Source organism: Pseudomonas sp. F007 (assembly GCF_057814275.1).
The window spans coordinates 167,876-281,284 of record NZ_JBVATA010000007.1; the positions used below are offsets into that span (position 1 = coordinate 167,876).

At 61.1% G+C, this 113,409-nt stretch carries 110 protein-coding genes and 1 pseudogene (2 of these 111 only partly in view); 86 read left to right on the forward strand and 25 right to left on the reverse strand.

The genetic code is table 11. From position 1 onward, the window contains the following. The 32 genes from flgH to flhB form a co-directional block, all read left to right on the forward strand. Positions 1-338, forward strand: partial view of a flagellar basal body L-ring protein FlgH gene (flgH, locus tag ACZYR5_RS18610; protein WP_027620993.1) — the final stretch only. It extends 358 nt beyond the left edge of the window; the window shows 338 of its 696 coding nt (coding positions 359-696); its start codon lies beyond the left edge, outside the window; its stop codon occupies positions 336-338. 15 nt (positions 339-353) lie between these two features. Then, positions 354-1,463 (forward strand): flagellar basal body P-ring protein FlgI, encoded by a 1,110-nt coding sequence (locus tag ACZYR5_RS18615; protein WP_489090958.1) that lies wholly within the window; start codon positions 354-356, stop codon positions 1,461-1,463. Between the two features lie 10 nt (positions 1,464-1,473). Beyond that, the gene (gene flgJ, locus ACZYR5_RS18620) at positions 1,474-2,760 is read left to right on the forward strand and encodes a flagellar assembly peptidoglycan hydrolase FlgJ (protein WP_489090959.1); all 1,287 of its coding nucleotides are present in this window, start codon (positions 1,474-1,476) and stop codon (positions 2,758-2,760) included. A 10-nt stretch (positions 2,761-2,770) separates the two neighbouring features. Then, positions 2,771-4,813: a flagellar hook-associated protein FlgK gene (gene flgK / locus ACZYR5_RS18625; RefSeq protein ID WP_489090960.1), complete on the forward strand. Its 2,043-nt coding sequence runs from the start codon at positions 2,771-2,773 to the stop codon at positions 4,811-4,813. Between the two features lie 14 nt (positions 4,814-4,827). After that, the gene (locus tag ACZYR5_RS18630; protein ID WP_489090961.1) at positions 4,828-6,405 is read left to right on the forward strand and encodes a flagellar hook-associated protein 3; all 1,578 of its coding nucleotides are present in this window, start codon (positions 4,828-4,830) and stop codon (positions 6,403-6,405) included. 365 nt (positions 6,406-6,770) lie between these two features. Next, positions 6,771-7,697 (forward strand): ketoacyl-ACP synthase III, encoded by a 927-nt coding sequence (locus ACZYR5_RS18635; protein WP_489090962.1) that lies wholly within the window; start codon positions 6,771-6,773, stop codon positions 7,695-7,697. Positions 7,698-7,949: 252 nt separating this feature from the next. After that, positions 7,950-9,662: a flagellin N-terminal helical domain-containing protein gene (locus ACZYR5_RS18640; RefSeq protein WP_489090963.1), complete on the forward strand. Its 1,713-nt coding sequence runs from the start codon at positions 7,950-7,952 to the stop codon at positions 9,660-9,662. A gap of 72 nt (positions 9,663-9,734) precedes the next feature. Beyond that, positions 9,735-10,079 carry a flagellar protein FlaG gene (locus ACZYR5_RS18645; protein WP_489090964.1) on the forward strand — a complete coding sequence of 115 codons (345 nt, stop codon included), beginning with the start codon at positions 9,735-9,737 and terminating at the stop codon, positions 10,077-10,079. Between the two features lie 82 nt (positions 10,080-10,161). After that, positions 10,162-11,526: a flagellar filament capping protein FliD gene (gene fliD, locus ACZYR5_RS18650; protein ID WP_489090965.1), complete on the forward strand. Its 1,365-nt coding sequence runs from the start codon at positions 10,162-10,164 to the stop codon at positions 11,524-11,526. 121 nt (positions 11,527-11,647) lie between these two features. Beyond that, positions 11,648-12,049, forward strand: coding sequence for a flagellar export chaperone FliS (gene fliS, locus ACZYR5_RS18655; RefSeq protein WP_489090966.1), 402 nt, complete (start codon positions 11,648-11,650; stop codon positions 12,047-12,049). A gap of 24 nt (positions 12,050-12,073) precedes the next feature. After that, positions 12,074-12,370, forward strand: coding sequence for a flagellar protein FliT (gene fliT / locus ACZYR5_RS18660; protein WP_489090967.1), 297 nt, complete (start codon positions 12,074-12,076; stop codon positions 12,368-12,370). Between the two features lie 175 nt (positions 12,371-12,545). Then, entirely contained in the window at positions 12,546-14,021 is a 1,476-nt protein-coding gene (locus ACZYR5_RS18665; RefSeq protein WP_489090968.1) for a sigma-54 dependent transcriptional regulator, read from the forward strand. Between the two features lie 110 nt (positions 14,022-14,131). After that, a complete protein-coding gene (locus ACZYR5_RS18670; RefSeq protein WP_489090969.1) occupies positions 14,132-15,331 on the forward strand; it encodes a sensor histidine kinase in 1,200 nt (399 codons plus the stop codon). Between the two features lie 3 nt (positions 15,332-15,334). Further along, on the forward strand, positions 15,335-16,720 hold the full coding sequence (locus ACZYR5_RS18675; RefSeq protein ID WP_489090970.1) for a sigma-54-dependent transcriptional regulator: 1,386 nt from the start codon (positions 15,335-15,337) through the stop codon (positions 16,718-16,720). A gap of 290 nt (positions 16,721-17,010) precedes the next feature. Next, a complete protein-coding gene (gene fliE, locus ACZYR5_RS18680; RefSeq protein WP_027621007.1) occupies positions 17,011-17,337 on the forward strand; it encodes a flagellar hook-basal body complex protein FliE in 327 nt (108 codons plus the stop codon). Positions 17,338-17,352: 15 nt separating this feature from the next. Further along, the gene (fliF, locus tag ACZYR5_RS18685; protein ID WP_489090971.1) at positions 17,353-19,140 is read left to right on the forward strand and encodes a flagellar basal-body MS-ring/collar protein FliF; all 1,788 of its coding nucleotides are present in this window, start codon (positions 17,353-17,355) and stop codon (positions 19,138-19,140) included. Next, positions 19,133-20,152 carry a flagellar motor switch protein FliG gene (fliG, locus tag ACZYR5_RS18690; RefSeq protein ID WP_027621009.1) on the forward strand — a complete coding sequence of 340 codons (1,020 nt, stop codon included), beginning with the start codon at positions 19,133-19,135 and terminating at the stop codon, positions 20,150-20,152. The genes fliF and fliG overlap by 8 nt, the downstream gene beginning before the upstream one ends. 4 nt (positions 20,153-20,156) lie before the next feature. After that, positions 20,157-20,933, forward strand: coding sequence for a flagellar assembly protein FliH (gene fliH / locus ACZYR5_RS18695; protein WP_489090972.1), 777 nt, complete (start codon positions 20,157-20,159; stop codon positions 20,931-20,933). Continuing rightward, positions 20,923-22,281 (forward strand): flagellar protein export ATPase FliI, encoded by a 1,359-nt coding sequence (gene fliI, locus ACZYR5_RS18700; RefSeq protein ID WP_489090973.1) that lies wholly within the window; start codon positions 20,923-20,925, stop codon positions 22,279-22,281. The genes fliH and fliI overlap by 11 nt, the downstream gene beginning before the upstream one ends. A gap of 6 nt (positions 22,282-22,287) precedes the next feature. After that, positions 22,288-22,737, forward strand: a complete 450-nt coding sequence (gene fliJ / locus ACZYR5_RS18705) for a flagellar export protein FliJ (RefSeq protein WP_489090974.1) — start codon at positions 22,288-22,290, stop codon at positions 22,735-22,737. A gap of 91 nt (positions 22,738-22,828) precedes the next feature. Further along, the gene (locus tag ACZYR5_RS18710; protein ID WP_489090975.1) at positions 22,829-23,137 is read left to right on the forward strand and encodes an STAS domain-containing protein; all 309 of its coding nucleotides are present in this window, start codon (positions 22,829-22,831) and stop codon (positions 23,135-23,137) included. An 8-nt stretch (positions 23,138-23,145) separates the two neighbouring features. Beyond that, positions 23,146-24,849, forward strand: coding sequence for an ATP-binding SpoIIE family protein phosphatase (locus ACZYR5_RS18715; protein ID WP_489090976.1), 1,704 nt, complete (start codon positions 23,146-23,148; stop codon positions 24,847-24,849). A gap of 31 nt (positions 24,850-24,880) precedes the next feature. After that, positions 24,881-25,249, forward strand: a complete 369-nt coding sequence (locus tag ACZYR5_RS18720; RefSeq protein WP_489090977.1) for an Hpt domain-containing protein — start codon at positions 24,881-24,883, stop codon at positions 25,247-25,249. A gap of 81 nt (positions 25,250-25,330) precedes the next feature. After that, on the forward strand, positions 25,331-26,602 hold the full coding sequence (locus tag ACZYR5_RS18725) for a flagellar hook-length control protein FliK (RefSeq protein ID WP_489090978.1): 1,272 nt from the start codon (positions 25,331-25,333) through the stop codon (positions 26,600-26,602). A 344-nt stretch (positions 26,603-26,946) separates the two neighbouring features. Continuing rightward, the gene (fliL, locus tag ACZYR5_RS18730) at positions 26,947-27,447 is read left to right on the forward strand and encodes a flagellar basal body-associated protein FliL (RefSeq protein WP_489090979.1); all 501 of its coding nucleotides are present in this window, start codon (positions 26,947-26,949) and stop codon (positions 27,445-27,447) included. 9 nt (positions 27,448-27,456) lie between these two features. Beyond that, positions 27,457-28,425 carry a flagellar motor switch protein FliM gene (gene fliM, locus ACZYR5_RS18735; RefSeq protein WP_489090980.1) on the forward strand — a complete coding sequence of 323 codons (969 nt, stop codon included), beginning with the start codon at positions 27,457-27,459 and terminating at the stop codon, positions 28,423-28,425. Positions 28,426-28,480: 55 nt separating this feature from the next. Next, a complete protein-coding gene (gene fliN, locus ACZYR5_RS18740; protein WP_489091223.1) occupies positions 28,481-28,939 on the forward strand; it encodes a flagellar motor switch protein FliN in 459 nt (152 codons plus the stop codon). 45 nt (positions 28,940-28,984) lie between these two features. After that, complete coding sequence (gene fliO / locus ACZYR5_RS18745; RefSeq protein ID WP_489091224.1) at positions 28,985-29,371, forward strand: flagellar biosynthetic protein FliO; 387 nt, start codon at positions 28,985-28,987, stop codon at positions 29,369-29,371. After that, positions 29,371-30,120, forward strand: coding sequence for a flagellar type III secretion system pore protein FliP (fliP, locus tag ACZYR5_RS18750; RefSeq protein WP_489090981.1), 750 nt, complete (start codon positions 29,371-29,373; stop codon positions 30,118-30,120). Before fliO ends, fliP begins: the two co-directional genes overlap by 1 nt. Before the next feature lie 15 nt (positions 30,121-30,135). Beyond that, positions 30,136-30,405 (forward strand): flagellar biosynthesis protein FliQ, encoded by a 270-nt coding sequence (fliQ, locus tag ACZYR5_RS18755; protein WP_489090982.1) that lies wholly within the window; start codon positions 30,136-30,138, stop codon positions 30,403-30,405. Between the two features lie 3 nt (positions 30,406-30,408). Next, positions 30,409-31,191 carry a flagellar biosynthetic protein FliR gene (gene fliR, locus ACZYR5_RS18760; RefSeq protein WP_489090983.1) on the forward strand — a complete coding sequence of 261 codons (783 nt, stop codon included), beginning with the start codon at positions 30,409-30,411 and terminating at the stop codon, positions 31,189-31,191. Positions 31,192-31,194: 3 nt separating this feature from the next. After that, on the forward strand, positions 31,195-32,334 hold the full coding sequence (gene flhB, locus ACZYR5_RS18765; RefSeq protein ID WP_489090984.1) for a flagellar biosynthesis protein FlhB: 1,140 nt from the start codon (positions 31,195-31,197) through the stop codon (positions 32,332-32,334). Between the two features lie 297 nt (positions 32,335-32,631). Here flhB and ACZYR5_RS18770 read toward each other — a convergent pair whose 3' ends face one another. Then, positions 32,632-33,444: an RHS repeat-associated core domain-containing protein gene (locus ACZYR5_RS18770; RefSeq protein ID WP_489090985.1), complete on the reverse strand. Its 813-nt coding sequence runs from the start codon at positions 33,442-33,444 to the stop codon at positions 32,632-32,634. A 195-nt stretch (positions 33,445-33,639) separates the two neighbouring features. On the opposite strand from ACZYR5_RS18770, the pseudogene ACZYR5_RS18775 reads away from it, so the two are divergent. After that, positions 33,640-33,929, forward strand: a pseudogene (locus ACZYR5_RS18775) (EscU/YscU/HrcU family type III secretion system export apparatus switch protein); the annotation flags it as partial. A gap of 8 nt (positions 33,930-33,937) precedes the next feature. On the opposite strand, the gene ACZYR5_RS18780 reads toward ACZYR5_RS18775, so the two are convergent. After that, positions 33,938-35,065, reverse strand: coding sequence for an RHS repeat-associated core domain-containing protein (locus ACZYR5_RS18780; protein WP_489090986.1), 1,128 nt, complete (start codon positions 35,063-35,065; stop codon positions 33,938-33,940). A gap of 478 nt (positions 35,066-35,543) precedes the next feature. On the opposite strand from ACZYR5_RS18780, the gene flhA reads away from it, so the two are divergent. The 14 genes from flhA to ACZYR5_RS18850 all read left to right on the forward strand — a co-directional run bounded on the left by flhA (position 35,544) and on the right by ACZYR5_RS18850 (position 49,747). Then, on the forward strand, positions 35,544-37,673 hold the full coding sequence (gene flhA, locus ACZYR5_RS18785) for a flagellar biosynthesis protein FlhA (protein WP_489090987.1): 2,130 nt from the start codon (positions 35,544-35,546) through the stop codon (positions 37,671-37,673). 11 nt (positions 37,674-37,684) lie between these two features. Continuing rightward, a complete protein-coding gene (gene flhF, locus ACZYR5_RS18790) occupies positions 37,685-39,010 on the forward strand; it encodes a flagellar biosynthesis GTPase FlhF (RefSeq protein WP_489090988.1) in 1,326 nt (441 codons plus the stop codon). Between the two features lie 114 nt (positions 39,011-39,124). After that, positions 39,125-39,955 (forward strand): flagellar synthesis regulator FleN, encoded by an 831-nt coding sequence (gene fleN, locus ACZYR5_RS18795; RefSeq protein ID WP_027621027.1) that lies wholly within the window; start codon positions 39,125-39,127, stop codon positions 39,953-39,955. Beyond that, a complete protein-coding gene (fliA, locus tag ACZYR5_RS18800) occupies positions 39,952-40,692 on the forward strand; it encodes an RNA polymerase sigma factor FliA (RefSeq protein ID WP_027621028.1) in 741 nt (246 codons plus the stop codon). Before fleN ends, fliA begins: the two co-directional genes overlap by 4 nt. A 166-nt stretch (positions 40,693-40,858) precedes the next feature. After that, positions 40,859-41,230: a chemotaxis response regulator CheY gene (locus tag ACZYR5_RS18805; protein WP_489090989.1), complete on the forward strand. Its 372-nt coding sequence runs from the start codon at positions 40,859-40,861 to the stop codon at positions 41,228-41,230. Positions 41,231-41,252: 22 nt separating this feature from the next. Next, complete coding sequence (locus ACZYR5_RS18810; protein ID WP_489090990.1) at positions 41,253-42,041, forward strand: protein phosphatase CheZ; 789 nt, start codon at positions 41,253-41,255, stop codon at positions 42,039-42,041. A gap of 29 nt (positions 42,042-42,070) precedes the next feature. Beyond that, on the forward strand, positions 42,071-44,287 hold the full coding sequence (locus tag ACZYR5_RS18815; protein WP_489090991.1) for a chemotaxis protein CheA: 2,217 nt from the start codon (positions 42,071-42,073) through the stop codon (positions 44,285-44,287). Between the two features lie 50 nt (positions 44,288-44,337). Further along, positions 44,338-45,480, forward strand: coding sequence for a protein-glutamate methylesterase/protein-glutamine glutaminase (locus ACZYR5_RS18820; RefSeq protein WP_489090992.1), 1,143 nt, complete (start codon positions 44,338-44,340; stop codon positions 45,478-45,480). Continuing rightward, the gene (locus ACZYR5_RS18825; protein ID WP_489090993.1) at positions 45,480-46,220 is read left to right on the forward strand and encodes a flagellar motor protein; all 741 of its coding nucleotides are present in this window, start codon (positions 45,480-45,482) and stop codon (positions 46,218-46,220) included. The genes ACZYR5_RS18820 and ACZYR5_RS18825 overlap by 1 nt, the downstream gene beginning before the upstream one ends. A gap of 15 nt (positions 46,221-46,235) precedes the next feature. After that, on the forward strand, positions 46,236-47,129 hold the full coding sequence (motD, locus tag ACZYR5_RS18830; protein ID WP_489090994.1) for a flagellar motor protein MotD: 894 nt from the start codon (positions 46,236-46,238) through the stop codon (positions 47,127-47,129). Between the two features lie 43 nt (positions 47,130-47,172). Continuing rightward, positions 47,173-47,961 (forward strand): ParA family protein, encoded by a 789-nt coding sequence (locus tag ACZYR5_RS18835; protein WP_489090995.1) that lies wholly within the window; start codon positions 47,173-47,175, stop codon positions 47,959-47,961. 2 nt (positions 47,962-47,963) lie between these two features. Beyond that, positions 47,964-48,791, forward strand: coding sequence for a CheW domain-containing protein (locus ACZYR5_RS18840; RefSeq protein WP_489090996.1), 828 nt, complete (start codon positions 47,964-47,966; stop codon positions 48,789-48,791). A 77-nt stretch (positions 48,792-48,868) separates the two neighbouring features. Next, the gene (locus ACZYR5_RS18845) at positions 48,869-49,354 is read left to right on the forward strand and encodes a chemotaxis protein CheW (protein ID WP_027621037.1); all 486 of its coding nucleotides are present in this window, start codon (positions 48,869-48,871) and stop codon (positions 49,352-49,354) included. Further along, complete coding sequence (locus ACZYR5_RS18850) at positions 49,355-49,747, forward strand: DUF2802 domain-containing protein (RefSeq protein ID WP_489090997.1); 393 nt, start codon at positions 49,355-49,357, stop codon at positions 49,745-49,747. 287 nt (positions 49,748-50,034) lie between these two features. Here ACZYR5_RS18850 and ACZYR5_RS18855 read toward each other — a convergent pair whose 3' ends face one another. Together ACZYR5_RS18855 and fliK are read right to left on the reverse strand one after the other, a co-directional pair. Then, positions 50,035-50,364 (reverse strand): EscU/YscU/HrcU family type III secretion system export apparatus switch protein, encoded by a 330-nt coding sequence (locus ACZYR5_RS18855; protein ID WP_489090998.1) that lies wholly within the window; start codon positions 50,362-50,364, stop codon positions 50,035-50,037. Next, complete coding sequence (gene fliK / locus ACZYR5_RS18860) at positions 50,361-51,926, reverse strand: flagellar hook-length control protein FliK (protein ID WP_489090999.1); 1,566 nt, start codon at positions 51,924-51,926, stop codon at positions 50,361-50,363. Before fliK ends, ACZYR5_RS18855 begins: the two co-directional genes overlap by 4 nt. 261 nt (positions 51,927-52,187) lie before the next feature. Here fliK and ccmA point away from each other — a divergent pair, with 261 nt between their 5' ends. The 10 genes from ccmA to ACZYR5_RS18910 all read left to right on the forward strand — a co-directional run bounded on the left by ccmA (position 52,188) and on the right by ACZYR5_RS18910 (position 59,529). Further along, complete coding sequence (ccmA, locus tag ACZYR5_RS18865; protein WP_489091000.1) at positions 52,188-52,769, forward strand: cytochrome c biogenesis heme-transporting ATPase CcmA; 582 nt, start codon at positions 52,188-52,190, stop codon at positions 52,767-52,769. After that, a complete protein-coding gene (gene ccmB / locus ACZYR5_RS18870) occupies positions 52,766-53,434 on the forward strand; it encodes a heme exporter protein CcmB (RefSeq protein ID WP_027621045.1) in 669 nt (222 codons plus the stop codon). The genes ccmA and ccmB overlap by 4 nt, the downstream gene beginning before the upstream one ends. A 92-nt stretch (positions 53,435-53,526) precedes the next feature. Continuing rightward, positions 53,527-54,282 (forward strand): heme ABC transporter permease, encoded by a 756-nt coding sequence (locus tag ACZYR5_RS18875; protein WP_489091001.1) that lies wholly within the window; start codon positions 53,527-53,529, stop codon positions 54,280-54,282. Next, positions 54,279-54,455 carry a heme exporter protein CcmD gene (gene ccmD, locus ACZYR5_RS18880; RefSeq protein ID WP_027621047.1) on the forward strand — a complete coding sequence of 59 codons (177 nt, stop codon included), beginning with the start codon at positions 54,279-54,281 and terminating at the stop codon, positions 54,453-54,455. The genes ACZYR5_RS18875 and ccmD overlap by 4 nt, the downstream gene beginning before the upstream one ends. Continuing rightward, complete coding sequence (gene ccmE / locus ACZYR5_RS18885; protein ID WP_027621048.1) at positions 54,452-54,907, forward strand: cytochrome c maturation protein CcmE; 456 nt, start codon at positions 54,452-54,454, stop codon at positions 54,905-54,907. The genes ccmD and ccmE overlap by 4 nt, the downstream gene beginning before the upstream one ends. Positions 54,908-54,910: 3 nt before the next feature. Next, positions 54,911-56,899, forward strand: a complete 1,989-nt coding sequence (locus ACZYR5_RS18890) for a heme lyase CcmF/NrfE family subunit (protein WP_489091002.1) — start codon at positions 54,911-54,913, stop codon at positions 56,897-56,899. Beyond that, complete coding sequence (locus ACZYR5_RS18895) at positions 56,896-57,432, forward strand: DsbE family thiol:disulfide interchange protein (protein WP_027621050.1); 537 nt, start codon at positions 56,896-56,898, stop codon at positions 57,430-57,432. Before ACZYR5_RS18890 ends, ACZYR5_RS18895 begins: the two co-directional genes overlap by 4 nt. Then, positions 57,429-57,899, forward strand: a complete 471-nt coding sequence (locus tag ACZYR5_RS18900) for a cytochrome c-type biogenesis protein (RefSeq protein WP_489091003.1) — start codon at positions 57,429-57,431, stop codon at positions 57,897-57,899. Before ACZYR5_RS18895 ends, ACZYR5_RS18900 begins: the two co-directional genes overlap by 4 nt. Next, on the forward strand, positions 57,896-59,104 hold the full coding sequence (gene ccmI, locus ACZYR5_RS18905) for a c-type cytochrome biogenesis protein CcmI (RefSeq protein WP_489091004.1): 1,209 nt from the start codon (positions 57,896-57,898) through the stop codon (positions 59,102-59,104). Before ACZYR5_RS18900 ends, ccmI begins: the two co-directional genes overlap by 4 nt. 14 nt (positions 59,105-59,118) lie before the next feature. Next, positions 59,119-59,529, forward strand: coding sequence for a hypothetical protein (locus tag ACZYR5_RS18910; RefSeq protein ID WP_489091005.1), 411 nt, complete (start codon positions 59,119-59,121; stop codon positions 59,527-59,529). A gap of 47 nt (positions 59,530-59,576) precedes the next feature. Here the strand turns inward: ACZYR5_RS18910 and ACZYR5_RS18915 are convergent, their stop codons facing one another. From ACZYR5_RS18915 to gcl, 8 genes are all read right to left on the reverse strand, one after another. Next, positions 59,577-60,575 (reverse strand): sulfate ABC transporter substrate-binding protein, encoded by a 999-nt coding sequence (locus ACZYR5_RS18915; protein WP_489091006.1) that lies wholly within the window; start codon positions 60,573-60,575, stop codon positions 59,577-59,579. A gap of 92 nt (positions 60,576-60,667) precedes the next feature. Then, positions 60,668-61,492, reverse strand: coding sequence for an ion transporter (locus tag ACZYR5_RS18920; RefSeq protein WP_489091007.1), 825 nt, complete (start codon positions 61,490-61,492; stop codon positions 60,668-60,670). Between the two features lie 21 nt (positions 61,493-61,513). After that, the gene (locus tag ACZYR5_RS18925; RefSeq protein WP_489091008.1) at positions 61,514-62,434 is read right to left on the reverse strand and encodes an urea transporter; all 921 of its coding nucleotides are present in this window, start codon (positions 62,432-62,434) and stop codon (positions 61,514-61,516) included. 116 nt (positions 62,435-62,550) lie between these two features. Next, on the reverse strand, positions 62,551-63,966 hold the full coding sequence (gene pyk / locus ACZYR5_RS18930) for a pyruvate kinase (protein ID WP_489091009.1): 1,416 nt from the start codon (positions 63,964-63,966) through the stop codon (positions 62,551-62,553). Then, positions 63,956-65,236, reverse strand: a complete 1,281-nt coding sequence (locus tag ACZYR5_RS18935; RefSeq protein WP_489091010.1) for a glycerate kinase type-2 family protein — start codon at positions 65,234-65,236, stop codon at positions 63,956-63,958. The genes pyk and ACZYR5_RS18935 overlap by 11 nt, the downstream gene beginning before the upstream one ends. A 177-nt stretch (positions 65,237-65,413) precedes the next feature. Further along, complete coding sequence (locus ACZYR5_RS18940; RefSeq protein WP_489091011.1) at positions 65,414-66,301, reverse strand: 2-hydroxy-3-oxopropionate reductase; 888 nt, start codon at positions 66,299-66,301, stop codon at positions 65,414-65,416. 159 nt (positions 66,302-66,460) lie between these two features. Then, the gene (gene hyi / locus ACZYR5_RS18945) at positions 66,461-67,243 is read right to left on the reverse strand and encodes a hydroxypyruvate isomerase (protein WP_489091012.1); all 783 of its coding nucleotides are present in this window, start codon (positions 67,241-67,243) and stop codon (positions 66,461-66,463) included. A gap of 136 nt (positions 67,244-67,379) precedes the next feature. Continuing rightward, complete coding sequence (gene gcl, locus ACZYR5_RS18950) at positions 67,380-69,155, reverse strand: glyoxylate carboligase (RefSeq protein ID WP_489091013.1); 1,776 nt, start codon at positions 69,153-69,155, stop codon at positions 67,380-67,382. Positions 69,156-69,424: 269 nt separating this feature from the next. On the opposite strand from gcl, the gene ACZYR5_RS18955 reads away from it, so the two are divergent. Together ACZYR5_RS18955 and ACZYR5_RS18960 are read left to right on the forward strand one after the other, a co-directional pair. Beyond that, positions 69,425-69,871, forward strand: a complete 447-nt coding sequence (locus ACZYR5_RS18955; protein WP_489091014.1) for a GlcG/HbpS family heme-binding protein — start codon at positions 69,425-69,427, stop codon at positions 69,869-69,871. A 207-nt stretch (positions 69,872-70,078) separates the two neighbouring features. Next, complete coding sequence (locus ACZYR5_RS18960; protein WP_489091225.1) at positions 70,079-70,537, forward strand: REP-associated tyrosine transposase; 459 nt, start codon at positions 70,079-70,081, stop codon at positions 70,535-70,537. A 124-nt stretch (positions 70,538-70,661) separates the two neighbouring features. Here ACZYR5_RS18960 and ACZYR5_RS18965 read toward each other — a convergent pair whose 3' ends face one another. Continuing rightward, complete coding sequence (locus tag ACZYR5_RS18965) at positions 70,662-71,267, reverse strand: TetR/AcrR family transcriptional regulator (protein WP_489091015.1); 606 nt, start codon at positions 71,265-71,267, stop codon at positions 70,662-70,664. Positions 71,268-71,400: 133 nt separating this feature from the next. Here ACZYR5_RS18965 and ACZYR5_RS18970 point away from each other — a divergent pair, with 133 nt between their 5' ends. Continuing rightward, positions 71,401-72,315: a DUF808 domain-containing protein gene (locus ACZYR5_RS18970; RefSeq protein WP_489091016.1), complete on the forward strand. Its 915-nt coding sequence runs from the start codon at positions 71,401-71,403 to the stop codon at positions 72,313-72,315. Between the two features lie 150 nt (positions 72,316-72,465). Here the strand turns inward: ACZYR5_RS18970 and ACZYR5_RS18975 are convergent, their stop codons facing one another. Next, positions 72,466-73,224 (reverse strand): MlaA family lipoprotein, encoded by a 759-nt coding sequence (locus ACZYR5_RS18975; RefSeq protein WP_489091226.1) that lies wholly within the window; start codon positions 73,222-73,224, stop codon positions 72,466-72,468. 22 nt (positions 73,225-73,246) lie between these two features. Beyond that, on the reverse strand, positions 73,247-74,545 hold the full coding sequence (locus ACZYR5_RS18980; RefSeq protein ID WP_489091017.1) for a serine/threonine protein kinase: 1,299 nt from the start codon (positions 74,543-74,545) through the stop codon (positions 73,247-73,249). A 223-nt stretch (positions 74,546-74,768) separates the two neighbouring features. Here ACZYR5_RS18980 and ACZYR5_RS18985 point away from each other — a divergent pair, with 223 nt between their 5' ends. Then, positions 74,769-75,125 carry a hypothetical protein gene (locus tag ACZYR5_RS18985; RefSeq protein ID WP_489091018.1) on the forward strand — a complete coding sequence of 119 codons (357 nt, stop codon included), beginning with the start codon at positions 74,769-74,771 and terminating at the stop codon, positions 75,123-75,125. A gap of 10 nt (positions 75,126-75,135) precedes the next feature. Here the strand turns inward: ACZYR5_RS18985 and ACZYR5_RS18990 are convergent, their stop codons facing one another. Continuing rightward, positions 75,136-76,734, reverse strand: coding sequence for a glycoside hydrolase family 17 protein (locus tag ACZYR5_RS18990; protein ID WP_489091019.1), 1,599 nt, complete (start codon positions 76,732-76,734; stop codon positions 75,136-75,138). A 291-nt stretch (positions 76,735-77,025) separates the two neighbouring features. Between ACZYR5_RS18990 and ACZYR5_RS18995 the strand changes: the two genes are divergently transcribed. From ACZYR5_RS18995 to ACZYR5_RS19005, 3 genes are all read left to right on the forward strand, one after another. Further along, on the forward strand, positions 77,026-77,874 hold the full coding sequence (locus tag ACZYR5_RS18995; protein ID WP_027621074.1) for a glycine betaine ABC transporter substrate-binding protein: 849 nt from the start codon (positions 77,026-77,028) through the stop codon (positions 77,872-77,874). A 226-nt stretch (positions 77,875-78,100) separates the two neighbouring features. Further along, complete coding sequence (locus ACZYR5_RS19000) at positions 78,101-78,412, forward strand: DUF485 domain-containing protein (RefSeq protein ID WP_027621075.1); 312 nt, start codon at positions 78,101-78,103, stop codon at positions 78,410-78,412. Further along, entirely contained in the window at positions 78,409-80,067 is a 1,659-nt protein-coding gene (locus ACZYR5_RS19005) for a cation acetate symporter (protein WP_489091020.1), read from the forward strand. The genes ACZYR5_RS19000 and ACZYR5_RS19005 overlap by 4 nt, the downstream gene beginning before the upstream one ends. 450 nt (positions 80,068-80,517) lie before the next feature. Here the strand turns inward: ACZYR5_RS19005 and gltA are convergent, their stop codons facing one another. Further along, the gene (gene gltA, locus ACZYR5_RS19010; protein ID WP_489091021.1) at positions 80,518-81,807 is read right to left on the reverse strand and encodes a citrate synthase; all 1,290 of its coding nucleotides are present in this window, start codon (positions 81,805-81,807) and stop codon (positions 80,518-80,520) included. 364 nt (positions 81,808-82,171) lie between these two features. On the opposite strand from gltA, the gene sdhC reads away from it, so the two are divergent. The 12 genes from sdhC to ACZYR5_RS19070 all read left to right on the forward strand — a co-directional run bounded on the left by sdhC (position 82,172) and on the right by ACZYR5_RS19070 (position 96,563). After that, positions 82,172-82,546, forward strand: a complete 375-nt coding sequence (gene sdhC, locus ACZYR5_RS19015) for a succinate dehydrogenase, cytochrome b556 subunit (RefSeq protein ID WP_489091022.1) — start codon at positions 82,172-82,174, stop codon at positions 82,544-82,546. Then, positions 82,540-82,908: a succinate dehydrogenase, hydrophobic membrane anchor protein gene (sdhD, locus tag ACZYR5_RS19020; RefSeq protein ID WP_489091023.1), complete on the forward strand. Its 369-nt coding sequence runs from the start codon at positions 82,540-82,542 to the stop codon at positions 82,906-82,908. Before sdhC ends, sdhD begins: the two co-directional genes overlap by 7 nt. 3 nt (positions 82,909-82,911) lie before the next feature. Next, positions 82,912-84,684 carry a succinate dehydrogenase flavoprotein subunit gene (gene sdhA / locus ACZYR5_RS19025; RefSeq protein WP_489091024.1) on the forward strand — a complete coding sequence of 591 codons (1,773 nt, stop codon included), beginning with the start codon at positions 82,912-82,914 and terminating at the stop codon, positions 84,682-84,684. 11 nt (positions 84,685-84,695) lie between these two features. After that, complete coding sequence (locus ACZYR5_RS19030) at positions 84,696-85,400, forward strand: succinate dehydrogenase iron-sulfur subunit (protein WP_410018517.1); 705 nt, start codon at positions 84,696-84,698, stop codon at positions 85,398-85,400. A 261-nt stretch (positions 85,401-85,661) separates the two neighbouring features. After that, positions 85,662-88,493 (forward strand): 2-oxoglutarate dehydrogenase E1 component, encoded by a 2,832-nt coding sequence (locus tag ACZYR5_RS19035; RefSeq protein ID WP_489091025.1) that lies wholly within the window; start codon positions 85,662-85,664, stop codon positions 88,491-88,493. Positions 88,494-88,535: 42 nt separating this feature from the next. Further along, a complete protein-coding gene (gene odhB / locus ACZYR5_RS19040; RefSeq protein ID WP_489091026.1) occupies positions 88,536-89,756 on the forward strand; it encodes a 2-oxoglutarate dehydrogenase complex dihydrolipoyllysine-residue succinyltransferase in 1,221 nt (406 codons plus the stop codon). A gap of 98 nt (positions 89,757-89,854) precedes the next feature. Further along, positions 89,855-91,291 (forward strand): dihydrolipoyl dehydrogenase, encoded by a 1,437-nt coding sequence (lpdA, locus tag ACZYR5_RS19045; RefSeq protein ID WP_489091027.1) that lies wholly within the window; start codon positions 89,855-89,857, stop codon positions 91,289-91,291. 196 nt (positions 91,292-91,487) lie between these two features. Continuing rightward, on the forward strand, positions 91,488-92,654 hold the full coding sequence (sucC, locus tag ACZYR5_RS19050; RefSeq protein WP_003223015.1) for an ADP-forming succinate--CoA ligase subunit beta: 1,167 nt from the start codon (positions 91,488-91,490) through the stop codon (positions 92,652-92,654). Next, positions 92,654-93,535: a succinate--CoA ligase subunit alpha gene (gene sucD, locus ACZYR5_RS19055; RefSeq protein WP_003223019.1), complete on the forward strand. Its 882-nt coding sequence runs from the start codon at positions 92,654-92,656 to the stop codon at positions 93,533-93,535. Before sucC ends, sucD begins: the two co-directional genes overlap by 1 nt. 415 nt (positions 93,536-93,950) lie before the next feature. Further along, positions 93,951-95,264 (forward strand): branched-chain amino acid transport system II carrier protein, encoded by a 1,314-nt coding sequence (brnQ, locus tag ACZYR5_RS19060; RefSeq protein ID WP_489091028.1) that lies wholly within the window; start codon positions 93,951-93,953, stop codon positions 95,262-95,264. A 160-nt stretch (positions 95,265-95,424) separates the two neighbouring features. Continuing rightward, positions 95,425-96,162 carry a DUF599 domain-containing protein gene (locus tag ACZYR5_RS19065; RefSeq protein WP_442101956.1) on the forward strand — a complete coding sequence of 246 codons (738 nt, stop codon included), beginning with the start codon at positions 95,425-95,427 and terminating at the stop codon, positions 96,160-96,162. After that, a complete protein-coding gene (locus ACZYR5_RS19070; RefSeq protein ID WP_489091029.1) occupies positions 96,162-96,563 on the forward strand; it encodes an MAPEG family protein in 402 nt (133 codons plus the stop codon). Before ACZYR5_RS19065 ends, ACZYR5_RS19070 begins: the two co-directional genes overlap by 1 nt. A gap of 69 nt (positions 96,564-96,632) precedes the next feature. Here the strand turns inward: ACZYR5_RS19070 and ACZYR5_RS19075 are convergent, their stop codons facing one another. Beyond that, positions 96,633-96,872: a hypothetical protein gene (locus ACZYR5_RS19075; protein ID WP_027621088.1), complete on the reverse strand. Its 240-nt coding sequence runs from the start codon at positions 96,870-96,872 to the stop codon at positions 96,633-96,635. A gap of 159 nt (positions 96,873-97,031) precedes the next feature. On the opposite strand from ACZYR5_RS19075, the gene ACZYR5_RS19080 reads away from it, so the two are divergent. From ACZYR5_RS19080 to ACZYR5_RS19095, 4 genes are all read left to right on the forward strand, one after another. Next, positions 97,032-97,508 (forward strand): PaaI family thioesterase, encoded by a 477-nt coding sequence (locus ACZYR5_RS19080; RefSeq protein ID WP_489091030.1) that lies wholly within the window; start codon positions 97,032-97,034, stop codon positions 97,506-97,508. After that, complete coding sequence (locus ACZYR5_RS19085; RefSeq protein WP_489091031.1) at positions 97,505-97,957, forward strand: PaaI family thioesterase; 453 nt, start codon at positions 97,505-97,507, stop codon at positions 97,955-97,957. The genes ACZYR5_RS19080 and ACZYR5_RS19085 overlap by 4 nt, the downstream gene beginning before the upstream one ends. An 89-nt stretch (positions 97,958-98,046) precedes the next feature. Then, positions 98,047-99,951, forward strand: coding sequence for a molecular chaperone HtpG (htpG, locus tag ACZYR5_RS19090; RefSeq protein WP_489091032.1), 1,905 nt, complete (start codon positions 98,047-98,049; stop codon positions 99,949-99,951). Between the two features lie 68 nt (positions 99,952-100,019). After that, the gene (locus ACZYR5_RS19095; protein WP_489091033.1) at positions 100,020-100,745 is read left to right on the forward strand and encodes a dienelactone hydrolase family protein; all 726 of its coding nucleotides are present in this window, start codon (positions 100,020-100,022) and stop codon (positions 100,743-100,745) included. Here ACZYR5_RS19095 and ACZYR5_RS19100 read toward each other — a convergent pair. Both ACZYR5_RS19100 and ACZYR5_RS19105 read right to left on the reverse strand, forming a co-directional pair. Next, positions 100,742-101,608, reverse strand: a complete 867-nt coding sequence (locus ACZYR5_RS19100; protein ID WP_489091034.1) for a pirin family protein — start codon at positions 101,606-101,608, stop codon at positions 100,742-100,744. The genes ACZYR5_RS19095 and ACZYR5_RS19100 overlap by 4 nt on opposite strands. 62 nt (positions 101,609-101,670) lie before the next feature. Beyond that, positions 101,671-102,087 (reverse strand): OsmC family protein, encoded by a 417-nt coding sequence (locus ACZYR5_RS19105; protein ID WP_489091035.1) that lies wholly within the window; start codon positions 102,085-102,087, stop codon positions 101,671-101,673. Positions 102,088-102,233: 146 nt separating this feature from the next. Between ACZYR5_RS19105 and ACZYR5_RS19110 the strand changes: the two genes are divergently transcribed. After that, entirely contained in the window at positions 102,234-103,241 is a 1,008-nt protein-coding gene (locus ACZYR5_RS19110) for an amidohydrolase family protein (protein WP_489091036.1), read from the forward strand. 174 nt (positions 103,242-103,415) lie between these two features. Further along, positions 103,416-103,880 carry a DUF3859 domain-containing protein gene (locus ACZYR5_RS19115; protein ID WP_489091037.1) on the forward strand — a complete coding sequence of 155 codons (465 nt, stop codon included), beginning with the start codon at positions 103,416-103,418 and terminating at the stop codon, positions 103,878-103,880. A gap of 82 nt (positions 103,881-103,962) precedes the next feature. Here ACZYR5_RS19115 and fabB read toward each other — a convergent pair whose 3' ends face one another. From fabB to ACZYR5_RS19140, 5 genes are all read right to left on the reverse strand, one after another. Next, a complete protein-coding gene (gene fabB, locus ACZYR5_RS19120) occupies positions 103,963-105,183 on the reverse strand; it encodes a beta-ketoacyl-ACP synthase I (protein WP_007974551.1) in 1,221 nt (406 codons plus the stop codon). Between the two features lie 11 nt (positions 105,184-105,194). Then, the gene (gene fabA, locus ACZYR5_RS19125) at positions 105,195-105,710 is read right to left on the reverse strand and encodes a 3-hydroxyacyl-[acyl-carrier-protein] dehydratase FabA (RefSeq protein ID WP_489091038.1); all 516 of its coding nucleotides are present in this window, start codon (positions 105,708-105,710) and stop codon (positions 105,195-105,197) included. 247 nt (positions 105,711-105,957) lie between these two features. Further along, entirely contained in the window at positions 105,958-107,856 is a 1,899-nt protein-coding gene (locus ACZYR5_RS19130) for a response regulator (RefSeq protein WP_489091039.1), read from the reverse strand. Next, the gene (locus tag ACZYR5_RS19135; protein ID WP_489091227.1) at positions 107,853-108,701 is read right to left on the reverse strand and encodes an ABC transporter substrate-binding protein; all 849 of its coding nucleotides are present in this window, start codon (positions 108,699-108,701) and stop codon (positions 107,853-107,855) included. Before ACZYR5_RS19135 ends, ACZYR5_RS19130 begins: the two co-directional genes overlap by 4 nt. Positions 108,702-108,783: 82 nt before the next feature. Beyond that, positions 108,784-110,907, reverse strand: coding sequence for a TonB-dependent receptor plug domain-containing protein (locus ACZYR5_RS19140; protein WP_489091040.1), 2,124 nt, complete (start codon positions 110,905-110,907; stop codon positions 108,784-108,786). Between the two features lie 196 nt (positions 110,908-111,103). Here ACZYR5_RS19140 and ACZYR5_RS19145 point away from each other — a divergent pair, with 196 nt between their 5' ends. The 4 genes from ACZYR5_RS19145 to ACZYR5_RS19160 all read left to right on the forward strand — a co-directional run. Further along, positions 111,104-112,129: an NAD(P)H-dependent glycerol-3-phosphate dehydrogenase gene (locus ACZYR5_RS19145; protein ID WP_489091041.1), complete on the forward strand. Its 1,026-nt coding sequence runs from the start codon at positions 111,104-111,106 to the stop codon at positions 112,127-112,129. A 23-nt stretch (positions 112,130-112,152) separates the two neighbouring features. Further along, on the forward strand, positions 112,153-112,500 hold the full coding sequence (locus tag ACZYR5_RS19150) for a DUF4389 domain-containing protein (RefSeq protein WP_489091042.1): 348 nt from the start codon (positions 112,153-112,155) through the stop codon (positions 112,498-112,500). Then, a complete protein-coding gene (sixA, locus tag ACZYR5_RS19155) occupies positions 112,497-112,955 on the forward strand; it encodes a phosphohistidine phosphatase SixA (protein WP_489091043.1) in 459 nt (152 codons plus the stop codon). Before ACZYR5_RS19150 ends, sixA begins: the two co-directional genes overlap by 4 nt. A 142-nt stretch (positions 112,956-113,097) precedes the next feature. Continuing rightward, on the forward strand, positions 113,098-113,409 hold the beginning of the coding sequence (locus tag ACZYR5_RS19160) for an AMP-binding protein (protein ID WP_489091044.1). 1,356 nt of this gene lie beyond the right edge of the window; the window shows 312 of its 1,668 coding nt (coding positions 1-312); the start codon lies at positions 113,098-113,100; the stop codon falls past the right edge of the window.

Here is a 113,409-nt window from a genome sequence, read left to right on the forward strand (position 1 = left end):
TGGAAGCCGGCTACAGCGGCGACCGCGCGACCAAGGGCGACGCCAAGGCCGGGCAGGGCAACAGCCTGACCGGTTCGATCACCGTGACCGTGGCCGACGTGTTGCCCAACGGCATCATTGCCGTGCGTGGCGAGAAGTGGATGACCCTCAACACCGGCGACGAACTGGTACGGATTGCCGGGCTGGTGCGCGCCGACGATATTTCCACCGACAACACCGTGTCCTCGACCCGGGTTGCCGATGCCCGCATCACCTACTCGGGGACCGGCTCGTTTGCCGATGCCAGCCAGCCGGGCTGGTTCGATCGTTTCTTCTTAAGTCCGCTGTTCCCTTTCTAGGTGATGACTATCCCCATGCTGAATTTCAAGCACCTGATGGCGGCTGTGTTGTTGCTGTCCACCTCCCTCGGCGCGCAGGCCGAGCGACTGAAGGACATCGCCAGTATTTCAGGCGTGCGTTCCAACCAATTGATCGGCTACGGCCTGGTGGTCGGCCTCAACGGCACGGGTGACCAGACCACCCAGACCCCGTTCACCCTGCAGACCTTCAACAACATGCTCTCGCAGTTCGGCATCAAGGTGCCGCCGGGTTCGGGCAACGTGCAGTTGAAAAACGTCGCCGCCGTATCGATCAGTGCCGACCTGCCGCCGTTCGCCAAGCCGGGTCAGCAGGTCGACATCACCGTGTCCTCCATCGGTAACTCCAAGAGCCTGCGTGGCGGCACCCTGTTGCTGACCCCGCTCAAGGGTATCGACGGCAACGTCTACGCGGTCGCCCAGGGCAACCTGGTGGTCGGCGGTTTCGACGCCGAAGGTCGCGACGGTTCGAAGATCACCGTCAACGTGCCCTCGGCCGGACGTATTCCCGGCGGCGCCTCGGTGGAGCGTGCGGTGCCGAGCGGTTTCAACCAGGGCAACAGCCTGACCCTGAACCTCAACCGTTCCGACTTCACCACCGCCAAGCGCATCGTCGACAAGATCAACAACATGCTTGGCCCTGGCGTGGCCCAGGCGATCGATGGCGGCTCGATCCGGGTCACCGCGCCGCTGGATCCGAGCCAGCGTGTCGATTACCTGTCGATCCTAGAAAACCTCGAAATCGATCCGGGCCAGGCGGTGGCCAAGGTCATCATCAACTCGCGCACTGGCACGATCGTCATCGGCCAGAACGTCAAGGTCTCGCCGGCGGCAGTGACCCACGGCAGCCTGACCGTGACCATCACCGAAGACCCGATCGTCAGCCAGCCGGGGGCTTTCTCCAACGGCCAGACGGCGGTGGTCCCGCGCTCCAACGTCAACGCGCAGCAGGAAGCCAAGCCGATGTTCAAGTTCGGCCCGGGCACCACGCTGGACGAGATCGTGCGTGCGGTGAACCAGGTCGGCGCGGCACCGGGTGACCTGATGGCGATCCTCGAAGCTTTGAAACAGGCCGGCGCCCTGCAAGCCGACCTGATCGTGATTTGAGGTAGCGGCCATGGACATGCGCAAGAGCGGGCTGGTCAGCAGCAGCGATTCGGGTTCCTACTCGGACCTCAACCGGCTTAACCAGCTCAAGGTCGGCGACAAGAACAGCGACGGCAACATGCGCAAGGTGGCGCAGGAATTCGAATCGCTGTTCCTCAACGAGATGCTCAAGTCGATGCGCTCGGCCACCGAAGCCCTGGGCCAGGACAACCCGCTGAATACCGCCGCGGCCAAGCAGTACCAGGAAATGTACGACCAGCAACTGGCGGTCTCGATGTCCCGCGAGGGTGGCGGCATTGGCCTGGCCGATGTGCTGATGCGGCAGATGTCGAAAAACAAACCGCTGGCTCCGGGCGAGGCAGCCGAGTTGTCGGCGGCCAAGCAGGAAGCGGCCAAGGCGGCGGTGCAGACGCCAATTGCCGCCGGCACCACCGCCACCGATGGGCCGCTGTCGCGCCTCAACGGCCAGCGTCCGTTGTGGGCCTCGCGTTCGGTCCACGCGCCGCAAGGGGCAGGCGAGGGTGGCGGGCACAGCAACGACATGGCGCTGATCAACCAGCGCCGCCTGGCCTTGCCGCCGAAGCTGGCGGATCGTCTGTTGGCCGGGCTGGTGCCGTCGGCCTCGGGGGCTGCCGCAAGCAACGCCACCACCACGCTGCCAACCCGCGCCACCAGCGAAGGCAATGCGCTGGTGAAAGGCGACTGGCTGCCGGCACAAAGTTATTCCGCCGAGCGCGGTCGCCTGCAGGTCTATGGCCGAGCCATGGCCCAGCCGCCGCTGGCACCGGCGAAAAAATCCTTCAGCTCGCCAAGCGAATTCATCGACACCATGCTGCCCATGGCCAAGCAGGCCGCCGACCGCATCGGCGTCGACCCGCGCTACCTGGTGGCCCAGGCTGCGCTGGAAACCGGCTACGGCAAATCGGTCATGCGCCAGGCCGACGGCAACAGCAGCCACAACCTGTTCGGGATCAAGACCGGCAGCACCTGGAAGGGCGCGCAGGCGCGGGCGATCACCAGCGAATTTCGCAACGGCGAGATGGTCAAGGAAACGGCCGAGTTCCGTTCCTATGCCTCTTACCAGGACAGCTTCCATGACCTGGTGACCTTGTTGCAGAGCAACAATCGCTATCAAGAAGTGCTGAAGTCGGCCGATAACCCCGAACAGTTTGTACGCGAGTTGCAAAAGGCCGGGTACGCCACCGACCCGAACTACGCCAGCAAGATTTCGCAGATTGCCAAACAAATGAAGAGTTACGAGAACTACGCCGCGGCGGGTTCTCCCATGCATTTATAAGGTCTGAATCATGAGCTTGATCAATATCGGGATGTCGGGTCTGAATGCGAGTCAGGCTGCGTTGGCCACCGTCGGCAATAACATTGCCAACGCCAACGCCGCGGGTTACTCGCGTCAACAAATCGTCCAGGGTACTGCAGGCTCGCAGCAGGTCGGCGGCGTGTTCATCGGTAGCGGCACCACCCTGGCCGATGTGCGCCGGGTGTACAACGCCTACGTCGACGCGCAGTTGCAGACCACCACCTCGCTCAATGGTGATGCCCAGGCCTATCTCGATCAGGTCAGCTCCGTCGACAAGCTGCTCTCGGACAAAAACACCGGTGTCTCGGCCGCGCTCGGCAGCTTCTTCGCCTCGCTGCAAACCGCTGCCGGCAACCCGGGCGATACCTCGGCGCGGCAGCTGCTGCTGACCAATGCGCAGACCTTGAGCAATCGCTTCAACTCGATCGCCAGCCAGCTCACGCAACAGAACGAAGGCATCAACAGTCAGCTGAGCACCTTGACCTCAATGGTCAACCAGCACACCGCGACCATTGCCTCGCTGAACCAGCAGATCACCCAGTACGGCAAATCCGGCAGCACCCCGAACAACCTGCTGGACGCCCGTAACGAAGCAGTGCGCTCGCTGAATGAGCTGGTCGGGGTCAAGGTCCAGGAACACGACGGCGTCTACGACATCTCCCTCGGTACCGGCCAGTCGCTGGTGCTGGGCAACACCGCTAGCACCCTCACGGCGGTGCCGGGCAAGACTGACAAGAGTCAATTCAGCCTGCAGATCGACTACCCGCAGTCGAGCATCGAAGTGACCTCGGTGATCACCGGCGGCAAGATGGGCGGTCTGCTGCGCTATCGCGAGGACGTGCTGGCGCCGGCCATCAACGACCTGGGGCGCACCGCGCTGGTGGTCTCCGATGCGATCAACAAGCAGTTGGGGCAGGGCCTGGATGCCAATGGCGAGTTCGGTTCTTCGCTGTTCAACAACATCAACAGTGCCCAGGCCATCAGCCAACGCAGCCTGGCGACTTCAGGCAACAGCGCCGGTTCCGGCAATCTTGACGTGACCATCGGCGACAGCAGCAAGCTGACCACCTATGACTATCAGGTGACGTTCAGCAGCGACAAGAATTACACGGTCAAGCGTTCCGACGGCACCACCTTGGGCCCGTTCGACGTGACCAAGAATCCGCCGGACATGATTGACGGCTTCAGCCTCAAGCTCAATGGCGGTGGCCTGAGTGCCGGCGACAGCTTCAAGGTCAGCCCGACTCGCACCGGTGCCAGCGACATGACGGTGCAATTGAGCGACCCGAGCAAATTGGCGTTCGCCGCGCCGCTGGTGGCGGACAAGGGCAGTTCCAACAGTGGTTCGGGTGTGTTGAGCGCACCGAGCCTGTCGTCGATGCTGGACATCTACGGCGGTGCCGACCTGAGCCAGTTGCAGGGCCAGATCGAAGGCGCGATGCCAGTGCGCATCGCTTTTGACGCAGCCAAGGACGGTACCCAGACCTACCGCGTGCTTAACGAGGCGGGCGACGAAATCGGCACGGGCAGCATCGTTCCCGGCCAGGCCAACAAGGTCACGATCAACGTGCCGGTGCTGGATGCCGCGGGCAATCCGGTGAAGAACCCTGATGGCAGCAACAAGACCATTGGCTTCGACACCACCATCAGCGGCTCGCCGGGCAAGGGCGACAGCTTCGACATCAAGTTCAACCGGGACGGCAAGGCCGACAACCGCAACGCCAACGAACTGCTGGCCCTGCAGAACAAGGCCACTGTCGGTGTCAGCGGCGGCAGTGCCGGCATGAGCATGGGCGGGGCCTACGGCCACCTGGTGTCCACGGTCGGTGGCAAGGCCAGCCAGGCCAGCGTCGACGGCACCGCCAACAGCGCCGCGCTGGAGTATGCCAAGACCAGTCGCAGCTCGGTGTCCCAGGTCAACCTCGATGAAGAGGCCAGCGACCTGGTCAAGTTCCAGCAGTACTACACCGCGTCGTCGCAGATCATCAAGGTCGCGCAAGACACATTCACGACACTGATCAACAGTCTTTAAGGGAGTCATCGACGATGCGTATCTCCACGGCTCAGTTCTTTGAGACCAGTACCGCCAAGTACCAGAACAACTTCTCGTCGGTGGTCAAGACCCAGGATCAGATCGACTCGGGCGTACGTGTCCAGACAGCGGCGGATGATCCTGTCGGTGCGGCCCGTCTGCTGCAGTTGCAGCAGCAGAAAGACACCCTGCTGCAGTACGCCGGCAACATGAATGGCATCAAGTCGGCCCTGACCAACCAGGAAAGCGTGCTCGACAGCATCAACACCGCTCTGCAGAAAGTCAGCGAATTGGCCATTCAGTCCGGTGGCGGTGTCATCAGCGACGCCGATCGCAAATCCATCGCCGACGAACTGGGCAATATCGAAGAGCAGGTGTTCAGCCTGCTGAACAGCAAGGACGAGTCCGGTAATTACTTGTTCTCAGGGTCCAAGACCGATGTGCCGCCTTATGTGCGCAACAACGACGGCACCTACACCTATCAGGGCGATGACACGCAGCTCAACCTGCAGATCTCCGACACCCTGAGCATGGCCTCCAGTGACACGGCCAAGAGCATCATGGAAGGCGCGCTGAATACCGGGCGTACCCAGGCCACGCTGCAGCCGCCGTCGGTGAATGACGGCAAGGTCGCGGTCTCGGACGGTCTGATCACCTCCAATCAGACGTACAACAAAAGCTTTGCCGACGGCCAACCGTACAGCCTGGAATTCACCAGCAGCACTCAGTACATTCTCAAGGATGCCACCGGCAAGGACGTGACCTCGGAAGTGCCGGGCAATGGCACCTTCGACGCCAGCAAGGAGGGCGCCCACAGCGTCAGCCTGCGCGGGGTCAAGTTCGATATCAGCCTGAACCTCGATGACGTCCCTGCGGCGGACCGGGATGCAGCCGTGGCAGGCAAGGTCTTCACCCTCGAAGCCAAGCCGGACAGCTTCAACGCGTCGCGCACCCCGAGCAACCCTTCGACGGCGCAAATCACCGGCTCCAGCGTGGTCGATGCCAAGGCCTACGGCGACAGCTTCCCGAGCAACGGTGCGGTGATCAAGTTCACCAGCGACACCGACTATGAAATCTATTCCCAGCCGTTGACCGCCAACAGCAAGGCGATCAGCAAGGGCAGCCTGAATGCCACCGGCGATTCGTTGACCGCTGCCGGGGTCAAGTTCGATTTCAATGGTGCGGTCAAGTCCGGTGACCAGTTCGTCATCGGCGCCAACAACCACCAGACCCAGAGCGCGCTGGATACTATCAGTCAGTTGCGCCAGGCCCTGGCCATGCCGAGTGATGGCGACCTGGTTGCCCAGCAAAAGCAGAAGAATGCCATCAACTCGGCCATTGGCAATCTACAGAACGCCAGTGCCGGCATTGATAACGCACGGGGCTCGATCGGCGCCCGGTTGAAGACCATCGATATCCAGGCCAACGAAAACATCAGCCTGGGCCTGGCCAACGACTCGACCACCTCGGCCATTGGCAACACCGACATGGCCAGCGCCTCGATCCAGCTGGCGTTTCAGAAGGCCATGCTCGAAGCCTCGCAACTGGCATTTGTGAAGATTTCTCAGTTGACCCTGTTCAACAAGCTCTGATCCCGCCTCAATACCGGTTGGCACTGTGCGCAGTGACGACCGGTCATCTTTGCTCCATCTGCCTTTCCAGTCTGCAAGTCCTTCAGCTGACACAGGTTTTTCGGCGGCTTTCGGTCGTCCGCAGGTTTCCCGTCGGGCAACTGTTTTGCCTATTGCACACAAAATAGAGTGACCTGTGAGTCATAAAGCGCATCTTCACTGTATCGTGTGAAACGAGCGGGACGGGTGCCCGGTAGTTGCTGGGTTGATTTTCATGGATTTGGCACCCGTGTCTGGCGTCTGTTTCGGCGTCGGACCCCTTTGTTATCAGTGCCTCTCGATCGTGCGAGCGGTGATCTCCAGTTATTCTGTTTTGGGAAGCCACAATGATTGGCATAAAAAGCATCGCCAGTTTCGTGCCAGTGAACGGGCTTGATAACTACGCGCAGGGCGCAAAATTCGCCAAGGATGAAGAATTCATTCTGGGCAAGATTGGCTCGGCGTTTCTGCCGCGCATGGATGCTGGCCAGGAAACTTCCGATCTGTGCGTCGAGGCGGCCAACGCCTTGTTCGCCAACAACCCGCAACTCGACCGCCAGGCCATCGATGTACTGATCGTGGTCACGCAGAACGGCGACGAGGAGGGCTTGCCCCACACTTCCGCCATCGTTCAGGACAAGCTCGGCCTGTCGACTCGCGTCGCCGCGTTCGACGTCTCCTTGGGCTGTTCCGGCTACGTCTACGGCCTGTATGCGATCAAGGGCTTCATGGAAGCCGCCGGCTTGAAGAACGGCCTGCTGATCACCGCCGATCCGTACTCGAAGATCGTCGACCCGGAAGACCGTAACACCACCATGCTCTTCGGCGACGCCGCCACCGCCACCTGGATGGGCGAAGACGCCACCTGGCAGCTGGGCAAGGCCAAGTTCGGCACCGACGGTTCCGGCGCACCGCATCTGAAAGTCAGCGATGGCGTGTTCTTCATGAACGGCCGTCAGGTGTTCAACTTTGCCCTGCTCAAAGTGCCGGCGCATTTGCATGAATTGCTGGATGACTCGGACCTCAAGTCCGAAGACATCGACGCCTTCTGCATCCACCAGGGCAGCGCGGCGATTGTCGACGCCGTGGCCCGTCGCTTCGAAGGGGAGCCGGAGAAATTCATCAAGGACATGGTCGAGACCGGCAACACCGTGTCGTCGAGCATTCCGCTGTTGCTGGAAAAGCACATGTTCGATTCCAGCTGGAAGCGCGTGGCGATCAGCGGCTTTGGTGTGGGCCTGTCCTGGGGTTCGGCGATTCTTCATCGTCCTTGAACCACCGCAACACCGGCCTCAAGGCAAAACGCCCGGGAGTGAAAACTCTCGGGCGTTTTGCGTTTTATTGACGTCAGTTTTCTGCCTGTAAACCCTTGAAATCAAAGGGCTGGCACCCTGCCACCAAAAAATTGCAAAAAACCGCTCAAGCAAAGTGCTTTCACGACGATAACTATTACGAAGGTTCTCTAGGCCACACCCGGCGGTTGCCAGGGCCGGAAGCCGCAGCACCCAACCAACGAGGAATTCGTCATGGCTTTATCTGTAAACACCAACATCACCTCCCTGGGCGTTCAGAAAAACCTGAACCGGGCTTCCGACGCTTTGAGCACCTCGATGAGCCGCCTGTCTTCCGGCCTGAAGATCAACAGCGCCAAAGACGACGCCGCTGGCATGCAGATCGCCAACCGTCTGGGCAACCAGGTCAAAGGCCTGAACGTTGCCATCGCCAACGCCAACAACGGCGTGTCGATCGCACAGACCGCTGAAGGCGCAATGCAAGAGTCCACCAACCTGCTGCAACGTCTGCGTGAGCTGGCCCTGCAGTCTGCGAACGGTGATAAAAGCGACGCTGACCGTGTTTCCCTGCAGCAGGAATTCACCGCCAAGGTGGGTGAGCTGACCCGTATTTCCAACACCACCACCTTCGGTGGTCGTAATCTGCTGGACGGCTCGTTCAACAACATCGGCTTCCAGATCGGCGCCAACGCCAACGAAACCATCTCGTTCGGTATGACCGACATCAGCGCCACAGGTCTGAAAGGTTCTTACAGCGAAGCAAGCGTTAACAGCACTGCGCTGACAGGGTTGGCTGCGACCGCGACTGGTTCGGTGTTGGGCGACAAAGCTTCAGCGGTGGGTACTGCAGCTGCAGGTGCGATTACTGCGGGCGATGCACTCACTATTAACGGCGTGACAATCAATCTGACGGCTGCTGCCGCAGGTGCTGCAGCCGGTACCGCTGCAGCAGCAGACATCAACGCTCAAACAGCTCAAACCGGCGTTACTGCTAGCACTGATGCTGCGGGCCTTTTGACCCTGACGTCGAAAAGCGATATCACGCTTGGCCTGGCAGGTGGTGCTGCTACGGACGGTTTGGCCTCGCTTAACTTGACTGCAGGTCCTTATGCAGCTGCTGCTCCTACAACAGCTAGTACAATGGATGTGGCCGGTGCAATCACAGTCAATGGCACTGCTGTTACATGGGCTGATACCGATACTCTTTCAACAGTGTTGGGTAGCATTGCAGCAGCTGCAGGTACTGGCGCTACAGCTACCTTCACTGATGGTCGTGTAAAAGTAACCTCCGGTGATGGCGAAGACATCAAACTGGCTAACACTTCGAGCGGTTCGCTGTCGCAACTGGGTCTGTCGGCTGGTACTTCTCAGGCCAAGCTGACTGCCGATACTTCCGTCGACATTAACGGCGTTGAAGTGAAGTTCAAGAAGGGCGATACCACTGATGCAATCGTTGCTTCGATCAACAGCGCCAGCACTGGTGTCAACGCCAGCAAAAACGCTGACGGTACTCTGAACCTGTTCGCTGACAAAGACATCACTGTCAAGGACGGCGCTGCCGGTACTGGCCTGGCTGCACTGGGTCTGACTGCTGTCTCCGCTGCCGGTACCAAGAAAGCAGTGACCATGGACACCACCGTTTCCGACCTGAACATCCTGTCGGCTGCTACTTCGCAGCAAGCAGTTCAGGCACTGGACGGCGCCCTGCAGCAGATCGACAGCCAGCGTTCGCAGCTGGGTGCGGTGCAAAACCGTTTCGCCAGCACCGTGGCCAACCTGCAGAGCATTTCGCAGAACTCCTCGGCTGCCAAAGGCCGCGTAGAAGACGCTGACTTCGCTTCCGAAGCCGCTGAACTGACCAAGCAACAAACCCTGCAACAGGCTTCCACTGCGATCCTGTCCCAGGCCAACCAACTGCCATCCGCTGTACTGAAGCTGCTTCAGTAATATCGGCCGCGGTTAACTAACGGAAGGGCGCGTCTACGTGCCCTTCCGTTTTTTCGGTTATGAGGTGATGACATGGACATGAGCATCAAGCTGAACCCGTCTTATCACGCTGGCACCCCTCAGCCTGGCGCTGTCCCGGCTCAGAAGGCCAAGCCTGCGAAAGAAGCGGATGGGCAGCCCAGCGAAGAGCCGCAGCGTGTGGCGCTGGAAAAGGCCGTGACCGACATTCGCGAGTTTGTCCAGGCGAGTCAACGCAACCTGGATTTTTCCATCGACGACACCACCGGCCAGGTGGTGGTCAAAGTGATCGCCACCGACAGCGGTGAAGTGATTCGACAGATTCCATCGGAGACCGCGCTGAAGTTGGCGCAGAATCTGAGCGATGCCAGCAGCCTGCTGTTTCAGAGCAAGGTGTGAGCTGGCACGAAATATGATTCTGACTGCCGCAAACGTGCGCACGCGCCAATAAAGCGGCAGCCACAGGACAAGGAGACTACTCATGGCGAGTTCAACGATTTCCGGCCCCGGTTCGGGCTACGACACCCAGGCCATCGTCAAGGCGTTGGTGGGGGCTGAAAAGGCGCCGAAGCAAACCCAGATCACCGATCAGCAGAAAGACACGACGATCAAGCTGTCGGCCGTCGGCTCGGTGAAAAGTGCGCTGGAGACCTACCGGACGGCAATCGCCAAGTTGAACAACGTGGCCGCCTTCAACGGCCTCGCTGCGACCTCGTCCGAAGACAAGAACGTCAAGGTCACCCTTGGTGACGGCTCCTCCAGTGGCAAGTACGTGGTGGTGGTCAGCGAGCTGGCGACCTCCTCGAAAGTCACCAGCAAGGTGTTCGAGGGTGGGGCTTCGGGTAAGGCAAACTCCACTGACGAAGCCCAGACCCTGACGATCAATCAAGGCGACAAGAGTTACGACGTGCTGGTGCCCGGTGGCGCCACCCTGCAGGAAGTCCGTGAGTCGATCAATACCCAGCTTTCGGCTCAGGGCATCAGTGCCAACGTCTTGACCGATGCCAATGGTGGGCGGCTGGTGATTGGCTCCAACACCACAGGTGTTGATACCGACATTACCCTCAACGGTGACTCGGATCTGGTCCAGGGTTACGACAAGGGGGCTGCGGCACAGAATGCCAAGTACACCATCGACGGTATCGCGATGGAGTCCACCAGCAACAAGGTGACGGCTGCCATCAGTGGCGTGACTCTGGACTTGGTCGCCAGCGACAAGGACAAGCCGATCACCATCAATGTGGCGAGTAACACCGACACGCTGAAAACTTCGGTCCAGTCTTTTGTTACCGCCTACAACGCTCTGCTGACCAGTATCAACACCCAGACCAAGGTCACCGCTACTGGCGACGCTTCGACCACCACTGCGGGCGCCCTGACCGGCGACGCGTCGATGCGCCAGCTGGTCAATAGCCTACGTAGCGAACTGGTCAACAGTTCGGGCTCCAGCGCCATGAGCAGTCTGGCGCAGATGGGTATCACCACCGACCAGAAAACCGGTCTGCTGAGCCTGGACGACAAGACCTGGGACAAGGCTGTGGTCAAGGGCGCGTCTGATATTGCCAAGATGTTTACCGGCGATACTGGTCTGGTGGCGCGCATGACCAAGGCGACTGACTCCTACGTGGGGACCACCGGATCCCTGGCGAGTCGCGTGACCGACCTCAACACCAAGTTGACTGATCTCACTGCCCAGCAGGCCGAACTGGATCGGCGCATGGATGCCTTGCAGAAAACCTTGAGCGCCAAGTACACCGCGATGGACACCATGATCGCCCAGCTCAACGCCAGCAGTTCCAGCATCATGACCACGCTCAACTCGCTGAACAATCCGAAGTCGGACTGATAAGTGCGGGGTGCTCAATCACCCCGTCAAGCCCGTGCCCGCATCTAAAGTTTTAGTAGCGACAGTCGAAAAACTGGTAAGCACCCAATCATTCGCCTGTGGCCTGTACCGAGGTAGCAACATGAACCCAATGAAAGCCCTTCGTGCGTACCAGAAGGTCAATTCCCATGCACAGATCTCCGAGGCCACGCCGCATCGGCTGATCCAGATGCTGTACGAGGGTGGGCTTGATCGCCTGGCTCAGGCCAAGGGCGCATTGGAGCGCGGGGATGTGGCGCAGAAATGCCTGATGATCAGCAAGTCCATCGACATCATCACCGGCCTGCGCCAGGGCCTGGATGAAGAGAAGGCCGAGGATCCGGCGAGCATCCAGCAACTGGCCAGTCTCTATGACTACATGAGCGCCCAGCTGCTGAAGGCCAACATCAGCAATGATCCGCAAATCATCGACGAAGTTGCCCGCCTGCTGGCCACCCTGAAAAGTGGTTGGGACGCGATCGCGACGCAAGCCGTCGCGCAATAGGCCTTCGGGCCTGAGGATGAAGGCATGAGCCAAGCCCTGCAACGCATTGAACAAACCCGCGAGGCTCTGGTCGACGCCTTGGCCGAGCGCAACTGGACGGCGATTGGCGAACTGGATGTCGCCTGCCGCAGTTGTGTCGACGAAGTGCTGAGTGAGGCGCCGGTCGATGAGCAGGCGCTGCGGGAAAATCTCGAGAGCCTGCTACTGGTCTACAAGCAGTTGCTCGATGTGGCGAAGGATGAGCGTCAGGCAGTAGTCGACGAGATGGCCCAGATGAGGCAAGCGAAGGGTGCCACAAAGGTTTACCATCTGTTCGGTTGACGCTTTGGTTAATCAGCCTGTCCGGGCATCTGCGCCATAAATTTGACTCTGCGCGGTTTTTTGACTTAACTAGTGGCTGTTTGCGGAATTCAGACGTCTATAAGGCTTAATGTGCCCGCAGGCGTCTCGCTTGCCTCTCATTGGGCATTGAGTTGACTAGGGAAGTTGCTATTGCATGTGGCGTGAAACCAAAATTCTGCTGATTGATGACGATAGCGTTCGCCGCCGCGACCTGGCGGTGATTTTAAATTTTCTCGGTGAAGAAAATTTACCCTGCGCAAGTTATGACTGGCAGCAGGCTGTCGGCTCTTTGTCGTCTAGTCGTGAAGTCATCTGCGTCCTGATCGGGACGGTCAATGCACCTGGTTCGTTGTCGGCTCTGTTAAAGACACTGGCGAGCTGGGATGAGTTCCTTCCGATTTTGCTGATGGGCGATAATTCTTCCGTCGAGCTGCCGGAAGACCAGCGGCGCCGGGTGCTGTCGACCCTGGAAATGCCGCCCAGCTACAGCAAACTGCTCGACTCCCTGCACCGTGCCCAGGTCTATCGCGAGATGTACGACCAGGCCCGCGAGCGCGGTCGCCATCGCGAACCCAACCTGTTCCGCAGCCTGGTCGGCACCAGCCGGGCGATCCAGCACGTGCGCCAGATGATGCAGCAAGTGGCCGATACCGATGCCAGCGTGCTGATCCTCGGTGAGTCCGGCACGGGCAAGGAAGTGGTGGCGCGCAACCTGCACTATCACTCCAAGCGTCGCGACGCGCCGTTCGTGCCGGTCAACTGTGGCGCGATCCCGGCCGAGTTGCTCGAAAGCGAATTGTTCGGCCACGAGAAGGGCGCCTTTACCGGGGCGATCACCAGCCGAGCCGGGCGTTTCGAACTGGCTAACGGCGGCACCCTGTTCCTCGACGAAATCGGCGACATGCCGCTGCCGATGCAGGTCAAGCTGCTGCGCGTGTTGCAGGAACGCACCTTCGAACGCGTGGGCAGCAACAAGACCCAGAGCGTCGACGTGCGGATCATCGCCGCGACCCACAAGAACCTCGAGAGCATGATCGAGGTCGGCAGCTTCCGCGAAGACCTCTATTACCGCCTCAACGTGTTCCCGATTGAAATGGCGCCGCTGCGTGAGCGTGTCGAAGACATCCCGTTGCTGATGAACGAGCTGATTTCGCGCATGGAACACGAGAAGCGCGGTTCGATTCGCTTCAACTCCGCCGCGATCATGTCGCTGTGCCGGCACGGCTGGCCGGGCAACGTCCGCGAACTGGCCAACCTGGTGGAGCGCATGGCGATCATGCATCCATACGGGGTGATTGGCGTGGTCGAGTTGCCGAAGAAATTCCGCTACGTCGACGACGAAGACGAGCAGATGGTCGACAGCCTGCGCAGCGATCTCGAAGAGCGGGTGGCAATCAACGGCCATACCCCGGACTTCACCACCAACGCCTTGCTGCCGCCGGAAGGCCTGGACCTCAAGGACTACCTCGGAGGCCTGGAGCAGGGTCTGATCCAGCAGGCGCTGGACGATGCCAATGGCATTGTCGCCCGCGCTGCCGAGCGCCTGCGTATTCGTCGCACCACCCTGGTGGAGAAGATGCGCAAGTACGGCATGAGCCGGCGCGAAGGAGACGAACAGGCGGACGATTGACGCCTGTTTTACAAACCGCTGATTTATCAGCGGTTTTTTTTCGGCACGGGTATTGCTACAAGCCTCGCAACGGTCCGTTTCACTGACGGTCAGCCAAGCGAGAGAGCACGATGCCCCATGCCGCCCCCATCTCTTCAGTTCCCGACGCGTCCAGCGTAGAGCAGGCCAGTCGTCAGGGTCTCGAGCAGGCATTCGCGCTGTTCAATCAGATGTCGAGCCAGCTCACCGACTCCTACAGCCTGCTGGAGGCCCGCGTCACCGAGCTCAAGGGCGAGTTGGCGGTGGTCAGCGCCCAGCGCATGCAAGAGCTGGCGGAAAAAGAGCGCCTGGCCAACCGTCTGCAAAACCTCCTCGACCTGTTGCCCGGTGGCGTGATCGTCATCGACGCCCAGGGCATTGTCGGCGAAGCCAATCCGGCCGCGTGCGAACTGCTGGGCTTGCCGTTGCAGGGCGAATTGTGGCGCCACGTCATCGCCCGCTGTTTTGCTCCCCGTGAAGACGATGGCCATGAAATTTCCTTGAAGGACGGTCGGCGCCTGTCGATTGCCACGCGCTCGCTGGATGCCGAGCCGGGGCAGTTGGTGCTGCTTAATGACCTGACCGAAACCCGTCACCTGCAGGATCAACTGGCGCGTCACGAGCGTTTGTCGTCACTGGGGAAAATGGTTGCCTCGCTGGCGCACCAGATCCGCACGCCGCTGTCTGCCGCCTTGCTTTATGCCAGTCATCTGACCGAGCAGGCGCTGCCGCTGGAGACCCAGCAGCGGTTTGCCGGGCGGCTCAAGGAGCGCCTGCACGAGCTGGAACATCAGGTGCGCGACATGCTGGTGTTCGCCCGCGGCGAGTTGCCATTGACCGACCGCGTGACGCCGAAGGCGCTGATGCAGTCGCTGCAGGCGGCGGCGCAGACTCATGTCCAGGAGGTGCCGCTGCGCTGGCAGTGCGATGCCCACGTCGGCGAGCTGCTGTGCAATCGCGACACCTTGGTAGGCGCGCTGCTCAATCTGCTGGAAAACGCCATCCAGGCCGGTGACGCGTCGCTGCGCTTGAAGGTGCACCTGTACGCCCGCGACAACAGCCTGCGCCTGTGTGTCAGTGACAATGGCGGCGGTATCGACGCGGCGGTGCTCGAGCGTCTGGGCGAACCCTTTTTCACCACCAGGACCAATGGCACCGGCCTCGGGCTGACCGTGGTCAAGGCCGTGGCGCGGGCGCATCAGGGGTACTTGCAACTGCGCTCACGGCCGGGTCGCGGTACGTGCGCGTTGTTGGTGTTGCCGCTGTTCAGCAGCACGCAAGGCATGGAGTAGGGCATGGCAATCAAGGTTCTGCTGGTCGAGGACGACCGAGCGTTGCGTGAGGCATTGGCTGACACGCTGCTGTTGGGCGGTCACGATTTCAGCGCCGTCGGTTCGGCGGAAGAAGCGTTGGCAAAGGCGGCGCAGGAGTCCTTCAATCTGGTGGTGAGTGACGTCAACATGCCGGGCATGGATGGCCATCAGTTGCTCAGTGCACTGCGGGTCCGGCATCCACAGTTGCCGGTGTTGTTGATGACCGCCCACGGCGCGGTCGAGCGGGCGGTGGATGCGATGCGCCAGGGCGCGGCGGATTACCTGGTCAAGCCGTTCGAGCCCAAGGCCTTGCTCGATCTGGTGGCGCGGCATGCCCTGGGCGGCCTGGATAGCGGCGAGGGTCCGGTGGCCTTCGAGCCGGCCAGTGCGCAGCTGCTGGAGTTGGCGGCGCGGGTGGCGCGCAGCGATTCGACGGTGCTGATTTCTGGCGAGTCGGGCACCGGCAAGGAGGTGCTGGCGCGCTACATACACCAGCATTCGCGGCGTGCCAGCCAGCCGTTCATTGCGATCAACTGCGCGGCGATTCCGGACAACATGCTCGAGGCGACGCTCTTCGGTCATGAAAAGGGTGCGTTCACCGGGGCCATCGCTGCCCAGGCCGGCAAGTTCGAGCAGGCCGATGGCGGCACCATCCTCCTCGATGAGATCTCGGAAATGCCCCTGGGCCTGCAGGCCAAGCTGCTGCGGGTGTTGCAGGAGCGGGAAGTCGAGCGGGTCGGGGCGCGCAAGCCGATCACCCTGGATATTCGGGTGGTGGCGACCACCAACCGTGACCTTGCTGGCGAAGTGGCGGCGGGGCGCTTTCGTGAAGATCTCTACTATCGGCTCTCGGTGTTCCCGCTGGCCTGGCGCCCGTTGCGCGAGCGCACCGCCGATATTCTGCCGCTGGCCGAGCGGCTGCTGGCCAAGCACGTCAATAAAATGCACCACGCCCATGCCCGGCTGTCGCAGCAGGCCCAGGCGTGCCTGCTGGGCTATCCGTGGCCGGGCAATGTGCGCGAGCTGGACAACGCCATCCAGCGCGCGCTGATTCTGCAGCAGGGCGGGGTGATCGAGCCGCAGGACTTTTGCTTGTCCGGACCGGTGGCCTGTGCGCCGTTGCCGGTGATTGCACCGGCTGCGATGGCGGCGCGGCCAGTGGCGGTCGAGGCCGAATCGGCTGGCGCGCTGGGCGACGACCTGCGCCGCCGGGAGTTCCAGATGATCATCGACACCCTGCGCGCCGAGCGCGGGCGCCGTAAGGAAGCCGCCGAACGCCTGGGCATCAGCCCGCGCACCCTGCGCTACAAGCTGGCGCAGATGCGCGATGCGGGGATGGATGTGGAGGGGTATTTGTTTGCGACGTGAACAGCATGGCTTCTGTGAGGGGGGGGCGGACTTACTGTAGGAGCGAGCCTGCTCGCGAAAAACGGCAACGATGACGCGGGTATCCTGAATGTACACGGCGCCCTCAGGTTTTCGCGAGCAGGCTCGCTCCTACAGTAGATCATCGTCCCCCACGCGCAACCGGTCAGGCTTTTGACGGCAAACCCGCAGCGTTTTTCCAACCCCGCCATCGAGCTGGCACCCTTGTTGCTAACACCTCCCCATCCGCTGCGTGAGTGTCAAAAAATTGCGGGTCGTCAGAGAGAGCAGTCATGAGCCAAGGAATTGAATTTAATCGGTTGATGCTGGACATGCGCGCCATGCAAATGGACGCCATGGCCGCACCGAAAGCCGTTGCCGCGCCGCAAGAGGCGGGGAGCAGCTTTGCCGACATGCTGGGTCAGGCGGTGAACAAGGTCAACGCCACGCAACAGGCATCGACCCAGCTGTCCACGGCGTTCGAGATCGGCAAGAGCGGCGTCGACCTGACGGACGTGATGATCGCCAAGGAAAAGGCCGGCGTGTCGTTCCAGGCACTGACCCAGGTCCGCAACAAGTTGGTCCAGGCTTACCAAGACATCATGCAGATGCCGGTTTAAGGACGAGATTGACTCATGGCAGAAGCAGTCGCCGATAACGTTCCGGCCAAGGCCACTTCAGCGGACGGCAAGCCACCGCTGTTCGGCTTGTCGTTCCTGGAAAACCTCTCCGAGATGACCATGTTGCGCCAGGTCGGCCTGTTGGTCGGCCTGGCCGCCAGCGTGGCGATTGGTTTTGCCGTGGTCCTGTGGTCGCAGCAACCCGATTATCGGCCGCTGTACGGCAGCCTCGCGGGGATGGACGCCAAGCAGGTCATGGACACCCTGGCCACTGCCGACATTCCCTACACCGTCGAGCCCAATTCCGGGGCCTTGCTGGTCAAGGCCGACGACCTGCCGCGCGCACGTTTGAAACTGGCCGCGGCCGGCGTCACGCCCACCGACGGCAATATCGGTTTTGAAATTCTCGACAAGGACCAGGGCCTGGGCACCAGTCAATTCATGGAAGCGACCCGTTACCGTCGCGGCCTCGAAGGCGAACTGGCGCGCACCATCTCCAGCCTGAACAACGTCAAGGCCGCCCGTGTGCACCTGGCGATTCCGAAAAGCTCGGTGTTCGTGCGTGACGAACGCAAGCCCAGCGCCTCGGTGCTGGTGGAGTTGTATTCCGGGCGCTCGCTGGAGCCAAGCCAGGTGGTGGCGATCGTCAACCTGGTGGCGACCAGTGTTCCTGAGCTGAGCAAGTCGCAGATCACCGTGGTCGACCAGAAGGGCACCTTGCTCTCCGACCAGGCGGAAACCTCCGCACTGACCATGGCCGGCAAGCAGTTCGACTACAGCCGGCGCATGGAAGGCATGCTCACCCAGCGTGTGCACAACATCCTGCAACCGGTGCTGGGCAATGATCGCTATAAGGCGGAAGTCTCCGCCGATATCGATTTCAGTGCCGTTGAGTCGACCTCCGAGCAGTTCAACCCGGATCAGCCGGCGCTGCGCAGCGAGCAATCGACCAGCGAACAACGCACCGCCAGCAATGGCCCGCAAGGTGTGCCCGGTGCCCTGAGCAATCAGCCACCAGCACCGGCCTCGGCGCCGCAGACCACCGGTGGCACCGCCGCAGCCGGCGGCATGGTGCAACCGGGCCAGCCACTGCTCGATGCCAACGGCCAACAGATCATGGACCCGGCCACCGGCCAGCCGATGCTCGCCCCGTACCCGGCGGACAAGCGTCAGCAGTCGACCAAGAACTTCGAACTCGACCGTTCCATCAGCCACACCAAGCAGCAGCAAGGCCGTCTCAATCGACTGTCGGTGGCGGTGGTGGTGGACGATCAGGTCAAGGTCAACCCGGCCAACGGCGAAACCAGCCGCGCGCCGTGGAGCGCCGACGAATTGGCGCGCTTCACGCGCCTGGTGCAGGACGCCGTCGGTTTCGACGCCAGCCGTGGCGACAGCGTCAGCGTGATCAACGTCCCATTCTCCGCCGAGCGCGGGGAAGTCATCGCCGAAATCCCGTTCTACTCTCAGCCGTGGTTCTGGGACGTGGTGAAACAGGTGGTTGGCGTGCTGTTTATCCTGGTGCTGGTGTTCGGCGTGCTGCGTCCGGTTTTGAACAACATCACCGGTGGCGGCAAGGGTCGTCAGTTGGCCGGCATCGGCAGCGACGCCGAGCTGGGTGGCATGGGTGGCCTGGATGGCGAGCTGGGCAACGACCGGGTCAGCCTCGGCGGTCCGCAAAGCATCCTGCTGCCAAGCCCGAGCGAAGGCTATGACGCTCAGTTGAATGCAATCAAGAGCCTGGTGGCCGAAGACCCGGGTCGTGTGGCCCAGGTCGTGAAAGAGTGGATTAACGCAGATGAGTGATAACCGAGCCGCGATCGCCAAACTCAGCCGGGTCGACAAAGCCGCGATCCTGCTGCTGTCCCTGGGTGAAACCGATGCCGCGCAAGTGCTGCGGCACATGGGCCCGAAAGAGGTGCAGCGGGTTGGCGTGGCCATGGCGCAGATGGGCAACGTCCATCGCGAGCAGGTCGAGCAGGTGATGAGCGAGTTCGTCGACATCGTCGGCGACCAGACCAGCCTCGGTGTCGGCTCCGACGGTTATATCCGCAAGATGCTCACCCAGGCCCTGGGCGAAGACAAGGCCAACGGCCTGATCGACCGGATCCTGCTGGGTGGCAACACCAGCGGCCTGGACAGCCTGAAGTGGATGGAGCCGCGCGCAGTGGCGGACGTGATCCGCTACGAACACCCGCAGATCCAGGCCATCGTCGTCGCGTATCTCGACCCCGACCAGGCCGGCGAAGTGCTCGGCAATTTCGACCACAAGGTGCGCCTGGACATCATCCTGCGCGTGTCGTCGCTGAACACCGTGCAGCCGGCGGCGCTCAAGGAACTCAACCAGATTCTCGAGAAGCAGTTCTCCGGCAATTCCAACGCCTCGCGCACCACCCTGGGCGGGATCAAGCGCGCTGCCGACATCATGAACTTCCTCGACAGCTCGATCGAAGGCCAGTTGATGGACTCGATCCGCGAAGTCGACGAAGACCTGTCCGGCCAGATCGAAGACCTGATGTTCGTGTTCAACAACCTCGCCGATGTCGACGACCGTGGCATCCAGGCGCTGTTGCGCGAAGTCTCCTCCGACGTGCTGGTGCTGGCCCTCAAGGGTTCGGACGAAGGGGTTAAGGAGAAGATTTTCAAGAACATGTCCAAGCGGGCTTCCGAACTGCTGCGCGACGACCTCGAGGCCAAGGGCCCGGTGCGCGTCAGCGATGTCGAAACCGCGCAGAAGGAAATCCTCACCATCGCCCGCCGTATGGCCGAAGCCGGAGAAATCGTGCTCGGCGGCAAGGGCGGCGAGGAAATGATCTGATCCTATGGCAGCCAAGAATGATGAGGCGCCCAGCGACCTGATTCGGGCGCGTGATGTCGAGGGCTTCGACCGCTGGTCGCTGCCCAGCTTCGACCCGTTCGTCCCCGAGCCGGAGCCCGAACCCGAGCCCGAGCCGCCGGAAATCGAGGAAGTGCCGCTGGAAGAAGTCCAGCCACTGACCCTTGAAGAACTCGAAAGCATTCGCCAGGAAGCCTGGAACGAAGGCTTTGCGACGGGTGAAAAAGAAGGTTTCCACAGCACCACCCTCAAGGTCCGTCAGGAAGCGGAAGTGGCGTTGAATGCCAAGCTGGCCAGCCTTGAGTCGCTGATGAAAAACCTCTTCGAGCCGATCGCCGAGCAGGACACGCAAATCGAAAAAGGCCTGGTGACACTGGTCCGGCACATCACCCGGCAAGTGATCCAGCGCGAGCTGGCCATGGACTCGTCGCAGATCGAACACGTCATGCGCGAAGCCCTCAAGCTGCTGCCGCTGGGAGTGGATAACGTGCGCCTGTACGTCAATCCGCAGGACTTCGCCCAGGTCAAGGCACTGCGCGAGCGCCACGAAGAAACCTGGCGCATCGTCGAGGACGAGGCGCTGTTGCCCGGTGGTTGCCGCGTCGAGACCGAACACAGTCGCATCGATGCCACGGTGGAGACACGCCTGGCCCAGGCCGGCGCGCAATTGCTCGATCAGTTGCACGAACAATCCCTGCACCCGGCGCCCGCAGACCTGCACCTGGATCTGACGAAAGCCGCGGACCCGTCCGATGCGCCTTGACCGCACCAGCTTCGCCAAGCGCCTGGGCAGCTACGCCGAGGCGATCGATCTGCCCGGTCAGCCGATCCTCGAAGGGCGCCTGTTGCGCATGGTCGGCCTGACCCTCGAAGCCGAGGGCCTGCGCGCCGCCATGGGCAGCCGCTGTCGGGTGATCAACGACGACAGCTACCACCCGGTCGAGGTCGAGGCCGAGGTCATGGGCTTCTCCGGCAACAAGGTGTTCCTGATGCCGGTGGGCAGCGTCGCCGGCATCGCCCCCGGCGCCCGGGTGGTGCCGCTGGCCGATAACGGTCGCCTGCCGATGGGCATGAGCATGCTCGGTCGGGTGCTCGACGGCGCCGGTCGCGCGCTGGATGGCAAGGGCGGGATGAAGGCCGAGGACTGGGTGCCGCTGGACGGCCCGACCATCAACCCGCTGAACCGCGACCCCATCAGCCAGCCGCTGGACGTCGGCATTCGCTCGATCAACGGATTATTGACAGTCGGTCGCGGCCAGCGCCTGGGCCTGTTCGCCGGTACCGGCGTGGGCAAGAGTGTGCTGCTGGGCATGATGACCCGCTTTACCGAAGCCGACATCATCGTGGTCGGGCTGATTGGTGAGCGGGGGCGTGAGGTCAAGGAATTCATCGAGCACATCCTTGGTGAAGAAGGCCTCAAGCGTTCGGTGGTGGTCGCCTCGCCCGCGGACGACGCGCCGCTGATGCGTATGCGCGCCGCCATGTACTGCACGCGCATCGCCGAATATTTTCGCGACAAGGGCAAGAACGTCCTGTTGCTGATGGACTCGCTGACCCGTTTCGCCCAGGCCCAGCGGGAGATCGCCCTGGCCATTGGCGAGCCGCCGGCGACCAAGGGTTATCCGCCGTCGGTGTTCGCCAAACTGCCGAAATTGGTGGAGCGCGCCGGTAATGCCGAGGCCGGCGGTGGTTCGATCACCGCGTTCTACACCGTGCTTTCCGAAGGCGACGACCAGCAGGACCCGATTGCCGACTCGGCGCGGGGCGTGCTCGATGGGCACATTGTGTTGTCCCGGCGCCTGGCCGAAGAAGGGCACTATCCGGCGATCGACATCGAAGCCTCGATCAGCCGGGTCATGCCGTCGGTGGTCTCGCCCGAGCACATGCGCCGGGCACAGTACTTCAAGCAATTGTGGTCGCGCTTCCAGCAGAGCCGCGACCTGATCAGCGTCGGTGCCTATGTTGCCGGTGGCGATCGCGAGACCGATACCGCAATTGCCCTGCAGCCGACCATGGTCAGCTACCTGCGCCAGGGCCTGAACGACAATATCAGCCTCGGCGAAAGCCATGGTCACCTGGAGACCATCTTCGCGCCGGCGCCCGGAGGCTAATCGGCCATGGCCCAGAGTCGCGCTTCACGCCTGGCCCCGGTGGTCGACATGGCCGAAAAGGCCGAGAAGACTGCGGCCCAGCGCCTGGGCTATTTTCAGGGCCAGGTACGGCTGGCCGAAAGCAAGCTGGCCGACCTCGATGGCTTTCGCCTGGAATACCTCGAGCGCTGGGTCGAGCGCGGCAAGGAAGGGGTTTCCGGCCAGTGGCTGCTGGGCTACCAGGGCTTTCTCGGGCAACTGGGCACGGCCATCGATCAGCAGCGGCAAAGCCTGGCCTGGCACCAGAACAATCTGGACAAGGCCCGTGACGGCTGGCAACAGGCCTATGCCCGGGGCGAGGGCCTGCGCAAGCTGGTGCAACGCTACATCGACGAAGCCCGGCAACTGGAAGACAAGCGCGAGCAAAAGCTGCTCGACGAACTGTCGCAGCGCCTGCCTCGGGAAAATCCCTACTGATCAGCGCCAGCGGGGCGATGGGCTGCCTTGCTGATGCCTTGTACAGGTGCTAAACCTTGTACACGATTGCCTAAGACAAGGAAGCTCTAGCATGTCAGTCATTACCGAAATTTCACCGGACGGACTCAAGCTGACGATTGCCATCAAGGGGCGTTTCGACTTCGCCAAGCATCAGGAATTTCGCGCGTCCTACGAAACCATCGACAGCCGCCCTGACAGCTCAGTGGTGGTCGACCTCAAGGAAGCCACCTACCTCGACAGCTCGGCCCTGGGCATGCTTTTGCTGTTGCGCGACCATGCCGGCGGCGACGAGTCGGACGTGCGCCTGGTCAACAGCAGCCCCGACGTGCGAAAGATCCTCGCCATCTCCAATTTCGACAAACTGTTCGACATCAGTTGAGCCCGCTGATGCTGGCGCTTGCCCCCTTGACGGTGCTGATCGCCGAAGACGGCGCAGCCGATCGCCTGCTGTTGGCGAGCATCGTCCGGCGCCTGGGGCATGAGGTGCTGGCGGCGGCCGATGGCGCCGAAGCGGTCGAGCTGTATCGGCAGCTACGCCCACACCTGGTGTTGATGGACGCGCTGATGCCGGTCATGGACGGCTTCGAAGCCGCGCGCCAGATCAAGCAACTGGCCGGCGAAACCCTGGTGCCGATCATCTTTCTCACTTCCCTGAGTCAGAGCGAGGGCCTGGCGCTGTGCCTCGAGGCGGGCGGCGACGATTTTCTGGCAAAGCCTTACAACCCGGTGATGCTGGCCGCCAAGATCAAGGCCATGGATCGCCTGCGCCGGTTGCAGGCCACTGTGCTGGAGCAGCGCGACGAGATTGCCCGGCACCATCACCATCTGCTCAACGAGCAGCGGGTGGCCAAGGCGGTGTTCGATAAGATCGCCCATTCCGGCTGCCTGAGTGCGCCGAACATTCGCTATACCCAATCGCCCTATGCGCTGTTCAACGGTGATTTGCTGCTCGCCGCCCTGACCCCAGCGGGCGATATGCATCTGCTGCTCGGTGACTTTACCGGCCATGGCTTGCCGGCGGCGGTGGGCGCCATGCCTTTGGCCGAAGTGTTCTACGGCATGACCGCCAAGGGTTTCGCGCTGGCGGAAATCCTTCGTGAGATGAATGCCAAGCTCAAGCGCATCCTGCCGGTGGACATGTTTTGCTGCGCCACTCTGCTGTCCCTGAGTTTTCAACGGCGCTCGGTGGAGGTGTGGAATGGCGGCATGCCCGACGGTTATCTGCATGACCTGGCCAGCGGCGAGCGCCGAGCCCTGAAATCCCGCCATTTGCCCCTGGGGGTGTTGAGCGCGCAGGCGTTTGACGACCGCACGGAAGTGTTGCCGATGGCGGCGGGGGATCGGGTGTTCCTGTTGTCCGACGGGGTGATCGATACCTGCGACAACGACGAGCAACTGTTTGGCGTCGAGCGCTTGCAGCAGGTGTTCGCCAATAACCGTGAGCCGGACCTTTTGTTCGAGGAGATAGAGGCAGCGCTACGGGATTTTGGCGGCCAGGCGCGGGATGACGTGAGCATGGTCGAGGTCAGCCTGCTGCCACCGGATAAACTGGCGTTACCGGCGCTGGTGTATTCCGACAGTGGCCAGTCGAGCCCGCTGGACTGGTCGGTGAGTTTCGAGTTTCGCGCCGCCACGCTCAAGCGCTTCAATCCGCTGCCCTATCTGCTGCAGCTACTGATGGAGGTGCATGGCCTGCGGGCGCAGAGCGGGGCACTGTACAGCGTGCTCGCCGAGTTGTACTCCAATGCGCTGGAGCACGGGGTGCTGGGCCTGGATTCCAGCATCAAGCGCGACGCTTCGGGATTTGCCCGCTACTATCAGTTGCGCAATGCGCGTCTGGAGCAGTTGGAGGAAGGCTTTCTGCGCGTGCATCTGCACCTTGTGCCGCAAGGCTCGGGCGGCAGCCTGGTGATTGAAGTGCAGGACAGTGGCAATGGTTTTGATGTACAGCGTGTAATGGAAAGACCGTTGGATGTTGGCCGTTTGTCGGGTCGTGGTGTCAGCCTGATCCGGCAATTGAGCCGTAATGCCAGTTGGTCCGACGACGGACGGCTGGCCCGCGTGGAGTTTTCCTGGGAGGCTCTGGCATAATCCCGCGGATTCTTGATCAAGGAGCGAACAAGTGATGGAAAAACATCTGGACCAGGACGTGCTCAGCGCGTTGCAGGAAGTCATGGAAGAGCACTATTCGGAACTGCTGGATACTTTTCTCACGGATTCCGAAGAGCGCCTGCAAATGCTCCGCGAAGCGGACGATCTTTCGCAGCTCATCAGTGCGGCCCACAGTTTCAAGGGCAGCAGCAGCAACATGGGCGCGGTACGCCTGGCCAGGCTGTGCGGCAAGCTCGAGCAACTGGCCAAGGAGAAAGCGCCGCAGGGCCTGGCCAAGCTGGTCGGAGAAATCGACGGCGAGTTCGCCTTTGTTCGACCCCTCTACGAAGCCGAGCGTGAGCGCTCATTGATCAGTCATTCTCCCAATCGCTGCTTTTAGTCGGCGCCCCCGCAATCTGGCTCGACTCTTGCTGTCTTCTCGCGCACCTGTACCCATTCATCCCGTGCAGCGGAGACCGCGATGCCCCTTTCCCCCAATCTACTGCTTCAGGCTGGCGCGCAGGCCAAGACGCCGTCTGGCCCTGCCAATATCCCGGCGACGCCCGCAGTACAGGGGGACAAGCCTGCCAGTTTTGCCCGGATGTTCGCCGACCAGGCGCCGGGCAAGGCTGCGCCTGGCGGCGACACCGGGGTAAAACCGCAGCGGGACAAGGCGCCAGATCCTTCCTCCAGGAAGGATGTGGGTGACGAGAAACCTGCCGCGACTGCCACACCGGTTGCCGATAGCGGCAAATCCTTGCCCGACGAAACCCAGGCTGCCGACAGCGATACCCCAGTTGATGACACGGCGCCTGCCGTTGCTCAGACACCTGCGCCCGTGGTGCCGGCTGCGCCTGTCGAGCCTGCGGTCGCGGCCGATCCGGCGATCCAGGCCGCGCTGGTAGCGGCGACGACCACCGTCAGCGATCCGGCGTTCGACCCCGAGGCCGATCCGCTGGACGCACTGCCTGCCGTGCGCCTGGCCATGGAGCAAAGCGGCCACCTGTCTGCCGCCAGCCAGGCACAACCGAAGGCCGCGCCGCCGGCTGCGCTGCCTGCCGAAGGTGAGCTGACGTCGGCGCAGACCTTCGCTGCCGGCATGGCCAGTATGCTCGACGTGCAGGCTGATCAGGACAGCACCGACCAGGGCGGCGACAAGGCCTTCAGTGGTTTGCTCGATGACGGGCTCAAGGACCTGAAATCCGCCAGCAGCGACACCCGGGTCGACGATTTCGCCAACCGCCTGGCCGCGCTGACCCAGGCCGCCACGCCGAAAACTGCCAATGCGCTGCCGGTCAACCAGCCGCTGGCCATGCACCAGAGCGGCTGGAGCGAAGAACTGGTGAACCGGGTCATGTACCTGTCCAGCGCCAACCTCAAGGCCGCCGATATCCAGCTGCAGCCGGCCGAGTTGGGGCGCCTGGATATTCGCGTCAACATGATTCCCGACCAGCAGACCCAGGTCACCTTCATGAGCGCCCATGTCGGTGTTCGCGAGGCGCTGGACGGGCAGATGCATCGCTTGCGCGAGATGTTCGTGCAACAGGGCATGGGCCAGGTCGACGTCAACGTCTCCGACCAGTCCCGCGGCTCCCAGGAACAGGCCCAGCAAGGCCAGGGGCAGGGCGCGCGGACTTCGGCCAACGGCACGCGCCTGGAGCCGTTGAGCGATGATGCGCCGGCGAGCATCGCTGAGATTACCGCCAGTACGCCGCAGGTGATTGGCTCCAGCGCGGTGGATTACTACGCCTGATCGTATACTGGGCGCGGGGATCTGTAGGAGCTGGCTTGCCAGCGAACATCGTCAACGATAACGCGCCAATCCTGATTAAACGCGGCGCTCTTGAGTTCTTCGCTGGCAAGCCAGCTCCTACAGGGATATGAGCTGACAGCCGATTATGTGGCGAGCACAAATCCTGTAGGAGCCGGCTTGCCGGCGAAGGCGCAGGGTCTGACACACCGCCAAGCTGCCAATCGCTGGCAAGCCAGCTCCTACACAGGTCTACCCGCAGATTCCCGTCAAAACACTTCTGGCATAACACTTGCTCTTGCCTTGCCGTGCGACTGTGAAAACCCGATTAGTGACGGATTATTGGCATGGCGAAGAGCGACGTAGCAGTGAAAGACCCCGCCGGGAAAGGCAAACTCAAGCTGATCCTGATCATTGCGGCGGGTGTGCTGTTGGCCATCGGCTTGTCCGTGGGCGCGACCTGGTATTTCATGCACAGTGCCCAGAGCAAACCCGAGCCTGCCGCCGAGACGGCGAGCAATGCCAAGCCCGCGGCCATCTACGAGCCCATGACCCCGGCCTTCATCGCCAACTTCAACCAGAACGGCCGCCAGCGCTACATGCAGGTGAGCATTACCCTGCAGGCGCGTAACCAGGCCGACCTCGACGCCTTGAAAGTGCACATGCCGGTGATCCGCAACAACCTGGTCATGCTGTTCTCCGGACAATCCTTCGACAGCCTGGCGACCCCGGTCGGCCAGGAAATGCTGCGCCAGAAAGCCACTGCCAGCGTGCAGGAAGTGGCGCAGAAGGAAGTCGGCAAAGTAGTGGTCGAGCAGTTGCTCTTTACCAATTTCGTACTGCAGTAGGAACTCGACATGGCCGTGCAGGACCTGCTGTCCCAGGATGAGATCGACGCGCTGTTGCATGGCGTCGACGATGGTCTGGTACAGACCGATACCGTTTCCGAACCCGGTAGCGTCAAAAGCTACGACCTGACCAGTCAGGACCGGATCGTCCGTGGGCGCATGCCGACCCTGGAGATGATCAACGAGCGGTTTGCCCGCTACACCCGCATCAGCATGTTCAACATGCTCCGGCGTTCGGCCGATGTCGCCGTCGGCGGGGTGCAGGTGATGAAATTCGGTGAGTACGTGCACTCGCTGTACGTGCCCACCAGCCTCAACCTGGTGAAGATCAAGCCGTTGCGCGGCACCGCACTGTTCATCCTCGACGCCAAGCTGGTGTTCAAGCTGGTGGACAACTTCTTTGGTGGCGACGGCCGTCACGCCAAGATCGAAGGGCGGGAATTCACCCCCACCGAGTTGCGCGTGGTGCGCATGGTGCTGGAGCAGGCGTTCATTGATTTGAAAGAAGCCTGGCAGGCGATCATGGAAGTCAATTTCGAGTACATCAACTCGGAAGTGAACCCGGCCATGGCCAACATCGTCGGCCCCAGCGAAGCGGTGGTGGTGTCGACCTTCCACATCGAACTCGATGGCGGTGGCGGCGACCTGCACGTGACCATGCCGTACTCGATGATCGAGCCGGTGCGCGAAATGCTCGATGCCGGGTTCCAGTCCGATCTCGATGACCAGGACGAGCGCTGGGTCAACGCCTTGCGCCAGGACGTGATGGACGTCGATGTGCCACTCAGTGCCACGGTCGCCCGTCGCCAGTTGCGCCTGCGCGACATCCTGCACATGCAGCCCGGTGACGTGATCCCGGTCGACCTGCCGGAAGACATGATCATGCGCGCCAACGGCGTGCCGGCCTTCAAGGTCAAGATGGGCTCGCACAAGGGCAACCTCGCGTTGCAAGTGATCGAGCCGATCGAGCGCCGCTGAGCGGCGTAGTTCTGTATTCGCCTTTAAATGATGGTTGCCCCGCCGAGGACAAATGATGGTTAACGATATGAATTCCCAGGACGACCAGGCCCTGGCTGACGAGTGGGCTGCCGCGCTGGAAGAAGCCGGCGATATCGGCCAGAACGATATCGATGCGTTGCTGGCTGCCGACGCCGCCAGCTCGCCGTCCAATCGCCTGCCGATGGAAGAATTCGGCAGCGCGCCGAAGAACAACGGCCCGGTGACCCTCGACGGTCCCAACCTCGACGTGATCCTCGATATCCCGGTGTCGATCTCGATGGAAGTCGGCAGCACCGATATCAACATCCGCAACCTGCTGCAGCTCAATCAGGGTTCGGTGATCGAGCTCGATCGCCTGGCTGGTGAGCCGCTCGACGTGCTGGTCAACGGCACGCTGATCGCCCATGGCGAAGTGGTGGTGGTCAACGAAAAGTTCGGCATCCGCCTGACGGACGTGATCAGCCCGAGCGAACGCATCAAGAAGCTGCGCTAAGTGAAAAAACTCCTCGGTGTAGTGCTGGCGCTGCCGTCCGCGGTGATGGCGGCCGAGCCTGTGGCAGCGGTGGCCGCGCCTGCGGTCGGCAGCGGCGTGGCCGGTCAGTTGACCCAGCTGGTGCTGGGTTTGCTGCTGGTGCTGGGGCTGATCTTTTTCCTCGCCTGGTTGCTGCGTCGGGTGCAACAGGCCGGGCCGGCGGGCAAGGGCCAGGTCATCGAGCTGATCGGCTCGCGCGCCCTCGGCCCGCGTGATCGGCTGGTGCTGGTGCAGGTCGGCAACGAGCAGGTGCTGCTGGGACTGACCCCGGGCACCATCACGGCGCTGCACGTGCTCAAGGAGCCGGTGCAGGTGCCGAGCACCGAGCAGGCCACCCCGGAGTTTGCCCAGCGCCTGATGGAGCTTTTGGGCAAGGACAAGGATAAGAAGTAATGCCTGTGCGTTTCCTCCTGAGCCTGCTGCTGATGCTCGCCGCGCCCCTGGCGCTGGCGGCCGATCCGCTGTCGATCCCGGCCATCACCCTCGGTACCAATGCCGAGGGCGCGCAGGAATATTCGGTCAGCCTGCAGATCCTGCTGATCATGACCGCGCTGAGTTTCATCCCGGCGTTCGTCATGCTGATGACCAGCTTCACCCGGATCATCATCGTCTTCTCCATTCTGCGTCAGGCCCTGGGCCTGCAGCAGACGCCGTCGAACCAGATCCTCACCGGCATGGCGCTGTTCCTGACCCTGTTCATCATGGCGCCGGTGTTCGACCGGGTGAACCAGGATGCGCTGCAACCCTATCTGGCGGAGAAACTCACCGCCCAGGATGCGGTGGCCAAGGCCCAGGTGCCGATCAAGGACTTCATGCTGGCCCAGACCCGCAGCAGCGATCTGGAGCTGTTCATGCGCCTGTCCAAGCGCACCGACATTGCCTCGCCGGACCAGGCGCCGTTGACCATCCTGGTCCCGGCGTTCGTCACCTCGGAGCTGAAAACCGCGTTCCAGATCGGTTTCATGATCTTCATCCCGTTCCTGATCATCGACCTGGTGGTCGCCAGTGTGCTGATGGCGATGGGCATGATGATGCTGTCGCCGCTGATCATTTCGCTGCCGTTCAAGATCATGCTGTTTGTGCTGGTGGATGGCTGGGCGCTGATCATCGGCACCCTGGCCGGGAGTTTCGGCGGTGTTTAGCGCGAGTGGCCCGATATGACCCCTGAAGTAGCCGTCGACCTGTTTCGTGAAGCGCTGTGGCTGACCACTATCATGGTCGCCGTGCTGGTGGTGCCGAGCCTGTTGGTGGGGTTGCTGGTGGCGATGTTCCAGGCTGCCACCCAGATCAACGAACAGACCCTGAGTTTCCTGCCGCGCCTGTTGGTGATGCTGGTGACCCTGATTGTCGCCGGCCCGTGGCTGGTGCAAACCTTCATGGAATACATCCTGCGCCTGTACGGCAGTATTCCGCAGTTGATCGGCTGAGCCATGTCGTTGCTGGCGCTGACCGACGCGCAGATCAGTACCTGGGTCGCCAGCTTCATGCTGCCGCTGTTCCGGGTCGGCGCGGTGCTGATGACCATGCCGATCTTCGGTACGAGCCTGGTGCCCACGCGTATCCGCCTGTATTTCGCCCTGGCAATCACCGTGGTGATCACGCCGAACTTGCCGCCGATGCCCACCGTCAACGCACTGGACCTCAGTGGCCTGCTGCTGATTGCCGAACAGGTGCTGATCGGCGGTTTGCTGGGCTTTTCCCTGCAGCTGTTTTTCCAGGCCTTCGTGGTCGCCGGGCAGATCATTTCGATCCAGATGGGCATGGGCTTCGCCTCGATGGTCGACCCGACCAACGGGGTCTCGGCGGCGGTGATCGGGCAGTTCCTGACCATGCTGGTGACCTTGCTGTTCCTCGGCATGAACGGTCATCTGGTGGTGTTCGAGGTGCTGACCGAGAGCTTCACCACCTTGCCGGTGGGCAGCGCGATGCTGGTCAATCACTTCTGGGATGTGGCCAACAAGCTTGGCTGGGTGCTCGGCGCGGCGATGTTGCTGGTGTTGCCGGCGATCACCGCGCTGCTGGTGGTCAACATTGCCTTCGGCATCATGACCCGCGCGGCGCCGCAGTTGAACATCTTCTCCATCGGCTTCCCGCTGACCCTGGTGCTGGGCCTGGTGATTTTCTGGGTCAGCCTCGGCGACATTCTCAATCAGTACCAACCGCTGGCCACCGAGGCCTTGCAGTTGCTGCGTGATATGGCACAGGCGCGCTGAGTCATGGCCGAGAGCGAGAGCGGTCAGGACAAGACCGAAGAACCCACCGAGAAAAAGAAAAAGGACGCTCGCGAGAAGGGCGAGATTGCCCGCTCCAAGGAGCTCAACACCCTGGCGGTGATGCTCGCTGGAGCAGGGGGCTTGCTGATCTATGGCGGTGGTCTGGCGCAGGATTTACTCGAAGTCATGCGCCTGAATTTTTCCCTGCCCCGCGAAGTACTACTCAGCCCCGGCGCCATGGGCCAGTACCTGCTGCATTCCGGCAAGATCGCGATCATCGCCGTGCAGCCGGTGCTGATCACCTTGCTGCTGGCGGCGCTGATCGGCCCGATTTCCCTCGGCGGCTGGCTGTTCGCCGGCAGCAGCCTGGCGCCCAAATTCAGCCGGATGAACCCGGCAAACGGCATCAAGCGGATGTTCTCCTCGACCGCGGTGATTGAGCTGCTCAAGGCGTTGGCCAAGTTCCTGTTGATCCTGTTCGTCGCACTGACGGTGCTCAAGTCGGACATCGACGACCTGCTGCGCATCGCCCATGAACCGCTGGAACAGGCGATTATCCACAGCGTCCAGCTGGTGGGCTGGAGCACCCTGTGGATGGCCTGCGGGTTGATCCTGATTGCGGCGGTGGACGTGCCGGTGCAGCTGTACCAGAGCCACAAAAAGCTGATGATGACCAAGCAGGAAATCCGCGACGAGCACAAGGACCAGGAGGGGCGTCCGGAGGTCAAGCAGCGTATCCGCCAGCTGCAGCGCGAGATGTCCCAGCGTCGGATGATGGCGGCCATCCCCGACGCCGACGTGGTCATCACCAACCCGACTCACTACGCCGTGGCCCTCAAGTACGACCCGGACAAAGGCGGCGCACCGATGCTGATCGCCAAGGGCAGCGACTTCCTCGCCCTGAAAATCCGTGAGATTGCGGTCAGCAACAATGTGCTGTTGCTGGAGTCACCGGCGCTGGCGCGGTCGATCTACTACTCCACCGAGTTGGATCAGGAGATTCCCGGTGGGTTGTATCTGGCGGTGGCGCAGGTGCTGGCGTATGTCTACCAGATCCGTCAGTTCCGGGCGGGTAAGGGCAAGCGGCCGGAGCCGTTTAATGATGATGTGCCGATTCCGCCGGAGTTGCGGCGGGATGATTGAACGTTAATTTTCGAAGTGATCTTTTCTGATTTTTATTCCTATCTCGCGAATTTTATCCATGTGTGAGCGCTCAGCGCTCAGGAGTTTGTCCCGGTATTGGCTCGCCATCCATTTCATGTGTATTTTTTCTATTCGATTGATGTTTGGCAAATTTGATCCGGCGGCAGTGTAATCAAGGCGTTTCCAGTTGATTTTAAAGTTGTCTGGTGTGCTTGTATTTAGATCTTCTATGTGATTTAACATGGCCTTGAAGCGTTGTGAGTAAGCTGCCGTAAACGCTGCGTCGGGCTCCGAACTTTACCCGTCGGTAATGAATTTGAAGTCCCGGTTTTTATGATGAGAGTTGTATAGTTTATTAACTATATTTACTTCGGCGCGCTTGGTAAGTGACTGTAACTTGTCAATGGCGGCATATGCCTCATTGATGGTTACGCCAGGCTTTATTTTGTATGCCTCGCGTGTGTCTTCGAACGGGTGCTGTCCCAAGCCGTAAGCTAAGCCGGTTTTTCTTGTGGTGTTCTTTACGACTCGTCTGCCTAATATTTTAAGCTTTGCTATTGGACGTATTATGGATATTGGAGCTCGTCCACTTTGGTCTGAGCTGTTTATTGGATCCCCCAAGCAATATATATATGAATTAATCCCACCCTTTCCAAAAGGACTCCAGCTGTCCGGACTGTTGAATCTCATCAAAACCGGATTAAACGCCCGATACCCATACCCCAACAAATAATGTCCGGTCAGCGGATCCGGTCGTTCGCCATTGAATCCCAGCAGGCTCAGCAATCCACCCAGCGTCGGGCGATGACCGTAAGGCGAATAGGCAATGGGTTGTGGCGCAACACCTTGCTTCATGGTGTTCAACACCGAGCGCTGTAGATCAGTTGCCAGCAGCAGGGTGTCGGTCGAGTTGCCGTCACGTTTTTGTTCGGCCAGAAGCAAATCGTCGTGCTGAATGATGGAGTGCCCTAGCGTGCCGTGGATTTCGGTCGCCAGACGGCTTTTGCAGTAGAACCGTTGGTGGGTAGGGGCGTTCGGCTGATGCTGGTTGATCAGGCGATCGAGGGCGTCGTAGTTGTAGCGGCATAGCGTGGCGTGGGTGGGTTGCATCGCGATCGCTCCGCAGTCTTTTGAGGATGCTTGAGTATCGGTCGGGTGATCGCTGTAGGGTACTAGCAGAACTGATAGTTTGGCCAGGTACAGAATCCACCTTGTAGGAGCCTGCTCCGGGCGGCGTTCCGACGATGTTGGCGCGGCAGGTAGCGTGGATGTTTGTCGCGCAAGCGTCTGGTATGCGACGGATGTGGCGACGCGCCGATGCTGATCGCCAAGGGCAGCGACTTCGTCGCCCTGAAAATCCGCGAAATCGCGGTCAGCAACAATGTGCTGTTGCTTGAGTCACCGGCCCTGGCGCGTCGATCTACTATTCCACCGAGTTGGATCAGGAGATTCCGGGTGGATTGTATCTGGCGGTGGCGCAGGTGCTGGCGTATGTCTATCAGATCCGTCAGTTCCGGGCGGGTAAGGGCAAGCGGCCGGAGCCGTTCAAGGATGATGTGCCGATTCCGCCGGAGTTGCGGCGGGATTTGTTGTAATGGAGGTATCAACGGTTCTTGGGCGGTTTGAATACCTCTTTTCGGATCCCAAGCGCTTCATTCTTGAGGGCTTGTGCAGTTGGGTCGGTAATTGATTTCATTCTTCTGGAGTATGGGATCGATAGCTGTTCATTATGTCCATATATAAAAGAGAGGCGACCTAAGACATTATTGCCTGTGTGGTAGAAAGAGTTTACTTCTTCAAATAATGGTCGGAATGATGCTATTTCATCTTGTGCTAGAAGTCGAGTGGTTTGAAAATTTGAACCGCCGTTATGTGCTTGTGTGCGATCTAAAAAATCAAATACAGTATGGCTTCTGGTGTCGGTCTCTCGAAACGTTTTGTATGTCGAATGTAGTAGGGTTTCTTTTGGTTTGTAGGGTTCGTCGAATGAAAATGCAAGCCTGGAATCTTCGCTCAGAACCTTCAGGCGCGCGTTATTATTCAGCTTGCGTGCACTGTCTTTGAGTTCGATGATCTTGCGGAGTGCGTCGGATCCTTCTTTGCTGGTATATCCTCTCTTTGTTTTCAAAGGAGGGTCAAAATATTTGATGGGGCCAATAGTTCTGGATCTTGGGCCTATGATTCGAGCGATCCATCGTGGGATATGGCCGGTAGGGTCAGTTTTGCCTATTGGATCTCCTAAGCAGTATGAATAAGGATTCAATCCGCCACCGCCAAACGGACTCAAAATGTCTGGGCAGTGGAATCTCATCAACACCGGATTAAACGCCCGATACCCATTCCCCAACAAATAATGCCCGGTCAGCGGATCCGGTCGTTCGCCATTGAATCCCAGCAGGCTTAGCAATCCACCCAGCGCCGGGCGATGACCGTAGGGCGAATAGGCGATGGGGTGTGGCGCAGCACCTTGCTTCAGGGTATGCAGCACCGAGCGCTGTAGATCGGTGGCCAGCAGAGTGGTGTCGATGGAGCTCCCCTCACGTCTTTGCTCGGCCAGAAGTAGGTCGTCATGCTGGATGATCGAATGCCCTAGCGTGCCGTGAATTTCGGTCGCCAGGCGGCTTTTGCAGTAGAAGCGTTGGTGAGTGGCGGCGTTCGGCTGATGTTGGTAAATCAGGCGATCCAGGGCGTCGTAGTTGTACTTGCATAACGGGGTACGGGTGGATCGCATCGCGATTGCTCCGCAGTCTTGTGGGGATGCTTGAGTATCGGTCGGGTGATCGCTGATGGGAACTAGCAGAACTGATAGTTTCGCCGGTCTCTGTGGCACAGAATCCACGTTGTAGGAGCGAGCCTGCTCCGGCCGGCGTTCCGACGATGGTGGTGGGGCAGTTGGTGGGGATTTTGGCTGTGCTGACGCTTTCGCGAGCAGGCTCGCTCCTACAGGTTCGGCGGTGTTCTGTTCTTACCATGTAGGCGTGAGCCTGCTCCGGGCAGCGTTCCGACGATGGCGGTGGAGCAGTTGGCAGGGGGGGGTGGCTGTGCTGGCGCTTTCGCGAGCAGGCTCGCTCCCACAATTCAGCGCGCTCGCGGTGTCTGTTGCAGGGGCTGAATTTCCCACTAGGCAAAAGTTGGACAGCTTTTTGCAGTAGCCGCTCTGCGCCGGCTTCTGGCGTCAAAAGTTTGCTTCAAAGGAACGGGGAATACCGGTGGATCGCTCTCAACTCATCAACAGCGCGCGCAGCAACGTGGCGGACCTCAGCCGGGGCAATCTGGGTGTGCCGTTGCTGCTGTTGATCATGCTGGCAATGATGATGTTGCCGATCCCGCCGTTCCTGCTCGACGTGTTTTTCACCTTCAACATCGCCCTGTCGATCGTCGTGCTGCTGGTCTGCGTGTACGCCTTGCGGCCGCTGGATTTCGCGGTGTTCCCGACGATTCTGCTGGTGGCCACCTTGCTGCGCCTGGCGCTGAACGTGGCGTCAACGCGAGTGGTGATGCTCCACGGTCAGGACGGTCATGCCGCGGCGGGCAAGGTGATCCAGGCCTTCGGTGAGGTGGTGATCGGCGGTAACTACGTGGTCGGTATCGTGGTCTTTGCGATCCTGATGATCATCAACTTCGTGGTGGTGACCAAAGGCGCCGGGCGGATTTCCGAGGTCAGCGCGCGGTTCACCCTCGATGCGATGCCCGGCAAACAGATGGCGATCGACGCCGACCTCAACGCCGGCCTGATCGACCAGAACCAGGCCAAGGCCCGGCGTTCGGAAGTCGCCCAGGAAGCCGAGTTCTACGGTTCGATGGACGGTGCCAGCAAGTTCGTGCGCGGTGACGCCATCGCCGGCCTGCTGATTCTGTTCATCAACCTGATCGGCGGCATGGCGGTGGGGATCTTCCAGCACGGCATGACCTTCGGCGACGCCGGCAAGGTCTATGCGCTGCTGACCATCGGTGACGGTTTGGTGGCGCAATTGCCATCACTGCTGTTGTCCACTGCTGCGGCGATCATGGTGACCCGTGCTTCGGGCTCCGAGGACATGGGCAAGCAGATCAACCGGCAGATGTTTGCCTCGCCCAAGGCGCTGGCGGTGTCGGCGGCGTTGATGGCGATCATGGGTATCGTCCCGGGCATGCCGCATTTTGCGTTCCTCAGCATGGCCGCCATTGCTGCCGGCGGTGCCTACCTGTTCTGGAAGAAGCAGAACGGCGTCAAGGTCCAGGCCCTGGAAGAGGCCAAGCGTCAGCAGGAGCTGCTGCCATCGCCGGCGCGGGCCATGGAGACCAAGGAGCTGGGCTGGGACGACGTCACGCCGATCGACATGATCGGCCTGGAAGTCGGCTACCGCCTGATCCCGCTGGTGGATCGCAACCAGGGTGGGCAATTGCTGGCGCGGATCAAGGGGGTGCGCAAGAAGCTCTCCCAGGATCTGGGTTTCCTGATGCCCACCGTGCACATCCGCGACAACCTCGACCTGGCGCCCAGTGCCTATCGCCTGACCCTGATGGGGGTGATCCTCGCCGAAGCGGAGATCTACCCGGACCGCGAGCTGGCGATCAACCCCGGGCAGGTGTTCGGTACCCTCAATGGCATTACCGCCAAGGATCCGGCCTTTGGCCTGGAGGCGGTGTGGATCGAGGTCAGCCAGCGTTCCCAGGCGCAGTCGCTGGGCTACACCGTGGTCGATGCCAGTACCGTGGTAGCGACGCACTTGAACCAGATTCTGTACAAGCACTCCAGCGAACTGATCGGCCACGAAGAAGTCCAGCAACTCATGCAATTGCTGGCGAAAAGCTCGCCGAAGCTGGCGGAAGAGCTGGTGCCGGGTGTGCTCTCGCTGTCGCAACTGCTCAAGGTGTTGCAGGCGTTGCTGGCGGAGCAGGTGCCGGTGCGCGACATCCGCAGCATTGCCGAGGCCATCGCGAACAATGCCGCCAAGAGTCAAGATACCGCCGCTTTGGTCGCCGCCGTGCGCGTTGGCCTGTCTCGCGCTATCGTGCAAAGCATTGTAGGCACTGAGTCCGAGCTGCCTGTGATCACCTTGGAGCCAAGGTTGGAACAAATATTGCTCAACAGTATTCAGAAGGCAGGGCAAGGCGCCGATGAGAGCGTCTTGCTGGAGCCGAGCATGGCCGAGAAGCTGCAGCGTTCGTTGATCGACGCCGCGCAGCGTCAGGAAATGCAAGGTCACCCGGTGATTCTGTTGGTAGCCAGTCCCGTACGCGCGATGCTCTCGCGCTTCGGGCGTCTCGCAGTCCCGGGGTTGCACGTGTTGGCGTATCAGGAGATACCCGACAACAAGCAGGTGACCATCGTTGCGACAGTAGGGCCCAACGGCTGAGGTAGTGGTTTATGCAAGTTAAGCGTTTTTTCGCCGCCGATATGCGTCAGGCCATGAAACTGGTTCGTGATGAGCTGGGCGCCGATGCCGCGATCATCGGTAACCGCCGGATCGCCGGCGGTGTCGAGCTGATGGCTGCCCTCGATTACAAACTCTCGGCGCTGGCGCCGCGGGTGCCGAACGTCGAGCTCGAAGATGAGCTGCGCAAGACCCAGTCGCGGATCGTCACCGCCCAGGCCGAACTGAGCCTGCGTGGCGAAGGCGAAGCCGGCCCGCATGCCAGTCGCCAACTGTTCGCCGGCTTGCCGCTGACTGCTGCCGAGCCGCTGATCGAGCCGACGCTGTCCGAGCCACCACGCCCGGCACCAGCCCCCGCCCCGGCGGCGAGCATCGATCCACGGGCCTACGACGCCATGCGCTCGGAGCTCAATGGCTTGCGCGAACTGCTGGAAGTGCAACTCGGTTCGCTGGCCTGGAACCAGCTGCAAGGCCGCCATCCGCAGCAGGCCAACCTCTGGCGTCGCCTGCAGCGCATAGGCTTGTCCGGCCCGCTGTCGCGCGACCTGCTGGAGCTGACGACCAGTATTGAAGACCCCCGCCAGGCCTGGCGCATGCTGCTGGCGCACCTGGCGCGGATGATCCAGACCCCTGAGGTCGAGCCGCTGGAAGAGGGCGGGGTGATTGCCATGGTCGGCCCGGCCGGCATGGGCAAGACCACCACCCTGGCCAAGCTGGCGGCGCGCTACGTGCTCAAGTACGGCTCGCAGAACATTGCCCTGGTGAGCATGGACAGCTACCGCATCGGCGCCCAGGAACAACTCAAGACCCTGGGACGGATTCTCAACGTCTCGGTGACCCACCTGGATCCCGGTCAATCGCTGGCCCAGGCCCTAGAGCCGGTGCTGCGCAAGCGCGTGGTGCTGATCGACACCGCCGGCCTGCAGGCCAGCGACCCGGCGCTGCGCATGCAGCTGGAAAGCCTTGCCGGGCGCGGGATCAAATCGAAGAATTATCTGGTCCTGGCCACCACGAGCCAGAAGCAGGTGTTGACCGCCGCCTATCACAGTTACAAGCGCTGCGGGCTGGCTGGCTGCATCCTGACTAAACTGGACGAGACGGCCAACCTGGGCGAAGTGTTGAGCCTGGCAATCAGTCATGAATTGCCGGTCGCCTATCTGACCGATGGACCGCGGATCCCGGACGATCTGCACTTGCCGCGCCGGCACCAATTGGTGAGCCGTGCGGTCAGTGTACAAATGCAGGAAGAACCCAGCGAAGAAGCCATGGCTGATATGTTCGCTGACCTCTACCACAGTCCTGCCCAACGGGTTGGCTGAGGTATTAATGACTAGATTTGTATCTACATCGATGGCCTGCCATGCATTGTTCGCCCGCGAACGCGCAGCCAGTCATGTAGCCCGCGTCTAAGCAAGACAAGGTATAGAAAGCACATGGGCAGCATGCATCCCGTACAGGTGATCGCGGTGACCGGCGGCAAGGGTGGCGTCGGTAAGACTAACGTTTCAGTGAACTTGTCCCTGGCTCTGGCAGAGCTCGGGCGGCGCGTCATGCTGCTGGACGCCGACCTGGGTCTGGCGAACGTCGACGTCCTGCTGGGGCTGACGCCCAAGCGCACCCTGGCCGACGTGATCGAGGGCCGCTGCGAACTGCGCGACGTGTTGCTGCAGGGGCCTGGCGGGATTCGCATCGTGCCGGCCGCTTCCGGCACCCAGAGCATGGTGCACCTGAGCCCGGCGCAGCACGCGGGCCTGATCCAGGCCTTCAGCGACATCGGTGACAACCTCGACGTGCTGGTGATCGACACCGCTGCTGGCATCGGCGAATCGGTGGTCAGCTTCGTCCGCGCGGCTCAGGAAGTGCTGCTGGTGGTCTGCGACGAACCGACCTCGATCACCGATGCCTACGCCCTGATCAAGCTGCTCAACCGTGACTACGGGATGAATCGTTTCCGCGTGCTGGCCAACATGGCGCAGAGCCCGCAGGAGGGACGCAACCTGTTCGCCAAGTTGACCAAGGTCACGGATCGCTTCCTGGATGTCGCCCTACAATACGTCGGTGCGGTGCCGTACGACGAAAGCGTGCGCAAGGCCGTACAGAAGCAGCGCGCGGTGTACGAAGCGTTCCCGCGTTCCAAGTGCGCCCTGGCTTTCCGGGCCATCGCGCAGAAAGTCGATACCTGGCCATTGCCTGCCAATCCGCGCGGGCATCTGGAGTTTTTTGTCGAGCGTCTGGTGCAACAAACCGCGGGTCCGGTGCTATGACCGCGAGCGGTTACAACCTGTACAAGCAGTCGGCGCGTGACGCGCAGTACGAGCTGATCGAGCGTTACGCGCCACTGGTAAAACGTATTGCCTACCACCTGCTGGCGCGTTTGCCGGCCAGCGTTCAGGTCGAGGACCTGATCCAGGCGGGGATGATTGGCCTGCTGGAAGTGTCGACCAAGTACGACGCCAGCAAGGGCGCCAGTTTCGAGACCTATGCCGGGATTCGTATTCGGGGCGCGATGCTCGACGAAGTCCGCAAAGGGGACTGGGCGCCACGCTCGGTCCACCGCAATACCCGTATGGTCAGTGATGCGATTCGCACAATTGAAGCTAAAACCGGACGTGACGCTAAAGATCACGAGGTTGCGGCCGAACTCCAATTGAGTCTCGATGATTACTACGGGATTTTGAATGACACCTTGGGCAGTCGCCTGTTCAGCTTCGACGACCTGTTGCAGGACGGCGAGCATGAAGGGCTGCATGAGGATGGCGCGAGTGCTCATCAAGAGCCGTCGCGCGACCTGGAAGACGAGCGCTTCCAGGCAGCGTTGGCGGACGCGATTGCCAATTTGCCGGAGCGTGAGCGACTGGTGTTGGCGCTGTACTACGACGAAGAGCTGAACCTCAAGGAAATCGGCGAGGTACTGGGGGTCAGCGAGTCGCGGGTCAGCCAGTTACACAGCCAGTGCGCGGCCCGTTTGCGGGGGCGTTTGGGAGAGTGGCGAGCGCGCTGACAGCAGTGTGGGGACACTGCGTACGACAGTGGGGCGGCGACAAGCCGGTCCGCTGCTCATCCGTTGTGCTCCATACCGTGGTCGAGTGCTCTGCCTGATTGATTGAATGGCGTGCCCAGGTGCTGGGCGCGTTTAAGACTGCTTGGAGGTCGAATTGGACAAGAACATGAAAATCCTCATCGTTGATGACTTCTCAACGATGCGGCGGATCATCAAGAACCTGTTGCGTGACCTCGGTTTCACCAACACGGTCGAGGCAGACGACGGCAATACCGCCATTCCTCTGCTCAACAGCGGCAGCATCGACTTTCTGGTCACGGACTGGAACATGCCTGGCATGACCGGCATCGACCTGCTGCGCCACGTGCGCGCCGACGAAAAACTCAAGCACTTGCCGGTGCTGATGGTGACTGCCGAAGCCAAGCGCGAGCAGATCATCGAAGCCGCCCAGGCCGGGGTAAACGGCTATGTGGTCAAGCCGTTCACGGCGCAGGCGTTGAAAGAGAAGATCGAGAAAATCTTCGAACGCATCGGTTGATGATTGGCGCCACGGGGGAGCTATGGAACTACAGGAAACATCACAGGGCGATTTCGAGTCGACCCTGAAAAAACACGCGGTCGAACTGGTCGAAAGCCTTGAGAAAGGCAAGTTCGGCGACGCGGTGCAATTGATCCATGAGCTCAACCAGACCCGTGACCGCGGCCTGTACCAGGAAGTCGGCAAGCTCACCCGTGAGCTGCACAGCGCGATCGTCAATTTCCAGATCGATCCGCACATGCCGCAAGCCGAGGAGGTCTCGCAGATCACCGACGCCACCGAGCGCCTGGGCTATGTGGTCAAGCTGACCGAAGCCGCAGCGAACCGCACCATGGACCTGGTGGAAAACGCCACGCCGCTGGTCAATGGCCTGAGCACCGACGCCCAGGCCCTGAGCGCCGACTGGGGACGTTTCATGCGCCGGGAAATCGGCGCCGAAGAGTTCCGCGAGCTGGCTCGCCGGGTCGACGGTTTCCTGACCCGCAGCGCGACCGAGACCCAGATGGTTTCAAGCAACCTCAACGACATTCTGCTGGCCCAGGATTACCAGGACCTGACCGGTCAGGTGATAAAGCGCGTGACCCAACTGGTCACCGAAGTGGAGAGCAATCTGCTCAAGTTGGTGCTGATGGCCAGCCAGGTCGACCGCTTCGCCGGCATCGAACATGACCGCGCAGCGATCCTTGCCGAAAAAAATCCGCAAAAACATACGGCGCAGGGTGAAGGTCCGCAGATTCATGCCGATAAACGTGAAGACGTGATGTCCGGTCAGGACGATGTCGACGATTTGCTTTCGAGCCTGGGTTTCTAGGTTCAGACCTTTTTTAGGAGCACCCATTCATGAGCTTCGGCGCCGATGAAGAAATCCTTCAGGATTTTCTGGTTGAGGCCGGCGAAATTCTCGAGCAACTGTCCGAGCAACTGGTCGAGCTGGAAAGCCGACCGGATGACGCGGATTTGCTCAATGCCATTTTTCGCGGTTTCCACACTGTAAAAGGAGGCGCCGGCTTCCTCCAGCTCAACGAACTGGTGGAGTGCTGCCACATCGCCGAGAACGTGTTCGACATCCTGCGCAAGGGTGAGCGACGCGTCGACTCGGAGCTGATGGACGTGGTCCTGGAAGCACTGGATGCGGTCAACGGCATGTTCGGCGAAGTGCGTGAGCGCGCGCCGATCACCGCTGCCACCCCTGAGCTGCTGGCCGCCCTGGCGCGCCTGGCGGAACCGCAGTCGGCGGATCAAGTGGCGCCGGTCGCGGCTGAGCCGGTGCCGGCCAGCGATTCGGGTGACATCACCGACAATGAATTCGAACTGCTGCTCGACTCGCTGAACGCGGTCAAGGAGCAGGCCGAAGCAGCCCCTGCGCCGGTCGTGGAAGCGGCCAGCGGCAGCGATGAAATCACCGACGCCGAGTTCGAGTCGCTGCTCGATCAACTGCACGGCAAGGGTCAGTTCGCCGTCGATTCCCTGGTCTCGGCGGCGCAGCCTGCAGAACCGGCACCCGCGGCTGCGGCGGTTGAAAGCAACGAAATTACCGACGACGAATTTGAAGCCCTGCTCGACCAGTTGCACGGCAAGGGCCAGTTTGCAGTTGACGCGCTGGAGTCGGCGATTGCTTCGGTGCCGGCGCCAGTGCAAGCGCAAGCGTCGGCCGTCGGTAGCGATCTGATTTCCGATCACGAGTTCGAATCCCTGCTCGACGAATTGCACGGCAAGGGCAAGTTCTCGCCCGAGGTCGGCACTGCCGAGTCCTCGGTGGCCAGCGCTCCGGTGGCGGCACCTGTGGCCAAGCCGGTCGCGGCCGTCAGCGAAGCCAAGGCGCCGGCGCCGAAGCCGGCACCGGCCCGGGCTGCGGCGCCGGCGCCAGCGGAAAAACCGGCGAGCGAGGCCGAGACCACCGTGCGGGTCGACACCGCGCGCCTCGACGAAATCATGAACATGGTCGGCGAGCTGGTGCTGGTACGTAACCGCCTGGTGCGCCTGGGGCTCAACAGCGGCGACGAGGCCATGTCCAAGGCGGTGTCGAACCTCGACGTGGTTACCGCCGACCTGCAGACCGCGGTGATGAAAACCCGGATGCAGCCGATCAAGAAGGTCTTCGGGCGTTTCCCTCGACTGGTTCGCGACCTCGCGCGTCAGCTCAAGAAAGAGATCAACCTGGAGTTGGTCGGCGAAGACACCGACCTCGACAAGAACCTGGTCGAAGCCCTGGCCGACCCGCTGGTGCACTTGGTGCGCAACGCGGTCGACCACGGCATCGAGTCGCCGGAAGAACGTGAAGCTTCGGGCAAGTCCCGGGGCGGCAAGGTGGTGCTGGCGGCCGAGCAGGAAGGCGACCATATCCTGCTGTCGATTTCCGACGACGGCAAAGGCATGGACCCCAACGTCCTGCGCGCCATCGCGGTGAAACGCGGGGTGATGGACAAGGATGCGGCTGATCGCCTCAGCGACACCGAGTGCTACAACCTGATTTTCGCCCCGGGGTTCTCGACCAAGACCGAGATTTCCGACGTCTCCGGCCGAGGCGTCGGCATGGACGTGGTGAAGACCAAGATCTCCCAGCTCAACGGCTCGATCAACATCTACTCGGCCAAGGGCCAGGGTTCGAAGATCGTCATCAAGGTGCCGTTGACCCTGGCGATCATGCCGACCCTGATGGTCATGCTCGGCAACCAGGCGTTCGCCTTCCCGCTGGTCAACGTCAACGAAATCTTCCACCTCGACCTGTCGCGCACCAACGTGGTCGACGGCCAGGAAGTGGTGATCGTGCGCGACAAGGCGTTGCCGCTGTTTTACCTCAAGCGCTGGCTGGTCAGCTCCGCCGCTCATGAAGAGCAGCGCGAAGGCCATGTTGTGATCCTTTCGGTGGGCACGCAGCGGATCGGCTTTGTCGTCGATCAGTTGGTGGGCCAGGAAGAAGTGGTCATCAAGCCGTTGGGCAAAATGCTCCAGGGAACGCCGGGCATGTCGGGCGCCACCATTACCGGTGACGGTCGCATCGCGTTGATTCTCGATGTTCCGAGCATGCTCAAGCGTTACGCCGCACGGCGGATTTGATTCTGGCATCGCGGGGCAGCCCATGCCCCGCGGCGTCTAATGGAGTGTTTATGGCAGTCAAAGTCCTGGTGGTGGATGATTCCGGTTTTTTCCGCCGCCGCGTCTCGGAAATCCTTTCGGCAGACCCGAATATCCAGGTGGTCGGTACCGCGACCAATGGTAAAGAGGCGATCGATCAGGCGCTGGCCCTCAAGCCCGACGTGATCACCATGGACTACGAGATGCCGATGATGGATGGCATCACCGCAGTGCGGCACATCATGCAGCGCTGCCCGACCCCGGTCTTGATGTTCTCCTCGCTGACTCATGAAGGCGCGCGGGTGACCCTCGATGCGCTGGACGCGGGGGCGGTGGATTTCCTGCCGAAGAATTTCGAAGACATCTCGCGCAACCCGGAGAAGGTCAAGCAACTGCTGTGCGAAAAGGTCCACAGCATTTCCCGCAGTAACCGTCGGATCAGTGCCTATCGGGCACCGAGTGCGCCTGTTGCCGCGCCGGCTCCAGTTCCGACTCCCGCAAGCAGCTTTTCCCACAGCCCGGTCGCGCCACGTCCGACGCCGACGCCTGTTGTCGCACCTGTGCCTAGCCGTGCAGCCGCGCCGAGCCCGGCGTCGCCGGCCCCCAAGCGCAAGGCCTACAAGTTGGTGGCCATTGGCACCTCCACCGGCGGCCCGGTTGCCCTGCAGCGGGTGCTGACCCAACTGCCAGCCAACTTTCCGGCGCCGATCGTGCTGGTCCAGCACATGCCGGCAGCCTTCACCAAGGCGTTCGCCGAACGTCTGGACAAGCTGTGCCGGATCAGCGTCAAGGAAGCCGAGGACGGCGATATCCTGCGGCCCGGCCTGGCGCTGCTGGCGCCGGGTGGCAAGCAACTGATGATCGACGGCCGGGGCGCGGTGAAAATCCTGCCGGGTGACGAGCGTTTGAACTACAAGCCGTGCGTGGATATCACCTTCGGTTCGGCGGCCAAATCCTACGGCGACAAAGTTCTGGCGGTGGTCCTCACCGGCATGGGCGCCGACGGTCGTGAAGGCGCGCGCCTGCTCAAGCAGAGCGGCAGTGCAATCTGGGCCCAGGATGAAGCGAGCTGCGTGATCTACGGCATGCCGATGGCCATCGTCAAAGCCAACCTGGCGGACGCGGTGTATGACCTCGACGTGATCGGCAAGCACCTGGTCGAGGCCTGCCTCTGATGGACGTGCTCAGCCTGATCGGCATCATCATGGCGTTTGTCGCGATTATTGGCGGCAACTACCTCGAAGGCGGCCATCTTGGCGCCCTGGCCAATGGTCCGGCGGCCTTGATCGTGCTTGGCGGGACCATCGGCGCGGCATTGTTGCAGTCGCCGATGAGCGCCTTCAAACGAGCGATGCAGATTCTCACGTGGATCCTGTTCCCGCCGCGGGTCGACCTGGCTGGCGGCATCGACCGGGTCGTCAGCTGGAGCCTCACGGCGCGCAAGGAAGGCTTGCTGGGGCTCGAAGGCGTGGCCGATGTCGAGCCCGACAGCTACTCGCGCAAGGGTTTGCAGTTGCTGGTCGACGGCGCCGAGCCGGAAGCCATCCGCAGCATCCTCGAAGTGGATTTCTACACCCAGGAAAGCCGCGACATCGAAGCCGCCAAGGTCTTTGAAAGCATGGGCGGCTACGCGCCGACCATCGGCATCATCGGCGCCGTCATGGGCCTGATCCACGTCATGGGCAACCTGGCCGATCCGACGCAACTGGGCAGCGGCATTGCCGTGGCCTTCGTCGCCACCATCTACGGGGTGGCCAGCGCCAACCTGGTGCTGCTGCCGATTGCCAGCAAGCTCAAGGCGATCGCCCTGCGCCAGTCGCGTTACCGCGAAATGCTGCTCGAGGGGATTCTGTCGATTGCCGAAGGGGAAAACCCGCGGTCCATCGAGTTGAAGCTCCAGGGCTTCATGGATTGATGGGGAGCATGGACCATGGCACGTCGTCGCCACGTTGAAGAACACGTCAATCATGAACGCTGGCTGGTGTCCTACGCCGACTTCATCACCTTGCTGTTCGCTTTTTTCGTGGTGATGTACTCCATTTCCTCGATCAACGAAGGCAAGTACAAGGTCATTTCCGAAGCGTTGATCGGGGTGTTCACCGACTCCGACCGCGCCCTCAAGCCGATCCCCATCGGCGACGAACGGCCGCAGACCGTGACCCCGGCCAAGCCGCTGGTCAAGGATGCCGAGCAGATCGACGCCGGCATCGCCCAGGCGGCCAATGACCCGCTCAAGCGCATTGCCGATGACATCAGCGCCGCCTTTGGCGATCTGATCAGCGCCAACCAGATGACCATTCGCGGCAACGAGCTGTGGGTCGAGATCGAGCTCAACTCCAGCCTGTTGTTTGGCAGCGGCGACGCCATGCCCAGCGACATCGCGTTCAACATCATCGACAAGGTCGGGGCGATTCTCAAACCCTTCGACAACCCGATCCATGTCGAAGGCTTCACCGACGATCAACCGATCCGCACCGCGCAGTACCCGACCAACTGGGAGCTGTCCTCGGCGCGTTCGGCGAGCATCGTGCGCATGCTCGCGATGCAGGGCGTCAACCCGCAGCGCCTGGCGTCGGTGGGTTATGGCGAGTTCCAGCCGGTGGCCAATAACGCCACGGCCGAAGGGCGCGCGCGCAATCGGCGGGTGGTGCTGGTGGTGTCGCGCAATCTCGATGTACGCCGTAGCCTGACCGGTACCGGCACCGCCAATGCACAACCGGACGCGGCGTTGAAGCGCGCTGGCACACAAACTGCACCAGCGCCTGTCAAATCGCCGGGAAGTGCGAGCGCCGTCAATTCCCCGTCACCCGGCTTGTCACGATGAGCTATGTCTCGGTTGCCCCGTACGACCGGGAGGAACGATCCGCATGAGAGTCTGGGCTGTTGCCAATCAAAAGGGTGGTGTTGGTAAAACCACTTCCTCCATCGCTTTAGCCGGCTTGCTGGCCGAGGCGGGCAAGCGCGTGGTGGTGGTCGATCTCGACCCCCACGGCTCGATGACCAGCTACTTCGGTTACGACCCGGACAGCCTGGAACACAGTTGCTACGACCTGTTCCTGCATGGCGGCAACGTGCCCCAGGGCCTGCCGGGGCAGTTGCTGTTGTCGACCAGTGACGAACGTATTTCCCTGCTGCCGTCGAGCACCGCACTGGCCACGCTCGAGCGTCAATCGCCGGGCAAGAGTGGCCTGGGCCTGGTGATCGCCAAGAGCCTGGCGCAACTGTGGCAGGATTTCGATTACGCGCTGATCGACAGCCCGCCGCTGCTCGGCGTGCTGATGGTCAATGCCTTGGCGGCCAGCCAGCAGTTGGTGATCCCGGTGCAGACCGAGCACCTGGCGGTCAAGGGCCTGGAGCGCATGGTCAATACCCTGGCGATGATCAACCACTCGCGCAAGCAGCCATTGCCGTTCAGCATCGTGCCGACCTTGTTCGACCGTCGTACCCAGGCCTCGATCGGCACCTTGCGGGTGCTGCGCGACATGTACCCGGACGACATCTGGCAGGGCTTCATCCCGGTCGATACCCGTCTGCGTGATGCCAGCCGGGCCGGTCTGACGCCTTCGCAGTTCGACGGCAAGAGTCGTGGAGTGTTGGCCTACCGTTCATTGCTCAAGCATTTGCTGGCCCAGCAACTTGCGCCGCAGGTGGCCTGAAGATGAATCGTCCGCTGAAAACCACTTCGCGCCCGCAATTGGCGCTGCAATCCTATCTGGATGCCTTGCTGCAGGACGCGACTGAAGAGCCGTTGAGCGAGGAAGTCGAGGTCATCGAGGCGCCCGAGGCACTGGATGAGTTCCAGGCGGCGATGCTCGAGGAGCAGGCGCGGGATGCGCAGATACCGGTTGAGGTGATTGCCGAGATCGAGCTGCCGGTTGAAGTGCCTGAAGAACGGGTCGTGCCGATTCCGGCGCTACCGTTGCAGGCGTTGGTCGAGCCGATTGCCGACGTACACATCCCGCCGAGCAGCACGCCACCGCCGCAGGACGACGATGGCCGTCCGAGCTGGGCTGCCGAGCCGTTCGAATGCCTGCTGTTCGATGTCGCCGGGCTGACCCTGGCGGTGCCGCTGGTGTGCCTGGGGTCGATCTATCCGCTGGCCGGGCATGAGCTGACACCCTTGTTCGGCCAGCCCGAGTGGTTCCTCGGCATCCTGCCGAGCCAGGCCGGCAACCTCAAGGTGCTGGACACCGCGCGCTGGGTGATGCCCGATCGTTACCGCGACGACTTCCGCCAGGGCCTGCAATACGTGATCTCGGTCCAGGGCTACGAATGGGGGCTGGCGGTGCATCAGGTCAGCCGTTCGTTGCGCCTGTGCCCCAACGAAATCAAATGGCGCAGTCATCGCGGACAACGGCCGTGGCTGGCCGGCACGGTGATCGAACACATGTGCGCCTTGCTCGATGTCGCGCAACTGGCCGAGTTGATCGCCAGCGGCGGGGCCAAACACCTGGGTGCGCGCAAATCGCTGCACTCGCTTACCTAATAAAGCACTGGCCGCACACGCGGTGGCCAGGCAGAACACACACCGCCAGCGGCGGTTTTTTTCGAGGGGATCAGGGTATGAATGATAAGGCGTCGTCTGCAAAGGGTTCCGAAGATCCGATCCTGCAATGGGTAACCTTCAAGCTGGACAATGAGACCTACGGCATCAACGTGATGCGTGTCCAGGAAGTCCTGCGCTACACCGAGATCGCCCCGGTTCCGGGCGCGCCAAGCTACGTACTGGGCATCATCAACCTGCGCGGCAACGTGGTCACCGTGATCGATACCCGTCAGCGCTTCGGCCTGATGAACGCCGAGATCAGCGACAACACCCGGATCGTGATCATCGAAGCCGACAAGCAAGTGGTCGGGATCATGGTCGACAGCGTGGCCGAAGTGGTTTACCTGCGTCAGTCGGAAATCGAGACCGCGCCGAACGTCGGTAATGATGAGTCGGCCAAGTTCATCCAGGGCGTGTGCAACAAGAATAACGAACTGCTGATCCTTGTCGAACTGGACAAGATGATGAGCGAAGAAGAATGGTCGGAACTGGAGAGTATCTGATTGATCCTCGAAGTCGCGGTGATTGTGCTGGCACTGCTCTGGATCAGCACCCTGGCGATGTTCCTGGCCTACACCCGCAAACAGCGCGAGCTGGGCGCGGCGCAGGCCCAGGGCGATGCCTTGCGTGATCAGCGGATCAAGGAACTGGCCCGCCGCGTCGACCACTACCAGGACGGCAGTGTGCGCATGGGCGAAGAACTGCTCGAGTTGCAGGCATTGGTCGAACCCTTGCCGGAAAAGATGAACCGCCTCGAACAACGCGACCCCACCAGCCTGTCCTTCGCCCAGGCCGCCCGCCTGGTGGGCATGGGCGCCAGCGTCGACGAACTGACCCACAGCTGCGGCCTGACCCAGGCTGAGGCGGAGTTGATGAGCAAGATGCATAAAGGTTGATTGCTCCGACGGCGGCGGGGCAAAACTTGTAAGAGCCGGCTTGCCAGCGAACCAGGCGCCTCGGTGTGTCAGGCCCGCCGCCTTCGCCGGCAAGCCAGCTCCTACAGATTTGCGGATGCCCCCGGATGTTGTAGCTACCCCGGAACCCTGTAGGAGCCGGCTTGCCGGCGAAGGCGTTATGTCAGGCATACCGTGGTGCCTGGTTCGCTGGCAAGCCAGCTCCTACAGGGCCTGTGCCGGAAGTTGTGAACGACTCCGAACCTGCTCGCTAAGGCGTCCTCCACAGCTCAATAATCCTCCCCACGCCCCGTCACATCCCGCTCCAGAATGTCGTCCCGCAATTCATACCCCACCGGAAACTTGCCCTTCAGCTTCCAGGCAAACGCAATGATTTCCGCAATGGTCCGATACAGCTCTTCGGGGATGCTGTCGCCCAGTTCCATGCGCGCCAACAAACGTACAAGCTCGGCGTTTTCGTAGATCGGCACCTCGTGCTCACGGGCGAGTTTGAGGATGGCTTCGGCCAGTTCGGCGTCGCCTTTGCCGGTGAGGGTCGGGGCGTGTTGGCCGTCGTATTTGAGGGCGATGGCCTGGCGTGGGGTATTGGATTCGTTCATGCGGTGTCGTCGACCCAGCGTTGTTCAAGGCGGGTTTGCGGGCCTTGGGGTGGTTTGCCGAGGTGGCAATCCAGTCCGCTGACATTCAGCCCGCAATCGTGGAGTTGGGCGCGCAGGCTGTCGAGGTTGTTTTCGATCAGGTTCGCGGTGTACGGGCGTTCGGCCCAGAGCTGGCCGGACAGGCTGCCGTGCAGCAGTTGCGCCTGCACTTGCAGCGGGCCCAGCGGCTCGAGATCGAAGGCCAGGTCGAGGCGCCACAGCGACTGCTTGACGGCTTGCTCGGCGGGTTTCTCCTGTTGCTCTCGGGACGGTGGATCCTCACGCTGCAACTTGATCTGCAACGGCACGATGTCGTGGGCATGGCGCATGGGGATTTCCAGCTGCCAGGTGGTTTGCAGGCGGCCGTCCTCGGTCATCCCGCTTTGTTCGAGGCTTGCCAGTTGATGGCTTTGCAGGCGCGAGACCGCTGCGGCAGCGAGGCGCAGCAGGTGTTCGAGGTCGCCTTCCTGCTCCAGGCTCTGCAGCAGTCGCGAGGGCAGGGGGAAGCCGCCCGGCGTCGGTTTGGCGCTGACCTGGCCGAGCATGCCGAGGGCGTTGCGCACGAAGCTCGGCAGCGCTTGGGCCATGGTGTTGGCGGCGATGGCGGCATTGAAGCTGGTGTTGGCCGGCAGGCCGGGGGCCAGTTGGGCGATCAGGCGCAGCAGGTTGCCTTTGGTGTCGTTTGCCGGCGCCTCGGTCAGCCCGGCCAGCAGTTTGCTTTCAAGAAATACGCCGCTGTTGGCCAGGGCCAGGGCCAGGACCTTGGGGTTGCTCAGGTGGCGCGCCTCGGGCAGGCCGGCGAGCAGGGTCTCGACAGCCGCCCGCACCGAGGCGGTCTGGCTGTCGGCGGGAAGGTTCTGCAGGGTCTTGAGCAAACCCTCCAGCGAGCCTTGGCGGCTTTGCTGGGTCTGCAACTGCTGGGCAATCGCCAATTGTTCCGAACGACTGCTCATGGGCACGAAGCTGAGGGTGTCCGCGTCCTGCACCAGGGCGCTGAGCAGCGTACCGATGCGCAGTGGCTGGGCGCTGTCGAGGGTCAGGGTGCTGCCGCTGAGGACGGTGTTCAGCAGGCTGACCATCGAGCGATAAACCGGCGGTTGTCCGGGTGCCTGCGGCAGCGCCTGGTTGGTCAACACCTTGCCCTGCAGCAGCGTGCCAACCGGCAGTTGTGATGTGTCGAGGCGGGTGAGGGCGGCGGTGTTGCTGGCGAGGGCCTGTTGCAGGGTGACTGCCAGGTTGCCGGCCGAGGGCTGGGTGATGGCCAGGCTGGTCCCCAGCGCCAATGGCAGACTACTGGTGGCGGACACCGTGGTCTGGCGCCCGCCGGCCAGGGTTATCTTCAGCAGCAGCTGGAATACCTGCTGTTCCTGGCGCAGCGACAGCACTTCAGCCTTGGCGCTTTGTCCCGGGGCAATCAGGCCATCGATCGGGGTCTGCAGCTTGAGCACTTCGCCACCCGCCGGCGGGCGCGGCAAAGCCGTGGCCGGAGCGGGCAGGGGGGGAAGGTTGATCTCACCGGTCATCAGGTCACACCCTGTCGAAATTGCCCTCTGGAGAGTAGGACATCGCATGTATAATGCCGCCCGTCTCCAGGACGCGTGGCGAAACTTCGCAACACAATCAGCTTGAAACTTGACCCAGCTCTCTGGAACAGGCCGTCAATGCCACTATGCTGCATCACTTTAACGGCCGATCCACTGCCGACTTGAACCGTAAAGGCCCGCGATCCCTTGACCATCCCTCTATTAGAAGCCGTTGCGCTCGCCTGTGAGCGAGATTGGCGGATGCTCTTCGAAAACCTCGCTTTGCGCCTGGATCGTGGTGACATGCTGCAGATCAGCGGTCCCAATGGCAGCGGCAAGACCAGTCTGCTGCGCTTGTTGGCCGGCCTGATGCAGCCCACCAGTGGCGAGGTGCTGCTCAATGGCCAGCCTCTCAATAGCCAACGCCCGGAACTGGCCCACAACCTGTTGTGGATTGGCCACGCTGCCGGGATCAAGGACTTGCTCACCCCGGAAGAAAATCTCAGTTGGCTGTGCGCCCTGCACCAGCCGGCCAGCCGCGACGCGATCTGGGCGGCGCTGGCGGCGGTCGGCCTGCGTGGTTTCGAGGATGTGCCCTGCCACACCCTGTCCGCCGGTCAGCAACGGCGCGTGGCGTTGGCCCGGCTGTACCTGGACAGCCCGGCGCTGTGGATTCTCGATGAGCCCTTCACCGCGTTGGACAAGCAAGGCGTCGCTCAGTTGGAAGCGCACCTGGCCAATCATTGCGAGCAGGGCGGCATGGTGGTCCTGACCACGCACCACAGCCTGACCCGGATGCCGTCCGGATACCGTGAACTGGATCTTGGACGGTGGGCCGCATGAGTGTGTTTGCGTTGTTGGTGGCCCGTGAAGCGCGCTTGCTGTGTCGGCGACCGGCCGAGCTGGCCAACCCCCTGGTATTTTTCGCAATTGTTGTCGCATTGTTTCCATTGGCCGTGGGACCTGAGACTCAATTGTTGCAAACCTTGTCTCCGGGCCTGGTCTGGGTAGCCGCCCTTTTATCGGTTTTGCTCTCGCTGGACGGGCTCTTTCGCAGTGATTTCGAGGACGGATCCCTTGAACAGTGGGTCCTTTCGTCGCACCCCCTGGCCCTTCTGGTTTTGGCCAAGGTACTGGCACACTGGGCGTTTTCCGGCCTGGCATTGGTATTGCTGGCGCCGTTGCTGGCATTGATGCTCGGTTTGCCCACCGCCTGTCTGCCGGTTTTGCTCTTGTCGCTGCTGCTGGGTACACCGGTACTGAGCTTGCTCGGTGCGGTCGGCGCGGCGTTGACGGTGGGTTTGAAGCGTGGTGGCTTGCTGCTGGCGCTGTTGATCCTGCCGCTGTATATCCCGGTGCTGATCCTCGGCAGTGGCGCCTTGCAGGCCGCCCTCCAGGGCATGCCGGCGACCGGGTACCTGTTGTGGCTGGGTAGCCTGACGGCCCTGGCCGTGACCCTGACACCCTTTGCAATAGCTGCTGGCCTGAAGATCAGCGTCGGCGAATAATAATGAGGTCTGGTCAAAATTTGACCACTTTTCCCAAGAAAGCAGACCCTGACTTTTCGTGACAACGAAAAGCAACCGTGATGGAAACAGCAATGAACTGGACCTGGTTTCACAAGCTCGGCTCACCCAAGTGGTTCTACGGCATCAGCGGCAAAATGCTGCCCTGGCTGAGTATCGCGGCGCTGCTGCTGATCGGCATTGGCGTGGTCTGGGGCCTGGCGTTCGCGCCGCCGGATTACCAGCAGGGCAACAGCTTCCGGATTATCTACATCCACGTGCCCGCCGCGATGCTCGCGCAGTCGGTGTACGTGATGCTGGCGGTCTGCGGCATCGTCGGCCTGGTGTGGAAGATGAAGCTGGCCGACGTCGCCCTGCAGAGTGCCGCGCCGATCGGTGCCTGGATGACCGCCGTGGCGCTGGTTACCGGCGCCATCTGGGGCAAGCCGACCTGGGGCTCGTGGTGGGTCTGGGATGCGCGACTAACGTCGATGCTGATCCTGCTGTTCCTGTACTTCGGTCTCATTGCGCTGGGCAATGCCATCAGCAATCGTGACAGCGCGGCCAAGGCCTGCGCGGTGCTGGCGATTGTCGGGGTGATCAACATTCCGATCATCAAGTATTCGGTGGAGTGGTGGAACACCCTGCACCAGGGCGCCACCTTCACCCTCACCGAGAAGCCGGCGATGCCGGTGGAGATGTGGCTGCCGCTGCTGCTGACGGTGCTGGGCTTCTACTGTTTCTTCGGCGCCGTGCTGTTGCTGCGCATGCGCCTCGAAGTGCTCAAGCGCGAAGCCCGGGCCAGTTGGGTCAAGGCCGAAGTGCAAGGCAGCCTGGAGGCCGTACGATGAGTTTTGCTTCATTCGGCGATTTCCTCGCCATGGGCCACCATGGCCTCTATGTCTGGTCGGCCTATGGCATCTGCCTGGCGGTACTGGTTCTTAACGTCGCCATGCCGATCCTGGCCCGCAAGCGTTATCTGCAACAAGAGGCGCGCCGTCTGCGCCGGGAGAACAGCAAGTGAATCCGCTGCGTAAAAAACGTCTGATCATCATCCTCGCCATCCTGGTCGGTGTCGGCGCTGCCGTCGGCCTGGCCTTGAGCGCCCTGCAGCAAAACATCAACCTGTTCTACACACCGACCCAGATTGCCAATGGCGAAGCCCCGCAAGACACGCGCATTCGTGCCGGTGGCATGGTCGAGGCGGGTTCCTTGCAACGTTCCTCAGACTCGCTGGACGTCAAATTCGTGGTCACTGATTTCAACAAGTCGGTGACCATCACCTATCGCGGCATCCTCCCGGACCTGTTCCGCGAAGGACAGGGCATCGTTGCGCTGGGCAAGTTGAACGCTGATGGCGTGGTGGTGGCTGACGAAGTGCTGGCCAAGCACGACGAGAAGTACATGCCGCCGGAAGTGACCAAGGCCCTCAAGGACAGCGGTCAATCCGCTCCCACACCCGCGAAGGAGGGTTGATCGATGAATGCCGGTCTGTTTATTCCCGAGTTGGGTCATCTGGCGATGATCCTCGCGCTGTGCTTTGCCGTGGTCCAGGCGATCGTACCGCTGCTGGGCGCCTGGCGCGGTGACCGCCAGTGGATGAGCCTGGCCCAGCCGGCTGCCTGGGGACAGTTCGCCTTCCTCGCGTTTGCCTTCGGCTGCCTGACCTATGCGTTCATGGTCGACGACTTCTCGGTGGCCTATGTCGCCAACAACTCCAACAGCGCCTTGCCCTGGTACTACAAGTTCAGCGCGGTGTGGGGCGCCCACGAAGGCTCGCTGCTGCTCTGGGCGTTCATTCTCGGTGGCTGGACCTTCGCCGTGTCGGTGTTCTCCCGGCAGTTGCCGCAGGTCATGCTGGCCCGCGTGCTGGCGGTGATGGGCATGATCAGCACTGGCTTCCTACTGTTTTTGATCGTCACCTCGAACCCGTTCACGCGGATCCTGCCGCAGATGCCCACCGATGGCGCCGACCTCAACCCGTTGCTGCAAGACATCGGCCTGATCGTTCACCCACCGATGCTGTACATGGGCTACGTCGGTTTCTCGGTGGCCTTCGCCTTCGCCATTGCCGCGCTGATGGGCGGTCGCCTGGATGCGGCCTGGGCGCGCTGGTCGCGGCCATGGACCATCGTTGCCTGGGCGTTCCTCGGTATCGGTATCACCCTCGGCTCCTGGTGGGCCTACTACGAACTCGGCTGGGGCGGCTGGTGGTTCTGGGACCCGGTGGAAAACGCCTCGTTCATGCCATGGCTCGTCGGTACGGCTTTGATTCACTCGCTGGCGGTGACGGAAAAACGCGGCGTGTTCAAAAGCTGGACCGTGCTGCTGGCGATCGCCGCCTTCTCGCTGAGCCTGCTGGGCACCTTCCTGGTTCGTTCCGGCGTGCTCACGTCGGTTCACGCCTTCGCCTCGGACCCCGAGCGCGGCGTGTTCATCCTGATCTTCCTGCTGTTCGTGGTCGGTGGTTCGCTGACCCTGTTCGCCCTGCGCGCACCGGTGGTCAAGAGCCAGGTCGGGTTCAACCTGTGGTCGCGGGAAACCCTGTTGCTGGGTAACAACCTGGTGCTGGTGGTGGCGGCCTCGATGATCCTGCTCGGCACCCTGTACCCGCTGGTGCTCGATGCCCTGACTGGCGCCAAGCTGTCGGTTGGCCCGCCGTATTTCAACGCGTTGTTCATTCCGTTGATGGCCTTGCTGATGGTGGTGATGGCGGTCGGCGTGGTGGTGCGCTGGAAAGACACCCCGGTGAAATGGCTGGTCGGCATGCTGACCCCGGTATTGCTCGGTAGCGTGGCCCTGGCCGTCATCGGCGGGATCGCCTACGGCGACTTCAACTGGGCCGTATTGGCGACTTTCCTGCTCGCCGCCTGGGTGTTGCTGGCCGGCATTCGCGACATCTTCGACAAGACCCGCCACAAGGGCCTGATCAAGGGCTTGCCAACACTGACTCGCAGCTACTGGGGCATGCAGATCGCCCACCTGGGCATCGCCGTGTGTGCCCTCGGTGTGGTGCTGTCGAGCCAGAACAGCGCCGAGCGCGACCTGCGCCTGGAGCCGGGCGAGTCGATGGAACTGGCCGGCTACCACTTCATTTTCGAAGGCGCCAAGCATTTCGAAGGGCCGAACTTCACCTCCGACAAGGGCACGGTGCGCGTGGTCCGCGACGGCAAGCAAGTCAGCGTGCTGCACCCGGAAAAACGCCTGTACACCGTGCAGAACTCGGTGATGACCGAAGCCGGGATCGACGCGGGTCTCACCCGTGATATCTACGTGGCCCTCGGCGAACCACTGGGCGAAGGCGCCTGGGCGGTGCGCGTGCACGTCAAGCCGTTCGTGCGCTGGATCTGGCTCGGCGGCCTGCTGACAGGCGCAGGCGGTTTGCTGGCGGCGCTGGATCGGCGTTATCGGGTCAAGGTGAAAGCCCGTGTGCGTGAGGCACTGGGTATGTCTGGAGCGACTGCATGAGACGTTGGTTGATGGTTCTGCCGCTGGCGCTGTTCCTGCTGGTGGCGGTGTTTCTGTACCGTGGCTTGTTTCTCAACCCGGCCGAATTGCCCTCGGCGATGATCGGCAAGCCGTTCCCCGAGTTCAGCCTGCCCAACGTGCAGGGCGACAAGACCCTGACCCGCGCCGATCTGCTGGGCAAGCCGGCGCTGGTCAACGTCTGGGGCACCTGGTGCATTTCCTGCCGGGTCGAGCACCCGGTGCTGAACAAGCTGGCCGAGCAGGGCGTGGTGATCTACGGCGTCAACTACAAGGACGTCAATGCCGACGCCTTGAAATGGCTGGCCGAGTTCCACAATCCCTATCTGCTGGACATCCGCGACGACGAAGGCACCCTGGGTCTCAACCTCGGGGTCTACGGCGCGCCGGAGACCTTCTTCATCGACGCCAAGGGCATCATCCGCGACAAGTACGTCGGCGTGATCGACCCGGTGGTCTGGCGTGAACAACTGGCGTCCAAGTACCAGGCGCTGGTGGATGAGGCCAAGCCATGAAGCGCTGGATTGCTGCGGCCATCCTCGGCCTGAGTATCGCCGGCGTGGCTCACGCCGCCATCGACACCTACGAGTTCGCCAAAGAGGGCGATCGCGAGCGCTTTCGCGAGCTGACCAAAGAGCTGCGTTGCCCCAAGTGCCAGAATCAGGACATTGCCGACTCCAACGCACCGATCGCCGCTGACCTGCGCAAAGAGATTTTCCGCATGCTCGGCGAGGGCAAGGACAATCAGCAGATCATCGACTTCATGGTCGATCGCTACGGTGATTTCGTGCGTTACAAACCGGCCCTGACCGGCAAGACCGCGGTGCTCTGGTTCGCCCCCGCCGGGCTGTTGCTCGGTGGCCTGGTGGTGATTGCCCTGATCGTCCGCCGTCGCCGCGCCGAGCGCGCTGCTGGCCCGGACACGCTTTCTGCCGAGGAGCGCGAGCGCCTCGACCAACTGTTGGATAAAAACCAAGAATGATTGATTTCTGGCTCGCTGCAGGTCTGCTTCTACTGGTTGCCCTGAGTTTTCTGTTGATCCCGGTGTTGCGCGGCCGTCGTGCCCAGCGTGAAGAGGATCGGACCGCGCTGAACGTGGCGCTTTACCAGGAGCGTGTCGCCGAGTTGCAAGGGCAACAGGCCGAAGGCGTGCTCGATGCCACGCAGATGGCCGCCGGCCGCGACGAGGCTGCCCGCGAATTGCTGGCCGATACCGAAGGTGCCGACAACGCCCGGGTCTCGCGCCTGGGCAAGCCGCTGCCGTTGCTCGCGGCGCTGCTGGTGCCGGTGCTGGGCCTGGGGCTGTACATGCATTTTGGTGCCAGCGACAAGGTCGGCCTGACCCGCGAATTTGCCCAGGCACCGCAGTCGATGGAAGAAATGACTCGTCGCCTGGAACGTGCCGTCGCCGCACAACCGGATTCCGCCGAGGGCCTGTACTTCCTCGGCCGTACCTACATGGCCCAGGATCGTCCGGCTGATGCGGCGAAACTGTTCGAGCGCACCGTGGCCGTCGCCGGTCGCGAGCCCGAGCTGCTGGGGCAATGGGCCCAGGCCCAGTACTTTGCCGACAATAAAAAATGGTCGGACAAGGTCCAGGCGCTGACCGACGAAGCCCTCAAGGCCGATCCGAAAGAAGTCACCAGCCTCGGCCTGCTGGGCATCGCCGCCTTTGAAAGCGAGCGCTACCAGGACGCCATCGACTACTGGAATCGCCTGCTGGCGCAATTGCCGCCTGAAGACAATTCGCGCAGTGCATTGGAAGGCGGGATCCAGCGCGCCACCGAGAAACTCCAGGCCAGCGGCGGCACCGTCGCCAAGGCACCGGCAGCGGTAACCAAGGCTGCGGCAATGCTCAAGGTCTCGGTGGACCTGTCGGCCGAGGTCAAGGCCAAGGTCCAGCCGGGTGACAGCGTGTTCATCTTCGCCCGTGCGACTTCTGGCCCACCGGCACCGCTGGCGGCCAAGCGCCTGACCGTTGCCGATCTGCCGGTGACGGTCGAGTTGGGCGATGCGGACGCAATGATGCCGCAATTGAAACTGTCGAACTTCCCTGAAGTCCAACTGGTTGCACGGGTATCCCGCGCTGGCCAACCGACTGCCGGCGAATGGGTCGGGCGCAGCCAGCCACTGGCCAGCAGCACCACCGCGCCGCAGCAATTGACCATCGACACTCCGGATAAATAACCAGGAAAACCGCTATGACCGCCATCGCCCGTATCACCCTGCTCAGTCTGGTCCTGGGGTTAAGCGCATGTGCGGTCCAACGGCCGAGCCCGGACACCGGGCCGGCACCGCCGATTCCCGAACCGCGTCCCACCATCAAGCCCGGCCCGTCCACCCCGCCAGGCAAACCGGTGATCCCCAACGCCCCGGCCAAGCCGCAGCCCCGCACCTCCGCCAGCTTCGCCCCGCCGCCGGGTGGCAACAGCCATTGGGATGCCAGGCTTGGGGTCTACGTACTCGACGACCAGAGCAACGTGTTCTATCGCCAGCGCACCTACTACCGCTGGGACAACGGCTGGAGCCGCAGCATCAGCCCCAGGGGGCCGTGGGAAGACACCGATATCCACGGCGTGCCTTCGGGGTTGGGCCGGCAGTTCGGGGAATAAAAAAAGGCGACCTTTACAGGTCGCCTTTTTCATTGCTGCTTCAGCGCTTACTGACCGCTGTAGATCTGGTCGAAAACCCCGCCATCGTTGAAGTGGGTTTTCTGCACGGTGCGCCAGTCACCGAAGGTTTTTTCCACCGACAGGAAGTCGACTTTCGGGAAGCGGTCGGTGTATTTCGCCAGTACCGCTGGATCGCGTGGACGCAGGTAGTTGGCGGCAGCGATTTCCTGGCCTTCTGACGACCACAGGTACTTCAGGTATTCCTCGGCAACGGCGCGGGTGCCTTTCTTGTCGACGACTTTGTCGACCACGGTCACCGGCGGCTCGGCTTCGGCGGAGACGCTTGGGTAGATCACTTCGAACTGGTCGCGACCGAATTCACGGGCGATCATTTCCGCCTCGTTCTCGAAGGTCACCAGCACGTCGCCGATCTGGTTGGTCATGAAGGTGGTGGTGGCGGCACGGCCACCGGTGTCGAGTACCGGCGCCTGCTTGAACAGCTTGCCGACGAAGTCCTTGGCCTTGTTCTCGTCGCCACCGTTTTTCAGCACGTAGCCCCATGCCGACAGGTAGGTGTAGCGGCCGTTACCGGAAGTCTTCGGGTTGGGCACGATCACCTGTACGCCGTCCTTGAGCAGGTCCGGCCAGTCTTTCAGGGCTTTCGGGTTGCCTTTGCGGACGATGAACACGGTGGCCGAAGTGAACGGCGCGCTGTTGTTCGGCAGGCGGGTGACCCAGTTGTCCGGCACCAGCTTGCCGTTGTCGGCGAGGGCGTTGATGTCGGTGGCCATGTTCATGGTAATCACGTCAGCCGGCAGGCCGTCGATGACCGAACGCGCTTGCTTGCTGGAACCACCGAAGGACATCTGCAGGGTGATGTTTTCCTTGTGCTCGGCTTGCCAGTGTTTCTGGAAGGCGGCGTTGTAGTCCTTGTAGAAGTCGCGCATCACGTCGTAGGACACGTTCAGCAGGGTGGGTGCGGCTTGCGCCACGCTGGCGAGGGTCAGGCCAGCGGCCAGAAGTGAGGCGGCGAAGATTTTTTTCACTGCACATTCCTTTTGTTCGAGAGAGTGAAGGCAATTTGCCGTCGACTATAGCCGGGGCTGCATAGCTCTTTAAAGATTAAAAAGTGCTTTGCTTATTCGATTTTCTTGAATAACAGATTGCCGCAACGTGAGCAGTAGGCGGCGCCATGCTCGTGGTTGTTTTTGCTGCACACCGGGCAGTCGTGCTGGAGCTTTTCGCCGCGCATGGCGTTGGCCAGTTCGGCAGTGAAAATCCCGGTGGGCACGGCGATGATCGAGTAACCGGTGATCATCACCATCGACGAAATGATCTGCCCGAGTACGGTCTTGGGCACGATGTCGCCATAGCCGACGGTGGTCAGGGTGACGATGGCCCAGTAGATGCCCTTGGGAATGCTGGTGAAACCATGTTGCGGGCCTTCGACCACGTACATCAGGGTGCCGAACACCGTCACCAGGGTGCAGACGCTGAGCAGGAACACCAGGATCTTCTGCTTGCTGCCGCGCAGGGCGTCCAGCAGGTAGTGGGCCTGCTTGAGGTAGGGGCCGAGCTTGAGCACGCGGAAGATCCGCAGCATGCGGATCACCCGGATGATCAGCAGGTACTGGGCATCGGCGTAATACAGGGCAAGGATTCCCGGGACGATCGCCAGCAGGTCCACCAGGCCATAGAAACTGAAGGCGTAGCGCAGGGGCTTGGGCGAGCAGTACAGGCGCAGGATGTATTCGCCGAGGAAGATCACCGTGAAACCCCACTCGATGTAGGTGAGCAGGGTGACGTAGTTCTGATGCACCTCATCGATGCTGTCGAGAATTACCACCACCAGGCTGGCCAGGATGATCAGCAACAGGATGCTGTCAAAGCGCCGGCCGGCCACGGTATCGGTCTGGAAAATCGTCACGTAGAGGCGATTGCGCCACGTGTCCTTGCTGTCCATTTGCACTGCCTTGAGCGTAAATCAGCGCAGCCTAGGGTGATTCTCCGGGGTTTGGCAAGGAGCACGCTCATCACGATTGCGGCGCAGTGGGCGGATACCGATGCGCAGCAGCCAGCAGGCGAGGATGAAGGGCGCGGTCAGGGTCGCCAGGCCCGCCGCGGCGAACAGCGGCGTAAGCAGGATCGCCAGACCGATACCCAGCAGCGGTAGCCAGGGTCGCTGGCGTTGCTGGCTGAGGGCAAGGGCCGCCAGGGCCGAATTGTAGCCATGCTGGCCGAGCAGGGCGGCAGGTGCGTCGTGTAGCCAGAGCGCGCAAAGCAAGCCGACGGCAGATCCAAGCAGGGCCCAGCCGGCGGCACGCTGATCGGCCAGCAGCAGGCCGGCGGCGATCAGGATCCCGGCCAGCGGCGCGTCGAGGAACACCGCCTGGCCCAGGCCTTTGAATACGCCGGCCACAAGGTTCAGGGTCGACAGTTCGAGTATCGGCGCAGGCACGGTCTCGCTTGGCGCGGCGAAGCTCAGCAGCAGCCAGCCAAGCAGCACGAAGGGCGCGGTGTAGGCCGGCAGGAAACGCTGTTCGCGGGTGCGCTTGAGCCATTGCTCGGTGAGCATCGCGCTGAGGCCGCCGCTGGCCAGGATCAGCGGCGCGAGCAGCGCCGACCAACTGAAGTGCAGGCTCAGCAACAGGCCGATCAACACACCGTTGTAGCTGTACAGCCCAGCCTGGCGATCGGCCTTGGCGTAGCCACGCCGTTGCGCGGTCAGCAGGCCGGCGACGCCGCCCAGCAGCGCGCCGCCGAGCAGGCTCGGCGCGGTGAACAGGATGGCCAGCAGGCAGAGCAGGCCGCACAACGGGTTGCGTTGCAGGAATATCTGGCTGAAGCCGTTGAGCAGGGCTTCGGCCCAATCGGGGCAGTGGGTATTGAAATGATGGGCAGGCATGGCAGTTGGGCAAGTAAGGGGGGACCGAGGTGCCTTTTTCGCTGGCAAGCCAGCTCCTACAGGGATCGTGTTTTGTAGGAGCTGGCTTGCCAGCGAACCAGGCCGGCAAATGCGTTCTAGATCAACGTCTCGATACGCAGGGAGTTAGTCGACCCCGGCTGGCCAAAAGGCACGCCGGCGGTGATCAACAGGGTGTCGCCGCGCTGCGCCATGCCTTGTGCCTGGGCAATTTCCAGCGCCGTGGAGCAGACTTCGTCGACCTGGCGCAGGCGATCGTTGACCACCGAGTGCACACCCCAGGCCACACTCAGGCGGCGGGCGGTGGTCAGGTTCGGGGTCAGGTTGAGGATCGGCACCGCCGGACGCTCCCGCGCTGCGCGCAAGCTCGAGGTGCCGGATTCGCTGTAGTTGACCAGCACCGCCACCGGCAGAATGTTGCTGATGCGGCGGATCGCGCAGCTGATGGCGTCCGAGGTGGTGGCTTCGGCTTTCGGCCGGCTGACGTCCAGTTGTGCCTGGTAATCCGGGCCGCCCTCAACCTGGCGGATGATCTTGCTCATCATCTGCACGGCTTCCAGCGGGTATTCACCGGACGCGGTTTCCGCCGACAGCATGACCGCGTCGGTGCCTTCGGCGACGGCGGTGGCGACGTCAGTCACTTCGGCGCGGGTCGGTGCCGGCGAGAAGCGCATCGACTCGAGCATCTGCGTGGCGACCACCACCGGCTTACCGAGCTGGCGGCAGGTGGTGATGATGTCTTTCTGGATCTGCGGCACGCTTTCGGCCGGCACTTCCACACCCAGGTCACCGCGAGCGACCATGATCGCGTCACTGAGCTCGGCGATTTCCCGCAGTTTTTCTACGGCCGACGGCTTCTCGATCTTGGCCATCAGGAAGGCTTTGTCGCCGATCAGCGCGCGGGCTTCGATAATGTCTTCCGGACGTTGCACGAACGACAGGGCGACCCAGTCCACCCCCAGTTCCAGGCCGAAGCTCAGGTCGCGGCGGTCCTTTGCAGTCAGCGGGCTGAGGTCGAGCACCGCTTGTGGCACGTTGACGCCTTTGCGGTCCGACAGTTCGCCGCCATTGAGCACGGTGGTGTCGATGGCGTCGCTGTATTTTCTGACCACCCGCAGGCGCAGCTTGCCGTCATCGAGCAACAGGTCCATGCCCGGCTCCAGCGCGGCAATGATTTCCGGGTGCGGCAGGTTGACCCGGCGCTCATCGCCCGGGGTGGTGTCGAGGTCCAGGCGCAGGGCCTGGCCACGCACCAGTTGCACCTTGCCGTCGGCAAATTTGCCGACCCGCAGTTTCGGGCCTTGCAGGTCCATCAGGATGCCCAGCGGATAATTCAGCTGGCGCTCGACTTCGCGGATCCACTGGTAGCGCTGGGCGTGGTCGGCGTGATCGCCATGGCTGAAGTTCAGGCGAAAGATGTTGACCCCGGCCAGCACCAGTTCACGGATGTCTTCGATGCCATCGGTGGCTGGGCCTAGGGTGGCGAGGATTTTGACCTTTTTGTCAGGCGTCATGTTTAGGAGTCTCGAGGATCAGGATGGCGCGGAAGTCGTTGACGTTGGTGCGGGTCGGCTCGGTGACGATCAGCGCGTCGAGCGCCTCGAAGTAACCGTAGCCATTGTTGTTGTCCAGTTCGTCGCTGGCGCTCAGGCCCAGGGCGGCGGCGCGGGCGTAGCTGTCCGGGGTCATGATGGCGCCGGCGTTGTCTTCGGAGCCGTCGATACCGTCGGTGTCACCGGCCAGGGCGTAGACACCCGGCAGGCCCTTGAGGCTGTCGGTCAGGCTCAGCAGGAACTCGGCGTTGCGGCCGCCACGGCCATTGCCGCGCACGGTCACGGTGGTTTCGCCACCGGAGAGAATCACGCAGGGCGCGGCCAGCGGTTGACCGTGGAGAATCACCTGGCGGGCGATGCCGGCGTGGACCTTCGCCACTTCCCGGGATTCGCCTTCCAGATCGCCGAGGATCAGCGGGCTGAAGCCGGCCTGGCGGCATTTCACCGCGGCGGCTTCGAGGGATTGCTGCGGGCGGGCGATCAGTTGGAAATGGCTGCGGGCCAGGGCCGGATCACCGGGTTTGACGGTTTCCGATTCTGCGCTTTGCAGCCAGCTACGAACGGACGCCGGCACCTCGATGTTGTAGCGCTTGAGGATCGCCAGGGCTTCGGCGCTGGTGCTCGGATCGGCGACGGTCGGGCCGGAGGCGATGACCGTGGCGAGGTCGCCCGGCACATCGGAAATCGCATAGGTATAAACAGTGGCCGGCCAGCAGGCCTTGCCCAGGCGTCCGCCCTTGATCGCCGAGAGATGTTTGCGCACGCAATTCATCTCGCCAATGCTGGCGCCGGACTTGAGCAGGGCTTTGTTGATCGACTGCTTGTCGGCCAGGGTGATGCCTTCGGCAGGCAATGCCAGCAGGGCCGAGCCACCACCAGAAAGCAGGAAGATCACCCGGTCGTCTTCGCTGAGGTTGCTGACCAGTTCGAAGACCCGTTTGGCCACGGCCTGGCCGGCAGCATCCGGCACCGGGTGGGCGGCTTCGACCACTTCGATTTTTTCGCAGGGGGCGCCGTGGCCGTAGCGGGTTACCACCAGGCCAGAGACGTCGCCTTGCCAGCAGCGCTCGACCACCTGGGCCATGGCAGCCGCAGCCTTGCCGGCGCCAATGACGATGACACGGCCGGTGCGATCGGCGGGCAGATGGGCTTCGAGGACCTGTTGCGGATGGGCCGCGTCGATGGCGGTGGCGAACAGGTCGCGCAGAAATTGTTGCGGATCGACCGACATGGCGGGCTCCCGGGAATTCTTGTTATTGGGGTGGCATGGGAACGGTGGTACATGGATCGCTGGCAAGCCAGCTCCTACAGATCGGCGCAGGCCCTTGTAGGAGCTGGCTTGCCAGCGATACAGACGCCTCGGTGTTTCAGATGTACCGAGGCGATTTTGTCGCGAGCAAGCTTGCTCCTACTTGCGAATCGAGAAATTCGCCATGTGTTCCAGGCCCTTGATCAGCGCCGAGTGGTCCCAGTTGCTGCCACCGATCGCCGCGCAAGTGCTGAACACCTGTTGGGCGTTGGCGGTGTTCGGCAGGTTGATGTTCAGTTCCTTGGCGCCTTGCAGGGCCAGGTTCAGGTCCTTCTGGTGCAGGCTGATACGGAAGCCTGGATCGAAGGTGCCCTTGATCATGCGGTCGCCGTGCACTTCGAGGATTTTCGAGGAGGCGAAACCGCCCATCAGCGCTTCACGCACCTTGGCTGGATCAGCACCGTTTTTCGAGGCGAACAGCAGGGCTTCGGCCACGGCCTGGATGTTCAGCGCCACGATGATCTGGTTCGCCACTTTGGCGGTCTGGCCGTCGCCATTGCCACCGACCAGGGTGATGTTCTTGCCCATGGCCTGGAACAGCGGCAGGGCGCGTTCGAAGGCATCGGCGTCACCACCGACCATGATGCTCAGGGTCGCGGCCTTGGCGCCGACTTCACCACCGGACACTGGCGCGTCGAGGTACTGGGCACCTTTTTCGGCGATCTTGGCGGCGAAGGCCTTGGTGGCAGTCGGCGAGATCGAGCTCATGTCGATCACCACTTTGCCTTTGCCAACGCCAGCGGCAACGCCGTCGGCACGGAACAGCACGTCGTCGACCTGCGGAGTATCCGGAACCATGACGATGATGAATTCGGCTTCCTGGGCGACTTCTTTCGGGTTCGCCAGGGCGACGGCGCCAGCGGCAACCAGGTCGGCAGGGGCGGCGTCGTGGTGCGCCGACAGGAACAGGCTGTGACCGGCTTTCTGCAGGTTCGCCGCCATTGGGTGGCCCATGATGCCGGTGCCGATAAATCCGATTTTAGCCATGAGAAAATCCTCTTGTTTTTGTCTTGCTGCTGCAAACGAATGGGGGCCGAACTTGTAGGAGCCGGCTTGCCGGCGAAGAGGCCATTTGATCCAGCATTGGTGTTGGCTGTAATAAGGCCTTCGCTGGCAAGCCAGCTCCTACAGGGTTTGGCAGTGTTCTTAGATCGCGTTATGGGTTTTCAACCAGCCCAGGCCGGCTTCGGTGGTGGTCAGCGGCTTGTATTCGCAACCCACCCAGCCCTGATAGCCGATGCGGTCCAGGTGTTCGAACAGGAAGCGGTAGTTGATCTCGCCGGTGCCTGGCTCGTTACGACCCGGGTTGTCAGCCAGTTGAATGTGGTTGATCTCACCCAGGTGCGACTGCAGGGTGCGCGCCAGGTCGCCTTCCATGATTTGCATGTGATAGATGTCGTACTGCAGGAACAGGTTGGCGCTGCCCACTTGTTCGCGGATCGACAGGGCCTGGGCGGTGTTGTTCAGGTAGAAGCCCGGGATGTCGCGGGTGTTGATCGCTTCCATCACCAGTTTCAGGCCCGCCGCCTGCAGCTTCTCGGCAGCGAACTTGAGGTTGGCGACGAAGGTTTTTTCTACCGTGGCATCGTCCACGCCTTGTGGGCGGATACCGGCCAGGCAGTTGATCTGGGTATTGCCAAGCACTTGCGCATAGGCGATGGCCAGGTCGACACCGGCGCGGAACTCTTCCACGCGATCCGGGTGGCAGGCGATCCCGCGTTCACCCTTGGCCCAGTCACCGGCCGGCAGGTTGAACAGCACCTGGGTCAGGCCGTGGGCATCGAGCTGGGCCTTGATTTCGGCGGAACTGAAGTCGTACGGGAACAGGTATTCGACACCGCTGAAGCCGGCTTTGGCGGCTGCTTCGAAGCGGGCGAGGAAATCCTGTTCGGTGAACAGCATGGACAGGTTGGCTGCGAAACGCGGCATGGTGGTCTCCCGTGAATCTTGTGAGGTCCCCTTTGTAGGAGCCGGCTTGCCGGCGAATGCGGTGGTTCAGTCACATCGATGTTGAATGTGCTGCCGCCTTCGCCAGCAAGCTGGCTCCTACAGGGAGGGCGAGCTGTTAATCGAGCATCGAAATCGCAGTCGGTGCGTCGTTGCCGACCAGCGCCAGGTCTTCGAATTCGTTGACCGCGTTGATTTCGGTGCCCATGGAAATGTTGGTCACGCGCTCCAGGATGATCTCGACGATCACTGGAACCTTGAACTCCTCGATCAATTCCTGGGCCTTGCGCAGGGCAGGCTGGATCTCGGCCGGCTCGAACACGCGCAGTGCCTTGCAACCGAGGCCTTCGGCAACCGCGACGTGGTCAACCCCGTAGCCGTTGAGCTCCGGTGCGTTGAGGTTGTCGAAGGACAGTTGCACGCAGTAGTCCATGTCGAAACCGCGCTGCGCCTGACGAATCAGACCCAGGTACGAGTTGTTCACCACGACGTGGATGTACGGCAGTTTGAACTGCGCGCCTACCGCCAGTTCTTCGATCATGAACTGGAAGTCGTAGTCGCCGGAGAGTGCCACAACCTTGCGGTTCGGGTCAGCCTTGACCACGCCCAGGGCCGCCGGGATGGTCCAGCCCAGCGGGCCGGCCTGACCGCAGTTGATCCAGTGACGCGGCTTGTAGACGTGCAGGAATTGCGCGCCGGCGATCTGCGACAGACCGATGGTGCTGACGTAGCAGGTGTCTTTGCCGAACACCTGGTTCATCTCTTCGTACACGCGCTGCGGCTTCACCGGTACGTTGTCGAAGTGGGTCTTGCGTTGCAGGCTGGCCTTGCGCTGCTGGCAGTCTTGCAGCCAGGCGCTGCGGTTCTTCAGTTTGCCGGCGGCTTGCCATTCGCGAGCGACTTCGATGAACACGGTCAGCGCGGCAGCGGCGTCGGACACGATGCCCAGGTCCGGGGTGAATACGCGGCCGATCTGCGTGCCTTCGATGTCGACGTGGATGAACTTGCGGCCTTCGGTGTAGACGTCGACCGAACCGGTGTGACGGTTGGCCCAACGGTTACCGATGCCCAATACCACGTCGGATTTGAGCATGGTCGCGTTGCCGTAGCGGTGCGACGTCTGCAGGCCAACCATGCCGACCATCAATGGGTGATCGTCAGGGATAGTGCCCCAGCCCATCAGGGTCGGGACGACTGGAATACCGGTCAGCTCGGCGAACTCCACCAACAGGTCGCTGGCGTCGGCGTTGATGATGCCGCCACCGGCTACCAGCAATGGGCGCTCAGCCTGATCCAGCAGGGCCAGGGCTTTTTCCACTTGCACGCGGCTAGCGGTCGGCTTGGCCAGTGGCAGTGGCTGGTAGGCGTCGATATCGAATTCGATTTCCGCCATCTGCACGTCGAACGGCAGGTCGATCAGCACTGGGCCTGGACGACCGGAACGCATTTCAAAGAAGGCTTTCTGGAACGCGTACGGCACTTGGCCCGGTTCAAGAACGGTGGTTGCCCACTTGGTCACTGGCTTGACGATGCTGGTGATGTCGACGGCCTGGAAGTCTTCCTTGTGCAGACGGGCGCGGGGTGCTTGCCCGGTGATGCAGAGGATTGGGATCGAGTCGGCCGAGGCGCTGTAGAGGCCGGTGACCATGTCGGTGCCGGCTGGCCCGGAAGTACCGATGCACACGCCGATGTTGCCGGCCTTGGTGCGGGTGTAGCCCTCGGCCATGTGCGAGGCGCCTTCAACGTGGCGAGCGAGGACGTGATCGATGCCGCCGACCTTTTGCAGGGCGGAGTACAGCGGGTTGATGGCGGCACCGGGGATGCCAAAAGCGGTATCAACCCCTTCACGGCGCATCACCAGAACGGCGGCTTCGATTGCTCTCATTTTGCTCATGGTTTTGTGCCTCTTTACGTTTTGTAATTGTATACAAGTGGCTTTGCGCAGAGTGTATTCACGGCGGACGGCGCAGGTCAATCCATTTTCTCAAGCACCCGTTTCATTCGGCGAAGGCCTATAAATACTGTGGCGTTTCGTCGCACAGGGCGCATTTCGAAAATTATTGTATACAAAAAAATAACTCATTGTGTTCTATTTGTTGCATCGGGCTGCGGCAAAAGGCAGCAGCCCCACGGCTTTCCGAAAAACAAAATGAGGACGGCACCATGAGCGCTTTAACCTTGAAAGTCGCAGTCAACCTGGCCAACCAGGCCATCGTCGCAGGGCGTGCAATCTCTGCAGCACCCTTGACCATTGCCGTGCTGGACGCCGGCGGTCACCTGATCACCCTGCAACGCGAAGACGGCGCCAGCCTGCTGCGCCCGCAGATCGCCATCGGCAAGGCATGGGGCGCCATCGCGCTGGGCAAGGGCTCACGCCTGCTGGCACTGGACGCCCAACAACGCCCGGCCTTCATCGCCGCGCTCAACAGCCTGGGACAGGGCAGCGTCGTGCCGGCACCGGGTGGTGTGTTGATTCGCGATCAGGCGGGTAACGTGCTGGGGGCGGTGGGCATCAGCGGTGATCTGTCGGATGTCGACGAGCAGTGCGCGATCACTGCGATCGAGGGATTGGGGCTGGGGTTGCAGGCGGATGCGGGGGTGGCGGCTTGATTTGCGTCGCTTGATCTGACGCTTTCGCGAACAGCGGAGCGCCGCCCGGGCTGCTCCTACAGGGATTTACGGGCACTGTAGATCCATTGTGGGAGCTAGCCTGCTAGCGATTGCTGTCGACCAGACACATTCGGCTAAACCTCTATACATCTCACCTGAAGGCGCCGGGCTAGCCTTCTCATGATCAATTTCTTGAGAGGCAAAGGAATGCCGAATTTTCCAGCTTCACATCGTCTTCGACGCGGTCGCTACGACGAATCCAACCGAATTTATCTCCTCACCACTAACACGTTTCGACGCGCACCGGTGTTTGAAGACTTCACTCTGGGCCGTCTAGTGGTGACTCAGTTGCGAAATGCGCAACAGCAAGGCATTGCAAACTCCTTGGCCTGGGTGGTCATGCCGGATCATTTCCATTGGCTGATCGAGTTGCAGCAGGGATCGCTGGCGGACTTGATGCAGAAAGCCAAATCACTGAGCAGCAAAGCGGTCCATCAAGCCACTGGTCGCAAGATCACTCTTTGGCAGAAAGGCTTTCATGATAGGGCGTTGCGACGGGAGGAGGACCTGGTGAAGGTGGCGCGCTATGTCGTTGCCAACCCTTTACGGGCCGGGCTTGTCGCGAAATTGGGTGACTATCCGCTATGGGATGCTATCTGGGTTTGAGCTGAGATCGAGTTGTCTGCATCGCTAGCAGGCTAGCTCCCACAGGATCCCCAGTGACCATAAATCCCCATGGAAGCGGCCCGGGCGGCGTTACGCTGTTCGCGATTGGCAGCAACACTGCCCATCAATCCAACTCAATACCCTTGAGCACCAGCCGAATAATCGTCTGCGCCGCCGCTTCATAATCCTCTTCATCCAGCTTGGCCTTGCCGGTGATGGCGGAGATTTGCCAGTCGAAGTCGGCGTAGGTCTGGGTCGCGGCCCAAATGCTGAACATCAGGTGGTTGGGGTCGATCGGGGCGATCTGGCCGCGGTCGATCCAGGTCTGGATGCAATCGATGTTGTGCTTGGCCTGGCCGTTGAGTTGCTCCACCAGGTCGGCGCTCAGGTGTGGCGCACCGTGCATGATTTCGCTGGCAAATACCTTGGAGGCAAACGGCAGGTCGCGGGAGATGCGGATCTTCGAGCGGATGTAGCCGCTGAGTACTTCATGGGGCACGCCGTCGGCATTGAATGGCGTCGAGGCCTGGAGGATCGGCTCGATGATGCTTTCGAGGACCTCGCGGTAGAGGTTTTCCTTGGAGCGGAAGTAGTAGTAGACGTTGGGCTTGGGCAAGCCAGCCTTGGCCGCGATGTCACTGGTTTTGGTCGCAGCGAAGCCCTTATCGGCAAATTCTTCGCTGGCGGCACGCAGGATCAGTTGTTTGTTGCGCTCGCGGATAGTGCTCATAAACCAAGGTGTTCCTTGCCGGTACTGGCGGTTGGGCATGTTAGCACCGGGCTTGCGCAGCGCTCAAGAATGCCTATTGGCGCCATGGCAGGCTATGCTGCGAAACATTTACTTACTCGGGAATTCTCAAGCCATGGCAGGAAGCAGTTTGCTGGTGCTGATCGACGACATCGCGGCGGTGCTGGATGACGTCGCGCTGATGACCAAGATGGCGGCGAAAAAGACCGCCGGGGTGCTTGGCGATGATCTGGCGCTCAATGCCCAGCAAGTCTCCGGCGTGCGCGCCGAGCGGGAAATTCCGGTGGTCTGGGCGGTGGCCAAGGGCTCGTTCCTGAACAAGCTGATCCTGGTGCCGTCTGCCTTGGCCATCAGTGCGTTCGTGCCCTGGCTGGTGACGCCGCTGCTGATGGTCGGCGGCGCCTACCTGTGTTTCGAAGGCTTCGAAAAGCTCGCGCACAAGTTCCTTCACAATCCGGCCGAAGACCACGCCGAGCATGCGCAGTTGACCGAAGCCGTCGCCGATCCAGCGGTCGACCTGGTGGCTTTCGAAAAGGACAAGATCAAGGGCGCGGTGCGTACCGACTTCATTCTCTCGGCGGAAATCATCGCCATCACCCTTGGCACCGTGGCCGATGCACCACTGACCCAGCAGGTGATTGTGCTCTCGGGGATTGCGATTGTCATGACCGTCGGCGTTTACGGCCTGGTGGCCGGCATCGTCAAACTCGACGACCTCGGTTTGTGGCTCACGCAAAAAACCTCGTCAATCGCCAAGAGCATTGGCGGGGCGATCCTGCGGGCGGCGCCGTACATGATGAAAAGCCTGTCGGTGATTGGCACTGCGGCGATGTTCCTGGTGGGCGGCGGGATCCTCACCCATGGCGTGCCGGTGCTGCATCACTGGATTGAAGGGGTTGGCGCGGCGGCGGGCGGGGCGGGGTTTGTGGTGCCGCTGTTGCTCAATGGTGTGGCGGGGATTGTAGCGGGGGCGGTGGTGTTGGGGGTGGTGATGGTGGTTAGCAAAATCTGGAAGGCGCTGAAGGCCTGACAGGAATCTCCTCCGTAGGAACAGCTCGGGCGGCGCTCCGCTGCTCGCGAAGCGTCGTGTCAGTCAGCATTTAAGTCGACTGACACTCCGTCTTCGCGAGCAAGCTCGCTCCTACAGGTTCCATCCCCAGAGGTTTTTCAGTAGCCGAAACTATTCGGCAATCTGCAGCTTGCGCGCCTCGGTATACACGTAGCGAACCTTCTCGTACTCGAACGGCGAGTTCATCTGGCCGTAGCGGAAGTGGGTCTGATAACGCTTGTCGACGCCGCGCAAAATCCAGATTTCCGGGTGGTTCTTGCTGACTTCAGGCACGTTGAGGAAGTTGATCGCATTGTCCGCGGTGTAGTCCACTACCAGCCCCGAGGTGTCGCGCAGGTTCGATGGGCCGAGAATCGGCAGGACCAGGTAGGCACCGCCCGGCACCCCATAGAAGCCCAGCGTCTGGCCGAAATCTTCACTCTGGCGCGGCAGGCCCATGGCCGTCGCCGGGTCCCACAGTCCGGCGATGCCGATGGTGGTGTTGAGCAGCAGGCGGCCGGTGGTTTCCAGCGAGCGTTGGCCCTTGAGCTGCAGCAGGCTGTTCACCAGGTTCGGCACGTCACCGAGGTTATTGAAGAAGTTGCTGACGCCAGTGCGCAGGAAACTCGGGGTGACGTAGCGGTAGCCGTCGACCACCGGCAGGAACACCCACTGATCGAAGCGGTAGTTGAAGTGGTAGACCCGACGGTTCCACGACTCCAGCGGGTCGTAGACATTCAAGGCGCTCAGGGTCGAGCGTTCGAACTCACGCTGATCCAGCCCTGGGTTGAACGTGAGTTGTTTCAGTGGCTCGGTGAAGCCGTCCGGATCGACCACGGGCGGGTTGTTGGCCTTGCTGTTGTCGGCATTGGCAGCGCCTGCGCAGAGCATCGCCGCGAGAATCAATAGATGTTTAGCCACGGAAAAACTCCAGCATGGCGTCGGCGTTGACGCGGTAGTTGAGGTTGCCGCAATGGCCGCCGTGAGGGTAGACCGTCAGGCGGTCACCAAAAGTCTTGCGCAGGAAGCCCAGGTCGCCCGGGCCGAGGATCACGTCGTCAGCGTTGTGCATCACGGCGATTTTCGAGCTGCTTTGCAGATAGTCCTGCAGTGCATACAGGCTGACCTGATCGATCAGTTGCAGCAGGCTGCCGCCATCGGTGCGGGCGCGCCACATGGGAATCACTTGTTCGGTCAGGTAGCAGTCGAAGTCGCATTGCAGCGCACGCTTGAGAAACGGCGTGAGGCTGGTGCCTTCGGTGATCGGGTACTTGGGTGGCGTAATCAGGCCGCGGCGGTTGACCAGGTCCGAGGTGTAGGCGATATCGGCCGCGGAGAAGCGGAACGAAGTGCCGATCAGCATCGCCATCTGTTCGTTGGTCAGGTGTTGTTTGGACTGCTGGAAGTCGTAGAGCAGGGCGTCGTTGAGGTCGATGTAGCCCTTTTGCTGGAAGTAGCGGGTCAACTTGTTCAGCACCAGCTCATAGAAAGTGGTGGTGTTGTTGATGCCCTTGACCTCGGTCTGCACCAGCTTGTCGAGGTTGGTCACCGAGGTGTAGAGGTTGACCGGCGGGTTGAGTAGCAGGACTTTCTTGAAGTTGAAGCTGCGTCGGGTTTCGTCCAGATGCGCAACGAAGGCCGCATCCAGGGCGCCGAGGCTGTAGCCGGTGAGGTAGAAATCGGTCACCGGCAGTTTCGGGTTCTGAGCCCGTACTGCTTGCATCACCCGGTACAGGTCCTCGGCATCTTCCTTGGTCACGCCAGGCGTGGCGAAGCGCGAGGCCGAGCTGATGAAGTCGAAGCTGGTGGGCGACGACAGCTGGACCACGTGATAACCGGCCTTGTAGTACAGGCGCTTGAGATACTCGTTAAGGCTGCTGTCATAGCGTGCGCCGGTGCCGGCGATCAGGAAAATCAGCGGGGCAGCGTGATCCTGGGTGGCCATGCGGTAGGTCAGCTTCTTCACCGCCCAGAAATTGTCCGGCAGCTCGAACTGCCGTTCAGGGCGCAGGGTCAGGCTGTGATCGCTCTGGTTGATGTCGTCATCCGAGGGCAGCTCGGGGCGCAGGTCCGGTGGCGTCGTAGCGATGGTCGCTTCAAACGGGTTGGTCAGCGGATAGCCATAGCTGGCGGCGTCGATATCCGCCGCCAGCGCGGACGCACTCAGGATAAGGCCGCCGAAAATGGCAGCGAAGCGCAAGGAACGGAGCATGACTAAATCCCTTAGAGGAAGGTGCCTATTAAAGTTCGCAGGCTATGACCACAGGAAGAGCGCCAAAGTGCCACGCATCGGCACCAAAGAGGCTGGGTTCGAGGTAATAGTAGCTGGACGATACACTTTGCTGGCATTTGATGAACAGATATCTGTTGATCGTTCTTGCGTCCGTGGGCCACGGGATTAAGCTGGGCGCCGTTTCTACCCATTGGAGTGTTCCATGTCCCGCCGCTTGCCCGTGATTGCGCTGCTCATCGTCCTGCCACTGTGGCTGGCCGCCAGTTATGGCGCGCGCTATGGCTTTATGGAGGACGCGCAGTGGGTGGGCATCTGCGCGGAGGAGGCGAGCCGCTGGGAATGTCAGCTGCGGGCGAACCTGGGCTGGTTGATCCACTTCCAGGTCATGGGCTGGGCGGCGCTGGTGGCAGCAGTGCTCGGCTTTCTGCTGCCGGGTCGGGCTGGCTGGTGGCTGGCGACGCTGGCGCTGGTCTGTGGTTTGCCGGCGCTGGCGTTGTACAACGCCAGCCTGGCGGTGTTTGCGGTGGTGATAGCCGGGTTGCGGTTGGTTCGGGCGTAACCGGCTTGCGCTATGGGTTGTTGCGTACGCGCAAGCTGCGCCACAACGCCGCCACCATCAACCCACTCACCAGCGCCCAGCCCCAGGCCTGCTGGTTCAACAGTCCCTCCTGATACAGTTGCGGCGCAATCCCTGCGCCTATGATCAAGGTCAGCAGGGCGATTTCCCGGCGTGGTGCGCTCACCGGGCGCACCAGATAGACCAGCGCCGGCAGCAGCAGGGCGGCGCTGGGGAAGCTGCGGTAGCGCGGTTCGAACACCAGGCCGAGCATCATCACTGCGGTGGCAAAACCGGCCGCGGCCAGCAGCCAGCCGGCGCGCCGCTCAAGCAGGTTGAACGCGCGTTGGCGCCAGCCGCTGCCAGCGTTCAGGCTCAGCGCGGCGTGGGCGAGGATTGCCAGGTTGAGGACGATCAGCAGGCCGGCCCAGGTCCATTCCCAGGTAGAACGGCTGGTGACTCGAGCCAATTCACCCCAGGTGCCGATGGCACAGGCCGCCACGGCACCGAGCAAGGGTAGGACCAGCGCCGCCCGGGTGCTGCTTACGCGACCACCAAGCAGCAGGGTGCCGAGGAAAATCAGGCCACCGACTGCCAGCCATTGTGGCCAGAGCGGCAGGTTGCTGACCGGGCCGGCGAGGATGCCTTTGTCCTGGCGGTCGGCGTCGAACAGTCCCCAGTAGCCGCCTACCGCGCCTTCGCTGCCGCGTTTCCAGGGTTGGTCGAACGCCTCGATCAGGTTGTAGCGCCAGCCTTGCTGTTCGGCGAGGGCAACAAAACCTCGAATGAACCGCGCTTCATTGACCCGGCTGGGCACCGCGGTTTCGCGCTGGCGGCCTTCGCTGGGCCAGCCGGTTTCACCGATCATCACGTCCTTGGGCGCGAAGCGGTTGCCGAATACCTGGCGTACTTCGGCGACGTGCTGCAGGGCCGCGTCGATGTTGGAGGGATCGTCTTCCCAGTACGGCAGTAGATGGATGGTCAGGAAGTCCACATTCGGGGCGATTTCCGGGTGCTTGAGCCAGAACTCCCAGACGTCGGCATAGGTCACCGGTTGCTTGACGCTGCGCTTGACCTGCTTGATCAGCGCGGCCAATTGCGGGCCGGTGACTTCCTTGCGCAGCAGCGCTTCGTTACCGACGATGACCGCCGAGACCACGTCCGGGTTGGCGTTGGCTTCGGCGATCAGCAGGTCGATCTCCTTGGCCGTGTCCACCGGGTTGCTGTTGACCCAGGCGCCGATCATCAACTTCAGTCCGTGCTTGCGCGCCAGGCCCGGCAGCGCTTCGAGGCCGGTCACCGAGTAGGTGCGGATGCACTCGAAACGGGTGGCGAGCAGGGCGAGGTCGGCGTCCATGCGCTCGGGGCGCAGGTTGAACGGCTGGTCGAACGGCGACTGGTCCTTGTCGAAGGGGGTGTAGGAGGCGCATTGCAGTTTGTGCGTCGGGGTCGCGGCGTCCGGCAGCAGAACCGGTTGACCGAGGCCATACCAGTAGCCGCCCAGGGCGAACAGGCCGAGCAGGCAGGCAAAGACATAGGCGGCGAAAGGGAAGCGCGAGCTGGAGGGCATGGTCAGGCCATCGGGGAGCAAAGCCGCGCATCTTACCTGCATTTATCCGCAGCTTGGTGGGCTGCAATGTTTTTACATGCAAAGTTCGAGCGGGGCGGGTGAGGGCTTTTTGCCAAGCTGTCGTTAATGGCTTTCTGATGTCGTTTATCGCTGCCTTGAGGTCGCTGACAGAGCAGGTCGTCGTCGGCGCGAGGTTGATGATCATTCCATCAGTACTCCGCTGATGTTCGAACGCGTTTGCGGTGAAGCGTGATGGGGGCGCGGTGCACCAAAACAATAGGTTGACGACGCTGCTCGGCACCCGTCGGGCGCAGCACTTTCGGGGAAGTAACGATGAAGATGCGACGACTCTTAGGCGCAAGTGCCGCTCTGGTACTTGCGATGGGCTCCACCTTGGCCAGCGCCGAAAACAAAACCCTGAGCATCGGCTACGTCGACGGTTGGTCCGACAGCGTGGCCACCACCCATGTGGCCGCTGAAGTGATCAAGCAGAAGCTGGGTTATGACGTGAAACTGCAAGCCGTGGCCACCGGGATCATGTGGCAGGGCGTGGCCACCGGTAAGCTCGATGCGATGTTGTCGGCCTGGTTGCCGGTGACTCACGGCGAGTACTGGGCGAAGAACAAGGACAAGGTGGTCGACTACGGTCCCAACTTCAAGGATGCCAAGATCGGTTTGATCGTGCCGGAGTACGTCAAGGCGGTATCGATTGCCGACCTCAAGACGGATACCACCTTCAAGAACAAGATTGTCGGCATCGACGCCGGTTCAGGCGTGATGCTCAAGACTGACCAGGCAATCAAGGACTACGGCCTCGATTACAAGCTGCAAGCCAGTTCCGGTGCTGCAATGATTGCCGAACTGACTCGCGCCGAAGACAAGAAAGAGTCGATTGCCGTGACCGGTTGGGTGCCGCACTGGATGTTCGCCAAGTGGAAACTGCGTTTCCTCGAAGATCCAAAAGGCGTTTACGGTGCAGCAGAAACCGTTAACAGCATCGGCAGTAAAGAGCTGGCGACAAAAGCGCCAGAAGTGGCGAAATTCCTGAAGAACTTCCAGTGGGCTTCTAAAGACGAAATCGGCGAAGTGATGTTGGCGATTCAGGATGGCGCCAAGCCTGACGCTGCGGCCAAGGATTGGGTGGCCAAGCACCCCGAGCGCGTTGCCGAGTGGACCAAGTAAGTTGAGTTAAGCGTCTAGTCAGCACCTTCCAGGCCCCTTTGGCAGTCATGCCAAAGGGGCCTTTTTGTTTCTGGCACAACGTGGATGAATGAAGTTCTTTTATTGCGCGTGGGTGAATTGGAGGAATCGACAAGTCCGTCTAATACTAAGGTCGTCTGGAACCTCTCCTCCAGCCGCATACAGTGGATATGTTCCAACTAAAATCTGTGCTGCGAGGATAAAAACAATGAACGACAGCATTTACCTCTCGATTCAGAACAGCCCGCGCTTTAAGGAGCTGGTTCGCAAAAGAGAAAAGTTCGCCTGGATTCTCTCGGCGATCATGCTTGGCTTGTACTCCGGTTTCATTCTTCTGATTGCCTATGGGCCGCAGGTATTGGGGGCGAAGATCAGCCCTGATTCGTCAATCACCTGGGGTATTCCGATTGGCGTGGGGCTGATTGTTTCGGCCTTCATCCTGACCGGTATTTATGTACGTCGCGCCAACGGCGAATTCGACGATCTGAACAATGCGATCCTGAAGGAGGCCAAGCAATGATCCCGCGTCTGATTGCAGCCCTGGGCATTGCCGCCTTCGCACCGGCCGTTTGGGCCGCTGATGCGCTGACCGGCGAAGTTCACAAACAACCGCTGAATATTGCAGCGATCCTGATGTTCGTGGCCTTTGTTGGCGCGACCTTGTGCATTACCTACTGGGCGTCCAAGCGTAACAATTCGGCCTCTGACTACTATGCAGCGGGCGGCAAGATCACCGGCTTCCAGAATGGCCTGGCAATTGCCGGCGACTACATGTCTGCCGCGTCCTTCCTCGGTATTTCCGCGCTGGTGTTCACCTCCGGCTACGACGGCCTGATCTATTCGATCGGCTTCCTGGTGGGCTGGCCGATCATTCTGTTCCTGATCGCCGAGCGCCTGCGCAACCTGGGTAAATACACCTTTGCCGACGTGGCGTCCTACCGCCTTGGGCAAACCCAGATTCGTACCCTGTCGGCCTGCGGTTCGCTGGTGGTGGTGGCCTTCTACCTGATCGCGCAGATGGTGGGTGCCGGCAAGCTGATCCAGCTGCTGTTCGGCCTCGACTACCATGTCGCGGTGATTCTGGTGGGTATCCTGATGTGCATGTACGTGCTGTTCGGCGGCATGCTGGCGACCACCTGGGTGCAGATCATCAAGGCGGTATTGCTGCTCTCCGGTGCCTCGTTCATGGCGCTGATGGTGATGAAGCACGTCAACTTCGACTTCAACATGCTGTTCTCCGAGGCAATCAAGGTTCACCCGAAAGGTGAGGCGATCATGAGCCCGGGCGGCCTGGTGAAGGATCCGATTTCCGCGTTCTCCCTGGGCCTGGCGCTGATGTTCGGTACCGCTGGCCTGCCGCACATCCTGATGCGCTTCTTCACCGTGAGCGATGCTAAAGAAGCGCGCAAGAGCGTGTTGTACGCAACCGGCTTCATTGGCTACTTCTACATCCTGACCTTCATCATCGGCTTCGGCGCAATCCTGCTGGTGAGCACCAATCCGGCGTTCAAAGATGCGGCTGGTGCGCTGCTGGGCGGCAACAACATGGCGGCGGTGCACCTGGCCAACGCGGTGGGTGGCAGCATTTTCCTCGGCTTCATCTCGGCGGTGGCGTTCGCGACCATTCTGGCGGTGGTGGCTGGCCTGACCCTGGCCGGTGCGTCGGCGGTGTCCCATGACCTGTATGCCAGTGTGATCAAGAAGGGCAAGGCCAACGAGAAGGACGAGATTCGCGTCTCGAAAATCACCACCATTGCCCTGGCAGTGCTGGCGATTGGCTTGGGCATTCTGTTCGAAAGCCAGAACATTGCGTTCATGGTTGGCCTGGCGTTCTCGATTGCAGCCAGCTGCAACTTCCCGGTGCTGCTGCTTTCCATGTACTGGAAAAAGCTGACCACCCGTGGCGCGATGATCGGCGGCTGGCTGGGGCTGGTCAGTGCGGTGGGCCTGATGGTGCTGGGTCCGACCATCTGGGTGCAGATCCTGCATCACGAGAAGGCGATCTTCCCGTACGAGTACCCTGCGCTGTTCTCGATGATCATCGCGTTTATCGGGATCTGGTTCTTCTCGATTACCGACAAGTCGGCGGCTGCGGATAAGGAGCGGGAGTTGTTTGTTCCGCAGTTCGTTCGTTCGCAGACTGGCCTGGGGGCGAGCGGGGCGGTTTCGCACTGATGCTTCTTATATAAGCTGAGCGGTTTGGAAATGCCCTGGTCGAGAGACTGGGGCATTTTTTTTGGGTTTGAGTTTGGAGCTGGTTTTGGTGGTTGCTGCGAGCTAACGCTCGGCCTGTAGGAGCTGGCTTGCCAGCGAAAAACCTGAGGCCGCCGCGTACATCCAGGAGCGTTGCGTCATCGTTAACGACCATCGCGACGGTGCGACGATTCGACAGGCTCGCTCCTACAGTAGAGTGAGCGTTTCTGCAGGAATAGATATGCACAGCCTCAGGCGCCATCGCTAGCAGGCTAGCTCCTACAGTGGAGCGGGCGTTACGCAGGAATGGAGATGTACACCGAAAAATAGAAGATGGCGGCACCGTACAGCACAAACAAAAACGGCCTCCTGCTTTATATAAGAAGCAGAGGCCGTTTTCGCTGCAGTCAAGACACTATCGTGCGATGGGTCTTACTTGCGGTCTTCCAGTTTGCTGATGTCGCGCGACTCGTAGCCGGTGTACAGCTGGCGAGGGCGGCCGATCTTGTACGGGCTGGAGAGCATTTCTTTCCAGTGGGAGATCCAGCCGACGGTCCGCGCCAGGGCGAAGATCACGGTGAACATGCTGGTTGGAATGCCGATCGCCTTGAGGATGATCCCCGAGTAGAAGTCGACGTTCGGGTACAGCGAGCGTTCGATGAAGTACGGGTCGGTCAGGGCGATCTCTTCCAGGCGCATGGCCAGTTCGAGTTGCGGATCGTTGTTGATCCCCAGTTCGCGCAGTACTTCGTCGCAGGTCTGCTTCATCACGGTGGCGCGCGGGTCGCGGTTTTTATACACGCGGTGACCGAAGCCCATCAGTTTGAACGGATCGTTCTTGTCCTTGGCCTTGGCGATGAACTTGTCGATGTTCGAGACATCGCCAATTTCGTCGAGCATGGTCAGTACCGCTTCGTTGGCGCCGCCGTGAGCCGGGCCCCAGAGTGCGGCGATACCGGCTGCGATACAGGCGAACGGGTTGGCACCCGAGGAACCTGCCAGGCGCACGGTGGAGGTCGATGCGTTCTGCTCGTGGTCGGCATGGAGGATGAAGATCCGGTCCATGGCCTTGGCGAGTACCGGGCTGATCGGTTTGATCTCGCACGGGGTGTTGAACATCATGTGCAGGAAGTTTTCCGCGTACGACAGGTCGTTGCGCGGGTACATCATGGGTTGGCCCATGGAGTACTTGTAAACCATCGCTGCCAGGGTTGGCATCTTGGCAACCAGGCGGATCGCGGAGATTTCGCGATGGTGCGGGTTATTGATGTCCAGGGAGTCGTGGTAGAAGGCCGAGAGCGCGCCGACTACGCCGCACATGACGGCCATCGGGTGGGCGTCGCGACGGAAGCCGTTGAAGAAGGACTTCAATTGCTCGTGAACCATGGTGTGGTTCTTCACGGTGCCGACGAACTGGGCTTTCTGCTCGGCTGTCGGCAGTTCGCCGTTCAGCAGCAGGTAGCAGGTTTCCAGGTAGTCCGATTTCTCGGCCAGTTGTTCGATCGGGTAGCCGCGATGCAGCAGGATGCCGTTATCGCCGTCAATATAGGTAATCTTCGACTCGCAGGAGGCGGTCGACATGAAACCCGGGTCAAAGGTGAAGCGGCCCGTGGCAGTCAGGCCTCGAACGTCGATAACATCGGGACCAACGGTGCCGGTTAAAATGGGCAGCTCGACGGGGGCTGCGCCCTCGATGATCAACTGCGCTTTTTTGTCAGCCATGTGGCCTCCTATTTATGCTTGAAATCATCAGACAGACCCCCCACGCAGGGCCCGCACCACTATAGTGAGATAAATTCGAATGTCAATTTGCCTAAAGTCTTGCCCCAGAAGGCTTTAACCACACTTTTTCCTCGAAATTGCCTGCCGTTTACGCCTTTTATCCCGCTTGTGCAATCAGCTATTTGGGGTAGGTGTTTGCGTTGTCATTAGTAACCTAACTGTCTATACTCGGCCTCCGACCGCCAGGGGCTTTTGGGCCTGTATTTGATGGGGGTCGCATCCCTGGGTGGTGGTTACCTGACCAGTGCACTCCCCAACAACTTTGCCCTGATTGTTAGGGGCTCTTCAGTGTGAAAAAAAAGCCGTGAATAGCCAACGACCTGTAAACCTAGACCTAAGGACCATCAAACTCCCCATCACCGGCGTTACGTCGTTCCTTCACCGTGTATCCGGCATCATTCTCTTCCTGGGCCTCGGCTTCATGCTTTACGCATTGGGCAAATCCCTGGGTTCCGAGGAAGGTTTCGCCGAAGTGAAGGCATGCTTGACCAGCCCGCTGGCCAAGTTCGTAGCATGGGGCCTCCTGTCCGCTCTGCTGTATCACCTGGTTGCCGGTGTGCGCCACTTGATCATGGACATGGGCATCGGTGAGACGCTGGAAGGCGGCCGCCTGGGCTCGAAAATCATCATCGCCATTTCCGTGGTGCTGATCGTTCTGGCAGGAGTTTGGATATGGTAACCAGCGTTACGAACCTTTCGCGTTCGGGCCTCTATGACTGGATGGCACAACGTGTGTCTGCGGTCGTTCTCGCGGCTTATTTCATCTTTTTGATCGGCTACCTCGCGGCGAATCCGGGCATCGGCTATGAGCAATGGCACGGCCTGTTCAGCCACAACGGAATGCGTATTTTCAGTCTGCTGGCCCTGGTTGCCCTGGGCGCTCACGCCTGGGTCGGCATGTGGACCATCGCGACCGACTACCTGACGCCAATGGCGCTGGGCAAGTCCGCGACTGCGGTACGTTTCCTCTTCCAGGCAGTATGCGGCGTTGCGATGTTCGCTTACTTCGTCTGGGGTGTGCAGATTCTCTGGGGTATCTGATTCATGGCTAACATTCCAACGATTTCTTTCGACGCCATCATCATTGGCGGCGGCGGTGCTGGCATGCGCGCAGCGCTGCAACTGGCACAAGGCGGTCACAAGACTGCCGTGATCACCAAGGTTTTCCCGACTCGTTCGCACACTGTGTCGGCACAGGGCGGCATCACCTGCGCCATCGCGTCGGCCGACCCGAACGATGACTGGCGCTGGCACATGTACGATACCGTCAAGGGTTCCGACTACATCGGTGACCAGGACGCTATCGAATACATGTGTCAGGAAGGCCCGGCTGCGGTATTCGAACTGGACCACATGGGTCTGCCGTTCTCCCGTACCGAGCAAGGTCGTATCTACCAGCGTCCATTCGGCGGCCAGTCGAAGGATTACGGTAAAGGCGGTCAGGCTGCACGTACGTGCGCCGCGTCCGACCGTACCGGTCACGCACTGTTGCACACCCTTTATCAGGGCAACCTGAAAGCCGGTACCACGTTCCTGAACGAGTACTACGCTGTCGATCTGGTGAAGAACGACGCAGGCGACTTCGTCGGCGTTATCGCCATCTGCATCGAAACCGGCGAAACCACCTACATCCGCGCCAAGGCCACCGTATTGGCCACCGGCGGTGCAGGTCGTATCTATGCCTCCACCACCAACGCCCTGATCAACACCGGTGACGGCGTCGGCATGGCCCTGCGTGCTGGCGTACCGGTACAAGACATCGAAATGTGGCAGTTCCACCCGACTGGCATCGCCGGCGCCGGTGTACTGGTTACCGAAGGTTGCCGTGGTGAAGGTGGTTACCTGATCAACAAGCACGGCGAGCGTTTCATGGAGCGTTACGCTCCGAACGCCAAAGACCTTGCTGGTCGTGACGTTGTGGCCCGTTCCATGGTTAAAGAGATCATCGCCGGCAACGGTTGTGGCCCTAACGGCGACCACGTGATGCTCAAGCTTGACCACCTGGGCGAGGAAGTGCTGCACAGCCGCCTGCCAGGTATCTGCGAACTGTCGAAGACTTTCGCACACGTTGACCCGGTGGTTGCTCCGGTTCCGGTTGTTCCGACTTGCCACTATATGATGGGCGGCGTTGCCACCAACATTCACGGCCAGGCGATCACCCAGGACGCCGATGGCGTGGACACCATCATTCCAGGCCTGTTCGCCGTAGGCGAAGTGGCGTGCGTATCGGTTCACGGTGCCAACCGTCTGGGCGGCAACTCGTTGCTCGACCTGGTGGTGTTCGGTCGTGCTGCCGGCCTGCACCTGGAGAAGGCGCTGACCGACGGTATCGAATACGACGACGCGACCGAAGCCAACATCGAGGCCGCCCTCGCTCGTCTGGCTGCGCTGAACTCGCGTACCGACGGTGAAGACGTGGCAACCCTGCGTCGCGAGCTGCAAAGCTGCATGCAGAACTACTTCGGTGTATTCCGTACTGGCGAATACATGCAGAAGGGTATTGCCCAACTGGCCGAGCTGCGCAAGCGCATTGCCAACGTGAAGATCAACGATAAGTCGCAGGCGTTCAACACTGCACGTATCGAAGCGCTGGAACTGCAAAACCTGCTGGAAGTGGCTGAAGCTACCGCCATCGCAGCTGAAGTGCGCAAAGAGTCCCGCGGTGCTCACGCCCGTGAAGACTTTGAAGACCGTGACGACGAAAACTGGCTGTGCCACACCCTCTACTTCCCGGGTGACAAGCGCGTGAGCAAGCGTGCTGTGAACTTCTCGCCGAAGACTGTTCCGACTTTTGAACCCAAGATTCGGACTTATTAAGGGTGGCCGCCATGTTGAAAGTCAGCGTTTATCGTTACAACCCTGATCAGGACGCCGCGCCGTTCATGCAGGAATTCCAGGTCGATACCGGTGGTAAAGACCTGATGGTGCTGGACGTGCTGGCCCTGATCAAAGAGCAGGACGAGGGTTTCTCCTATCGTCGCTCTTGCCGTGAAGGTGTTTGCGGTTCCGACGGCATGAACATCAACGGCAAAAACGGCCTGGCGTGCGTCACGCCGCTGTCCGCTGTCGTAAAAGGTAACAAGTTGGTTGTTCGTCCGCTGCCAGGTTTGCCGGTTATCCGTGACCTGGTCGTCGATATGAGCATCTTCTACAAGCAATACGAGAAGGTTAAGCCATTCCTGCAGAACGACACGCCGGCTCCGGCCATCGAGCGTCTGCAGTCCCCTGAAGAGCGTGAAAAGCTCGACGGTCTGTACGAGTGCATCCTGTGCGCTTGCTGCTCGACCTCTTGCCCGTCCTTCTGGTGGAACCCGGACAAGTTCCTGGGTCCAGCTGCACTGCTGCAAGCGTACCGCTTCCTGGCAGACAGCCGCGACACCAAGACGTCCGAGCGTCTGGCTTCACTGGATGACCCGTTCAGCGTATTCCGCTGCCGCGGGATCATGAACTGCGTCAACGTATGTCCGAAAGGCCTGAACCCGACTAAGGCCATCGGTCACATTCGTAACATGCTTCTGCAAAGCGGCGTGTGATTCAGCTGTTGTACCCGTAGGACCGCTGTACCGAAGGAGCTAAGGCGCGGGCTTCAACCCGCGTCGTAGCTATAACCAGAGCCGCAGCTTACAAGGCTGCAGTTCTTATTTTGAAGAAATGAGACAAGCAGGGGCATCCGGGCTGGTACCCGGACTATCAGCGTGATCCTAAGTGGCTTGTTTTGGTCGCTGCACTCGGACTTCTGCAAGTTTGCTCGGTGTCTTCGCCGATGGTGTTCCCCTAACCGAGGGTGACCAAGCATGCAAGAAAGCGTGATGCAGCGCATGTGGAACAGCGCCTACCTGTCCGGTAGTAACGCTGCCTATGTGGAAGAGCTTTATGAGCTCTACCTGCACGACCCTAACGCTGTGCCAGAAGAGTGGCGCACCTACTTCCAGAAGTTGCCGACAGACGGCGACTCTGCCATCGATGTTTCGCACTCCACAATTCGCGACCATTTCGTGCTGCTGGCAAAGAACCAGCGCCGCGCCCAACCGGTTTCCGCCGGCAGCGTGAGCAGTGAGCACGAGAAGAAGCAAGTTGAAGTGCTGCGATTGATCCAGGCCTACCGTATGCGTGGCCACCAGGCAGCCCAGCTTGACCCGCTGGGGCTGTGGCAGCGTCCTGCACCTGCAGACCTGTCGATCAATCATTACGGCTTGACCAATGCCGATCTTGATACGACCTTCCGTGCCGGCGACCTGTTCATCGGCAAAGAGGAAGCGAGCCTACGCGAAATTCACGAAGCGTTGCAGCAGACATATTGCCGCACCATCGGCGCTGAGTTCACGCACATCACCGATTCCGAGCAGCGCCAGTGGTTCCAGCAGCGTCTGGAAAGCGTGCGCGGTCGTCCGACCTATTCCGCAGACATCAAGGGCCATCTGCTCGAACGTGTCACTGCCGGTGAAGGTCTGGAAAAATACCTGGGTACCAAATACCCGGGCACCAAGCGTTTCGGCCTGGAAGGCGGCGAGAGCCTGATTCCGATGCTCGACGAGCTGATCCAGCGTTCCGGTTCCTACGGCACCAAGGAAATCGTCATCGGCATGGCCCACCGTGGCCGTCTGAACGTGCTGGTCAACACCTTCGGCAAGAACCCGCGCGAGCTGTTCGACGAGTTCGAAGGCAAGAAGAAGGTCGAGCTGGGTTCCGGTGACGTCAAATACCACCAGGGCTTCTCGTCCAACGTAATGACCACCGGCGGTGAAGTTCACTTGGCCATGGCGTTCAACCCGTCCCACCTGGAAATCGTTTCCCCGGTGGTCGAGGGTTCGGTTCGCGCTCGTCAGGATCGCCGTAACGACCCGACCGGTGAAAAGGTTCTGCCAATCTCCATCCACGGCGACGCTGCATTCGCCGGCCAGGGTGTGGTCATGGAAACCTTCCAGATGTCGCAGACCCGCGGTTTCAAGACCGGCGGTACCGTGCACATCGTGATCAACAACCAGGTGGGCTTCACCATCAGCAACCCGCTGGACTCGCGTTCCACCGAGTACGCCACCGACGTTGCGAAAATGATCCAGGCGCCGATCCTCCATGTGAATGGTGATGATCCGGAAGCCGTATTGTTCGTGACCCAGTTGGCGATCGACTACCGCATGCAGTTCAAGCGTGACGTGGTAATCGACCTGGTCTGCTACCGTCGTCGTGGCCACAACGAGGCCGACGAGCCAAGCGGCACCCAGCCTCTGATGTATCAGCAGATCACCAAGCAGCGCACCACCCGTGAGCTGTATGCCGATCGTCTGACCCAGAGCGGCGTGCTGGACGCAGAGCGTGTTCAGGCGAAAGTCGACGAATACCGCAATGCGCTGGACAACGGTCTGCATGTTGTAAAAAGCCTGGTCAAGGAACCGAACAAAGAGTTGTTCGTCGACTGGCGTCCGTACCTGGGCCACGCCTGGACCGCGCGTCACGACACTCGCTTTGATCTGAAAACCTTGCAGGAACTGTCGGCCAAGCTGCTGGAAGTTCCGGAAGGCCTGGTGGTTCAGCGTCAAGTTGCCAAGATCTACGAAGACCGTCAGAAGATGCAAGCCGGTGGCCTGCCGATCAACTGGGGTTTCGCCGAGACCATGGCCTACGCGACGTTGCTGTTCGAAGGTCACCCGATCCGCATGACGGGTCAGGACATTGGCCGCGGTACGTTCTCGCACCGCCACGCTGTTCTGCACAACCAGAAAGACGCCGGCACCTACGTTCCGCTGAAGAACCTGTACGACGGTCAGCCGCGTTTCGAAATGTACGACTCGTACCTGTCGGAAGAAGCCGTACTGGCGTTCGAATACGGTTACTCGACCACCACGCCGAACGCGCTGGTGATCTGGGAAGCCCAGTTCGGCGACTTCGCCAACGGTGCCCAGGTGGTTATCGACCAGTTCATCACCAGTGGCGAGCACAAGTGGGGCCGTCTGTGCGGTCTGACCATGCTGCTGCCGCACGGTTATGAAGGCCAGGGTCCGGAGCACTCCTCCGCACGCCTGGAGCGTTACCTGCAACTGTGCGCCGAGCACAACATCCAGGTAGCGGTGCCGACCACTCCGGCGCAGATCTACCACTTGCTGCGTCGTCAGGTGATTCGCCCGCTGCGCAAGCCATTGATCGTTCTGACTCCGAAGTCGTTGCTGCGTCACAAACTGGCCATCTCGACCCTGGAAGATCTGGCCGAAGGTTCGTTCCAGACCGTTATCCCGGAAATCGACACCCTGGACCCGAAAAAGGTCGAGCGCGTCGTGCTGTGTAGCGGCAAGGTCTACTACGACCTGCTGGAAAAACGCCGTGCCGAAGGCCGTGACGATATTGCCATCGTGCGTATCGAGCAGCTGTACCCATTCCCTGAGGACGACTTGAAAGAAGTCCTGGCTCCTTACACCAACGTCAAGCATGCCGTGTGGTGCCAGGAAGAGCCGATGAACCAGGGCGCGTGGTACTGCAGCCAACACCACCTGCGTCGTAGCATCGCAAACCTCAACAAGTCTCTCGTACTCGAGTACGCGGGCCGTGAGGCTTCTGCTGCACCGGCATGTGGTTACGCATCGATGCACGCTGAGCAGCAGGAAAAACTGCTGCAAGACGCCTTTACTGTTTAACGCCTTCGCGCACCTGAAACCGAATTTAAGGAACCACAGACAATGGCTATCGAGATCAAAGCCCCCACTTTCCCGGAATCGGTTGCCGATGGCACCGTTGCCACCTGGCACAAGCAACCGGGCGACGTGGTCAAGCGCGACGAGCTGATCGTCGACATCGAAACCGACAAGGTCGTACTGGAAGTGCTGGCTACCGCTGACGGCGTGCTGGGCGCTATCGTCAAGGGCGAGGGCGAAACCGTCCTGTCCGACGAAGTCCTGGGCTCGATCGTTGAAGGCGGCGCTGCTGCCGCTCCTGCTGCTGCCGCTCCGGCTGCCGCTGCACAAGCTGCTGCTCCGGCCGCTGCTGGCGAAGACGATCCTGTTGCGGCTCCAGCTGCACGCAAGCTGGCTGAAGAAAACGGTATCAACATCGCTTCCGTTGCCGGCACCGGCAAAGGCGGTCGCGTGACCAAGGAAGACGTAGTGGCTGCTGTTGCCGCCAAGGCTGCTGCTCCAGCTGCTGCTCCGGCCAAGGCCGCTGCACCTGCCGCTGCTGCTCCGGTGTTCGCTGCTGGCGACCGCGTCGAGAAGCGCGTTCCGATGACCCGCGTTCGTGCAACCGTGGCCAAGCGCCTGGTAGAAGCACAATCGAACATGGCGATGCTGACCACTTTCAACGAAGTCGACATGACCGAAGTCATGGCCCTGCGTTCGAAGTACAAGGACCTGTTCGAGAAGTCCCACAACGGCGTACGCCTGGGCTTCATGTCGTTCTTCGTCAAGGCCGCTACCGAAGCGCTGAAACGCTTCCCGGCAGTCAACGCGTCGATCGACGGCAACGACATCGTTTACCACGGCTATGCCGACGTTGGTGTTGCGGTTTCCAGCGACCGTGGCCTGGTGGTTCCGGTTCTGCGTAACGCCGAACACATGAGCCTGGCTGAAATCGAAGGCGGCATCGCTACCTTCGGCAAGAAAGCCCGCGACGGCAAACTGTCGATGGACGAAATGACCGGCGGTACGTTCACCATCACCAACGGTGGTACTTTCGGTTCGATGATGTCGACCCCGATCGTCAACCCGCCTCAGGCTGCAATTCTGGGCATGCACAACATCATCCAGCGTCCTATGGCCATCAATGGTCAGGTCGTGATCCGTCCGATGATGTACCTGGCACTGTCCTACGATCACCGTCTGATCGATGGCAAAGAAGCTGTAACCTTCCTGGTGACCATCAAGAACCTGCTGGAAGATCCGGCTCGTCTGTTGCTGGATATCTGATTGAAGCAGCTGTGAGCTGCAAGTCGCGAGCTGCCATTCAAGGCAGCTCGGCTTGCAGCTTGCGGCTTGGAGCTTTTCGCTAAAGAGGATTCTTTTACATGTCACAGAAATTTGACGTAGTAGTGATCGGTGCTGGCCCTGGCGGCTACGTGGCCGCCATCAAGGCCGCCCAACTGGGTCTGTCGACCGCGTGCATCGAGAAGTACACCGACGCCGAAGGCAAACAAGCCCTGGGCGGTACTTGCCTGAACGTTGGCTGCATTCCGTCCAAGGCGCTGCTGGACAGCTCCTGGAAGTACAAGGAAGCCAAAGAAAGCTTCAACGTTCACGGTATCTCCACCGGCGAAGTCAAAATGGACGTCGCTGCGATGGTTGGCCGCAAGGCTGGCATCGTCAAGAACCTGACCGGCGGCGTTGCGACCCTGTTCAAGGCCAACGGCGTGACTTCGATCCAGGGCCACGGCAAGCTGCTGGCTGGCAAGAAAGTTGAAGTCACCAAGCCAGACGGTTCGGTTGAAGTCATCGAAGCTGAAAACGTGATCCTGGCACCAGGTTCGCGTCCGATCGACATTCCACCGGCTCCGGTCGACCAGAATGTGATCGTCGACTCCACTGGCGCCCTGGAATTCCAGGCCGTACCCAAGCGTCTGGGCGTGATCGGCGCTGGCGTGATCGGTCTCGAACTGGGTTCGGTATGGTCGCGCCTGGGCGCACAAGTGACTGTCCTGGAAGCCCTGGACACTTTCCTGATGGCTGCGGACACCGCGGTTTCCAAGGAAGCGCTGAAAACCCTGACCAAACAGGGTCTGGACATCAAGCTGGGCGCTCGCGTGACCGGTTCGAAAGTCACTGGCGAAGAAGTGCTGGTGAACTACACCGACGCCAACGGCGAACAGACCATCACCTTCGACAAGCTGATCGTAGCCGTTGGTCGCCGTCCGGTGACCACTGATCTGCTGGCCGCCGACTGCGGCGTGACCCTCGACGAGCGCGGTTTCGTGCACGTTGACGATCACTGCGCGACCACCGTACCGGGCGTCTACGCCATCGGCGACGTGGTGCGTGGCATGATGCTGGCGCACAAGGCCTCGGAAGAGGGCATCATGGTTGTCGAGCGCATCAAGGGCCACAAGGCCCAGATGAACTATGACCTGATCCCTTCGGTTATTTATACTCACCCGGAAATCGCGTGGGTCGGTAAAACCGAGCAGGCCTTGAAAGCTGAAGGCGTTGAAGTTAACGTCGGCACCTTCCCGTTCGCAGCCTCTGGCCGTGCCATGGCAGCCAACGACACCGGTGGTTTCGTCAAGGTCATCGCCGATGCCAAGACTGACCGCGTACTGGGTGTCCACGTGATTGGCCCAAGCGCTGCAGAACTGGTTCAGCAGGGCGCGATCGGTATGGAATTCGGCACCAGCGCTGAAGACCTGGGCATGATGGTTTTCTCCCATCCGACCCTGTCTGAAGCCTTGCACGAAGCAGCTTTGGCAGTGAATGGCGGCGCCATCCACATCGCCAACCGCAAGAAGCGTTAAGACAATAAGAAACCACGGCGGAATGGCCCGTCGTGAGCCTTGCGTGCAAAGCTCACCGCGGAATATCCGCTGGACGCAGCCTTGCATGGTTGTACCGGGTATCCGGAAAGGCCATGCAAGCAGCAGTCACAGGTGGTGCGGCACTTGAACAAGTGCAGCACCGAATGCGCAGTACCTAACGAAGACGGTAATAAGCATGAATCTTCACGAGTATCAGGGTAAGCAGCTGTTCGCTGAGTACGGCCTGCCAGTATCCACCGGTTACGCGGTAGACACCCCGGAAGCAGCAGCAGAAGCTTGCGACAAAATCGGCGGCAGCGAGTGGGTTGTCAAAGCCCAGGTTCACGCCGGTGGTCGCGGTAAAGCGGGCGGCGTCAAGCTGGTTCGCAACAAAGAAGACGCCAAAGCCTTCGCACAGCAGTGGCTGGGCAAGCGTCTGGTGACTTACCAGACTGACGCCAATGGTCAGCCAGTCACCAAGATCCTGGTTGAATCGTGCACTGATATCGCTAAAGAGCTGTACCTGGGCGCTGTCGTTGACCGTTCGAGCCGTCGTATCGTGTTCATGGCTTCCACCGAAGGTGGCGTGGACATCGAGAAAATCGCTCACGACACTCCAGAAAAAATTCTCAAGGCCACTATCGATCCACTGGTTGGCGCTCAGCCATTCCAGGGTCGCGAGCTGGCGTTCCAACTGGGTCTGGAAGGCAAGCAAGTTGCCCAGTTCGCCAAGATCTTCGTAGGTCTGGCCAAACTGTTCCAGGATCACGATCTGGCCCTGCTGGAAGTGAACCCGCTGGTGATCAAGGCTGACGGCGATCTGCACTGCCTGGACGCGAAGATCAACATCGACGCCAACGCCATGTACCGTCAGCCTAAGCTGAAAACTTTCCACGATCCGTCGCAGGACGATCCGCGCGAAGCGCACGCTGCCAAGTTCGAACTGAACTACGTAGCGCTGGAAGGCAACATCGGTTGCATGGTCAACGGTGCTGGCCTGGCCATGGGTACCATGGACATCGTCAACCTGCACGGCGGCAAGCCAGCCAACTTCCTCGACGTGGGCGGCGGTGCTACCAAAGAACGCGTTACCGAAGCGTTCAAGATCATCCTGTCCGACACTAACGTCGCTGCAGTACTGGTCAACATCTTCGGCGGCATCGTTCGTTGCGACATGATTGCCGAAGGCATCATCGGTGCAGTGAAAGAAGTCGGCGTGAAAATCCCGGTTGTTGTTCGCCTTGAAGGCAACAACGCTGAACTGGGCGCTAAAGTACTGGCAGAAAGCGGTTTGAACATCATCGCTGCAACCAGCCTGACCGACGCTGCTCAACAAGTTGTCAAAGCTGCGGAGGGCAAATAATGAGCGTCCTGATCAATAAAGACACCAAGGTTATCTGCCAGGGTATCACCGGTTCGCAGGGTAGCTTCCACACCCAGCAAGCGATCGAATACGGCACCAAGATGGTCGGTGGCGTAACGCCGGGCAAAGGCGGCACCGAGCACCTGGGTCTGCCAGTGTTCAACACCGTTAAAGACGCAGTAGCTGCCACTGGCGCTACCGCCAGCGTGATCTACGTTCCAGCTCCTTTCTGCAAGGACTCGATCCTGGAAGCGGCTTTCGGCGGCATCAAGCTGATCGTCTGCATCACCGAAGGCATTCCTACCCTGGACATGCTGGACGCTAAAGTTAAGTGCGACGAGCTGGGTGTTACCCTGATCGGCCCTAACTGCCCAGGCGTGATCACCCCAGGCGAATGCAAGATCGGCATCATGCCAGGTCACATTCACTTGCCAGGCAAGGTCGGTATCGTTTCCCGTTCCGGCACCCTGACCTACGAAGCTGTGAAGCAGACTACTGACGCCGGTTTCGGTCAGTCGACTTGCGTCGGCATCGGTGGTGACCCGATCCCGGGTTCGAACTTCATCGACATCCTGAAGCTGTTCCAGGAAGACCCGAAGACCGAAGCGATCGTAATGATCGGCGAGATCGGCGGTTCGGCTGAAGAAGAAGCGGCTGCCTACATCAAGGCACACGTGACCAAGCCGGTTGTTTCCTACATCGCTGGTGTGACTGCTCCTCCGGGCAAGCGCATGGGCCATGCTGGCGCAATCATCTCTGGCGGCAAAGGCACTGCAGACGAGAAATTCGCTGCTCTGCAAGACGCAGGCGTGAAAACCGTGCGTTCGCTGGCAGACATCGGCAAGGCCCTGGCCGAGCTGACTGGTTGGGCTGTCAAGTAAGCCTCGCGCTTAGCTTGCAACTCTGCTGACAAAGGCCACCTTCGGGTGGCCTTTGTCGTTTCTGATATTCGTGTTGGATGTGCTGGCCTCTTCGCGAGCAGGCTCGCTCCCACAGGGAAACGCGGTCAACTGTGGGAGCAGCCCGGGCGGCGTTCCGCTGCTCGCGATGACGGACATGTGGGCGACAACCATTTACATGCATAAATGCGACACAGAAGTGTCGTAGATCGGATACTCCGCCCCCAAACAGTGCGTTTGACCCACAAATTCGGTACCCTAGCCGCCATCTTGCGTTTGCGTCCCACAAGGTTGCTGCGCGCAGAACGGGTCAGTCTTATACGGACCGACAGCATTTCCCTCACCCTTCAGGGAAATCCCTCTCTAAATTCCGATTCAGTAGTGTGGTATTTCCGTAATGAAAGTGTTGAAAGGCCAGGACATCCTGGCGCTTGGTTTTATGACGTTTGCCCTGTTCGTCGGGGCTGGCAACATCATCTTCCCGCCTATCGTCGGTTTGCAGTCCGGACCTCATGTCTGGATGGCGGCGCTGGGTTTCCTGATCACCGCGGTCGGTTTGCCGGTGATCACCGTTGTCGCACTGGCCAAGGTCGGCGGCGCCATGGACGCCCTGAGCAGCCCGATCGGCAAGATCGCCGGTGGTGTGCTGGCGGCAGCCTGCTACCTGGCCGTGGGGCCGCTGTTCGCCACCCCACGTACCGCCACCGTGTCTTTCGAAGTGGGCCTGGCGCCGCTGACCGGTGAAAGCCCGCTGGCGCTGTTTCTCTACAGTTCGGTGTACTTCCTGCTGGTGTTCTTCATCTCCCTGTACCCAGGCCGTTTGCTGGATACCGTAGGCCGTTTCCTCGCGCCGCTGAAGATCATCGCCCTGGCGGTACTCGGTATCGCTGCATTCGCGCTGCCAGCGGGCGACATTGGTGTTGCAACTCCCGAGTATGTTGCGGCGCCGTTCTCCCAGGGCTTCATCAATGGTTACCTGACCATGGATACCCTGGGCGCACTGGTGTTCGGCATCGTGATCGTCAACGCCATCCGTTCCCGTGGCGTCGAGTCCCCGGCACTGATCACTCGCTACGCCATCATTGCCGGACTGATCGCCGGCGTTGGCCTGGCGCTGGTGTATGTCAGCCTGTTCCGCCTCGGTTCGGGCAGTCACGAAGTGGCGATGGGCGCGACCAACGGCGCTGCGGTCCTGCACGCCTATGTACAGCACACCTTTGGCTCCCTGGGCAGTGGTTTTCTGGCGGTGCTGATCTCCCTGGCGTGCCTGGTGACAGCCGTCGGCCTGACCTGCGCCTGCGCCGAATACTTCAGTCGCGTGCTGCCACTGTCCTACAAGACCCTGGTGGTTATCCTGGCGGCGTTCTCGCTGCTGGTGTCCAACCTTGGCCTGACCAACCTGATCGCCTTCTCGATCCCGGTGCTGACCGCCATCTACCCGCCATGCATCGTTCTGGTCGCCCTGAGCTTCTGCAAGGATTTCTGGCTGGAGCAGGGCCGCATCGTCGGTCCGGTGATGCTGGTGTCGTTCCTGTTCGGCCTGATCGATGCGCTCAAAGGCGCTGGCCTCGCCGACTGGATGCCGACGCAACTGACGCACCTGCCACTCGCCGAGCAAGGCCTGGCATGGCTGGTACCGTGCTTCTTCACCCTGGTAATTGCCGTAGCCTGCGATCGCCTGTTGGGCAAGCGCAGCGAAGCCCTGGCGTAAACCTCGACGTCTGCCACAAGCGGACGCTGATGTAACAGCAAATGCCCCGTATCAATTGATACGGGGCATTTTTTATGGGCCGCTGGTCGTGTCTTTTTTTGTCGGCTAACGTCGAAGCACTGTTTTCCGTCGTTTGAACCTCGCACCTACAAGGAACTGCATGTCGTTCGTCCACGCCAATCTGCTGCACATCATCGCCGCGCTCTGGTTTGTCACCTGCTGGGGTGGCTATACCCGCTACGCCACCTGGAAAGGCCGCGACACCGCTTGCCTGGCCAGTGTTCTGCACCTGTACCGAGAAGACTGGATGCGCCGCATGCTGCTGCGTGACAACCGCATCGCCGACGCCAGCGTGATCGGCAACCTGGAGCGCAACGCGTCCTTCTTTGCGTCCAGCACGCTGATCATCCTCGCCGGTATTCTTACCGTGCTGGGTGCGTCCGAGCGCGCGGTGTCGCTGCTGGCGGACATCCCCATGGTGCAACAGGCGTCCCAGGGCATGTCGGAAATCAAACTGCTGTGCCTGGCATTGGTGTTCGTCTACGCCTTCTTCACGTTCAGCTGGTGCATGCGCCAGTACAACTTCGCGGCAATCCTGGTGGGCTCGGCGCCGATGGTCGGTGAGCGGCATGTTTCCGAGCAGGAGCGCAAGGCATTTGCCCAGCGTGCTGCGCGGGTGATTTCAATGGCGGCCAACCAGTTCAACTTCGGTCTGCGCTCTTACTACTTCGGCATGACCATGCTGGCCTGGTTCGTCAGCCCCTGGTTGTTCATGTTGTTGAGTGCTGGCGTGGTATTGGTGTTGTATCGCCGCGAGTTTCATTCCGACGTACTGGAGGTGATGGTCTATACCCCTACAGAGGCGCCATTGCCCGAAGCCAGTAAAGAGGTGAGTTGATGAGTATCCCGTTCTGGTGTGTATTTATCAGCGCGTTGCTCATTTTTATCGCGCGCATGCCGGTGGGCAAGGCGATGAAAGAGCAGGGTAGCTACAACAATCACCTGCCACGTCAGCAACAGGCACAACTCACCGGTTTTGGCGCGCGCGCACTGGCGGCTCACCAGAACAGTTTCGAGGCGTTCATAGTGTTTGCAGTGGGCGTGTTGATGGCGCATACCACGCAAACAGCCGGCTGGCTGATCGACGGACTGGCCATTGTGTTTGTTGTTGCGCGGATTGTTTACTTGCTGTGTTACTGGGCCGATCTGGCCTGGCAGCGCAGTCTGGTGTGGGTGATCGGTCTGGTCTGTTCGTTGCTGTTGATGCTCAGCCCGACACTCCGGACAGTGCTGCTCTAGCCGTCTTTTTCCTGCGAACACAATAAAGCCCGCACTTGGCGGGCTTTATATTGAAGCGCTAAAACCGGATCAGTTGGTTTTAGGAGCGGCTTCTTCTGCAGCAGCTTTGTTCGATTCAGCCTGATCTTTGGCGGCTTCGGCGTTTTCTTTCGCGGCCTCGTTCACCTTATCCTGAGCTTCATTCATTTTTTGCTGTGCTTGCTCAGCATGTTGGTTGGCATCTTGAGCTTTGTCCTCGGATTTTTTATCGCAGGCAGCGAGACCGAGGGAAGCGGTCAACATCAAGGCAATAGCTAAAGTCTTACGCATGGGGTGTTTCTCCTTATGGAAAATATCTACTTGTCCTTTCGAACGCTGCGCTCGTGGTTAAGTTCAATGATTCGTTCAGATATATAAGTTTATTCCTACGGGAACTTTTCCTTAGTCCCATAACTGCTATGCAATCACACTTGCCAGAGCCTATAGCGCATGACCGAGAACCCCATTTTCGAGCGCGCGATGCGCTTCTTGTCGGCGCTGCGCCATTGCCAGGTACTGGACCTGCGTGTCCATAGCGCCAGCCAGCAAGGTCTGACGATTACCTTGCCCTACAGCCCGCAGATCGTCGGCAACCCGCAGACCGGAGTGATCCACGGTGGGGCGATCACTTCGTTGATGGACACTGCCTGCGGGATGGCGACGCTCTGTGTGTTGCCTGAGTTCGAAGTGTGTCCGACCCTCGACCTGCGTATCGACTACATGCATCCGGCCGAGCCGCACAAGGATGTGCATGGTTTCGCCCAGTGCTATCGAGTGACTACGGATGTGATCTTCACGCGCGGCTTCGCCTATCAGGACGATCCCGAGCAGCCGATCGCCCATGTCGTCGGCACCTTCATGCGCATGGGCAAGGGTGTCAAAGGCACCAAGGGCTTTGGTGGGGTGATCAGTGGTGGGCCGAAATGAACGCTAACTTCAAGGAACAACTGCAGCAGGCCCACGCTCAGGGCGACTATGCCTCGCTGTTGCATCTGATCCCCTACGCCAAGCTGATTGGCGTCGAGTGTTCGCGCCTGGGCGATGAACTGCTGTTCAAGCTACCGGCCAACAAGGACAACATCGGCAACCCGTTGCTGCCGGCGATCCATGGCGGGGTGATTGCCGGTTTCATGGAGTTGGCGGCGGCCCTGCACCTGCTGGTATTCACCGGCTCGCCTGGGGTGCCGAAGATTATCGACTTCTCCCTCGATTACCTGCGCGCCGGACAGTTTCGCGATACCTATGCCAAATGCCAGGTTTGTCGCCAGGGCCGGCGCGTGGCCAACGTCGCGATAACCGCGTGGCAGAGCACTGAAGCCGAGCCGATTGCGACCGCCCGCGCACATTTCAAGATCGAGGAAGCAACCGGCCCTTGAAATCCTCCGGGCAGCCCCCAACTTTGATGACATCCCGCCGCTGACCCTTCAGGACGCGGCCACTGCCATCCAATTGGAGTTTGATGACCATGAGCGTGGAAACTCAAAAGGAAACCCTGGGCTTCCAGACCGAGGTTAAGCAACTGCTGCACCTGATGATCCATTCGCTGTATTCCAACAAGGAAATCTTCCTTCGCGAACTGATCTCCAACGCCTCTGACGCGGTCGACAAATTGCGTTTCGAAGCCCTGTCCAAGCCTGAGTTGCTGGAAGGTGGCGCGGAACTGAAGATCCGTGTGAGCTTCGACAAGGACGCCAAGACCGTCACCCTCGAGGACAACGGCATCGGCATGAGCCGCAGCGATGTGATCACCCACCTGGGGACCATCGCCAAATCCGGCACCGCCGATTTCATGAAAAACCTGTCGGGCGACCAGAAGAAGGACTCGCACCTGATCGGTCAGTTCGGCGTCGGTTTCTACTCGGCGTTCATCGTTGCCGACAAGGTTGAAGTGTTCAGCCGTCGTGCTGGCCTTGCCGCGAGTGAAGGCGTGCACTGGTCGTCCAAGGGCGAAGGCGAATTTGAAGTCGCCACTGTCGATAAAGCCGACCGTGGTACCCGCATCGTCCTGCACCTGAAGCCGACTGAAGACGAGTTCGCCGATGGCTGGCGTCTGCGCAACATCATCAAGAAGTACTCCGACCACATCGCGCTGCCGATCGAATTACCGAAGGAAGCTGCCGTTGCCGAAGGCGAAGAAGCCCCGGCTGTCGAGTGGGAAACCGTCAACCGTGCCAGCGCGCTGTGGACCCGTCCGCGTACCGAGGTCAAGGACGAGGAATACCAGGAGTTCTACAAGCACATCGCCCACGATTTCGAGAATCCGCTGAGCTGGAGCCACAACAAGGTTGAAGGCAAGCTGGAATACAGCTCGTTGCTCTACGTGCCGGCCCGTGCACCGTTCGACCTGTACCAGCGTGAAGCGCCGAAAGGCCTGAAACTGTACGTGCAGCGCGTGTTCGTGATGGATCAGGCGGAGTCGTTCCTGCCGCTGTACCTGCGCTTCATCAAGGGCGTGGTCGACTCCAACGACCTGTCGCTGAACGTATCCCGGGAAATCCTGCAGAAAGACCCGATCATCGACTCGATGAAGTCGGCGCTGACCAAGCGTGTCCTCGACATGCTGGAGAAATTGGCGAAGAACGAGCCTGAGCAATACAAGGGCTTCTGGAAAAACTTCGGTCAGGTCATGAAAGAAGGCCCGGCGGAAGACTTCGCCAACAAGGAAAAAATCGCCGGCCTGCTGCGCTTTGCTTCGACTCAGGGTGAAGAAGGTGAGCAGGTTGTGTCGCTGGCCGAGTACCTGGCGCGTGCCAAGGAAGGTCAGGACAAGATCTACTACCTGACCGGCGAAACCTACGCTCAGGTCAAGAACAGCCCGCACCTGGAAGTCTTCCGCAAGAAAGGCATCGAAGTGCTGCTGCTGACCGATCGAATCGACGAGTGGCTGATGAGCTACCTCAGCGATTTCGACGGCAAGAGCTTTGTCGACGTGGCGCGTGGCGACCTGGACCTGGGCAACCTGGACTCGGAAGAGGACAAGAAGGCCGCAGAAGAAGTCGCCAAATCCAAGGAGGGCCTGGTTGAGCGCCTGAAAACCGCACTGGCCGACTCGGTTGCCGAAGTACGGGTTTCCCATCGTTTGACCGACTCGCCGGCGATTCTCGCCATCGGCGAGCAGGACTTGGGCCTGCAGATGCGTCAGATTCTTGAAGCGAGCGGGCAGAAGGTGCCGGACTCCAAGCCGATCTTCGAATTCAACCCGGCTCACCCGCTGATCGAGAAGCTCGACGCCGAGCAGAATGAAGAGCGTTTTGGCGACCTGTCGCACATCCTCTTCGACCAGGCAGCGCTGGCTGCCGGCGATAGCCTGAAAGACCCGGCGGCCTATGTGCGCCGGCTGAACAAGCTGTTGGTTGAACTGTCGGTTTAACCGTGTAGGAAAAAAACCCGCTTCGGCGGGTTTTTTTTCATTCTGGCGTTTCTTTACGGGAGTGAGTCATGAGTCAAATCACTGTGCGTTCCGTGGTCTATCAGATTGATGGCCAGCCTTACGAAAGCCGCGTGGCGTTCGATGCCGGTCACACCGGTCCGCGTCCGGGGTTGTTGATGGCACCGAACTGGATGGGCGTGAGTGCCGGCGCCGAGGAGATCGCCAAGTCGGTCGCCGCCAAGGGCTACGTGGTGTTGATTGCCGACCTCTATGGGCAATCGGTGCGGCCGAGCAACAATGATGAGGCTGGGGCGGCGATGATGCCGTTGAAGAATGACCGGCCGCTGCTGCGCAAGCGCATGCAGGCGGCATTCGAGCAGTTGCAGAGCCAGGGTGAGGCGAAGGTCGATACGTCGAGGCTGGCGACATTCGGCTTCTGCTTCGGCGGTTGCTGCGCCCTGGAGTTCGCCCGCACCGGTGCGTCAGTGAAAGCTGCGGTGTCGTTCCATGGCACCCTCGACACCCCGAACGTCAAGGACGCGAATAACATCAAGGGCTCGGTGCTGGTGCTGCACGGCGCCTCCGATCCATTGGTGCCCAAGGAACAATTGCCGGCGTTCGAGGCCGAGATGAATGCGGCGGGCGTCGACTGGCAGTTGCTCAGCTACGGCGGGGCGGTGCATTCCTTCACCGATCCCCATGCCAACGTACCCGGCATGATGATGTACGACGCCAGGACCGCCGGGCGGGCGTTTTTGGCGATGCATAATCTGCTGGATGAGGTGTTGGTCTAACGTTGCGGTAATTCAATCCGTTCGCTTTCCCCCGGTACCGTCGGCCAGTCGCCGCTCGACCAGCGGCGGCGGGCCTCGTCGATGGCGGCCGGGTCGCTGGCGACAAAGTTCCAGTTGATCCGCCGTGGTCCGTCGAGGGCGGCGCCGCCGAACAGCACGGCGTGGCAGTCGCTGTCGGCGCTCAGGGTCATTTCCACGCCGGGCGGCAAGACCACCAGCGCATGAGGTTCCAGGGCGGTGTCGTCGAGACGGGCGTCGCCGCTGAGGACGTAGATCGCCCGCTCCTGATGCTCGTTGGGAATCAGCAGGGTTGTTGCGGTTTGCAACTGCAGCTCGGCGTACAGGGTGGGGGAGAGCACCGGGACCGGTGATTCGAGGCAGAAGCCGCTACCGGCAATCATGCGGATCTTCACACCCAGGTTGTCGCTGACCGGCAGGCTGCTCGCCGGATGATGGCTGTAGTGTCCCGGGCCTTGTTCGTACGCCTTGGGCGAAGCCAGCCAGATCTGCAGGCCGTGCATTTTGAACTCGCTGTCCCACAGTGCTTGTGGCGTGCGCTCGACGTGGGCAATCGCGCTGCCGGCGGTCATCCAGCTGACGTCGCCAGCCTTGACGATCTGATCGGAGCCGAGGCTGTCCTTGTGCTGCAGTTGGCCTTCGAACAGGTAGGTCAGGGTCGACAGGCCGATGTGCGGATGTTGGCGGATGTTCATGCCTTTGCCTGCCGGATAGGCGGTTTCAAGCATGTGGTCGAAAAACACGAAAGGGCCGACGTTGCGGCATTTGGCCGACGGCAATGGGCGCAGGATCGGCTGGCCTTCGACATCTTCAGGGCGCGGACGAATGACGAGCAGAGTGTTCATGAGGCTTTCCAGGCAATAGCGATGATGCTGTCGAGCATAACCGCTAGCGCCTGCTATTGCTGTTACTGACTGAACGCGCCTTCGGACAGGTGGGTTTCGATGCTCACTTCACTGGTGGTCATCAGCTTGTGAATCGGGCAGCGGTCGGCGACGCGGTGCAATTCATCGCGCTGGGCATCGGTCAGTACGCCCTTGAGGGTCAACTTGACGTGCAAGGCGTATTTACCTTTCTGCTCTTCACTGTTGTCGTGCTTGACCTCGACCGTGACCCCAGTCAGCGGGATGCCTTTCTTTTGTGCGTAGAGCTTGAGGGTCAAGGCCTTGCAGGCGCCGAGTGCGGCGTCGAAATAGTCGTGCGGCTCGGGGGCCGAGCCCTCGCCGCCAGCGGATTTTGGAACATCGGCGAAGAGTTGATGATCATCGATCTGCACGCTGTGGCGAAAACCTTCGCTGGATTCGGTATTGATGGTGACAGTCATGGCATACCTCTTGGGCAGTGGATAGGTCGGGCTGAGACCTTGCAGTTATAGAGCATCTGGCCGGCATGGCGTTCCACTTTCTTTACAGCTGAACCCGGGACGGAGGGTCGCGGTCTACCTTGCTCTGGTCTGTGGGAGCGTGGGGAATGCTTTGGAAAGCCTGGAAGATTGCCGGTTGGCTGCTGCTGATGAGCGGTCCGGCCGATGCCCGCGAATACACCTACAGCGATGCGCACCTGCACTACGTGGATTTTTTCCAGGAAACCGCAGGCATGCCGAAGTTGCTGACGGCGATGCAGGAAAATCGCATCGAGCATGTGATGATTTCCGGGGTGCCAGTAGCTAAAAAATGGCACGAGGACGAGCCCAAACGCCCGCGTTACTACGCGGGGGATGACGCCGATGCCTATTGGTACAGCGCCACCGACGTGATTGTGGCTGATGCGGTGAGCAAGCTGACGCCCGAGCAGCGCGAACATTTCCACCCGTTCCTGGCTGGCTTCAATCCCAATGACAAGAATTCGGCAGCCCATATCCAGCGCATGCTCGACCTCAATCCCGGGCTGTGGCAAGGCATCGGTGAAGTCTTCACCCGTCACGACGACCTGACCGCGCTGACCGCTGGGGACACGCCGCGGGCCAACAATGAAGCGATGACGCGGATCTATCACCTGGCAGCAGAGAATGACCTGCCGGTGCTGCTGCATTCCAACATCACTTCCAAGCGTGAGAAAAATCCGTTGTACCTGGCGGAAATCGAAGAGCCGCTGCGTAATCATCCTCACACGCGTTTTATCTGGGCGCACGCGGGCACCAGTCTGGAAATTCATCGGCATCAGACGCGCATGGATTTCCTCCTGCCGACCCTTACGCGTTTGCTGGAGGCGTATCCGAACCTGTTTGTCGACCTGTCCTGGAGTGTCTTGAATCCCTATCTGCTGGATGAGGCGGGGCGCCCGCGCAAAGAGTGGCTGGCGTTGGTGGAGCGCTTTCCCGAGCGCTTCATGCTGGGTTCCGACGTGGTCGGACGCTTTAACAAGCAGGGGGCACAGATGCGCAGCTTCGAGCCGTTTCTCGATGCATTGCCGAAGGATGTGGCGCACAAGGTGGCGCGGGATAACTTTCTTGCGGTGTTGCCACGTCGAGGCTCGTAAACCGGTTGCTGAGGGGGCGCGGTACATCCATTGCACCGCTATCGCGAGCGGGCTCGCTCCTGCAGGGGGTGGGGTAGGCCGCATCAATCACGAACTCCCAATCACCGCAGTTCTGTCATCAGCCTGTCACGCCGGCGTCATACCCTCGCGCACATCTCAATCAAGGAGTGCGATATGTCCCTCATTCGTTTAAGCGCATTGGCCACATTGATGCTGGTCAGTGGCCTGGCCAGTGCCGAGGTCAGTGTCCAGGGGCCGGTGGAGTTTGGTGTATTCGAAGGCACCAGGGCCGAGTTGCAGTCGGGGGAGCGGGTGATACGCCGCAGCAACGAGTCGATCCAGCCGACGCAGACCGTACCGGCCAAGCTGGGGACCAAGTTCGGCATTCGTTACCAGTTGGCCGGCAAGACCGCCGAGGGTCAGCCGCTGACCTTGCTGTACTTCACGCCGGGCATTCGCACTCCCGATGGCGTGCGTCACGACAAGTTGGAAGTGCTGCAGAAGCTGCTGCCGGGGGCGACACAGGATGTGATGGCCTACGAGTTCACCGAGAGTCACGAGGTGGTGCCGGGGGAGTGGCGCTTCATGGTGTTCCAGGGCGATCGCCTGCTGACACAGCAGCGCTTTACCGTGCAGTGATGCCGGGCGGCAAAAAACGCCGACAATAAAAAACGCCCCGAACCAGTCGGGGCGTTTTCATGTGCGGTTCAGCCGTGACGAATCACTTGCCTTCCCAGCGCTTCAGCACGAGGGTGGCGTTGGTGCCACCGAAGCCGAAGCTGTTGCTCATCACGGTGTTGATGGTGGCGTTCTCGCGGGTCTTGGTCAGCACCGGCAGATCGGCCACTTCAGGGTCCAGTTCGTCGATGTTGGCCGAACCGGCGATGAAGTTGCCTTCCATCATCAGCATGCAGTAGATCGCCTCGTGAACGCCGGCGGCGCCCAGGGAGTGACCCGACAGGCTCTTGGTGGAGCTGATGGCTGGAGCCTTGTCGCCGAACACTTCACGTACACCTTTCATTTCCGCGACGTCGCCGACCGGGGTCGAGGTGCCGTGGGTGTTCAGGTAGTCGATCGGGGTGTCGACGGTGGACAGCGCCTGCTGCATGCAGCGGATCGCGCCTTCGCCACTTGGGGCGACCATGTCGTAGCCATCGGAAGTCGCGCCGTAGCCAACGATTTCCGCGTAGATCTTCGCGCCACGGGCCAGAGCGTGTTCCAGCTCCTCGACCACGACCATGCCGCCACCACCGGCGATGACGAAACCGTCACGGTCGGCATCGTAGGCGCGGGAGGCTTTTTCCGGGGTGTCGTTGCGCTTGCTGGACAGTGCGCCCATGGCGTCGAACAGGAACGACTGGCTCCAGTGCTCTTCTTCACCGCCGCCAGCGAACACGATGTCCTGCTTGCCCATCTGGATCTGTTCCATGGCGGTACCGATGCAGTGAGCACTGGTGGCGCAGGCAGATGCGATGGAGTAGTTCAGGCCCTTGATCTTGAATGGAGTGGCCAGGCAAGCGGAAACGGTGCTGCTCATGGTCCGCGTGACGCGGTATGGGCCAACGCGCTTGACGCCTTTTTCGCGCAGGATGTCCAGCGCTTCCATCTGATTCAGGGTCGATGCGCCGCCGGAGCCGGCGATCAGGCCGGTACGCGGGTTGGACACCTGCTCTTCGGTCAGGCCGGAGTCGGTGATGGCGTCTTTCATGGCCAAGTAGGCGTAAGCCGCCGCGTGGCCGACGAAGCGATAGATCTTGCGATCGATCAGTTCTTCAAGGTTGAGGTCAATGGAGCCGGAAACCTGGCTACGCAGACCCATTTCGGCATATTCCGGGTTGAACCGGATGCCCGGGCGGCTTGCACGCAGGTTAGCGGAGACGGTCTCTTTGTCATTGCCCAGGCACGAAACGATGCCCAGACCAGTGATAACGACGCGGCGCATGCGAATAACCCTTAGAAGTTGTCAGTGGAGGTGAATACGCCGACCCGAAGGCCTTCGGCGGTGTAGATCTCGCGGCCGTCAACGCTGACCGAACCATCGGCAATGGCCAGGTTCAGCTTGCCCTTGAGTACACGCTTGATCTGAATGTTGTAGGTGACTTTCTTGGCGGTCGGCAGGACCTGGCCGAAGAACTTCACTTCGCCCGAACCCAGGGCACGACCGCGGCCTGGCAGGCCTTGCCAGCCGAGGAAGAAACCGACCAGTTGCCACATGGCATCGAGGCCCAGGCAGCCTGGCATCACCGGGTCGCCTTCGAAGTGGCAGGCGAAGAACCACAGGTCCGGGGTGATATCCAGCTCGGCGACCAATTCACCTTTGCCGTACTTGCCACCCTCTTCGCTGATGTGGGTGATGCGATCCACCATCAACATGTTCGGGGCGGGCAGTTGCGCGTTACCTGGGCCGAACAGCTCACCGCGACTGCAGCGCAGCAGGTCTTCCCGGGTATAGGCGTTTTGTTTGGTCATGCGAGCTCCTCAATAATCCCATGCGGCAGGTGGGACGAATCTTCCCGTCCGCTCAAGGCAGTCATGCCTTGTAGCGGCAGCCTACTCATAGACTATTGCGTTGTAGTGAAAGTCACAGGACAAGGGACATGAATGTACACTTGTGCACTGAAATTATTATTCAAGCCCAAAATCGAGCCTGTCGAGGTGTCTAAGACTGCCGCACTTTCGCCTTTCACGCCAGTCGCAGTTGCGCCAAGAGCACGTTCTACTGCAGCCATCGCTGGAGAATTTGCTGCAGATCAGTACGTTTGAAAGGCTTGGCCAGGTAATCGTTCATGCCCGCCGACAGACAGGCCTCGCGGTCGCCCTGCAAGGCATTGGCAGTCAGGGCAATGATCGGCACCTCGGCGCAGCCGGGCAGCTTGCGGATTTGTCGGGTGGCCTCGTAGCCGTCGATGATCGGCAACCGGCAATCCATCAGGATCGCCTCGAACTCCAGGCTTTCGGCGCTGTGCACCGCTTGCGCGCCGTCGGTGGCCAGGGTCACGGTAAAGCCCAGGCTGCGCAGCATCGCTTCGATCACGGTCTGGTTGACCGGGTTGTCCTCCACCAGCAATACCTGGCGGCCTGCACCGTTGGCGCGAGTCGGGCGTGCGGCCGGGGGCGGCGCGGGCAACGCCTGGCGGGACAGGGCCAGGGGGATTTCCAGGGTGAAGGCCGAGCCCTGGCCTTCCACACTCTGCGCGCGCAGCGTGCCGCCCATGCGCTCGGCCAGGGCTCGGGCGATGGGCAGGCCCAGGCCGGTGCCGCCGTAGCGCCGGGAAATCGAGCTGTCGGCTTGCTGGAAGGCATTGAACATCGGCTCCAGGTGGTCGGCGGCGATGCCGATGCCGCTGTCGCGTATGGTGCAGGTGAACCACAGCAGTTCGTGGTCGAGGGCTTGCCACTGCGGCTCAATGGTGACCTGGCCGCGCTCGGTGAACTTCAAGGCGTTGCCGATCAGGTTGACCAGAATTTGCCGGATCCGCGTGGGGTCGCCCTGCACGTGCAGCGCCTGCAGACCGTCGGGTAGTTGCAGTTGCAACTTGAGGCCGCGCTGCACCGCACTATGAGTGAAGGCATTGGCGCAACTGCTGATCAGGTCGGCGAGGTTGAACGCAATGTTCTCCAATTCGAAGGGCGCCCGTTCGATGCGGGAGAAATCGAGAATATCGTTGATCACCTTGAGCAGGTGTTCGGTGGACTGCGATGCCAGCGCCGCATATTCCACCTGCTCTTCGGTCATCTGCGTGGTTTCGAGCAGTTGCAGCATTCCCAGCACGCCGTTCATGGGCGTGCGCAATTCATGGCTCATCATCGCCAGGAAGTCGGACTTGGCGCTGTTGGCCTTCTCCGCCTCTTCGCGGGTCTGGATCAGTTGCGCCATGGCTTGCTGCTGATCGCGGCTGGCGTGCTCCAGGCCATCGGCCAGGTTATTGATGTGGCGCGCCAGGCTGCCCAGTTCGGCATCATCGACGATCGGCAGCGGGGTGCTGTAGTCCCCTTGCTGGATCGCCTTGACGGCATTGCCCATGGCGCTGATCGGCTCGGACAGACTGGCCGCCAGGCGGCGCGCCAGAATGAAGGTAAAGAGCAGGGCGAACAGCGCGAGAATCCCGGCCTTGAGGACGATTTCCTGCTGACGCTGATTGAAGGCGTCGTTGGACATGCCGACAATCACCCGCCCCAGATAATCCTCGGCGACGCCGCTGTTCGACGCCGAACCCTGCAGGAAATCATTGTTCAGCGAGATGCGTTGCAGGCGCACCGGGGACTGGAATACCTCGACCAGTTGCGATTTTTCCCTGGAGAGCGACGGCTGTTCGACATGCACCAGGATGTTGTTGGCGCTGTCGCGTACCTGCAAAAAACGTACGTGGGGCGTGGCCAGGGTCGCCCTCATCAGGCTTTCGAGGACTTCATTGTTGCCGGAAATCACTCCGTACTCGGTGGCGGGGGCCAGTTGGTTGGCGATCAGTTGCCCTGTGTGGTTGAGTTCCTGGCGCAGGTCCTGGATGCGCACGAAGGTAAAGAAGCTGATCAGCAGTAGGGTCAGCAGCAAGGCCGGGCCGAGACTGATCACTTGAGTGCGGGTACTGATGCCCCAGTGGCGGCGCAAGGTCATGGAGCGGGTTCTCCTTCGGCCAACTGAATGGACATCGCCACCGGGTCAATCTGCTCGATACCCAGCGATCGCGCCACCTGCGGATTGCTCGCCACCTTGAAGCGCTTGGGGTACAGGCTGCGCGGCCAACTGGCGGGGGGACGGTCCAGCAGGTCATCGAGGATGGCCAGCCAGTCGTCCTGGTCACTGTAGCTGCTGGCCAGGCTGCCGGCCTTGACGAAGCCGGCGTTGGGGCCGATCAGCGCCTGTTGCTGGCTGTAGCTGCTGAGCAGCAGGTTTTTCGCGGTTTTCGCGTTGAACAGGTCTGCGTCGTCAAGGCCCAGCAGCACATCGCTGTTCTTCAACAGCGCTTGGAGGGGCCGGCTATCGCGGGTGTCGTCCCAGCGTTCGGCGACAATCTCCAGGCCCATGTGGTGGGCACTGCCATGCAGTTCCTTGAGCAGGAACTCGCTGTTCTTGCCGTATAGCACGCCTACGCGGCGGGCTTGTGGCAGGAGAATCCGGGTCAGGTGCAACTGGCGGCTCAGCGGCGGATCGCTCCACAGCAGGCACAGGTGCATCGGCCGGGTCGCGCCGACCCGTTGATTGGCCTGCACGCGGCTGACCCGCAGCACCAGGGTGGGCGGCCCCTGGTTGTCCTGCAGGCGCCAGTCCAGGCTGGCCAGGTCGAGGAGGATCAGGCGCGTGGTGGTGGGAATGCGCGAAGGCGCGGGCAAATCTTCCAGCGCAATGAAGCGTATGTTGTCTTTCGGTCGCTGGGCGGCCAGGGCCTGAGTGAACGCCTGCATGCCGGGGCTGTTCTCGGCCCCGGTCAGCAGCACATCGGCTGCCCGTACCGGCAGCATGAACAAGCCGGCCAGCAGCAGGGTGCAGGACCACCACCAGGGTCTGCTCACTGCACGAGTCACGTTGCGGGCCTGGGTCATGTCAGAACGTCAACTCGGCGCTGAAATACACCACGTGACGCGAGTCGTAGCGATTGTCGGCATAGGTGGTGGGTTGCGGGTCGAGACGCTGCTGCAGCATGCCGGCCAATTCCAGGCTGGCGTTGCCCAGGGGCATGCGTCGGGCGATGCGGGTGTCGATCCGGTCGAAGCGGTAGCCATTGAGCGCGTCGGCGCCATAGTAGAAGAGGGCGCTGCTCCAGCCTTGCCCCCAATCCCGCAGCCAGCCGGCTGAGCCGCTGTTGCGCGCGGTCAATTGTTGATCCTGGGGACTGCTGGCCTGCACATCGACATAGGCGTAGGTCAGGCGCAGCCGGTCGACGGCCGTCACGCGCCAGTCGAGCTGGGCTTCGCTGCCTTGAAAGCGCGCGGTGTTGGCGTTGCTGGCGATGTACTGGTTGTTGCGCAGCGGCTCACTGACCATGCCGGTGATTTCGTCGTAAAACAGCTTCAGGTCTAGGTTAAGCCCCTGGTCCGGGAAAAAGCCGTTGTAACCCACTTCACGCGAGCGCATGTGCTCCTGCTCCAGATCCCCGGGGCCGCGGGTCCTGACGAAATAGCGGGCACTGGACTGGCCGTAGGCGGCGGGTCGCAGCCGGGTAACCTGATAACTCCAGTTGACGTTGTCCTCGAACATGTCGGGCGAGCGGACGGCTTCCGAATAGACGGCGCGCAAGCCATGGCGCGGATTGATCAGGTAGTTGATCGCGAAGCGTGGGGTCAGCGAGTCGCCGATCAAGTGGTTGCTTTCGTACATGGCGCCACCCTGCAGCAACCAGTGCTCGCTGGCCCGCCATTCCAGCTGGCCGAACAGGCGCCAGGTGGTGTCGTCGAGGGTGCCATTGAAGTAGGTCTCGGAGTCGGCCCGGTCGTAGCGATAGTTCATGCCGCTGACCAGGCGCAGGCCATCGGCAATCCCCAGGGTGTCCTGCAACTCCAGCTCGTAGCGTGTTTCGCGGCTGCTCTGGTCGATGTCGCCGCAGACCGTCTGGTTGGCGCCGCCTCGCCACTGCGCCAGGACCTGATTGGCCAGCGCGACTTCTCTCGGCGCCGCGTTCGGTGCACCGCTGCTGGTGAAGCTGTTCATGTGCCGCGCCACTTGTTCGGCGTAGTTCGGGTTCAGTTGCCAAAGCTCGGTGAGTTGCGGGCTGAACGAGACTTCGGCATCGCAGGCGCGCCAGGTCTGCTGGCGATCCCATTGCTGGGCGATGCCCTGAACGTAGAGGCTGTGGTCAGGATCGAGGTCGAGGTTCCAGCGCAGCGCACCGGAATAGCTTTTGGCAGTGACGTCGGAGTTATTCCCGGCAGCGGTAATCCCGGAAAACACCGGCCGATAGGTGTACGGCCGCTGGTTGCTGCCGTCCTTGGCGTTGAGCTGCCAATCGATACTTTGGCGTTCGTCGAGGGCCTGGCTGACGGCGAGGCTGATGCGGTTGAGGCGGCGACTGTCGCGATAGTCCTCGCCCAACTGGTCGCTGTCGAAGCCGTCGTCCTGCTGGCCGGAGAGCGAGAGGCGCAGGTCGCCGCTGGTCCAGCCGGTTCCGTGGCTGGCGTACCAGTCATTGATGCCGCGTTGGCCACGGGTGACCTTCACTCGCGAGCCATGGCTGTTGGCCGGCGTGCGGGTGATGATATTGACCACGGCCATCAGTGCGTTGGCGCCGTAGCTGACGGTGTTGGGGCCGCGGAAAACCTCGATGCGCTCGATATCCTCCATGGCCACGGTGATGTCGCTCCACTCCACGGTCGCCAGCCCGGCGCGGTAGATCGAACGCCCATCGACCAGCACCTGCATGCGTCGCGCCGGGTTGGCGTTGGTGCCGTGGTAGTTGACGCTGGCCTGGTTGCCGTTGAGGTTGCCGATCATCATTCCCGGCACCAGCCGCAGCACCTCGCTGATATCCCGCGCGCCACTGGCCTTGATCAACGGGCTGTCGATCACCGTCATGCTGCCGGGCACGGCGGCGGCGGACTGTTTGAGCCGGGTGGCGGTCAGCACTTGCGGCACTTGCGCGTTGTCGAGGAACAGGTCATCGGCCAGCAACGTGTCGCTGAAGATCAGCGCCAGGGCCAGTGACGAGCGGAAAGGGCAGGGACCAGCAAACACGGAACAGCCTTGATACCGTTTGGAAGGTGCGCATGTTAACCGAGCCAGTCGACTTTTCCATTGGCGTTATCAGCGTTTTCCTTGGATTTGTTGTCTAGCTTCCTATAGGTGTCGGTAATTATCGCTGGGGCTGGCCGATGGTCGACCGCCCCGTATAATGCCGCCATCGCCACTGCTATGGATGAATGGATTGGATATGACTGAACAGCGCCCGATTGCGGTCCTGGGAGGCGGGAGTTTTGGCACCGCCGTGGCAAATTTACTGGCGCAGAATGGTCATTCGGTCCGGCAATGGATGCGTGACCCCGAGCAGGCCGAAGCTATCCGCGTCAATCGTGAAAACCCGCGCTACCTCAAGGGCATCAAGGTGCACCCGGCAGTCGAGCCGGTCACCGATCTGCTGGCGACCCTGGACGCCTGCGACCTGTGTTTCGTCGCCTTGCCCTCCAGTGCCCTGCGTTCGGTGCTGGCGCCCCATGCCGAGCGCCTGAGCGGCAAAATGCTGGTGAGCCTGACCAAGGGTATCGAGGCGCAGACTTTCAAGCTGATGAGTCAGATCCTTGAAGAAATCGCGCCGCAGGCGCGTATCGGCGTGCTGTCGGGGCCCAACCTCGCCCGTGAAGTGGCGGAGCACGCCCTGACGGCGACGGTGGTGGCCAGTGAAGATGAGGCCCTGTGCCAGCAGGTGCAGGCGGCGTTGCACGGTCGGACCTTCCGTGTGTATGCCAGTGGCGACCGCTTCGGCGTCGAGCTGGGCGGGGCGCTGAAAAACGTCTACGCAATCATTGCCGGCATGGCGGTGGCGCTGGGCATGGGCGAAAACACCAAGAGCATGTTGATCACTCGGGCGCTGGCGGAGATGACCCGGTTCGCGGTGAATCAGGGTGCCAACCCGATGACCTTCCTCGGCCTGGCCGGTGTCGGCGACCTGATCGTCACCTGCTCCTCGCCCAAGAGTCGCAACTATCAGGTCGGCTTTGCCCTCGGTCAGGGCTTGAGCCTGGAAGAGGCGGTGACGCGCCTGGGTGAAGTCGCCGAAGGTGTCAACACCCTCAAGGTGCTCAAGGCCAAGGCCCAGGACGTGGGCGTCTACATGCCGTTGGTCGCCGGCCTGCACGCGATCCTGTTTGAAGGGCGCACGCTGGAGCAGGTGATTGAACTGCTGATGCGTGGCGAGCCGAAGACCGATGTCGATTTCATTTCCATCAGCGGTTTCAACTGAACACTCGAGCCCGGGAGCAACACATGAACGAACCCAAAGTAGACGCCAAGTATGAATCCATTGCCCTGCGGGTGTTGTGGATGCTGGTGTTCGTGCTGGTCTGGCAGGTCGCGCAATTCCTGCTCGGCGCGCTGGTGGTGGTGCAGTTGATTTACCGCCTGATCTACGGTGCGCCGAGTGCCAGCCTGATGAATTTCGGTGACAGCCTCAGCCAGTTCCTCGCGCAGATCGGTCGTTTCGGCAGCTTCCACAGTGACCAGAAACCCTGGCCGTTTGCCGACTGGCCGACCCCGCGCACCCCGGAAGGCGAGGCCCCCCACAGTGTCCCGCCAGCCCCGCATCCGGTGCGTGATGAGGAGCCGAAGCTATGAAAGTCTGGGTCCTGCGTCACGGCGAAGCCGAGCCGTACGGCTCGCGTCCTGATTCGGAGCGGGCTTTGACGGAGCGGGGTCGCAAAGAGGTCCTGCACAGTGCTGCGAAGTTGATGGGCAAACCCTTGACGGCGATTTACGCCAGCCCTTACCTGCGTGCGCAGCAGACGGCGCAGATCGTGCGTGAGGTTCTCGGTTTCACACCGGATCTGCGCACCGTGGAGTGGCTGACGCCGGACAATCGGCCGCAAGCCGTGGCGGAGCAGTTGGCCACCGCGGACAACGTGCTGCTGGTCAGTCACAACCCGCTGGTGAGCAACCTTCTGGGTTACCTGCAGCATGGTCATGTGCAGCAGCCGGAAACCGTCCACACCGCAACCCTGGCGGAGTTGGAGGGCGAGTGGCCAATGGCCGGGCTGATGAAGCTCAACAGCCTCAAGCACCCCAAGCACTGATGGGCGCGGCCCTTGGGCCGCTCAACGCACCGGGCGACATGGGCTCGGGCCGCGTTTAATATTTTTGTTTACAATTGCCAACCAAGCAATCGCTTGGTTGGTCTACGCTTGCCGCCACATCGAACAAAAAGGAGCGCCTGCCATGTCCGCCGCTTTTCGTTTGCCGCTGCAAGTGTTCTACGAGCGAGAGGCTCGGCATCCCGCCCAGCGTTTTCTGGTGCAACCGTCGGCCGGTGGCCAGGTGCAAACCCTGACCTGGGCCGACGTCGGCCACCAGGCCCGTTGCGCCGCGCATTGGCTGCGGGCGCGGGAGCTTCCCCAGGGCAGCCACATTGCCCTGATCTCGAAAAACTGCGCGCACTGGATCATTGCCGATCTGGCGATCTGGATGGCCGGGCACGTCTCCGTTCCCCTGTACCCCAACCTGACGGCCGAATCGGTGGCCCAGGTGCTC

Coding starts and splice junctions, on each gene's coding strand:
- ACZYR5_RS18615 (WP_489090958.1), top strand. CDS start 354: ATGCTGAATTTCAAGCACCTGATGGCGGCTGTGTTGTTGCTGTCCACC.
- flgJ (WP_489090959.1), top strand. CDS start 1,474: ATGGACATGCGCAAGAGCGGGCTGGTCAGCAGCAGCGATTCGGGTTCC.
- flgK (WP_489090960.1), top strand. CDS start 2,771: ATGAGCTTGATCAATATCGGGATGTCGGGTCTGAATGCGAGTCAGGCT.
- ACZYR5_RS18630 (WP_489090961.1), top strand. CDS start 4,828: ATGCGTATCTCCACGGCTCAGTTCTTTGAGACCAGTACCGCCAAGTAC.
- ACZYR5_RS18635 (WP_489090962.1), top strand. CDS start 6,771: ATGATTGGCATAAAAAGCATCGCCAGTTTCGTGCCAGTGAACGGGCTT.
- ACZYR5_RS18640 (WP_489090963.1), top strand. CDS start 7,950: ATGGCTTTATCTGTAAACACCAACATCACCTCCCTGGGCGTTCAGAAA.
- ACZYR5_RS18645 (WP_489090964.1), top strand. CDS start 9,735: ATGGACATGAGCATCAAGCTGAACCCGTCTTATCACGCTGGCACCCCT.
- fliD (WP_489090965.1), top strand. CDS start 10,162: ATGGCGAGTTCAACGATTTCCGGCCCCGGTTCGGGCTACGACACCCAG.
- fliS (WP_489090966.1), top strand. CDS start 11,648: ATGAACCCAATGAAAGCCCTTCGTGCGTACCAGAAGGTCAATTCCCAT.
- fliT (WP_489090967.1), top strand. CDS start 12,074: ATGAGCCAAGCCCTGCAACGCATTGAACAAACCCGCGAGGCTCTGGTC.
- ACZYR5_RS18665 (WP_489090968.1), top strand. CDS start 12,546: ATGTGGCGTGAAACCAAAATTCTGCTGATTGATGACGATAGCGTTCGC.
- ACZYR5_RS18670 (WP_489090969.1), top strand. CDS start 14,132: ATGCCCCATGCCGCCCCCATCTCTTCAGTTCCCGACGCGTCCAGCGTA.
- ACZYR5_RS18675 (WP_489090970.1), top strand. CDS start 15,335: ATGGCAATCAAGGTTCTGCTGGTCGAGGACGACCGAGCGTTGCGTGAG.
- fliE (WP_027621007.1), top strand. CDS start 17,011: ATGAGCCAAGGAATTGAATTTAATCGGTTGATGCTGGACATGCGCGCC.
- fliF (WP_489090971.1), top strand. CDS start 17,353: ATGGCAGAAGCAGTCGCCGATAACGTTCCGGCCAAGGCCACTTCAGCG.
- fliG (WP_027621009.1), top strand. CDS start 19,133: ATGAGTGATAACCGAGCCGCGATCGCCAAACTCAGCCGGGTCGACAAA.
- fliH (WP_489090972.1), top strand. CDS start 20,157: ATGGCAGCCAAGAATGATGAGGCGCCCAGCGACCTGATTCGGGCGCGT.
- fliI (WP_489090973.1), top strand. CDS start 20,923: ATGCGCCTTGACCGCACCAGCTTCGCCAAGCGCCTGGGCAGCTACGCC.
- fliJ (WP_489090974.1), top strand. CDS start 22,288: ATGGCCCAGAGTCGCGCTTCACGCCTGGCCCCGGTGGTCGACATGGCC.
- ACZYR5_RS18710 (WP_489090975.1), top strand. CDS start 22,829: ATGTCAGTCATTACCGAAATTTCACCGGACGGACTCAAGCTGACGATT.
- ACZYR5_RS18715 (WP_489090976.1), top strand. CDS start 23,146: ATGCTGGCGCTTGCCCCCTTGACGGTGCTGATCGCCGAAGACGGCGCA.
- ACZYR5_RS18725 (WP_489090978.1), top strand. CDS start 25,331: ATGCCCCTTTCCCCCAATCTACTGCTTCAGGCTGGCGCGCAGGCCAAG.
- fliL (WP_489090979.1), top strand. CDS start 26,947: ATGGCGAAGAGCGACGTAGCAGTGAAAGACCCCGCCGGGAAAGGCAAA.
- fliM (WP_489090980.1), top strand. CDS start 27,457: ATGGCCGTGCAGGACCTGCTGTCCCAGGATGAGATCGACGCGCTGTTG.
- fliN (WP_489091223.1), top strand. CDS start 28,481: ATGGTTAACGATATGAATTCCCAGGACGACCAGGCCCTGGCTGACGAG.
- fliO (WP_489091224.1), top strand. CDS start 28,985: ATGGCGGCCGAGCCTGTGGCAGCGGTGGCCGCGCCTGCGGTCGGCAGC.
- fliP (WP_489090981.1), top strand. CDS start 29,371: ATGCCTGTGCGTTTCCTCCTGAGCCTGCTGCTGATGCTCGCCGCGCCC.
- fliQ (WP_489090982.1), top strand. CDS start 30,136: ATGACCCCTGAAGTAGCCGTCGACCTGTTTCGTGAAGCGCTGTGGCTG.
- fliR (WP_489090983.1), top strand. CDS start 30,409: ATGTCGTTGCTGGCGCTGACCGACGCGCAGATCAGTACCTGGGTCGCC.
- flhB (WP_489090984.1), top strand. CDS start 31,195: ATGGCCGAGAGCGAGAGCGGTCAGGACAAGACCGAAGAACCCACCGAG.
- ACZYR5_RS18770 (WP_489090985.1), bottom strand. CDS start 33,444: ATGCAACCCACCCACGCCACGCTATGCCGCTACAACTACGACGCCCTC.
- ACZYR5_RS18780 (WP_489090986.1), bottom strand. CDS start 35,065: ATGCGATCCACCCGTACCCCGTTATGCAAGTACAACTACGACGCCCTG.
- flhF (WP_489090988.1), top strand. CDS start 37,685: ATGCAAGTTAAGCGTTTTTTCGCCGCCGATATGCGTCAGGCCATGAAA.
- fleN (WP_027621027.1), top strand. CDS start 39,125: ATGGGCAGCATGCATCCCGTACAGGTGATCGCGGTGACCGGCGGCAAG.
- fliA (WP_027621028.1), top strand. CDS start 39,952: ATGACCGCGAGCGGTTACAACCTGTACAAGCAGTCGGCGCGTGACGCG.
- ACZYR5_RS18805 (WP_489090989.1), top strand. CDS start 40,859: ATGAAAATCCTCATCGTTGATGACTTCTCAACGATGCGGCGGATCATC.
- ACZYR5_RS18810 (WP_489090990.1), top strand. CDS start 41,253: ATGGAACTACAGGAAACATCACAGGGCGATTTCGAGTCGACCCTGAAA.
- ACZYR5_RS18815 (WP_489090991.1), top strand. CDS start 42,071: ATGAGCTTCGGCGCCGATGAAGAAATCCTTCAGGATTTTCTGGTTGAG.
- ACZYR5_RS18820 (WP_489090992.1), top strand. CDS start 44,338: ATGGCAGTCAAAGTCCTGGTGGTGGATGATTCCGGTTTTTTCCGCCGC.
- ACZYR5_RS18825 (WP_489090993.1), top strand. CDS start 45,480: ATGGACGTGCTCAGCCTGATCGGCATCATCATGGCGTTTGTCGCGATT.
- motD (WP_489090994.1), top strand. CDS start 46,236: ATGGCACGTCGTCGCCACGTTGAAGAACACGTCAATCATGAACGCTGG.
- ACZYR5_RS18835 (WP_489090995.1), top strand. CDS start 47,173: ATGAGAGTCTGGGCTGTTGCCAATCAAAAGGGTGGTGTTGGTAAAACC.
- ACZYR5_RS18840 (WP_489090996.1), top strand. CDS start 47,964: ATGAATCGTCCGCTGAAAACCACTTCGCGCCCGCAATTGGCGCTGCAA.
- ACZYR5_RS18845 (WP_027621037.1), top strand. CDS start 48,869: ATGAATGATAAGGCGTCGTCTGCAAAGGGTTCCGAAGATCCGATCCTG.
- ACZYR5_RS18855 (WP_489090998.1), bottom strand. CDS start 50,364: ATGAACGAATCCAATACCCCACGCCAGGCCATCGCCCTCAAATACGAC.
- fliK (WP_489090999.1), bottom strand. CDS start 51,926: ATGACCGGTGAGATCAACCTTCCCCCCCTGCCCGCTCCGGCCACGGCT.
- ccmA (WP_489091000.1), top strand. CDS start 52,188: ATGCTCTTCGAAAACCTCGCTTTGCGCCTGGATCGTGGTGACATGCTG.
- ccmB (WP_027621045.1), top strand. CDS start 52,766: ATGAGTGTGTTTGCGTTGTTGGTGGCCCGTGAAGCGCGCTTGCTGTGT.
- ACZYR5_RS18875 (WP_489091001.1), top strand. CDS start 53,527: ATGAACTGGACCTGGTTTCACAAGCTCGGCTCACCCAAGTGGTTCTAC.
- ccmD (WP_027621047.1), top strand. CDS start 54,279: ATGAGTTTTGCTTCATTCGGCGATTTCCTCGCCATGGGCCACCATGGC.
- ACZYR5_RS18890 (WP_489091002.1), top strand. CDS start 54,911: ATGAATGCCGGTCTGTTTATTCCCGAGTTGGGTCATCTGGCGATGATC.
- ACZYR5_RS18895 (WP_027621050.1), top strand. CDS start 56,896: ATGAGACGTTGGTTGATGGTTCTGCCGCTGGCGCTGTTCCTGCTGGTG.
- ACZYR5_RS18900 (WP_489091003.1), top strand. CDS start 57,429: ATGAAGCGCTGGATTGCTGCGGCCATCCTCGGCCTGAGTATCGCCGGC.
- ccmI (WP_489091004.1), top strand. CDS start 57,896: ATGATTGATTTCTGGCTCGCTGCAGGTCTGCTTCTACTGGTTGCCCTG.
- ACZYR5_RS18910 (WP_489091005.1), top strand. CDS start 59,119: ATGACCGCCATCGCCCGTATCACCCTGCTCAGTCTGGTCCTGGGGTTA.
- ACZYR5_RS18920 (WP_489091007.1), bottom strand. CDS start 61,492: ATGGACAGCAAGGACACGTGGCGCAATCGCCTCTACGTGACGATTTTC.
- ACZYR5_RS18925 (WP_489091008.1), bottom strand. CDS start 62,434: ATGCCTGCCCATCATTTCAATACCCACTGCCCCGATTGGGCCGAAGCC.
- pyk (WP_489091009.1), bottom strand. CDS start 63,966: ATGACGCCTGACAAAAAGGTCAAAATCCTCGCCACCCTAGGCCCAGCC.
- ACZYR5_RS18935 (WP_489091010.1), bottom strand. CDS start 65,236: ATGTCGGTCGATCCGCAACAATTTCTGCGCGACCTGTTCGCCACCGCC.
- ACZYR5_RS18940 (WP_489091011.1), bottom strand. CDS start 66,301: ATGGCTAAAATCGGATTTATCGGCACCGGCATCATGGGCCACCCAATG.
- hyi (WP_489091012.1), bottom strand. CDS start 67,243: ATGCCGCGTTTCGCAGCCAACCTGTCCATGCTGTTCACCGAACAGGAT.
- gcl (WP_489091013.1), bottom strand. CDS start 69,155: ATGAGCAAAATGAGAGCAATCGAAGCCGCCGTTCTGGTGATGCGCCGT.
- ACZYR5_RS18955 (WP_489091014.1), top strand. CDS start 69,425: ATGAGCGCTTTAACCTTGAAAGTCGCAGTCAACCTGGCCAACCAGGCC.
- ACZYR5_RS18960 (WP_489091225.1), top strand. CDS start 70,079: ATGCCGAATTTTCCAGCTTCACATCGTCTTCGACGCGGTCGCTACGAC.
- ACZYR5_RS18965 (WP_489091015.1), bottom strand. CDS start 71,267: ATGAGCACTATCCGCGAGCGCAACAAACAACTGATCCTGCGTGCCGCC.
- ACZYR5_RS18970 (WP_489091016.1), top strand. CDS start 71,401: ATGGCAGGAAGCAGTTTGCTGGTGCTGATCGACGACATCGCGGCGGTG.
- ACZYR5_RS18975 (WP_489091226.1), bottom strand. CDS start 73,224: ATGCTCTGCGCAGGCGCTGCCAATGCCGACAACAGCAAGGCCAACAAC.
- ACZYR5_RS18980 (WP_489091017.1), bottom strand. CDS start 74,545: ATGCTCCGTTCCTTGCGCTTCGCTGCCATTTTCGGCGGCCTTATCCTG.
- ACZYR5_RS18985 (WP_489091018.1), top strand. CDS start 74,769: ATGTCCCGCCGCTTGCCCGTGATTGCGCTGCTCATCGTCCTGCCACTG.
- ACZYR5_RS18990 (WP_489091019.1), bottom strand. CDS start 76,734: ATGCAGGTAAGATGCGCGGCTTTGCTCCCCGATGGCCTGACCATGCCC.
- ACZYR5_RS18995 (WP_027621074.1), top strand. CDS start 77,026: ATGAAGATGCGACGACTCTTAGGCGCAAGTGCCGCTCTGGTACTTGCG.
- ACZYR5_RS19000 (WP_027621075.1), top strand. CDS start 78,101: ATGAACGACAGCATTTACCTCTCGATTCAGAACAGCCCGCGCTTTAAG.
- ACZYR5_RS19005 (WP_489091020.1), top strand. CDS start 78,409: ATGATCCCGCGTCTGATTGCAGCCCTGGGCATTGCCGCCTTCGCACCG.
- gltA (WP_489091021.1), bottom strand. CDS start 81,807: ATGGCTGACAAAAAAGCGCAGTTGATCATCGAGGGCGCAGCCCCCGTC.
- sdhD (WP_489091023.1), top strand. CDS start 82,540: ATGGTAACCAGCGTTACGAACCTTTCGCGTTCGGGCCTCTATGACTGG.
- sdhA (WP_489091024.1), top strand. CDS start 82,912: ATGGCTAACATTCCAACGATTTCTTTCGACGCCATCATCATTGGCGGC.
- ACZYR5_RS19030 (WP_410018517.1), top strand. CDS start 84,696: ATGTTGAAAGTCAGCGTTTATCGTTACAACCCTGATCAGGACGCCGCG.
- ACZYR5_RS19035 (WP_489091025.1), top strand. CDS start 85,662: ATGCAAGAAAGCGTGATGCAGCGCATGTGGAACAGCGCCTACCTGTCC.
- odhB (WP_489091026.1), top strand. CDS start 88,536: ATGGCTATCGAGATCAAAGCCCCCACTTTCCCGGAATCGGTTGCCGAT.
- lpdA (WP_489091027.1), top strand. CDS start 89,855: ATGTCACAGAAATTTGACGTAGTAGTGATCGGTGCTGGCCCTGGCGGC.
- sucC (WP_003223015.1), top strand. CDS start 91,488: ATGAATCTTCACGAGTATCAGGGTAAGCAGCTGTTCGCTGAGTACGGC.
- sucD (WP_003223019.1), top strand. CDS start 92,654: ATGAGCGTCCTGATCAATAAAGACACCAAGGTTATCTGCCAGGGTATC.
- brnQ (WP_489091028.1), top strand. CDS start 93,951: ATGAAAGTGTTGAAAGGCCAGGACATCCTGGCGCTTGGTTTTATGACG.
- ACZYR5_RS19065 (WP_442101956.1), top strand. CDS start 95,425: ATGTCGTTCGTCCACGCCAATCTGCTGCACATCATCGCCGCGCTCTGG.
- ACZYR5_RS19070 (WP_489091029.1), top strand. CDS start 96,162: ATGAGTATCCCGTTCTGGTGTGTATTTATCAGCGCGTTGCTCATTTTT.
- ACZYR5_RS19075 (WP_027621088.1), bottom strand. CDS start 96,872: ATGCGTAAGACTTTAGCTATTGCCTTGATGTTGACCGCTTCCCTCGGT.
- ACZYR5_RS19080 (WP_489091030.1), top strand. CDS start 97,032: ATGACCGAGAACCCCATTTTCGAGCGCGCGATGCGCTTCTTGTCGGCG.
- ACZYR5_RS19085 (WP_489091031.1), top strand. CDS start 97,505: ATGAACGCTAACTTCAAGGAACAACTGCAGCAGGCCCACGCTCAGGGC.
- htpG (WP_489091032.1), top strand. CDS start 98,047: ATGAGCGTGGAAACTCAAAAGGAAACCCTGGGCTTCCAGACCGAGGTT.
- ACZYR5_RS19095 (WP_489091033.1), top strand. CDS start 100,020: ATGAGTCAAATCACTGTGCGTTCCGTGGTCTATCAGATTGATGGCCAG.
- ACZYR5_RS19100 (WP_489091034.1), bottom strand. CDS start 101,608: ATGAACACTCTGCTCGTCATTCGTCCGCGCCCTGAAGATGTCGAAGGC.
- ACZYR5_RS19105 (WP_489091035.1), bottom strand. CDS start 102,087: ATGACTGTCACCATCAATACCGAATCCAGCGAAGGTTTTCGCCACAGC.
- ACZYR5_RS19110 (WP_489091036.1), top strand. CDS start 102,234: ATGCTTTGGAAAGCCTGGAAGATTGCCGGTTGGCTGCTGCTGATGAGC.
- ACZYR5_RS19115 (WP_489091037.1), top strand. CDS start 103,416: ATGTCCCTCATTCGTTTAAGCGCATTGGCCACATTGATGCTGGTCAGT.
- fabB (WP_007974551.1), bottom strand. CDS start 105,183: ATGCGCCGCGTCGTTATCACTGGTCTGGGCATCGTTTCGTGCCTGGGC.
- fabA (WP_489091038.1), bottom strand. CDS start 105,710: ATGACCAAACAAAACGCCTATACCCGGGAAGACCTGCTGCGCTGCAGT.
- ACZYR5_RS19130 (WP_489091039.1), bottom strand. CDS start 107,856: ATGACCTTGCGCCGCCACTGGGGCATCAGTACCCGCACTCAAGTGATC.
- ACZYR5_RS19135 (WP_489091227.1), bottom strand. CDS start 108,701: ATGCTGCCGGTACGGGCAGCCGATGTGCTGCTGACCGGGGCCGAGAAC.
- ACZYR5_RS19145 (WP_489091041.1), top strand. CDS start 111,104: ATGACTGAACAGCGCCCGATTGCGGTCCTGGGAGGCGGGAGTTTTGGC.
- ACZYR5_RS19150 (WP_489091042.1), top strand. CDS start 112,153: ATGAACGAACCCAAAGTAGACGCCAAGTATGAATCCATTGCCCTGCGG.
- sixA (WP_489091043.1), top strand. CDS start 112,497: ATGAAAGTCTGGGTCCTGCGTCACGGCGAAGCCGAGCCGTACGGCTCG.